Genomic DNA, 115,343 nt, shown 5'->3' with positions numbered 1-115,343 from the left:
GAAGAGTTAACCGTTATTGAAGAGGCAATGGCTTATGCAAAGTTATTAGAAATCCATAACTTAACGCAGGAGGCTTTAGCGCAGCGGCTTGGAAAAAGCCAATCGACAATTGCGAATAAATTACGGTTACTGAAGCTTCCAGATGTAGTTCAACAAGCCATTCTTGATAAAAAAATTACAGAACGACATGCTCGTGCTCTTATTGCACTGAAAGATCCTGAAAAACAGGAGCAGTTGCTACAAGAAATTATCGAAAAGTCCCTTAATGTAAAGCAAACAGAAGAAAAGATAGCTAAGATGCGCGAAGGGGAACAAAAGCCTCAAAAGCGTAAGCCACAGTTAAAAGGGATTAGTAAAGATATGCGCATTGCGATGAACACAATTAAACAATCGCTTACGATGGTCTCCGACACAGGTATTGATCTTGAAACGGATGAAGAAGATTATGATGATTACTATCAAATCACTATTAAGATTCCTAAAAAACAATCATGATGCTAGTACTCCCCATCTTTTGTGACGCACATAAGGTGGGTTTTTTTCACATAAACTCTTTATCTCTAGAAGAAGTCAAGGATCTATAAAGGACTAGATTAGAGATTTTAGTTTATGATTTTATCTGATTTATTTCTTCTTATAGGGTTAAAAGATGATAAAATAAAAATGAAAGATTTGACAGATTAGAGGTAGGTGACATCATGGGTAAAGTAATCGCCGTTGCTAATCAAAAAGGCGGAGTGGGAAAGACCACTACAGCTGTAAGTCTAAGTGCATGCTTAGCATATTTGAATCACAAGGTATTATTAGTTGATATTGATCCACAAGGAAATGCAACAAGCGGGGTTGGTATTGAAAAAGCTGATATGGATCAATGTGTATACAATGTGCTAGTGGAAGACTTAGAAGCGAAGTATGTGAAGGTTCCTACGATGGTGGAAAATTTAGATGCTATACCTGCCACGATCCAGTTAGCAGGTGCAGAAATTGAACTTGTTCCAACGATTTCACGTGAAGTCCGCTTAAAGAAAGCGATTGACTCAGTAAAGGATGAATATGATTACGTCATTATTGACTGTCCTCCATCCTTGGGTTTACTGACTATCAATGCTTTGACGGCTTCAGACACTGTTTTAATTCCTGTGCAATGCGAATATTATGCACTAGAAGGATTGAGTCAGCTGTTAAATACTGTGCGCCTCGTGCAAAAGCACTTGAATAAGCAACTCATGATAGAAGGCGTATTACTTACAATGCTAGATGCTCGTACCAATTTAGGAATACAAGTTATTGATGAAGTTAAGAAGTACTTTCAAGACAAAGTGTATGGATCCGTTATACCTCGTAACGTTCGTTTAGGTGAAGCTCCAAGTCATGGACAACCCATTATTCTTTACGATCCAAAATCCCGTGGCGCTGAAGTTTACTTAGAATTAGCAAAGGAAGTGATGACGAATGGCCAGAGGGTTAGGTAAGGGCCTAGGCTCCATCTTTCCATCAGTGGAAGTAACAGAAGAGGAAAAGGTACAAGAAATTTCTGTTCAAGAATGTCGTCCCAATCCTTATCAGCCAAGAAAGGTTTTTGATCCAAAAGCTATTGAAGAATTGAAAGAATCAATTCTCCAATATGGAATCCTTCAACCTATTATTGTACGGAAAAGTATAAAAGGGTATGACATTGTAGTGGGTGAAAGACGGTACAGAGCTGCAACAGAAGCGGGTCTGAATACTGTTCCCGCTGTCATCCGTGATCTATCCGAACAACATATGATGGAATTGGCTTTACTTGAAAATCTTCAACGAGAGGATCTCACTCCGATTGAAGAAGCACAAGCCTATTCAAACTTGATGAAAGAGCTTAATTTAACGCAGGAACAGTTAGCTAAGCGTCTAGGGAAAAGTCGCCCTCACATTGCGAACTTAGTTCGTCTATTGTCGCTTCCTAAACCTGTAGGAGAGCTTATTAATAACGGAGAACTTTCAATGGGACAAGGAAGAGCTTTGTTAGGATTGAAGGATAAAAATCAACTCCTACCGCTCGTTGAAAAAATCCGTAAAGAAGGATTAAATGTACGTCAGGTAGAGCAGTACATTATTCAATTAAATGAAAAGAACATGCAAAAGAATAAGAAGAAAAAAGTGAAAAAAGATATCTTTATTCAAGAGAGGGAGTCCCTTCTTCAAGAAAGATTAGGAACAGGGGTTACTATTCAGAAGGGTAAACGGAAAGGGAAAATTGAAATTGAATTTTTCTCTGAAGAGGACCTGGATCGAATTCTACACTACTTTGAAGAATAAAGACTTATACCTGGTGCTTGTCTATGCAAGCATCAGGCTTTTTTCATATCTTAAGCAGATTTTTATCGTACTGTTTCACATGAAACATGGCTAAGTTTGTTGGAGGAAGACAATCAATGATTTTATTTGGCACACTTGTAAATGGTATAGGTATTTTATTAGGTAGTTTAATAGGGTTATTTTTTAATAAGATACCTGAAAAAACGAAAGAAACGACTATGAACGGCATCGGGTTAGCTGTAACGCTTATTGGTTTACGTATGGCAATACAAACAGACCAGATTATTGTAATGCTTCTTAGTTTACTGTTTGGAGCTTTTGCCGGAGAGTGGCTCAAACTTGAGGAGCGGTTTGAGAAACTAGGTGCTTTCTTAGAGTCAAAGTTCAGTAAAGGTAAGCATTCCTCTGTTTCAGAAGGTTTTATAACCGCCTCCTTAATTTTTGTAATCGGAGCAATGGCTGTCGTAGGAGCCCTTGATAGTGGAATACGGGGAGACCACGACGTGTTAGTGACAAAAGCAATTATAGATTCATTTGTAGCCCTTGTTTTAACGACGACATTAGGGTGGGGCGTTATGCTATCGGTTATTCCGGTTCTCTTATATGAGGGAGGGATAGCCTTGTTATCTACCCAAATCCATAATTGGATTCCCCAGGATTTCATGGATGTCTTTATTGTCGAAATGACAGCTACTGGCGGAATTTTAATCGTTGCCATCGGACTTAATATCCTTCATATAACGAAAGTACGTGTGGCTAATTTGTTACCGAGTTTACTGTTTATTGGCTTTATCCTTTATGGGTGGCTGAAATTAGGGATTTAGATTTCTAGAAAATGAAAGAAGAGCAAGAACCCTCAGGTTCTTGCTCTTTTTTTATGGAGCGCTATTCCTTTATCGGTAACCAACGTTTTCTTTTTTGTGTGAGTGGATCGGTTGTAACAGGCTTTGATATTTCAGCCTTCCCCATATGTTCATCAAAGGTTTTGAGTGCTTTGGCCATTTGCTTAGCCATTTGCATTACAATATTTAAGCGTGTGTTTTGCAGTACAAAATACTCCATAAAACCACTAACATTCACCACACCTGTAAGGTGGATCTCTCCTACGTCAGGGAGTTGCTTTTTTACAGCTGCTCCTGGTTTCACAGGACCCTGACCTAAAATGATATTCCCAACAGATGATAATTTACCTAAACATGCATCAATTCCTATAATGTATGGGCGATGATAGCGTTTTTGAATCAATTCAAGTTTTTCATTCAAGTTAACGGCATGGACAGGTTCACTAAGTGTTCCGTACACGTGAATACGTTGAAGATGGTTCTCTTCAAGGAGCGTCCCAATTAAAGGGCCGAGAGAATCACCAGTAGAACGGTCGGTACCAATACAGACAATGACAATTTCTCGATTAGCAGGCACCCATTCTTTAAGTGTCTGAGTTAAACCCAACATTAACTGCTCATCTTCAAAATGGTAGCGATGTTCTGTTTTCTGAGAAAAAAGTCTTTGCTTTAGATTCATAGCTTTTCCTCCGTAGTCATATTGTTATTAGTATACAGCGATTTTTCGAATTCTATACATAGACGAAGAAAGAAGGTAGGAGGAAAAATATGATTCGATCTGGTATGAAATGGATGTTCTTGATCATTGGGACTATGATTGGAGCAGGATACGCTTCAGGTAGGGAATTATGGCAGTTTTTTGGTCATGAGAGTGGACTTGCTATTCTGATTTTTACCATACTCTTTACAATTTCCTGTTACGTCATCTTGAGGATAAGTTTCGAGAAGAAGTCGAAGCATTACCTTCCTGTTCTTCGTACAATTGTAGGTGACCATTTAACTTTACTGTACGATGGAATGATCATTCTTTACCTTTTCACTACAACTGTTATTATGCTAGCTGGTAGTGGAGCCACTTGGCAGGCATTTCATTTCTCATATTGGTTAGGGATTATTGCTATTATCGTTCCTCTTATTCTAGTGTTCGTGTGGGATATTAAAGGGATCTTATCTATGAATAGTATTATATTGCCTTTGCTGATTGGGGGCCTGTTGTATGTGTTGATTTTGTTCTCTGTTCAGCAAGAACTCTCTATTTTTTCTCATATCGGAGAGCAGAGTAATTGGCCAGCCGCTTTCCCTTTTACTGCACTTAATATCCTGCCTCTTATTGCTGTTCTAGGCGCTGTAGGAAGTGAAGTTCGCTATAAAGGAGAAATATGGATTGCAAGTATTGGGAGCGGTCTTGTACTAGGCTCTATATCGTTTATTTACAATAGTAGTCTTATTCAGATAGCAGATGACATTTTACTTTATGAAATTCCCTTGTTTGCCATCCTTAAACATTACCCTTATGAGATGTTTCTGTTTATATCTTTTCTGTTATGGATTGCCATTTTTACAACGGCAGCATCTGGTGTTCTCGGGTTAATTACAAGGTTTAGAAATCGGTTGAAAGGACCTCTTTGGCTTCTGGCTGCCATTACGCTGTTACTAATGCTCCCCCTAACTAGTATTGGTTTCTCCACATTGATAAAGTATCTATATCCACTGTATGGTTTGTTAAACCTCTATGTGCTTTCGGCTATTTTGTTATACCCCTTCTTAAATCGATACAAAATCAGTTGAAAAGCTGATACAATAGTTTATTATGAAGGTTTAATGGGGGAGGGGACGGAGCACATTGTGGAATTGGTTACAAGGTAAATGGACGAGTTCTGTTGATTATGTAACTGGGCCAGATTTATGGGTGATGCTTGGTAAAGGCGTTTTAAATATAATCGTTATAGTAATACTTTCTTATTTTATTATTAAGTTTGGTAAACAAGTCATTCAAAACATTTTTAAACGAAGAAGGAAAGGTCCTTTTAAAATTACTCAACGGCGTGAGCTTACTCTCGTAAAGCTATTGGAAAATACGCTCACATACATGGTTTACTTCACGGCAGCGATTATGATTTTAGATACCATTAGTATTGATGTGAGAACCTTACTAGCTGGCGCAGGCATTGCTGGATTGGCTATTGGCTTTGGAGCTCAAAACTTGGTGAAAGACATCATTACTGGCTTTTTCATTATATTTGAAGATCAATTTTCAGTAGGAGATTACGTCCAAACGTCAAGCTCAGAAGGATTTGTTGAAGAGATCGGACTTCGTACAACGAAAATTAAGCATTGGACGGGAAAACTCCACATTATACCAAACGGTAGTATTAATGAAGTGACGAACTTCTCGGTTCATAACAGTATAGCTGTGGTTGATGTCAGCATTGCTTATGAGGGAGACATTATACGAGCAGAAGCGGTTATAGAAGGCTTGCTCCAAGAGTTACCTAAACGATATCAGGAGTTAAGGGGTACACCTGAACTTCTTGGTGTACAAAGTTTAGGTTCCTCTGATGTTGTGCTAAGAATTATAGCTGAGACAGACCCAATGGAACATTGGCCGATTGCTCGTATGCTTCGCAAGGAACTGAAGAACAGATTAGATGAACAAGGAATTGAAATACCTTTCCCTCGTTTAGTCATGTATTCTAGACAGGAAGAACAGGAAGTCGTGGAGACAACATCGTAAGGAGGATTACAAATGGCAGATCAACTATACTCTTTAAACGATATTGTTCAAATGAAAAAATCGCACCCATGCGGTGAGAATAGATGGAAGATTATTCGTTTAGGGGCAGATATACGTATAAAGTGTGAAGGGTGCGGGCATAGTGTCCTTATCCCGAGACGACGCTTTGAAACCAAGATGAAGAAGGTCCTTGTGAAACATGAAGAAAAGCAAAATTAAGAGTTAGTAAAGAGCTTGAAGGTTGTTTCACGAAAATCTATGTATATGTTATGTTGTATACTAGAAAATCAATAAATAACATTAGTGAACACCTCAAAAATAGAAAATAGCGAGTATATAAATGGAAAAACAAGGGTGGAGTTCCCCCTTGTTTTTCTAATGTGCTTCCTTGTCATATGTATAGACGAGCAATATAATTGGGTTACTGCAGACGTTCATGTGGACGGTAATCCTTAAGGAGTGGAATGTTAATGTCATTAACAACAGGAATTGTAGGTTTGCCTAACGTTGGGAAATCAACCTTATTTAATGCAATTACCCAGGCAGGTGCAGAATCAGCTAACTACCCGTTCTGTACCATTGATCCTAACGTTGGTATTGTTGAAGTTCCAGATGAAAGATTAGAGAAACTAACAGAATTAGTAAACCCTAAGAAAACAGTACCTACGGCATTCGAGTTTACAGATATCGCAGGTATTGTGAAGGGTGCAAGTAAAGGTGAAGGGTTAGGAAACCAATTCTTATCTCATATTCGTCAAGTAGATGCGATCAGCCACGTTGTTCGTTGTTTCCAAGATGATAACATCACACACGTTTCTGGTGGAGTAGATCCAATTTCAGATATTGAAACCATCAATTTAGAACTAATTTTAGCTGACTTAGAAACAGTGAATAAGCGTCTTGATCGAGTTGCGAAAATGGCTCGCCAAAAAGACAAAGAGGCTCTTGCAGAACAAGCCGTTCTTGAAAAGATTAAAGAAGGCCTTGAAGAAGAAGTACCAGCAAGAGCTTTGGAATATAGTGATGATCAACAAAGAATTGTAAAAGGGCTTCATTTACTAACGTCTAAGCCTGTTTTATATGTGGCTAATGTTGGGGAAGATGAAATTGCAGACCCAAGCGGCAACGAACATGTACAAGCTGTACGTGAGTTTGCTGAAAAAGAGAATGCTCAGGTAATTGTTGTTTGTGCAAAGATTGAGTCTGAAATTGCTGAGCTTGAAGGAGAAGAAAAACAAGAATTCTTAGATGATCTAGGCATTGCAGAGTCAGGTCTTGATCAGCTGATCAAAGCGTCATACAATCTTCTTGGTTTAGCTACTTACTTTACAGCAGGTGAGCAAGAAGTTCGTGCTTGGACCTTTAAAGAAGGAATGACAGCCCCTCAAGCAGCAGGAATCATTCACAGTGACTTTGAAAGAGGGTTTATCCGTGCTGAGACGGTGGCTTATGATGACCTTGTAGAGGCTGGTAAAATGTCAGTGGCTAAAGAAAATGGTAAAGTTCGTTTAGAGGGCAAAGAATATTTAGTTAAAGATGGAGATGTCATTCATTTCCGCTTTAATGTATAAGCGTAAAATTGGAAACTTGGTTGTGCTTTTCTATTAACTTTGATATAATACAACATTGTGAGTAATTGTACGAGAAATTACTCCTTGCCCGTAAAAGGGCCGCTAAGTCCAAAAGGAGGTGAAGTCGGATGAGAAATTACGAGATCATGTATATCATCCGCCCAAACGTAGATGAGGAAACTCAAAAATCAGTAGTAGAGCGTTTCAACAATGTTCTTACTGATAATGGTGCGGAAATTACTGAAACTAAAGAAGTAGGCAAGCGTCGCTTAGCTTATGAAATTAACGATTTCCGTGATGGTTACTACATGGTAATCAAATTCAACGGTGACAGCCAAGCTGTTAACGAATTTGATCGCCTTGCTAAGTATTCTGATGATATTATTCGTCACATCGCTGTACGCGAAGACGATCAATAAGGAGTGGTTCTGTGTTAAATCGTGTCGTTCTTGCCGGCAGATTAACCAAGGATCCTGATTTGCGCTATACACCCAACGGAGTAGCCGTTGCGAACTTTACGATTGCTGTAAACCGCCCGTTTACAAGCCAACAAGGTAGCCGTGATGCAGATTTCATTAACTGTGTCGTGTGGCGTCGTGCCGCAGAGAACCTAGCGAACTTTATGAGTAAAGGAAGCTTAGTCGGTGTTGATGGACGTTTACAATCCCGAAGCTTCGATAACCAAGAAGGCAAACGCGTCTTTGTAACAGAAGTTGTTGCTGATAGTGTACAATTCTTAGAATCAAAAGGCTCGTCTTCAGGTGGCGCAGGTTCACAAGGATTCCAATCTAATCAGAACCAATCTGGATATAGTCCAAACAATAATAACAACAACAATAATCAACCTAAACAGGATGACCCATTCGCTGATAATGGGGAACCGATTGATATTTCAGATGACGATTTACCATTTTAATTAAAATATAAGGAGGTTTTCAATTATGGCTCGTCGTGGTCGCGCGAAGCGTAGAAAAGTGTGTTATTTCACAGCAAACGGAATTACACACATCGATTATAAAGATGTTGAACTTCTTAAGCGTTTTGTTTCTGAACGTGGAAAGATTCTTCCTCGTCGTGTAACAGGAACATCTGCTAAATACCAACGTAAACTTACAAGAGCGATTAAACGTTCACGTCAAATGGCACTATTGCCTTTCGTAAACGACTAATATTCTTTCGTAAGACTTTTAAAAGCACAGCATATAACGCTGTGCTTTTTTTGCAACAATAAAAACAGTTTACAGAAGGCTCGCCTAATGGCGGGTTTTCTTTAAACTTAGTTTTCTTTAACTGTGTGTTTTTATAGTATTGCATTGGGCAAGATGTTCAATTAGACTACCTAAAAATTAGAACTTTTGCGTTCTCCTATAAAGCACTGTAAAGTTAACCTTAGCAATTGATTTAGTACATAGAATTATGGTGACACTATTAATGAACATATACGTGTTTTATGTTAATCTAATTTTATTCAATAGATGGTTTAGAGGAGAGTAAATGAAAATGAAATCTTCAAGTATGTTACGACAGAGCCTTATGTATGGTGGGGTCTACATCCTCCTCCTTCTACTTACCATTGTGATTCCTGTCTTGTCTATTTTTTCAATGGTACTATTAGCTCTGCCTTTTTTCTTGTTTGCTGCTAAACATGGCTGGAAACAATCTTTGTTATTTATAGCACTTTTATCGATTACATCGATGTTAATATTAGGTTTTGTAGCTATTCCTGTTACGCTTTCCATAGGTGTGGGTGGAATCTTTTTGGGAGCTGCTCTACACCAAGAGAGAAGTCCGTATGAAGCATGGGCACAAGGAGCTGTTGGGTACCTCATTGGAATTGTAGGTTTCTATTTAAGTATGATTGCTCTATTTAATTTAAACTTAATAGAGGCTTTCCAATCAATGCTCGATGAAGCTTTTCAGTCAACTGAGAATATGGTTACAGATATGGGGGTCTCTGAAGAACAACTTTCAATTGTTCAGGCCCAATTTGAAAACCTCCCCTCTATGTTACCAAGTATTATGGCAATATCGTCTATAGTCTTCTCTTTTATTACCTTATGGCTTGGGTTTAGAATACAGAGTAAGATTGAAAAACAAACGTTCCGATTTCCGCCGGTCCATCAGTTTACCTTTCCAAAATCAGTGTTATGGTACTATTTTATAGCTGTTGTACTGAGTTGGGTATTCCCGACCACAGAGGAGTATATGGGTGTTGTGGCGCAGAACATGTACACGCTCACCGGTTTCTTTATGATCCTACAGGGCTTATCTTATCTGTTTGCCTTCACTCACCACAAAAAACGTTCCAATGCTCTTCCTATAACCGGAGTAGTATTAACTTTACTTTTCCCTTACCTATTAGTGTTTCCGATGCGAATTTTAGGTATAATTGATTTAGGTTTCTCATTAAGAGAACGATTAGGAAAGCAATGAGGATCGACTTTATGTTTAGGAGATGACGGTCATGCCGAATTTCTTTAAAAAACCAAGGTTGAGTAGTCATTTATGGGTGATTTATACATTATCCATTCTTCTATTAGCGCTGATCTTTTATTATGAGTGGAAGCTCGGTTTAGTCATGACCGCTCTATTGATCGCTTCTATTTACTATAGCGTCCGAACTGAACAGTTTTTGATTAACGAAACAGAAGAGTATATCTCAACCCTTTCATACCGGGTGAAAAAAGTGGGCGAAGAAGCTTTGATGGAAATGCCTATAGGGATTGTCTTGTTTAGTGAGGACTATAACATTGAATGGGCTAACCCTTATATGAATCACTTTTTTCCTCAGGAAACATTGGTAGGGGAACCTCTTAATCAAATCTCGGACACGCTTGTATCAGCGATTAAAGAAGGAAAGAACGATGTATGGATCTCTATGGACGACTATGAATTGCAGACGGTTGTTAAAAAAGATGAACGATTGTTGTATTTATTTGACCGAACTCAACAAACATTAGTTCAGAATCTATATCAAAATGATCGAACGGTTTTAGCGATTATTTTCCTGGATAACTATGAAGAGATTACACAAGCCATGGATGATACTGCTAAAAGCCATATTAATTCACAAGTTACATCCATTCTTAATCAATGGTCACAAGAAAATGGAGTGTATTTAAAACGCTCCTCGCAAGATAAGTTTTTCGCGGTTTTAAATCACCGTATTCTGAAAAACTTAGAGCGATCTAAATTTGATATTTTGGACGATGTACGTGAACTAATCACGGATAAGAATGTTCCTCTTACACTGAGTTTTGGTATTGGGGTAGGCGAAGCGTCTCTACCTGACTTAGGTGAGTTGGCACAGTCTAGTCTCGATTTAGCGCTCGGACGAGGAGGAGACCAGGTAGCGATTAAGGATGAAAATGGGAAGGTTCGTTTCTATGGAGGTAAGACAAATCCAATGGAGAAGCGTACCCGTGTACGTGCACGCGTTATTTCCCATGCCCTGAAGGGACTTGTTCAAGAGGCTGATAAAGTTATTGTGATGGGGCATAAAAACCCTGACATGGACTCAATAGGTGCTTGTATTGGGATTTTGAAAATGGCTCAGGCCAATGATAAAGACGGATTTATTGTATATGATCCAGATGAAGCCAATACAGGAGTTCAACGTTTGTTTGATGAGATTCAGCAAAGTGAACAATTATGGTCGAGGTTTATCGACCCAGAAGAAGCCCATGAGGTTGTGACTAAGAAAACATTAATTGTTGTAGTCGACACCCACAAGCCTTCTCTTGTTATTGAAGAGAAACTCTTAAACAAAACAGAACATGTAGTGGTTATTGACCACCACAGAAGAGCGGAAGAGTTCATACAGGATCCTACACTTGTCTATATGGAACCATATGCCTCATCAACTGCAGAACTGGTAACAGAAATGTTAGAATATCAACCGAAGAAATTAAAGTTGAATATGCTTGAATCTACTGCTCTTTTAGCTGGAATCATAGTAGACACAAAGAGCTTTACGCTTCGTACTGGCTCTAGAACGTTTGACGCCGCCAGTTATTTACGCTCTAAAGGCGCAGATACGGTGCTTGTACAGAAGTTCATGAAAGAAGACTTAGATGTTTACGTGAGACGGAGTAAGCTTATTGAGAGCGCTAAGATTTACCGCGACGGAATTGCCATATCAAAGGCAGATGAGGGAGACACATTTGGCCCTGTTATCATTGCGCAAGCAGCTGATACATTGCTAACCATGAGTGGAGTGGTAGCTTCATTTGTTATATCTGAACGTTCAGATGGGCGTATTGGGATTAGTGCCCGCTCACTAGGCGATGTTAACGTACAAATTTTAATGGAAAGCATGAATGGTGGTGGCCATTTAACCAATGCTGCTACCCAGCTTGACGATACTACAATTGAGCAAGCTGAAGAACAACTTAAAGAAATTATAGATGAGTATTTTGAAGGAGGTAATGAATCATGAAGGTAATTTTCACAAAGGATGTAAAAGGTAAAGGTAAAAAGGGCGAAGTTAAGAACGTTTCAGAAGGATATGCTCGTAACTACCTTCTAAAAAATAACTTGGCGGTCGAAGCTACAAAAGGAAATTTAAAAGCCCAAGAAGCAATCGATCATAAAAAAGAAAAAGAAGCTCAAGAAGAATTAGAAGAAGCAAAGCGTCTAAAAGAAACTCTTGAAAACCTTACAGTTGAGCTACAAGCTAAATCAGGTGACAAGGGGAGTTTATTTGGATCTATTACAAATAAACAAATTGCTGAAGAACTGAAGAAATCTCATGACATTAAAATTGACAAACGTAAGATAGAGATGGATTCACCAATTCGTTCTCTTGGATATACAAATGTACCTGTTAAACTTCATCATGAGGTAACAGCTACGATTAAAGTTCATGTTTCAGAGAAGTAATTAATCCATCCTCTTAACTGAAAAGGGGGAAGATGACTTGAGCGATTTTTTAAATGACCGAACACCGCCCCATAATATAGAGGCCGAGCAGGCGGTGCTCGGCGCTATTTTTTTGGAACCACAATCAATTGCAACAGCAACAGAGTTGCTTCAACCTGAGGATTTTTACCGCGCTAGTCACCAGCGCATATATGAAGCGATGTCTCACCTGTCTGAAAAGGGAGAACCTATTGATTTAGTAACCGTTACTACTTCTCTTTCCAATGCGAAAATGCTCGATGAAATCGGTGGTGTTTCGTACCTTAGTGACCTAGCTAATTCTGTCCCCACAGCAGCCAATATTGAGTATTACGCTCGTATAGTAGAAGAAAAAGCTATATTGCGTCGTCTCATTAAGACTGCTACAACAATTGTGACGAATGGTTATTCTAATGAAGAGGACATTGAAGGGGTACTGAATGATGCGGAGAAATCCATACTAGAAGTAGCTCAGCAGAAAGATTCCGGTAAATTTAAAAATATAAAAGACGTATTAATTGATGTGTATGATAATATTGAGCAACTTCACAATACGTCAGCTGAAGTGACAGGATTACCGACAGGATTTAGAGATCTTGATGGTATGACAGCGGGTTTCCAACGGAATGATCTTATTATCATTGCCGCCCGTCCTTCTGTAGGGAAAACGGCGTTTGCCTTAAATATTGCACAGAACGTCGCGGCTCATACAGATGAGAACGTAGCAATCTTTTCCCTGGAGATGGGAGCGGACCAGCTCGTCATGCGTATGCTTTGTGCGGAAGGAAATATTGATGCCACAAGATTAAGGACAGGTAAGCTTGAAACGGAAGACTGGGGAAAATTGACGATGGCTATGGGTAGCTTATCCAATGCTGGGATATTCATTGATGATACGCCTGGTATTCGAGTAAATGAGATTCGCTCAAAATGCAGACGTCTTGCGCAAGAGCATGGTCTCGGTATGATTCTTATTGACTATCTTCAGCTGATTCAAGGAAGTGGCAATTCCAAAGAGAATCGTCAGCAAGAGGTATCAGAGATTTCACGTGCTCTTAAAGGATTGGCACGAGAACTAAATGTACCGCTTATAGCTCTATCACAGTTATCTCGTGGTGTTGAAGGACGCCAAGATAAACGTCCGATGATGTCTGATATTCGTGAATCAGGGAGTATTGAGCAGGATGCCGATATTGTCGGTTTCTTATACCGTGATGATTACTACGATCAAGAATCTGAAAAAGAGAACATCATTGAAATCATATTAGCGAAACAGCGTAACGGACCAGTAGGGACCGTTGAGTTAATGTTTGTGAAGGAGTATAACAAATTCGTTGATTTAGAGCACCGTTATGACGAGAGCGATATTCCTCCCGCCTAAAGAGGGTTTCCCACATTTGAATGGGATTCCCTCTTTTTTATGAGAATAAAAGTAACTCCATGTAGTAAAATATACATTATTACGAACGTATATTATCATAAAATAAATAATGTTCGTGTTTTGGTTTGACTTTTCTTTTTCTAGCTGATAAGCTACTCTTGTTGTCAATTTTACGGAAATGAAATTCGGCGGAGGTGCCATATATATGTCTTCAGTAGTAGTAGTTGGAACACAATGGGGAGATGAGGGGAAAGGTAAAATCACTGACTTCTTATCCGAGAAAGCAAAGATTGTCGCACGTTATCAGGGTGGTGACAACGCTGGTCACACGATACAGTTTGAGGGGGATACGTACAAGCTTCACCTAATCCCTTCAGGTATTTTCTATAATGATAAAGAGTGTGTAATTGGGAACGGTATGGTTATTAACCCAAAAGCACTTGTAAAAGAACTTGCATACTTACACGAACGAAATGTATCAACAAGTAACTTGCGTATTAGCAACCGTGCTCATGTGATCCTCCCTTATCACATTAAGTTGGATGCTCTTCAGGAAGAGAGCAAAGGAGAAAATAAGATCGGCACAACGAATAAAGGGATTGGACCGGCTTATATGGATAAAGCGGGCCGTATGGGCATTCGCATTGCTGATTTATTAGATGCAGACGTCTTTCGTGAGAAGCTTACGCAAAACTTGATCGAAAAAAACAAGTTTTTCGAAAAAGTTTACGAGTCTGACCCGATGGCAGTTGATGAAATCTTTAATGAGTACTTTGAATACGGTCAACAAATTGCACAATACGTGTGTGATACTTCTAAACTTCTTAATGATGCGATTGATTCAAATCAGCCTGTGCTATTTGAAGGCGCTCAAGGCGTTATGCTTGATGTTGACCAAGGGACTTACCCGTTTGTAACGTCCTCTAACCCATCAGCAGGTGGTGTAGCCATTGGTTCAGGGGTTGGCCCAACAAAGATTGATCACGTTGTGGGCGTTTCTAAAGCTTATACATCTCGTGTTGGGGATGGCCCCTTCCCGACAGAATTACACGATGAAACAGGAGATCGTATTCGTGAAATAGGTCGTGAATATGGTACAACTACAGGACGTCCTCGCCGCGTAGGCTGGTTTGACAGTGTCGTGGTGAGTCACGCAAGACGTGTTAGTGGAATAACAGCTTTATCCCTTAACTCCATTGATGTGTTAACAGGGATTGATACGCTAAAAATTTGTGTGGCTTATCAGTATAAGGGTGAACGTTTGGAAGAGTATCCAGCAAACCTAAATATCTTAGCTGATTGTGAACCCGTTTATGAAGAAATGCCAGGGTGGACTGAAGACATTACAAGTGTCAAAAACTTCGAAGACCTCCCAACAAATGCCCAGCATTATGTAAATAGAGTCTCTGAGCTCACAGGCATCCCTCTGAACGTATTCTCAGTCGGCCCAGACAGAAACCAAACGAATGTCTTAAAGGACGTCTACGAAGCTTAAATAGCCAAATGGAGCATGTTAGAAAATGGACTGCTGTTAATAGTCTTTACTAAATGTTTAAAACGCCTGGAGTATAAGTTATACTTCAGGCGTTTTTTATAGGGGAACTACTCAACAATAGCCACCTTACACTACACTAACGTTAACGGAAACATTCTCTCAGTTAATACGTAGTGGGAAGGATATAGTAAGTCACTAAAAATATAATAATATTATTTTTTATAGAAAACCTATTGCCAAATAGAAGATAGCCTGCTATTATTAATATCGCTGTCAGTTAGACAGATCGTCTCGACATTCTATTTTGGCCCGTTGGTCAAGTGGTTAAGACACCGCCCTTTCACGGCGGTAACACGGGTTCGAATCCCGTACGGGTCATTGCCTGATAGAGGGGTCCTGATCGATTCAGATTCCTCTACTTTATTTTGAGGTCCGGTAGTTCAGTTGGTTAGAATGCCTGCCTGTCACGCAGGAGGTCGCGGGTTCGAGTCCCGTCCGGACCGCCACTATATATTCCTATCAATGTAGCTTTCTACATAGTGGAAGTAAGAAACTACTTGGCTCGGTAGCTCAGTCGGTAGAGCAACGGACTGAAAATCCGTGTGTCGGCGGTTCGATTCCGTCCCGAGCCACTTTTTAATAACAGGACTCTCTTTAGAGGGCCCTGTTTTTTATTGTTCTTTGATTAGGACTTTTGTCTTGTATTACATCTAAAAACATGTAACGATAGCGAAACATTTGGTTATTATTCGTAAGATATTATTTCATTAAAAGAAACAATTTACACTCAAATATTCTAGCTACACTGGAATTTTCGGATTAATTTGGCAACTATAATACAAGTATATTACATTGTCTCGAATTCTATTTATTTGACAGTAGGAGATATGGTAGATTGATAGAGTGCTAAAGTAAAAATAAATTTAACTATATAAAAGCAAAAATTTGTAGGGGGAAAAAGCTGTGTGGTTCAAAAAAGCCAGCGCTGCTCTCAACAAAAATGCTGATCACCAACCTAGAAAGAATTCTTTATGGAAGAAGATAGCGTTAACGACTTGTTTAGGTGTGGGAATAACATTTGGCTCCGTGTATGCTGATAACATTGAGAGTCAGATTCCAACTGTGTATCACGTTTATGTTGATGGCGAGCACTTAGGGATTGTAGATAATAAAAGAGTAGTTCAAGAATATGTAGAAGAAAAAATAGATAAAGCTGAACAAAAGCATAAAGACCTGCCATTAACGGTAGGTGAGGAAGTTACATATGTACCAGAGAAAATGTTTCGACCCGCCTTTAATAACGAGCAACTTGTTCAGTCGTTAGAAGATGAATTATCTATTAAAGTTGATGGTGTGAAAATAGAAGTTTCTGGTAAGCCTATTGGCTTTGTGGCATCAAAGGAACAGGCTGTTCAAGCCCTAGAAAAAATTAAAACACAATATATATCTTCAGAAAAGTTAAAGGCATTTGAAAAAATGTCAGTAGAGCAAAAAGAACAACCAGTAGATGTTGGCGATTCTACTATTATAGACGTTTCTTTATCAGAAAAAGTTTCACTTTCTAATGAAAAAATATCTCCTAAAGATATATTAACGGTGAACGATATGGTTAAACTTCTAAAACAAGGTGTATTAACAGACCAAGTTCACACGATTAAAGAAGGCGAAGTACTAGGCGAAATTGCTTCTTCATATAATTTATCGTCTGAAGATATAAAGGAATTAAATCCTGAACTAAAAGACAGTGAGCTTCTTCAAATTGGTCAAGAACTAAACGTAACAGACTACGAGCCTTATCTAGATGTACTTGTGACGGAAAAGAAGCGGGTAGAAAAAACGCTAGAGTATGATACTGAAATCCGTGAATCAGATGAACTTTATAAAGGTGAGCAGGAAGTTAAACAAGAAGGCCAAGATGGCTCTAAAAATCTTGAATACGAAATAAACAAAACGAACGGTAAGGTTATTAGTGAAACCGTTATAAACGAAGAGACAATGAAAGAACCTGTAACAAAAGTGGTTGTTAAAGGGACGAAAGTTATTCCATCACGTGGAACAGGTAACTTTAAGTGGCCTGCAGTTGGCGGCGTCATTACCAGTAAGCAAGGTCCAAGATGGGGCGCCTATCATAAAGGGATTGATATCGCAGGAGTAAGTGATCGTTCTATACTTGCAGCTGATAATGGCGTTGTAACAGAAGCTGGACGTGATGGTGGATATGGGAACAAAGTTGTTATTGATCACAACAACGGATATAAAACCATTTACGCCCATCTTTCATCGATTAAAGTAAGCACTGGCCAAACAGTGAAAAGTGGTCAGACTATTGGTAAAATGGGAACAACCGGTCATTCAACAGGAATCCATTTACACTTTGAAGTCTACAAAGATGGTAACTTGGAAAACCCCCTTTCACACGTAAGCCAATAATAAATTGATTGAATCCTGCAGCAATTGTGTTGCAGGATTTTTTTATATTAGGCTCTGTTAAAGTTTGGTGTTGTTACTCTTTATAACAAGCTTGCACAAGAATAGGGAAGAATTGTTGAAGACTGAGACACGTTGTCGTGTATGTGGCCGTTACGCTTTTAAGTGCTAGGGCAGGCTCGGGGACAACTCGCTTTCCTGCGGGGAGCTGGGAAGCCTCCTCAATCGCTACGCGCTTTCCGGGGTCTCCCCTAAATTTAAAGTGCAGGAGTGGTGCCTAGGACCGTACGGATAAGTCAGCTTTTTGGAAAAGGCGATCAGCCTTTGTAAAAAAGATGACTTATCTCGCTAGGTCCTCCACTCCGGAACTGGATAAGCTCCTTACCCCGCGGGAGTCTCGCAGTCCCCGAGCCTGCCCTAACGTTTATTGGATGAACGGCCACTCATCATGATTGCATTAAAGCCCCCAACTAACATATTCGGCTCGCTCCCGTCTCTCCCCATTTGGCAAAGGTGGGCCTGGAAATTGCGAGACTCCTGCGGGAGAAAGAGCTAGACGAGATCCCACAGAGAGCGAAGCGAACGAGGAAGCTCGACAGCTCACCCGCGGAAAGCGAGTGATTTCCAGGACCACCTTACGTTCCATAAAAGTTGACGGGAGCGTTTCTCTATTCATAGCAAGACGAGGGGGCTTATATGGAACAAAATCAACACTAAACACTAACAGAGTCTTGATATTAAACAGTAGCATAAGCATTGTCATCCCATTGAAAAAGACATTTACATGAAAATGCGTTAGAATTAAGAATTAAAGAACTACATGACAACCTAATAAGAAAGTAGGGATATATATGAGTTTTAAAGTGTTAGTAGTAGATGATGAAAAACCGATTGCAGATATACTAAAATTTAACTTAGAAAAAGAAGGCTACAATGTCATTTGTGCTTACGACGGTGATGAAGCAATTCAACTTGCACTCCAGGAGGATCCGGATATTATCCTTCTTGATATTATGCTTCCAGGAAAAGATGGTATGGAAGTATGCCGAGAAGTTCGTAAGACGAAAAGTATGCCGATTATTATGCTCACAGCTAAAGACTCAGAAATCGATAAAGTGCTCGGTCTTGAGCTTGGAGCGGATGATTATGTAACGAAACCATTTAGTAATCGCGAAGTTATTGCTCGTGTAAAGGCGAATCTTCGACGCCAACAGCAGCCAGCTGAAGAAAGCGGTAGAGCCAATAATGACATCCAAATTGGGAAGCTTGTTATTCATCCTGATGCCTATACGGTAACAAGAGATGGGGAGCAGATTGAGCTGACTCATCGAGAATTTGAACTTCTGCATTACTTAGCTAAGAATATTGGACAAGTTATGACGCGTGAACATCTCTTAGAGACTGTATGGGGATATGATTATTATGGTGATGTTCGTACAGTAGACGTTACAGTAAGAAGGCTGCGTGAGAAGATTGAAGAGAATCCGAGTACGCCGATGTGGATCGTAACACGCCGGGGAGTAGGATACTACTTGCGAAATCCGGAACAGGAGTAATTGGATATGAAGCAGGTGGGGTTTTTTCAATCCATTCGTTTAAAGTTTATTATCATTATTACTCTTTTGCTTTTGTTTCCTATCCAAGTAATCGGTGCCTATTTCTCACAGCAGCTTGAGACAAAGTTGAATGAGAACTTTGAAGAATCCATTACTAATAACATTGATATACTGAATATACAATTGGAGCAAGCCTTTTCAAAGGAACGAACAGGAGATGGCCAAACCTCAGAAGATGGACAGACCTTAGAAGAGGAAGTACAGTCTATTCTGAACGATTTTAATGCGGAAAATATAACAGAACTTCTTGTGGTGAATAGTAAGAGCCGTGTGATAGGGGCCACGGAAGATTCCGATCAGAGTAAAGTAGGGAAAAGGTTACCTCTTCCTGAAATACAACGTACGCTCTTGCTTGGGAGGGTGATGGAACCTGATACCAAAGTGGACCAAAAAGGTCATCGTATTCTGGTGAGGACCTATCCCATTTATCAGGAGGAAGAAACTGAAGAAACTGAGGGAAGAGGAGAAACGAGTGGAAATGAAAAACAAGAAGTAGTAGTTGGAGCTATTTATATTAAAGCTTCTCTTGAAGGTGTATACGGACAACTCCAAGATATTAACAGAATCTTTGCTAATGGCACATTTTTAGGTGTTTCCATTTCCGTTTTATTAGGGATTGTCATAGCAAGAACCATTACGAAGCCGATAACGGAAATGAGAAAGCATGCCAAAATTATGGGAGCAGGAGATTTTTCTCAGAAGGTTAATGTGTACGGAAGAGACGAAATTGGACAACTTGCCGTTTCCTTTAATGAGTTAAATGATAAGTTGAAAATTTCACAAGCTACTACAGAAGGTGAGAGAAGGAAACTCAGTTCCGTATTATCAAACATGACAGAAGGGGTCATTGCGACCGATCACACTGGATCAATCATTCTCATGAATGAGCCAGCTTCAAGGTTACTAGGTCAAGAGATTGAAGATGTTCAAGGAGAGCCGCTTCTAAGCGTACTGAAAATTAGCGACCGACTTGATAAGATTACAGACATAAATGATAAAGAATCCATTATTATCGACTTTAGTGAAGACGATCAACAGCTTTTACTGAAGGCGAGTTTTACCGTGGTTCAATATGAAATGGAAGAAATGAACGGTTACATCACTGTGTTAAGCGATGTGACAGAACAAGAGAAGATTGAGCGGGAACGACGGGAGTTTGTGGCAAACGTATCGCACGAGTTACGTACGCCTCTAACGACAATGAAGAGTTATTTGGAGACGTTATCCGAAGGGGCATGGGAAGACAAAGAGATTGCTCCGCGCTTCTTAGACGTTACCCAAAATGAGACAGAGCGTATGATTCGTCTGGTAAATGATTTGCTGCAGCTATCCAAGATGGATAATAAGGATTACAAATTGCATAAAGAGAAAGTAAACTTTATTGGGTTCTTTAAAACAGTAGCTGAACGCTTTGAAATCAATCAAGATGACCACATTCACTTTGAGCATCATTTGCCTGACAAAGAAGTGCTTGTTTGGATCGATAAGGATAAGATGACTCAAGTGTTGGATAACATCATCTCTAATGCGATTAAGTATTCTCCAGAAGGAGGAACCATTACTTTCAATTTAGAGGTGAAGAAACAGCAACAAAAGCTTCATGTTTCCATCTCCGACGAGGGAGTCGGTATTCCTAAAGAGAAGTTAGAAAAGATATTTGAAAGGTTTTACAGGGTAGACAGAGCTCGTTCAAGAAACTTAGGTGGTACAGGGCTTGGTTTAGCTATTTCCAGGGAAATGATTGATGCCCATGGTGGCGAAGTGTGGGCCGATAGTAAAGAAGGAGAAGGAACTAAAGTAACCTTCACACTTCCTTTACTGAAACAACCGCAAGGGGATGAAAAATAATGTGGGAGTACTTAAAGTCGATTGTGTTAGGGCTCCTCGTAACCATTAGCTTACTGGTTACGTTCGCTCTTTGGACGTATCAGCCTGAATATGATGAATTGAACAACGGTGAGAATATATTAGAAGTAGAGACAAAGTTATCGAATGGTACGCAAAAAAGTTTAACGTCAATTATTAAGCCTGAGCTCTTATTATTCCATCAAAATGGGAGGGACTTCTCATTAAATGAATGGAGTGAATCAGAGGCGTTATATAAAAAGGTGTTAACATGGGGGTTGACTGATTTTGGTCCGGTTACGGGGGATAGTGTGATAGAAAAAGAATCTGGTATAGAAATTGTCTATCCCGCCAGTATTCCGCTAAGTACATTGTCTACTACGTTTACGGTGAATGACGATATAGAGGAACTCTTAAAATCTTCATATGATGTAGACCGCATATTTATATCTATTGCTCCCGATGAACCTAAAAACGCTGTGTATTTTATCTCAGATGACAATGCTAACCAACATGTGAAGGCTATGATCCCTAACGTATATAATTCCGTCGATGAATATTTAGAAAATCCTGAAATTCAAAGGGAGTATTTTAGAGTGAGTGATGATCGTCAGGTACAGTTTTATTTACCTGAATCTATTTATCTGCCTGAATCTAAAGTAACCTTACCTAAGGAAAAACTAAAGGGCGGAAATATTGAAGTAGATACGATGAGGAATATATTATTTAATAATCCACAGCTTGTTCAACAAAATTCAAGCACTAATGGTTTATTTTACAATATTGATGATCGTGTCTTGCAAATATACCCAGGTGAAAAGCGTATGAGGTTTCAGCAATATAAATTTGAGGAGTCACAATCCATATCCCGAGAAGCAATTATTAAGCAGAGTTTGGATCATATAAATGATTATAATGGGTGGACAGATGAGTCTTATAGTTTGTTTAATATTAATTCTAGAGATAACACTATCCATTATCGAGAATATAAAAACGGATATCCTGTTTTAGATGAAAATGAGTTGGGGCTTATTACACAAATGTGGAGCAATCAGGACCTAATAGAATATAGGCGCCCTTTAATCCGGGTGAAGGACAATCTTTCTAATCAAGTGATAGAGACAGAGACACTCTCTTCGGGGAGAGAGGTTTTATCTTACATTGAAGAAAACAAAGATCAATTTTCTTCTGTCATTAAGGATATTAAGATTGGGTATACCATGGAAGTGGACAGTTTGTTTGTTATCTATATGACACCTGCATGGTTTATTAAAGAAGGAGAAGATTGGAAAAAGTTAGATCTTGAGGGGGCAACGAATAATGCAGTGGGGACAAATTAAAACACTTTTTATTCTATGCTTCTTAATATTAGATGTCTTTTTGGTCTATCAGTTTATAAACAAGACAGAGCAGGCACAACTTGTGCTATTGCCTGATACAAGTATAGAAGAGCAACTTGAAGCAGAGGATATTCAACTTCAAAATCTACCTAATGATACTCCTAAGAAAACGCGTATATATGCTGATAGGTATGATTTTAAAGAAGAAGATCAAGAAAAGTTAGCGGAAAGAGAGAATCAGAAATCATCAATTGGAGAGAACGGGAAGATATTAACTTCAGTGTTTAATGAACCGGTTGAAATTGATTTAGAATCTGACAATAGTAAGATCTCTAGTATTGTAAAAGAAGAAATCATTTTTGGAGATGAGTATGAATATTGGGGATACAATGAGAAGTGGAATGTCCTCATTTTCTTTCAGCTTCATGAAGATAATCCGATCTACTTTAATGAGAGTGGAGTTGTCCTTTTGTCCTTAAATGAGGAAAAGACGGGACTTATTGGCTACTTGCAAACGCGTTTAGTTGATGTGAAAAGCACTGGTAAAGAGCAGGATCTAATTAAACCGATTCAGGCAATCAGTACGCTCTTTGATAAGAATCAAATTTATAGTCGCGATACTGTTACAGAATTTGATATTGGATATTATACATTAGTGCCTCTTCAAGAAGGCGGAAATGGTGTGCAGTTTTTTTCTCCTACATGGAATATTCACGTAAATGAAGAGCGCAATTATTTTGTAAATGGGCTTGATGGACAATATATTGCTAAAGAAGAAGACGAATTTTTAGAACGAATGAACAAGAAAAAGACTGAACTGGAACAACCAATACGGGGTGGAGAATCATGAGTATGCACTTTAGCGTCCTGGCATCAGGAAGTACCGGCAATGCCTTTTATATTGGTACGGAGAAACAAAAATTGTTAGTCGATGCAGGGTTAAGCGGAAAACAATTAGAGCGTGTTATGTCGCAAGTTGACCTAGACCCTAACGACCTAAACGGAATTCTTGTGACTCATGAGCACAGCGATCACATTAAAGGATTAGGCATATTAGCGAGACGTTACAACTTACCGATTTATGCTAATGAAAAAACATGGAAGGCTATGGAAGGCCACATTGGAAAGTTAACAACTGACCAAAAGTTTGACTTCTCAATGGAAACAGTCAAAGCGTTTGGAGATTTAGAAGTGGAATCCTTCGGTGTATCACATGATGCGGCTGAGCCTATGTTTTATGTATTTCGTCATAACGGAAAGAAGGTAGCGTTAGTAACGGATACAGGGTATGTTTCTGAAAGAATGAAGAAGACAGTTGAAGATGCTGATGCTTATATATTCGAGTCGAATCATGATGTAGAAATGCTAAGGATGGGGCGCTATCCCTGGAATGTCAAACGACGCATATTAGGGGATAAAGGGCACGTTTCTAATGAGGATAGTGCACTTGCTTTAACAGATATTATTGGCAATTCAACAAAACGTATTTATTTAGCCCATTTAAGTCAAGATAATAACATGAAAGACCTCGCACGTATGTCTGTCGGGAACATGTTAACAGAACGCGGTATACCTTTAGGGGATACGATTGACTTATTTGATACAGACCCGAATCATGCTACACCCATTTACACGCTGAATGACGTTTAGAAAGTGTGTAGTGAGGTAACGGGGGACTAGTATACAATGTAGAACTGGTTCAGAAAGGATTGAGGGTTCAATGGGCTATTATGATGATCAAACCTCTTCAAGCAACAGACACAAGCGTCCGGGATGGATTATGCCAACTTTTGTGGGTCTGATTCTGGGTGCTGTGTTAATCGTGCTGGCGTTACCCGCTCTTATTCAATCGAATATCTTGCCGTATGATCTTTCATCACAAGATAAAGAAGATCAGGTTCAAGCAAGTGAAGAGGAAGACACCCCAACAACGGAAAGTGTAAACCTTGATGTTACAACGCAAGTTACAGAAGTTGTGAGTGAGGTACAAGAAGCTGTTGTAGGTGTCGTTAAGATACGTGAATCTTCCGGTTTAATTCAGGAACAACCTTCTAGCGGAGAAGCTGGAACAGGTTCAGGCGTCATATATAAAAAGGAACAAGACATGGCTTATATTGTAACCAATAACCATGTTGTGCAGGGAGCTGACCGGATTGAGGTTTCCTTAATTGACGGTTCCCGTATTGAAGCGGAACTTGTCGGAGCGGATCCATATACAGACTTAGCTGTATTAAAAGTAGATGGATCTAAAGTAAATAAGGTTATAGATATTGGTGATTCCTCGAAGGTTAAAGTGGGGGAACCAGCTATGGCTATTGGGAGTCCACTTGGATTGATGTTTGCTGGGTCTGTTACTAAAGGGATTATTAGTGGAAAACAGCGAGCAATCCCACAAGATTTTAACGGTGATGGAAGAATGGACTGGCAAGCAGAAGTTATGCAAACAGATGCTGCGATTAACCCTGGAAATAGTGGGGGAGCGCTCATTAATATTAAAGGACAACTGATTGGCATCAATTCCATGAAAATTGCCAAGTCAGCAGTTGAGGGCATTGGCTTTGCCATTCCGATTAATAATGCTGTACCGATTATGGAGGACATTGAAGAGGATGGAGAGGTTACAAGGCCATTTATGGGCATTGGAGCCGTTTCTTTATCAGAAGTTCCTCGTACTCAACAGAGAGAGGTTTTAGGTCTTCCTAGTGATGTTCAGGGAGGCGTTGTTATTGATAACGTTCAATCAGCTTCACCGGCTGATCAAGTTGGACTGCAACAGTATGATGTCATTACAGAGCTTGATGGCAAAGAAATACTAAGTATTGTTGATTTACGAAAGCATTTGTATAAGAATAAGAACGTTGGTGATGAAATGTCAGTGACGTTTTATCGAGATGGTCAAAAGCAAGATGTAACCATGAAGCTTTCAAATCAGAGTTATTAAAAGCGGGAACGATACGTTCCTGCTTTTCCTATTTTTAAAAGAGTGAGGTGTAAATGTGAAACTGTTTGTCTGTCAGGACCATGTAGATCGTGGCATTGATGTTATTGTGGATGAATGTGAAACGTTCCCTGATTTGAATAAGTTGGAGGACTCAAATAATTTATCCACAACGTGTGAGTATTGTAGTGGATTAGCTACATATATAGTAGCGAACGCAGGTTCTTCCACCAAATAAGGGAATGAATCTGTGTATATGTGGATAACTTTGTGAATAACTTGTTTATATTGTAACTTTGCTTGTGAGTATTAGTAAACGAAGTGAGTTGTGGATAAGCATGTTGATAAGTTTGAATAGTCATACAATTTTTCAATAGTAATGGTATAAAAGCGACAGTGTCTAAGATAGAAACTGTCGCTTTTTTATATTCCTTTAGACATAATTCTTTAGAACTACACATAAAGCCTTTTCAAAGAATTTTATTCCAAAATAAGAAAATTACTGATAATATACTTATACACCTACATATAATGTACTATTTATAAAAATGATGTAAGGAGAGGAATATGACTAATATACTAAAACAGCAAATACAAGGTTCGGTTTTGATTTCAGGTGATGAAGGGTACGAAACGCAACGGAAAATTTGGAATGCGGCTGTGGATAAATGTCCTGGCATAATCGTGGTATGTAAAGAAGAAGCAGATGCAGTAAGTGCAGTGCGCTATGCAAGAGAACATAATTTAGAAATTTCGATTAAGGGTGGAGGTCACCATGTTGCTGGTACTGCTGTAACAGAAGGTGGAATTATGATTGACCTATCTGAACTAACTGAAGTGGTAGTGGATGAGAATTCACGAATTGCACGCGTGCAAGGTGGAGCTACACTCGCTCATATTGACAGAGAAACACAAAAGTATGGTCTAGCTACACCTACTGGAACCGTATCCGAGACAGGTGTGGCTGGATTAGCATTAAATGGTGGGCTAGGGTATCTGCGGGCTAAGTATGGATTAACATGTGATAATATTCAAGCTGTTAACTTAGTCACAGCTGATGGAGATCATATAAGGGTGAGCGACACGGAGCATCCTGATCTGATTTGGGCCATTCGTGGAGGTGGCGGTAACTTTGGTGTTGTTACTTCATTCGAGTTTCAGCTTCATGAAATAGGACCTGAAGTGTTAGCACTTGATGTCATGTATGATTTCGAGGATGTAAAAACTGTGTTCCAAAACTTAAATACATATCTAGAAACTGCACCTGATGAAATCAGTGTAAATGCGACTCTTATTGATTTACCACCAGCTCCTTTCATTCCGGAATTCCTACATCATCGTCGAGTTATTATAGTAGCGGGTATGTATGCTGGGTCTTCTGAAGAAGGTGAACCTATTATACAACCTCTACGTGAATTGGCTCAGCCCCTGGCCGATATGACGGCTGTTATGCCGTATTTGGAGCTTCAGAAGAAGTTGGATGCTATGGTTCCTCAGAATGCAAACATCGCAGGAACCTCACTCTATCTTGAAGAGCTAACAGAAGAAGCACTTGATCAAATTGTAACCCAAATGAATGGATCCCCTGCCCCTGCAATGGTGCAATTATGGGAAACGCATGGGCACATGAATCGAATCCCATCTAACGAAAATGCGTATTTTGTACGTGATGGCCAATATCTTTTACTGGTGGACGTTATATATGAAGACGGCCAAGAACAAAAGGCAAAAGAATGGGTTGAAAAGATGCGACAGTCTCTTTTAGCTTATTCCTATGAGCAGACATCCTATTTGAACCTTACTGGAAATGACGAATCCATTATACGGGAAAGCTATGGTTCGAATTATGCCCAGTTGGTTGCCATTAAACAAAAATATGATCCTAATAATATTTTTCACGTAAACCATAATATTGATCCTAAAGGTGATCATGAACTAGTAACAAAATAGATCTATAAAAATGAGGCTTCCTATAGAGGAAGCCTCATTATCATTTTTCCGTTTTTATTTCCTCACCGTTTTTGCCTGTATACCGAAGTCCCCAGCCTGTTATGGCTGATATAAACATAACCAGTAACAGAAACCAACCTTGAAAGACGAAAGGAAACACTTCTGTTGGACCAACTACTGGTAAGAAATCATAATCTTTTGCTGCACCTTTAATTGTCGCCCAGGCTAGCAAAACGCCTCCGCTCCAGGGGAAGATGTATCCTAACGAAGAAGATACAGTATCGAGGAAATTTGCTCTTCTGTAAGGGTGTATATTAAATTCTTTCCCAATCTTTCGTACAAAGGGCCCTGCCGTAATCTCTGCTGCAGTATTAATTGTAATAAAAACATTTAAAAAAGCTACAATGGCAAAAATCGAGAGTTCAGCACGTTTTACAACACCATTGATAATTTTAAGAAAGAAATTTTTTATGGCTTCCATTGTATCTGCAAGTTCCATAAGATGGGCTGCTGCTAGAATGAATAAAATGAGGATAGCCATGTTAAAGTACCCTCCGATTCCACTCATTAATGCTCCTCCAATTGCAGCCTCTCCTGCATCATTACGATAGATGTGGAGAACCTTACGAAGCGGTACTCCTATTACAATAATCATGAGTATAGAAGATAAAATGCCAATGGTTAGTGAAGTTAATAAATGACGTCCTGAAAGAGCCAATATTAATACGATAGCAAATGGTAGGAGCATGAGTAAGCCTGTAGGAGTGACCTGCTCTTGTAGTTGCCTGTATGCTTCTTCATTTCCTGACTGTTCTCCACCTCCAAATATTATGAATAATATAAGGGCAGGTATAGCTGCTGTAATAGAGTACTTGAATCGAGAACGCACAACACCTGGAACATCCGCCTCTTGAGTTGTAGCAGACACAATTGTTGTATCTGAAACAGGAGCTAAGTTATCACCAAAGACCGCTCCACTTAATATAGCTGCTAAAAGAATAACCGGATCAGCTCCTAAAATAATACCGGCAGGAAACATTAGAATACCAAACGTCGCAACGGTTCCGTATCCTGTTCCAACTGCTGTTGAGAAGACACCAGCTAAAAGGAAAGTCAGTCCTGCGATAAAGCCACCTTCAAGTCCGGTTTCAAAACCTACCCATATTAGACCTTCTACGAGTCCTCCAGCTGCGAGAAGCTTAGCAAACATACCAGCCCAAAACCAAGCAATCACTGCAATAATACCGATTGGTTGAGCCATACCTTCTACTAGCCCTTGAGCGTAATCTTTCCAAACAGACTTACAAAAAAAGAGTCCAAATGCTACTCCAATAACCATACCTAAAACAAGGGCCTCTTCTGTTACTAACTTTGTCACGCTTAAAGAGATTGCCCAAATGATGAAGAACACGAGTGGGAGTGTGGCTGTGAAGGGGCCTCCACGGAACGCTAAAAATTCAATCTCTTTCTTCCCGGTTGCCTCTTCTGCATCCTGCTGTTGTTTTTTATCTACCTCTTTCATAGGTGTTCTCCTTTCAGTGTTTTTAATCAGGTTCGATTTGGGCCACTCCAGTTGTGATAGCAGCGTTTATAACTGCTTGACGAATAGATGGCACTACTTCTCTGTTAAAAACACTCGGAATGATATATTCAGCGTCTAACTCATCCTCTTGGATGGTTGAAGCAATGGCTTTAGCTGCTGCAAGTTTCATTTCATCATTAATCTCTTTGGCACGGCAATCCAACGCTCCCCTAAAGATCCCGGGAAAACACAATACATTATTCACTTGATTGGGGTAATCAGATCTTCCGGTAGCAATGACGGCTGCATAAGGTTTTGCCTCTTCAGGTTGAATTTCTGGGTTAGGATTAGCTAAGGCAAATACAATAGGCGACTTAGCCATTTGTTTAATGTCAGCTTGTGTTAAAAGTCCAGGTGCAGAAACCCCAATAAACACATCTGCATCTTTAATGACCTCGCATAACTCTCCTTCTTCATTGTTTGGATTCGTTTTATTAGCAAATTCATTCCAGCCAGGTCGTTCGTACTTTTTACGGCAATGAAGGGCTCCCTCTACGTCGACACCAATAACATTCGTAGCCCCAGCTTTTATGAGCATATTCGTTATGGCCATCCCTGCTGCTCCTATGCCACATACGATAATTTTACAAGTCTCAATAGGTTTAGAAACAAGTGTAAGAGCGTTTAATAAGCCTGCAAGCGCAACAATGGCTGTACCGTGTTGATCGTCGTGAAATACGGGGATGTTTAATTCCTTTTTAAGACGTTGTTCAATAGAGAAACAGTTAGGAGAAGCAATGTCTTCTAAGTTGATTCCCCCAAATGTAGGCCTAAGGGCTTTAACAATAGTAATAATCTCTTCAGGATCTTGTGTGTCTAAACAGATAGGGTAAGCATCAATGTCAGCAAACTGTTTAAAGAGCATAGCTTTGCCTTCCATAACAGGCATGGCAGCCTCTGGTTTGATTTTGCCTAAACCAAGTACGGCTGTTCCATCTGAAATGACAGCGACAGCATTTTTCTTAATTGTATACTCGTGAGCACGTTCGACGTCTTGATCTATGGCTTCGCATACTCTGGCGACTTCCGGTGTGTATACTCTAGACATATCATCCCGGTTATCGATTTTGACTTTAGGTACGACATGTATTTTACCTCCAGAATGGGCTAGAAACGTACGATCTGTTGTATGTTGAATAGAAATTCCTTCTAACTTTCTTAACTTATTGATAATAAGATTTTGAGCATCCTTTTGATCAACGTTAATACTTAAATCTCGAACGGTAGTTTGTTTATTCTCCTTTATAACATCTATTGCGACTAGATCCCCACCGCTTGAGCTAATAACGGTCGCAATTTTTCCAAAAGAAGCCGTCCGCTTATCTATTTTCAATCTTAGTATAAAACTCATGCTTGCTTTACTCATGTTGATAGTCCTCTCTTTAAAAAATGGTGTTCTTATCTTTCCAAATGAGTAAATAAATATAACGGATCCTTACATAAGGAAGCAGTTTCCGTGACACATTAGGAATATGTAAACGGACGAGAGGTAGGGAAAGCTATGGAAAAGCATAAAGCAGAAGCAGATATTGCTACACATGATCAAAACCCTTATGAAATCGTAAAGCAATTGCTAAGTGAATCAGTAGAGCAGTTAGGTTTGGATAGAAGTATATACAACATATTAAAAAAACCCATGAGAGTGATGGAAGTTTCAATTCCTATACGAAAAGAAGATGGTTCTGTCGAGAATTACACAGGGTACCGTTCTCAGCATTTGGATGTACTAGGACCATGTAAGGGAGGGATTCGTTTTCACCCATCCGTTAGCCTTGATGAAGTAAAAGCTCTTTCCATTTGGATGTCTCTAAAGTCAGCTATTATTGAGTTACCACTTGGAGGTGGTAAGGGAGGCGTTATTGTAAATCCCGAAGACTTAAATCAAAGAGAACTAGAAGAGTTAAGTAGGAGCTACATTCGAAAGATAACGCCAGTCATTGGTCCTGAGAAGGATATTCCTGCTCCTGATATGAATACTACCCCTGAGATTATGGCTTGGATGATTGATGAGTACGACAAACTTCGTGGCTACAATATTCCAGGACTTATCACAGGAAAACCTATTATTATAGGAGGTTCAGAAGGACGTTTAGATGCCACAGGGCGTGGTGTTGTTATTCACATACGAGAAGCGGCGAATGCTTTAAATATAGACTTATCTAGGGCTACGGCTGCCTTACAGGGGTTTGGGAATGTAGGGAGTGCAACAGCGAAATTCTTACATGAATCAGGTGTTAAAATTGTAGCTGTAACGGATGTCTCTGGAGGAATCTACAAGGAAGATGGATTGAACATTCCAGCTTTATTAGAGTTCATAGGGGAGGGGAATGTTATTGCCGATTTTAAAGAGTGTGAATCCATCTCAAATGAGGAGATGTTTGCTCTTCCTGTAGATATACTCATTCCAGCTGCATTAGAAAATCAAATTACAAGTGAAACAGCCCCATTAATTCAGGCAAAGATTGTAGCCGAAGCCGCTAATGGTCCCACAACTCCAGAAGGGAACAAGATTCTCGAGGAGAAGGGGACTTTCATTATTCCGGATATCTTATGTAATGCCGGCGGCGTAACCGTTTCGTATTTTGAATGGGTGCAGAACACAATGAACTACTACTGGAAGGAAGAGAGGGTAAATAAAGAGCTTGAAGAGAAAATGATTGCAGCTTTTAAGCGTGTTTATGAGATGAAAGCAAACAAAGGCTGTGAGATGCGTCAAGCTGCTTATATGGTGGGTATTCGACACCTCGTACTGGCCCTTCAAGCTAGAGGTTGGATTCAAAACGGAGATCTTTCAAAATTGTAATGTGGTCACAATTTGAATACGTCAATCGAATAGATATTAAAGGAAGAGAGAGGGCCAACTTCTCTCTTTTTTGTGACTTGAGGCACAAATATCTCATGTTTACAAACATGTTTACTTGTATACAAAAAAGAATACAAGTAAACAAAAATGTATACCCTGGGTACACAAAAATGTACACATGTATACAAACCAGTACACACATTGATTTAAAGGGATGTGTACATAAAGTGTTTACATGTAAACGGGAAATGTATACATGTATACGTAATTGTCGACAAAAGAAGACATTGACTGTTATCTAAATCTTCTATATCTTTTAATTAACGGAAGAGAGACTCTAGTCATTAACTTCAAAAAAAGAAGGGGAGCTAGTTTCATGACAAATTCAAGAATTGCAGCTGTAGATGTTGGTAATGATGCCCTTAAGGCATTATTTGGTAAATTAGATTCGGAGCTTTACATTCCAAACGTTATTGCAAGAGATATTGAAGATCGTCCTGTAATTGGAATAGAAGAACTAGACGAAAAAGATCCTGTAGATAACCTACATATCCGCGTGCATTCACCTGCACTAAAGGATAATAACGCGATTTATCGTGTAGGAAATCTAGCAACAAAAGGTAGTAACCCTACTGAGCTAGACCCAGGAAGTAGCAAATCTGAAGAAGACCAAACACTTGTTATGCTATTTGCTTCCTTGGCGCTTGATGCTGTATCAAGAGAGGACAAGTCACAAAAGCATCACGGAAATAACCGTAATGTAGTCGAAGCGAACTACACGCTTGGAACAGGATTACCACTTAGGGAAGTAAAAGAAGGTAAAGACGTTGGCTACCGCTCTCAACTATTAGGGTCGGTGCACCAGGTAGAGTTCCTTGTCACTCCTAGATATCAAGGTATGAAAGTTAATATTAAGTTTGATGAAGTGAAAGTCTATCCAGAAGGCTTTGCGGCATTTGTAAACCTAGTAATGGATAATGATTTAAATGTCATTAATAAGGATTTAATTGATAAACAGATTTTAATTCAGGATATTGGTGGTCTATCAACAGATATCGCTGTAATACGTAACCGCAACGTTGATGACGATAAAGCTCAAGGATTTAACTTAGGTGTAGCAGAATCTTTAGAAGCTATACGAGACGAAATCCGTACCAAACACGGAGTGGAGTTAGATAGTCGTCGTGATGTCGTAGATATTATTACGCGTAAAAATGATCGTCATCATATCATGGTAAAAGGAAGTCGGACTAGCGTTCATGATATAACGGATCGCATCCTTTTAGAATTAGCTAAAAAGCAGTATCGCTACCTTCGTAACGTTTGGCAACGAAACTCTCAATCAGAGATTTGCTACTTTGTTGGAGGCGGATCTGCCGTATTAAAAGAGTACTTGAAATCATTGAATAATAGTTTAGATGGATTTAATATTGAATTCTTTGAAGACGAAAATGAGAGCATTTGGATGATGGCCAATGCGTATTACAAGCTTGTGTCGGATTTCGTGCGAAAGACGAACAGAGATAAAAAGCAGGAGAAGCAAAAACAAGAAGCAACTTCTGCTAAGTAGATAGGAAGATTTCATGGGAGATTCTAAAAAAGGTGTTCAACGAGGCCAGGCAATTACGTTTCGCATTCCCTCAGATACACCAGATTACGTTTTAAAACAACTCCAACATCTGAAGGAAACAGAAAAGCGAAACTTCTCTAGTCGAATCGCTCAGTATGTTTTACAAGGCGTATCAGAAACACGTTCTAAGGAGAAAGAGACCGTTACAGTTTCTTTACCGAAATCATTAACGAAAGAGCAGCGAAATTGGCTTAAGCACGAGCATTCTGAGGCTTTAATGGGAAGTATTCTCTATCAACTGCTTATGGATCCTATTCGCGCTACCTCTCTTTATGCATCGTTACACAACAATGCTTATGATTTTGATGATGTGTTAGAACTCCAAGAACAAGTAGAGGCCGCTATTCAGACGAAGTCCCAATCGATCGCCTCTGGTCAGAGTGAAGCTTTGTCACATGAACAACATAATTGGCAAGCGAATGAAGCGGCATCCGCCTCTGAGGAGAACTGGACAACAGATGATGATCTTGATGATATCAATCTTGATCACTTGCAAGAGGAGATTCATAAGAAGGAAGAAAAAGTGGAGTTCGACGAAGATGACCCACTAGCAGACTTCTTTTCCTCCATGAATAAGTAAAACATTTCCCCAAAGCTTTTTAAGGCTTTGGGGTTTTTTATGCTCTTGCGCCGTTTCATGATACGATACAAATAAGAAATGGAATGAAGGAGTAAAGCTATGAAGATCACCATTATTTCTGTTGGAAAACTTAAAGAAAAATATTTAAAACAAGGTATTGAAGAGTATGAGAAGCGGCTCGGATCTTATGCTTCTATTGATTTAATCGAAGTGTCGGATGAAAAAGCACCAGAGAACTTAAGTGAGGCGCAAATGGAAGAAGTAAAACAGAAAGAAGGAGAGCGGATTCTGGCCAAGATTAATCCCGATGCACACGTCATTACGCTAGAAATCGAGGGGAAGATGCTAACATCAGAGAAATTAGCGAAAGAAATCGATCAGCTCGCAACCTACGGGAAAAGCAAAGTCACCTTTGTTATAGGGGGATCACTCGGATTGAGTGACGAGGTTATGAAACGATCAGACTTCGCCCTTTCCTTTTCGAAAATGACCCTCCCCCATCAGCTCATGCGTCTAGTGTTGTTAGAGCAGATTTATCGTGCTTTTCGAATTAATCGAGGAGAACCGTACCATAAATAGAGAGTAGATTAAGGAATAAAACAAAGTATCGTTTAAATAAAGAGGTGAATCACTATGGAAACAGTCTATTTTGCAGGTGGATGTCTCTGGGGTGTACAAGAATTCATTAAAACATTGCCCGGAGTTACGTCAACAGAAGCGGGAAGAGCGAATGGAACGAGTTATACACTAGAGGGGGACTATGACGGCTACGTAGAATGTGTCAAAGCAGCATTTGATCCTACGGTTGTGAACATAAAAGAATTGATGGGGTATTTCTTTGAGATTATTGATCCCTACAGTCTGAATCAACAAGGAGAGGATGTTGGGGTGAAATATAGAACAGGTGTGTATAGTGAGAACCCTGCACATTTGGACGAAGCGAAAGCGTTTATCAGGGAGAGAGAGGACGCTGATCGCATCGTTGTGGAAGTTTTACCTCTCACAAACTACGTGAAAAGTGCGGAAGAGCATCAAGATCGCCTAACCAAATGTCCCGATGATTATTGTCATATTCCGCAAGAATTATTAAGGAAATACAAGTGAACTTGTCCAATGAAAAAAGAGAGGAAGACCTAAATGGATTTCCTCTCGTTTCGTATATAAAGTATTAGTTTGAATAGAAGAAAGCGGAAGTTGCTTAAGAAATAGAAAAACCTTTCTCTGCTTCCACTCCATTATTCTCTGTGAATTCATCAAGCAAAGCACGGACTTCGTCGGTAGATTCTGTGCTCATCAGTTGATTTCTTAATTCACTCGCTCCTCGGAAGCCTTTTACATAAATCTTAAAGAAGCGGCGAAGTGGTTTAAAGAGGCGTGGCTCTAGTTCTTCTGAGTACTTATCATGAAGATCGAGCTGTAGACGTAGAAGATCAAGCAGCTCCTCGCTTGTATGCTCTTTCTTCTCTGTTTCGAAGCAGAACGGGTTATGGAAGACTCCTCGCCCGATCATTACACCATCTACTCCATACTTTTCAACGAGTTCAAGTCCCTTTTGACGGTCAGGAATATCCCCGTTGATGGTTAGAAGCGTATCAGGGGCAACTTCGTCACGAAGCTTCTTGATCTCCGGGATCAGCTCCCAGTGAGCGTCCACATTACTCATTTCCTTTTTCGTACGAAGATGGATAGAAAGGTTAGCAATATCCTGTTCTAGAAGGTGCCTCAACCAGTCGTGCCATTCCTCTACTTCCGTGTAACCTAGGCGGGTCTTCACACTTACAGGAAGCCCTCCTGCTTTAGAGGCTTGGATGATTTCTGCTGCAACACCTGGACGACGAATAAGTCCGCATCCTTTCCCTTTTGTTGCAACATTAGGCGCAGGGCAGCCCATATTGATATCGACTCCGCGATACCCCATTTCAGCCATACCAATACTCATTTGTCGGAAGTTTTCTGGTTTGTCTCCCCAAATATGGGCCACGATTGGCTGCTCATCTTCTGTGAATGTCAGACGCCCGCGTACGCTGTCTTTTCCTCTCGGGTGGCAGTAGCTTTCCGTATTCGTAAACTCTGTAAAAAACACGTCAGGTCTCGCAGCTTCACTTACGACATGACGAAAAACGACATCCGTCACGGCTTCCATTGGTGCTAAAACAAAAAACGGTCGCGGCAACTCATGCCAAAAATTATCTTTCATATTATATCTGAACCCTTTCCTTAAGGGAAAACAAGTTCCCAAAGTTAAAAGTGAAAATATTTTTTCTAATTGATTTCCATTTTGAATAGAAATCCATCATTATATACTTTAATAGTATCGGGCGAAAAGTGCAAGGGAACCAAATGTTTTAACAAAGACGCTTCTTTCAATATATGTTAAAATTTTCAGTGTTTCCCCCAAGAATAGTGCAGTAATCATGTAGACTCGAAGCTGAGACACTTGGTCAGGATGGGTCCGTTGCCAAAAGAGTGGTTGGGCAGGCTTGGGGACAACTCGCTTTCCTGCGGGGAGCTGGGAAGTCTCCTCAGCCGGCAAGCCGTCTTGCGGGGTCTTCCCTAGGCTCCTCACCCCGCGGAAAGCGAGTGATTTCCAGGCCCACCTTAGGCTCCATTAAAGCAGACGGAAACCTCTTTCCGACTATCGCAATACATCTCATCTCAGCTTCGAGTATTCCATATAAGGGGGCTTATATGGGAGAGAGATCATAGTCAGCACAAATATGAGAATATTTAATATGAAAGATAGGAGAGATCTAAATGAAAATTTCAAACGAGGCAAAAGAGCAACTGCTTCAAATAATCGATGAAGAAGAGTCGTCAAACCTTAGGTTTTTTGCTGCAGGAGGGTGTGGGGGAACTCAACTCGGTCTTGGGCTTGAAGAGCCAGCTGAATCCGATATTAAACTAGAGGTAAATGGAATTCGGGTTTCCATTGAATCTTCTATGCAAGATGTAGCGAAAGACATAGAATTAGACTTACAAGAATCAAGCGAAGGTGTCGACTTTGTTATAAAAGGACTTCCGAATACGAACTAATGTTACGTAAAAGGTATTGGTATAGTTTTATCTATTAACTAAAGCCCCCAGGACTCCTGCCTGGGGGCTATTTTAATTGAACACTAGCTTCTCGATTGTCGTAAGAAACGAGGATAAGAAAGTAGAGCGATTACACCACCAGCCATGCCTGCTAAAACTAAGATCAGCACGTTCAGCCATATGTCAGCCATCCCACCGTTTGAGAGAATAACCTCTTTGTATCCTTGAAGCGCCCAGTACTGAGGCAGGGCTTTACTAATGTTTTGCACGACCTCAGGCATAAACTCGACTGGCATCCAAAGTCCACCGAGCAATGCTCCACCTAAGGCGAGAATCTGTGTTAGGGCGATCCCCATATTTTCGGTTCTGACAATTACAGCCATGGCCATGCCCCATCCGGTCACGATAAACGCGAGAGCCAATGATAATAGAATAAGAGCTAAAGGGTTTCCGAGCGGCAGGTCATAGACAACGACACCAAATCCGAACAAAACCGCAATTTGAATAAGTACGATAATGATGAACGGCAGCCATTTGCCGAAAAAATAGTGATGGGTCGATAGAGGTGTGCTAGCAATCCTAGCAACCATGCCTCGCTCTCTATCTTTTACAAAAGCTATGACCATTGAAATCATAATAAAGAAAGCAAACATGATCGTATACCCAGGAATGATCTGAGTCACGACTTCTTTATAGCTTTGGCTCTCATCTCCAGAAAAAATGGCCACAAAAGCAACAATGAAAATAACAGGGAGAACAAATGTCCAAAACCATAGTCCTTTATCCTGAATCGTCTTTTTCAATTCAGTACGAGCGATTGCCCACATATTGAGTCCTCCTTTTCTCAAGAATCTCTTAATTGGGTACCAGTTAAATTGAAGAATATATCTTCTAATCTAGGGTGATAGAGTTCGAGTCTGCGTGGCTCTATACGATGCTCTCGGCAGTGCGTTACCAATTCCTCCAGAGTGAGAAGTGGTTCATCACTATTGAGTAAATAGCCATTACCTTTCGATTCTACCTCTCCAAAACGTTGGAGCATCTCGGTCTCAATGCTGTCTCCTGAGATAAATAATGAAGGCTTCGCGTACTTCTCCAACAACTCCTCCATGCGCCCGAACTCCATAAGCCGTCCCTTATCGATGAGACCAATACTGTCGCACAATTGCTCGACTTCTTCCATATAGTGGCTGGAGTAAATAATTGTGCTGCCATCAGCTTTCAGTTGATGAATAATGGAGAATATCGAATTTCGTGATTGCGGATCAATACCTACAGTGGGCTCATCCATAATAATAATGCTCGGCTTATGTAAAAGCGCACAGCCAATATTTAGACGTCGCTTCATGCCTCCTGAGAATGTAATGACTTTATCCTTAGCCCTGTCTTTTAACCCGATTTGCTCGAGCACTTCATGTATTCGAAGCTGCAACGCTTTTCCTTTTAATCCATACAAGTTACCAAAAAGAATCAAATTATCTTGAGCTGTCAGCGTTTCCTCTAAGCAAATTTCCTGGGGAATATAACCGATCTGCTGTTTAACTTTAAGTCGATCCTTAGACACAGACCAATCTCTAACTTGAATGTCTCCATTAAAATTAAGTAAGATTCCAGATAAAATTTTCATAAGCGTTGATTTACCGGCTCCATTCGGTCCGACCAAACCAAAACACGTTCCTTCTTCAATCTTAAAACTGATATTATCCAGCGCCTGAATTGAACCATACTGCTTCTCGATATTCTCGACACTAATCATTTTTTTATCTCCTTCCCCACTCTCCGGCCTATTTGCATTCAATTCGCATATACGGTAGTGAGAGTATAAGGGTTTCAATTTTTATGGAAAATAATGAAATTAACAAATGCATAGGCATTCACGAAACGTAAAAAAGTTTTGACATGTAAATCATATGTAATATAATGGTAAAAGTAAAGAGCTTTTTACTTTTTAAGAGGTGTACATAGTGCAAAATAACATTAGAGTTAGTAGAAAAAGTATGAAAATATCACAAGAAGAACTTGCATCTAGGTGTGGGGTTACTAGACAAACCATAAACGCTATTGAAAACGATAAATATGATCCTACTTTAGCATTGGCATTTAAATTGTCGCAGCACCTTCACACGACAGTTGATCAATTATTTATATTCGAGAAGACATAAAATCAATACAAATAAAAGGGAGATGTACATGGGAGAGACAAATAGATTTGCAGTCATTAGTTCTAGTGCGCTTTTTTTAGCTATTTCAGGCTTTTCTTTATATAAGTTTTTAAGATATGAGCAAATTGATGGGGCCTCTATATTTTTTAATTTCCTAGCACTGTCTTATGTTTTGAACTCCCTTACATGGGGGGGATTGCAGGGGGATAAAAATAAGGATGAATTGGAGCATCATATAGAAACACAAAGTACCAAAATGAGTTACTATGGTCTAATGGTTTTTTCTGGCTTAATATTATTTGTATCTGAAGGGGTAGGTAATTTACGTAATATAGAGAATTACCCTTTGCTTATAGTTGTAGGACTTACTTTTGTTGTACAGCCGTTTACTGCTCTTATTTATTCAAGAAAGTATAAGTAAAATTACGTGAAACTTTAGCGAGAAGGAGGATACGGAAATGGAGTTTGTTTTAATTTACATTATAATACCAATTATTTGGATTTTGGTCATTGGTTGGTTAACAGGCAGTAGAGACTTCTTCTTTGGACCAAAAGACGATGAGCGAAAGCAAAGCATTAAACAAAAGGCAGTTATTCAAAGTTGGGCGACTTTGTTCCTGTTCTTGTTGACCAATTTCCTGTTTGACGTTTTAATTCCCGATGGACGCTTAGGTGGAGGAGGGTTAATCTATCCTGAACTTTTCTATTTAACTATTTTATTCCTCAGCTATGTTGTATTTTATTTATTAAATATGAAGAAAATGAGCGCTTGACCTTACGTAACTATGTGAGTACATACCTATATTCTGTGGAGGGCTGTCTGATGATTCAGTTCAAGTATATAGATCGACACAATTTTTTTGAGGTCATCCATTTGCAAGTAACAGATGAACAGAAATCGTTTGTTGCTTCGAATGTTTTTTCCCTTGCCCAGGCCAAAGCATTTCCAGAGTGTGTTTGTTTAGGAATTTACTTTGAAAATCTGTTGGTTGGGTTTACGATGTATTGTTTGGATGTTGATGATAAGGAATATTGGATCTATCGTTTGATGATTGATGCTAGATACCAGTCAAAAGGATATGGGAGAGCGGCCATGGAGAAGTTGATTGATCGGATTAAGCAAGATCAAAATCACGAGGTAATCTACTTAAGCTTTGAACCCGATAACAGGCAGGCTATGAAGTTATATGAAAAATTGGGCTTCTCACCAGATGGCCGAGTGATAGATGGGGAAGTCGTATACAAACTAACGTATGGCTAATGGTGTAATTATCACTTATTTTGTTTATAACCGTATCGTATCTAAGGAAAAAGTTCATAATGTAAGTAATCTACTCCATGTATTTATTCACGTAGACTATGATGTTGCAATAGAAGTAATTTTCAATATTTTTGGAAAGTGGTACACTAGTAGTAGATTGAAAATAACTAGAAGAGGTGTAGTACCCGGGGCGGGGATGTAAGCTACATTTTTTCTGCAAGACATAGGGAGTATAGGCTAATGAGTAAAAACTATGCGAAAACTGACGTTATTTTAATTGGTGCAGGCATTATGAGTGCCACATTGGGATCTTTGCTAAAGGAACTAGTACCAGAGTGGAAAATCAGAGTATTTGAAAAGTTGGATGGTGCAGGACAAGAGAGCTCGAACGTATGGAATAATGCAGGTACGGGACACGCTGCATTATGTGAGCTTAATTACACAAAAGAACAAGAAGATGGCTCAATTGATATTTCAAAAGCTATAAAAGTAAATGAACAATTTCAAGTTTCTAAACAATTTTGGTCTTATCTTGTAAACCAAGGTCGAATCCGAAATCCACAGGAATTCATCATGCCATTACCACATATGAGTTTCGTGCAAGGGAAAGAGAATGTGGAATTCTTGAGAAAGCGCTATCAAACGATGTCTGCTCATCCGCAGTTTCTAGGGATGGAGTTTTCCGATAAGATGGAGCAATTAATGGAATGGATGCCGCTGATGATGAAGGATCGTTCATCAAATGAGACAGTAGCAGCAACTAAGATGGATTCTGGGACAGATGTAAACTTCGGAACGATTACACGTAAAATGTTTGATCATTTAGAGGATAACAATCTTGAGATCAATTATAAGCATAGTGTAGAGGACATTAAGAGGTTAAGTGACGGGACATGGGAAGTAAAGGTGTACGACCGTGAGCAGGCGCGAATTGAGTATCATATAACCAACTTCGTCTTTATCGGCGGAGGTGGAGGGAGCCTTCACCTATTACAAAAGACTGGGATACCTGAATCAAAACAAATAGGTGGATTCCCTGTAAGCGGGCTGTTTATGGTTTGTAATAACCCTGAAGTTATCGCTGAGCACCATGCTAAAGTATACGGAAAAGCAAAAGTAGGGGCACCGCCAATGTCTGTTCCCCATCTAGATACAAGGTTTATCAACAATAAGCAATCCTTATTATTTGGTCCGTTTGCAGGCTTTTCTCCAAGGTTCTTAAAAACGGGTTCCTTGCTTGATCTATTTACATCTGTGAAATCGGATAACCTTGTAACTATGTCAGCAGCAGGTGTGAAGAATGCTTCTCTAACAAAGTATTTGATTGAACAGGTGATCTCCTCAAAAGAAAAGCGTATGGAAGAATTGAGAGAATTTATTCCTAATGCCAAAAGTGAGGATTGGAGTCTAGCTGTAGCAGGTCAACGAGTACAAGTCATTAAAGATACAGACTCAGGTGGGAAAGGTACTCTACAATTTGGTACAGAAGTGGTCAGTTCTTCGGATGGTTCCATTGCAGCACTATTAGGAGCTTCTCCAGGTGCTTCTACAGCCGTTCACGTTATGCTAGAGCTAATGGAAAAATGCTTCCCTCAAAAGATTAAAGAATGGGAACCGAAAATAAAAGAAATGATCCCTTCTTATGGATTAGTATTAGCTGATCATCCAGAGCTTCTTAAGGACATTCATAAAACTACAGATGAGGCACTAGGCTTAAATAAAAAGCCTCTGCACAGTTATCTTTCAACAGATGAAGGTGAAATCAGTAAGACATCATAGAAGATGCCAGTTAGATTTTGCTTGTGCATTCAGGTACTATAAAAAAAGTCGCTACTCCTATAGGAGTAGCGACTTTTTTGCTTATCATTATTAGTTGCGAATCAAGTAATCAAATGCGCCTAATGCAGCATTTGCTCCTGTACCCATGGAAATAATGATTTGGTTATTCGGAACGTCTGTCACATCACCTGCGGCGAACAGACCAGGTACGTTTGTGGCATTGTGTTTATCGACAACAATCTCGCCTATTTGGTTACGCTCAATGGAGTCGTCTAACCATTCCGTATTCGGAACTAAGCCGATTTGAACGAACACACCTTCAAGTTTCACGTGGTTCTCTTGGCCCGTTTCCCGGTCCACATACGTAATGCCATTAACGTTAGCGTCACCTGTAATTTCTGTCGTTTGTGCATTCGTGTGAATGGTTACATTCGGAAGGCTGTTTGCGCGGTCTTGTAAAACTTGGTCAGCTTTAAGTTCTGAAGCAAACTCAAGAACCGTAACATGCTTAACAATTCCAGCAAGATCAATAGCTGCTTCAATACCAGAGTTACCTCCGCCAATAACAGCTACGTCTTTACCTTCAAATAATGGACCATCACAGTGTGGACAGTATGCAACACCTTTATTTTTGAACTCTGCTTCACCTGGAACGCCAACTTGACGCCAGCGAGCCCCAGTCGAGATGATTACGCTTTTACTTTTAAGAACACCGCCGTTATCAAGCTCAAGGTCGAACATACCATCGTTTTTCTCTAAGCGGCTTGCACGTTGAAGGTTCATAACATCAATGTCGTAATCCTTCACGTGTTCTTCAAGACTAGCAGCAAGCTTCGGTCCTTCTGTGCTAGAAACACTTATGAAGTTTTCGATACTCATTGTGTCTAGTACTTGACCACCGAAACGTTCAGCTACAATGCCTGTGCGAATCCCTTTACGAGCTGCATAAATGGCCGAACTTGCACCAGCTGGGCCACCACCGACCACTAATACATCGTATGGGTCTTTATTACTGAATTCTTCAGCGCTAGGACCTTCAACAATCTTATCTAAGATTTCTTCTAGTGTCATACGGCCACCGCTCAAGAATTCTCCGTTAAGATGCAAGGAAGGAACAGCCATAACGTTTTTGCTTTCAGCTTCTTCTTTAAACGCTGCACCGTCAATCATTGTATGCGTAATGCCTGGGTTTAAAACACTCATCATGTTTACGGCTTGTACGACATCAGGACAATTATGACAGCTTAAGCTAACATAGGTTTCAAAGTGATATTCACCTTTAATATTCTTAACTTGATCAATAACGCTTTGGTCTACCTTAGGAGCTCTGCCACTAACTTGTAGAAGAGCAAGGACTAAAGAAGTAAATTCATGTCCAAGAGGAATACCTGCGAACGTAACTCCAGTATCTTCTCCGACGCGATTCACACTAAAGCTAGGCGTTCTGGATAATTGTGCTTCCTCGAATGTAATCTTAGAAGACATAGAAGCTAGCTCTTCAACAAGAGCTAGCATGTCTTTTGATACTTTATCAGAACCTGCACTAACTTTAAGCACGATATCGCTTTCCAATAGTTCTAGATATTGGTTTAATTGAGCTTTAATATCTGCTTCAAGCATATTGTGCACTCCTTTAGATTTTACCTACTAGATCTAGGCTTGGTGTTAGAGTTTCAGAACCTTCTTCCCATTTAGCTGGGCAAACTTCGCCTGGATTCTGGCGAACGTATTGAGCTGCTCTGATTTTACCTACTAAGTTACTTGCGTCGCGACCAATACCGCCTGCGTTAATTTCTACAGTTTGGATAACGCCATCTGGATCGATGATGAAAGTACCGCGATCAGCAAGACCTTCTTCTTCGTTTAGTACTTCAAAGTTACGAGAAAGTTTTTGAGAAGGGTCACCGATCATTGTATAAGTGATCTTATTGATTTTTTCTGAGCTATCGTGCCAACCTTTGTGAACGAAGTGAGTATCTGTAGAAACAGAGTAAACTTCAGCACCTAGTTCTTGAAGTGCAGCATATTCGTTTTGAAGGTCTTCAAGTTCAGTTGGGCAAACGAAAGAAAAGTCTGCAGGATAGAAGCAAACAACGCTCCACTGACCTTTAAAGTTTTCTTCTGTTACGTCAACGAATTCACCGTTTTTGAATGCTTTTGCGTTGAATGGTTGTACTTCTGTACCGATTAATGACATGAAAAAATCCTCCTCTGTTTTGTGTAAAAATTATTAGTTTAAAATCATTATAATTCAAAAACTATTATTATATACATTCGAAAATTTGTCAAGCTGTTCAGGTATTTTTAAGCTTCTAATGTGCTTTGAATCGGCCAAGTGCAGTAAATGGCTTTGCATAAAATGTGTTAATGGTGGTTGGAACTTAAAAACTCGATTATCATTCTCATTACTTATATTCTTACCAATTCTAGTGCACCGTTAAACGTCTGAGCATTCTATTTTGTACGAAAACCTATATGTATATGCATGTGAAAAAACGCCTGCTCTAGTTAAAGGAGCAGGCGTTTTTATCATAAAATAGTTAGGGTTTATTGTCCAAATAATTGCCCTTTTCGTCCACATAAACCGATTGAACCATTGTTCTTTCAAAAGGATGTTGGTTCACGGTTCCCTTCATGTTTACTTCCTCTAATTTATAAATTTCTTTTTAATGAGCAAGATTTTTTATTTAAAAAATACCATTAAAATCATGTCGGATCTAAGAGAGTTAGCACATGTGAAGTCGACTCTGGCTAGGATTCTTACTTGAGCGACGACAATTGTAGTCATTCTGTAAAACAATGCCGCTATTTGAGGAACGAATCAAAAAGGAAATAGAGAGGTTTCGTCCAATTTAATAGGCATAGGCAAATGAAACACAAAGATAAAATTAGAGGAGGAGATGTAAGATGAAAAGTATGGTTGCGATTGTTTGGAGTATGATGTGGGTATTAGGCTTAGCTGCTGTTGTGAAAGTTGCTTCGGTTTCGGAAGAATTCCTTAAAATTGTGTCGGTGAGAAGCTTCGCACAAGAGATTGTTCAAAGTGGAGGATATAAGGGAAGAGTAGGAGTTCTTGACTTCCGATCGATGAATAGTTTAGGTCAGGCCAAAGAGTTCTGGTGTAAGGCCAGGGGGAGTCCGAGAAGGAAAATCGACGAGCTTATCGTGTATTTGGTCAGGGTTCGGTCAAGATCTAATGAGTTGCCATATGTGTCTTAATGACAGGTAGACTTTACCGTCATTGACCAAGTATTTGAGTGGATTATTTACTTCAAAGGAAGGGGTGGACCATAGGTTCCTAACGTTCATAGTCTGGTGCTCGTTAACGCTTTTTTAAGGGGGGAATGGAGCGTTTAAAAATAGATACTCTAGAAAGGGTGACTCTATTTCATGAGAGGGGAGGAAGAGATGGGAAGATAAAGGTATCTGGACGGGTTAAGATGCCCTGGTATGAATAGATGTAAAAAGGGGGATCGTAGAGGGAAAGAGTACGCGTATACTCGTACTCTTTTTACCTATGTCTTATAGTATTGAAACCTTAACTCTTTAAGAAAAGGTATATATGTATTCTTAGAGAGTGATACAATAGAAGGATACGATGAAAAAAAGAAAGAGGATACGCCTTTGAATAGTTTTAATCAATTTAAATTGCATGAAACGAATATTATGCGATTGAAAGAAATGGGGATTACAACTCCAACAGATATTCAATCGGAAGTCATCCCTTTGATGCTAGAAGGACATGACGTAATTGCTCAAGCTCAAACTGGTTCTGGTAAGACGTATGGCTTTTTACTGCCATTACTCGAGAAGATTAATATAGAAGATCCTACTATACAGGCTCTTATTGTTGCGCCTACAAGGGAGTTGGCTCTTCAGCTCACAGCTGAGTTAGAACGACTCTCTGAAGAGGTTAGTGTCCTTGCTGTTTATGGCGGTAAAGATGTACAGCAGCAAGTAAAAAAACTAGATAAAACTCAGGTTGTCATTGGTACACCAGGGCGCCTGTTAGACCATATGCGAAGAGGCACAATTGACCTATCGAACGTTTCCTCTCTTGTACTAGATGAAGCGGATCAGATGCTTCATTTTGGTTTCTTTGAAGATGTTGAAACAATTGTGCGTAGTACTCCGAACGTTAAACAGATGGCGCTATTTTCTGCGACCCTTCCATCTGATATTAACAAATTAGCCTACAAGTTTATGCGTCACCCAAAACAAGTTCGCATTCAATCAAAAGGGCGGACTGTGGAAGAAATTGAACAATTTGTGGTCGAGACGACTGATCGTAAAAAACAAGAAGCGCTCCGAAAGGTTATTAAAGAAACACAACCTTTCTTAGGAATAGTCTTTTGCCGTACAAAGAGACGGGTGAGTAAACTTTACGGTGAGTTAAAAGCCATGGGGTATCAGGTTGATGAATTGCACGGAGATCTATCTCAAAAGAAGCGTGAAAAAGTAATGGAACAGTTCCGAGAAGCAAAGGTTCAATTACTAGTAGCGACAGATGTAGCTTCAAGAGGCTTAGACGTAGAAGGAGTAACGCACGTCTATAACTATGATATTCCACAAGATGTTGAAAGCTATATTCACAGGATTGGAAGGACAGGACGTGCCGGTGATGACGGTGTTGCCATTACGTTTACAGCACCTAAAGATCAACAAATGCTTACGGCAATTGAAAAAGGAATATCTCAAAAACTTAATAGAAAGCAGCTATAGCTAATCGTTTTACAGAAATAATATGATTAACTAAGGTCTGCAAAAACCGTTCAGGGGGAGTCGCTTTGAACGGTTTTTGTTTTGACGTTGAGTTCTCTAAAGCGAAGCAGAATTAAAGAACTGATTAGAGAAAACTTTATACTCTGAAGTGTCTGAAAAAATATGTTAAAATATAAGTATAAACACACACTCTATGGCAAAGGAGAGGGTTGATCATGCGTAAGAAAATCCTCGTAGCATATGATGGTAGTGCGATGAGTAAACAGGCATTACAAGAGGCCAAAAGCCAGGCTGCTGATGCTCCAGATGCAGAAATTCACGTCGTTTCTGTTGTGCGCACGTCAGGTCCTTTCACCAATGCACAAATGTCTAAAAGTATCGGTAATGAATTAGCCGAACAATACCGGACCGACATGAACCGCCTCAAAGAAGAAATGAAAGAAGAAGGCGTAGAGGTCATCACCGATGTCATTGTAGGTAAGGTTGAAAAAAATGCAGGTGCACGAATTTGTGAATATGCCAAAGAACGTAACATGGACTTAATTATTGTGGGTAATCGTGGCTTTGGCAATGTGAAGAAGATGATTCTTGGCAGTGTAAGTAATAACATTGTCCAGCATGCTACTTGTCCCGTCCTCGTTATGAAGTAAGAGTGATGGAAAACATTCGGGTTAAATAAAAAGGAGACCTCCCACCATCATGGGAGGTCTCCTCTTTATATCGCCACAATTGCTAGCCTTCTCCACATAAGCTCCCTTATATGGAAGACTTGAAACTGAAGATAGAGATGTTTTGCGATAGGTGGAGAGAGGTTTCCGTCAGCTTTAATAGAGCATAAGGTGGGCCTGGAAATCACTCGCTTTCCGCGGGCGAGCTGTCGAGCCTCCTCGGGGAAACCACCCTGCGGGGTCTCGTCGACCTCTTTCTCCCGCAGGAGTCTCGCAATTTCCAGGCCCACCTTTGCCGAATGGGGAGTGACGGAAACGCGCCATATTTGTGAGGTAGGGGGGCTTAAGAGCAATTATAATAAGCGGGTCCTTACACCAAATTAACGTCAGGGTAGGCTTGGGGACTGCGAGACTCCCGCGGGGTAAGGAGCCTAGGGGAGACCCCGGAAAGCGCGTAGCGATTGAGGAGGCTTCCCAGCTCCCCGCAGGAAAGCGAGTTGTCCCCAAGCCTGCCCAAACTCTCTTATGGCAAAGGACCTACCCTAACAAAGTTCCTCAGCTTCGAGTCTTCATCACTCCCGACCCTACTTTGAATATCGTATAAGCTTTTATTTAAACCAGCCTTTTTCCTTAAAACGCGCGATGGCTTCAATTCGGTTGCTTACTTCGAGCTTATCTAAAATCACAGAGATATAATTGCGTACTGTACCGGGAGTGATATAAAGTTCATTTGAGATATCCTTGGTGTTTTTCCCATCGGCCATAAGCTGCATGACCTGTTTTTCTCGTTCGGTTAATGGATTTTCATTTCCATAAGCAAGGTCCACAAGTTCTGGAGCAAATATGCGTTGGCCATGCATGATTCTACGTATAGAGGTAGCCAGTTCTTCACTTGGGCTATCTTTTAATAAATATCCACTTACTCTTGCTTTTTGTGCGCGTTCGAAGTAACCGGCTCTTGCAAAGGTTGTGAGAATAATAATCTTACAATCCTCATCTTTTAACTCTTCAGCAGCATCCAATCCGGTTTTGATCGGCATTTCGATATCCATTATACACACGTCTGGCTTTTGTTCCCTAACGAGCTTACAAGCTTCTTCACCGTTATTGGCCTGCCCTACGACTTCCATTCCCTCTTCAAGATCTAAGAGCGCACCAAGGGCTCCGAGCATCATGCGCTGGTCTTCTGCAATGACAATTCGTATCACATCGATTCCTCCTCTTCTGTCTGATGTGCAACATTTGGTACACGGATGGTAAGGGTTGTGCCGTTAGAACTTTGTATATCTAGCGATCCATTTACGAACTCCAAGCGCTCTCTCATCCCTTGAAGCCCATGCCCTTTTAATGAATCCATTTTATTAGAGATACCAACTCCATCATCCCTTACCTCAATCATCACTTCCTCACTTGACTGCTGGATCGCTACATGACAAGTCTTTGCCTCACTATGTTTAACAATATTCGTGGCCGCTTCTTTTAAGGACATGCTGAGGACATTTTCTGCTAACAAGGGAGTATGAGAAAGCTCTGGATTTCCTTCAAGTGTAAAGGTCATTTCTGCTGCTTCTATAATTTGCTGAACCCGAAAGATTTCCTCATTGAGCTTAGATCCTCTCATATTTGAAACCATTTCACGTACTTCTTTTAAAGCGGTTCGTGCCGTTTGATTTATGTCTTGGATTTCTTTTACTGCGTTATCAGGCTTAACATGAATTAACTTCCCTGCGAGATCACTTTTAAGACCAATTAGGGATAGCTTCTGACCTAGAGTGTCGTGTAAATCCCTTGCAATCCGTTCTCTTTCCTCAATGACCATAAGTTGGGATATCCTCTCATTTGCATCCTCTAACTGCCCTTCAAGCTTCTGTTGTTGGTTGCGATACCGGATGGTAAAAGGCAAGAGAATGACGCCAATAATGGTAATGATAATAAAAGGGAGTTGTGGAAACAGGGATTCGTTCTGAGCAATATAGACAGTGGTTGCCGCAGCGAGTGTTGTAGTTAGATGTACAATATAAAGAGACAGAAATCCTCCTTTATGTTGGATATTTCCAATAAAGAATGCTAGAAATAATGAAAAGTACACATAGCCAAACAGTAAGGTCATGATTAGACTGATGGCAATCTCAATACTAACCCAGACGTAGGCAAAACCACTTTCAGAGTTGAATGAACGTAAATATGCAACGAAGAACAATGCAATCATTAAAATGCCAAATAATATTTCTGCCACAGAAGAAGCACGGAAGATAAAGAAAAATGGCAGTAAACAGAAAATAATCCATACATACGTGCTAAGACCGGTATTTTTAGGGATGATGTGAAACCAATTTTGCACCACATTTCCCTCCTTCCTACATTTGTTTAATTTAATCTCATTTTAAGCATATCTTACATCGGTTTTCTCTGTCACTCATTGCCATTTTAGTTCATTTTCCGGCAACATTTTAGGGGAAATACGATTTTTGTATGGCGTATGTATACTCTAGAAAAAAAGACCCCAACCAAAGTGGAAGGGATCTTGGTTTCTTATTTTTCTTGGAGAGTAGGACGCTTTTGTCCAAGCATCGATTGTTCCTTTGCTTCTTTTAAGCGTGACTTTGCCTCTTTGAAACTTACGAACGTTTTGTTCTTAGTGTCATAAAGACGGAAACGAATGGATTCTAAGCTCGTTTTGAGTGTAATTGTAGTAGCATGCTCTAATGGTGGTGTAGCATCGTGTGCCTTCTCTAAATTATAATTTGGCACTCTTGGGCTTAAGTGGTGCACGTGATGGAATCCAATGTTTCCAGAGATCCATTGTAATGCCTTTGGAAGCTTGTAATAAGAACTTCCGTCAACGGCTGCTTTTACAAAGTCCCATTCGCTTTCCTCTTCAAAGTAAGAATCTTCGAACTGGTGTTGTACATAGAATAACCAAATTCCGAGTACACCCGATACATACAATATAGGCAGGTTAATGATTAGGAACGCCTGCCAGCCGATTGCCCAGATCATGAAAGAATACAGGATGACAATAGCCACATTCGTAATATACGTGTTCATGCGCTCTTTCTTCTTCGCACCTTTGCGATTAAAGCGATTGGCTATTAGGAACAAGTATAGTGGGCCTAACCCAAACATCACCAATGGATTACGATACAAACGATACGCAACACGCTGTTTGAAAGATGCTTCTTTATACTCTTCAATGGTCATTACCCAAATATCGCCTGTGCCCCGTTTATCCAGGTTGCCACTTGTCGCATGGTGGATGTTGTGATCGCGTTTCCATTTCTCAAATGGAAACAGTGTAATAATACCGGCTATTGTGCCAATAATCCGGTTCGCTTTTTTGTTTTTTAAGAAGGATTGGTGTGTGCAGTCGTGAAAGATTATGAAGATTCGTATGACAAATCCACCGGCAATCATCGCTAATGGAATGGTAGCCCATACAGAAATCTCCAGGCTAAGATACGCTAGATACCAAACAAGGATAAATGGAACAAATGTGTTAATCATTTGTTTAATACCTGCGGTTGAATCAGGCTTTGCGAAAGCCGCAACACTCTTTTTTAATTCTTGTTGTTGTTTTTTTTGATTCTGATTCATATGATAACTCCTTCAAGCAAGCTTATTGATTGAACTGTTCCTCTAATCATAAATGAACAGCAAACGCTTTATAAGACATAAACGTCAGGTGAAATATATGACATTTGTCATGGGTTGTCTTCCTTTTTGATCCAATTAATTTTATGTTTTGTATTATGCTTAAAATCATGCATCCTATCTCAAACTAAGAAACCGAGTCTTCGAGGTATTGGACTTTTTCTTGTTATAATGGGGACAAGATATGTAGAAGGAGGATGGATCATGAAACATAACCAACAATACATAAATGAACTAAATGAGTTTTTAAAGATCCCAAGTATCTCATCTATGCCGGAGCACAAAGAAGATGTAGAAAAGGCAGCGGAGTGGTTAAAAGGATCTCTTCAAAAAGCAGGGATTGAGAACTTGGAGGTCATCGAAACCGAGGGGCATCCGATTGTCTATGGAGACTGGCTTCATGCAGAAGGAAAGCCTACGGTATTAATCTATGGACATTATGACGTCCAACCTGCTTCTCCAGAGGAACTTTGGGAAACACCTGCATTCGAACCCACGATACGAGATGACAAGCTCTATGCAAGAGGGGCAACCGATGATAAAGGTCAATTGTTTATTCACGTAAAAGCTGTAGAGAAGCTGATGCGAGAAAATGGCGAACTACCGGTGAATGTGAAGTTCTGTATTGAAGGAGAAGAGGAAATGGCAAGCCCGAACCTGCCACCTTTTATTGAAGACAATCAGGAGAAATTAGCGGCAGATGCTGTTCTAATTTCGGATACGTCCTTTATCGAAAAAGGTCAACCTGCTATTTGTACATCTCTTCGCGGAGCGTTAGCTATGGAACTAAACATGAAAACAGCGAATACGGATCTTCATTCAGGTGTGTACGGGGGCGGGGTTCCAAATGCGATCCATAGTCTCGTGAAATTGTTAGACTCCCTCCATGACGAAAATGGGAAAGTTGCCGTCGAAGGGTTTTATGAAGGGGTGCAAGATCCTACCACACAATTGAGAGAAGAAGTAGCTTCTATTCCTTTTGATGAAGAAAAGGCGAAGGAAGAGTTAGGGTTAGAAGGTTTCTACGGTGAAGAAGGGTTTACCTTCCAAGAGCGTACAGGTATCCGTCCAACTCTCGAGATTAACGGTCTAGCTGGCGGTTTTCATGAGGAAGGGTTTAAAACGATTGTACCAAGTGAGGCGCATGCGAAGATTAGTTGTCGTCTTGTAGGAGAACAAAACCCAGAAGAGGTTTACGTGTCGATCTTAAATCATTTAGATAAACATAAACCAGTAGGGGCAAGTTTTGAAACGAAGAAGCTAATAACGGCGAAGCCCGTTTCACTCGACTCAAGTAATCCTATGATTCAAAAAGCAGCCGCTGCTTATGAACAAGTTTATGGAGTGGCACCTCTGTTTCCAAAAGAAGGCGGATCGATCCCGATCGTAGAAGTATTCTCACGAGTGCTACGATCCCCTGTTGTGATGATGGGCTTTGGTTTACCATCAGAAAACTTGCATGCTCCTAATGAACATATTCATTTAGAGAATTTCACGAATGGAATTGAAACGGTTACTTCTTACTTGAAGTCACTATAGTAGGAGAAAGAAAGGCTCTTTCTGAAGCAGATTTCAGAAAGGGCTTTTTTATAGTTTGAGGGATTTTTATAATATGTCTGTATGTGAGTCAATGAAGCGCTTACGGTACATATTTGTACTGTACCCAATAGCTCGTTCTTCTGATATGATGGGAAACATCGGTATGAAACGGCTGAAACAGCGTCATAATTTGAATAAGCTAGGTTTACTAAAGACTAGGTACACATCTCTAGCAGATTGGGTGAGAATATGAAGAAAGAAATTAAATTAAAAGTTAAACATGACTATGCAAAAAAGGTGAAAGAAGGGTTCCCTTTAATTGAGAAGGAAGCCTTAAAGAATGCTGAAATTCTAAGTGAAGAAGGGCAAATCCTTCATTTAATTGATGAGCGTGGTCGTTTTATAGGAAAAGGATACTATGGAGAGCAAAATAAAGGATACGGCTGGATGCTAACACGACAGCAAGATGAAGCCATTGACCAATCGTTTTTTGAAAAGAAAATTGGGATTGCCCTTCAAAAACGTAGCGACTTTTTCAAAGATGATTCTACAACGGCTTTTCGGATCTTTAATGGGGAAGGAGATGGCGTAGGAGGCTTGACGATTGATTACTACGAAGGCTTTTACGTGGTGAGCTGGTACAGCGAAGGGATCTTTGCTTTCAAGAACCAAGTCCTTAAGGCTCTCCAGCAGCTGGTTGATTATAAAGGAATCTATGAGAAGAAACGATTTAATACAGGTGGGAAATATATCGACGACGATGATTTTGTAACTGGCGAGCGCGGCGAATTTCCAATGATCGTAAAAGAGAATGATGTTCAGTTTTCTGTGCATTTGAATGAAGGTCCAATGACAGGTGTGTTTTTAGATCAGCGTGAGGTGCGTAAGACAATTCGCGATCACTATGCGGAAGGGAAAACGGTTTTAAATACTTTCTCTTATACAGGGGCATTTTCTGTTTTCGCAGCCCTTGGCGGAGCACAGAAAACAACAAGCGTTGACTTAGCTAACAGGAGCTATCCGAAAACGGTCGAGCAATTCAGTATTAACGGAATTGATTACGAAGCACATGATATTAAGGTTATGGACGTATTTGAATACTTCAAATATGCGGTGAAGAAGCAATTAACCTTTGACATGGTTGTCCTTGATCCTCCAAGCTTTGCCCGTTCTAAGAAACATCGTTTCAGTGCGGCGAAAGATTATAAAGACTTGCTCAAACAAGCCATTGCGATAACAGAAGATAACGGGATTATTGTCGCATCAACGAACTATAGTGGCTATGGCATGGGGAAATTTAAAGGGTTTGTTGAAAAAGCCTTTAAAGAAACAGGCCATCGTTACAAAATTGAAGAACAATTCACCCTCCCCTCAGACTTTGCGACGACCAAAGAATATAAACCAGGAGACTACTTGAAAGTTGTCTTCATTAAGAAGCTATAATCCTGTAGCATCTTAAGATATTATGTTTCCTAAGCCAAGTTGAACGTAAGGTGGGCCTGGAAAATATAAAGACGCTTAGAGTATTCTATACTCTAAGCGTCTTTCACTTAGTGTCTTCTATGGAGCCACAGCACACCTGATTTTGCGAGGCGTGGTAATAGTCCTGTTACAGGCTTTTGCATCATGTTCCCAAACCCATCTGATTTTCCTAAGGAACCAAGAGAACCTTTTAATTTAATTTCTTTTGGCTTATCGGGCTCTTTTCCGTTATAAAGGGCTAATAAAATGGCTGCAATGTGTTCCCCTTGCTGCCCTGCTAATTGGCCACTAGGAGAATAATTCGATGAAGCACAATCTCCAACGATATATACATTTGGCTGTTCAGGTACTTGATAGTAATCGTTGATGATGATTTTCTCTTGTGGATCTTTCTCGAATGGTAAGGCACGAACTAGTTGGTTAGGTCTTACCCCTGCTGTCCAAATGGTTACGTCATTTACAAAGCATATCCCATTGTTACATACGCCGTCACGCTCTACGTACTCTACATTTGCATGATGAATGACTTCTACATCATTTCGTTTGAACCAATCTTCTACATACTCTTGAATTTTTGGGTCAAAAGGTCGAAGAACGGTTTCCCCACGGTCCAATAACCGAATATTTAAATCGGGACGGCTCTCACGAATTTCAGATGCGACCTCAATTCCGCTTAATCCTGCCCCGACTACAGCTACCTTCCCATGTGCATTAAGGTTTCCTACTTCGTACCCGGCTTTCCTTGCTTTCTTGAAGGTTTGTACACTCTGCGTATATTCAGGGGCACCTTGTATACCGTGGTAGTTGTCCTCACACCCAAGACCGATGACGAGATCATCGTATGGAACAGGATCTGTATGTTCACGAACGACAATGTGCTGATTCTGAATATTAATCTCCATAACCTCTCCAAATACATAATCAACTTGATCATGTTCTGGGAAATCAATACGCACTTCTCTATCTGCTTTCGTCCCAGCAGCTATTGCGTAAAATTCGGTTTTAAGTGAATGGTAAGGATTACGGTCTACCATTGTAATATGAACGTCTTTTGGCAACCCACCGTCAAGCATATCTTGTAGAATCTTTAACCCACCGTAGCCGCCACCGACGATTACTAATCTTTTCATAACGAAACACCACCAATTCATAGTCACTACTATACTATTAGAAAACGCTTACCCCTTTAAAGGTTATCAAAAACAAAAAAGGAAGACTAGAAAAACTATCAGAAAATTGAAATGTAACTGTAATATTTTATTATGATGAAGAATGAGAGAGCCGAAATCTCTATTATTAAGTACATTCAAAGGAGAAACGATAGCGATTCCCTATATAACGATATAAGTAAACATTTTTCGACAAAACTTTCAGAAATTTTTAATAACTATTTATTGTAATGGCCTTGAGTGGATTCTATAATAACAATAAGCATAGATTGTAAGATGTTTTACAAATAAAAAATCCTCTTACACAGAGAGAAAAGGGTGAGTGATAGTTTGGTCACTTCGACAACCATGGATCACGATATCTATTTATTTCACCAGGGAAATCTACGTTATGCCTATCAACTTCTTGGTGCTCATATGGAACAACAAAATGGTCAAGATGGGGTACGGTTTACGGTCTGGGCGCCGAATGCGGTAGAAGTAAACGTAGTCGGCACATTTAACGACTGGGATGGACGACAACACCCTATGGAGAAATTGAATGAAAATGGCCTATGGTCTACATTCATTCCTGATTTACAGAAAGGTACTATTTATAAATATGAAATTTTAACGCCTCACGGGCATTTACAATTGAAAGCAGACCCCTATGCTTTCTCAAGCGAGTTAAGACCCAATACAGCTTCTGTTTTACATCCTTTAGGTCATTACGAGTGGAATGATCAATCGTGGATGGACCAAAGAAAAGAAACTAACCTCTATGAATCACCTATATCTATTTACGAGCTTCACCTTGGATCTTGGAAAAACATTGAACCTGAAGTCTTTTATACATATCGGGAGTACGCAGACATGGTCATTCCGTATGTGAAAGAACTTGGTTACACACACATTGAACTTCTTCCTCTTACAGAACACCCCTTTGATCGTTCATGGGGATATCAAGCAACAGGATATTTTGCGGTAACCTCCCGTTACGGAACGCCTGATGATTTTAAATACTTTGTAGATCAATGCCACCAGAATGGACTTGGTGTTATTTTAGATTGGGTTCCGGGACACTTTTGTAAAGATCAGCATGGTTTACGCAGGTTTGACGGGGAACCTCTCTATGAATATAGCGATCCCATGAAGGCTGAGAAGTCACAGTGGGGTACTCTTACGTTTGATTTTGGGCGCAATGAGGTTCAAAGCTTTCTTATTTCTAATGCGATCTATTGGCTGAGGGAATACCATTTGGATGGTCTTCGTGTAGACGCTGTAGCGAGCATGCTCTATCTTAGCTTTGGTAAAGAAGATGGAGAATGGCAACCCAATGAGTACGGTGGGAGCGAAAACCTAGAAGCCGTTTCTTTTATTAAAAAGATGAATGAAGCCATATTTGAAGAGGTACCGAATGTCCTTATGATGGCGGAGGAATCTACTTCGTGGCCATTAGTTAGTGCGCCTACTTATGTAGGAGGGCTTGGCTTTAATTATAAATGGAATATGGGCTGGATGAATGACATGTTGAAGTACATGGAGATGGATCCAATTCATAGAAAATACCATCATAACTTAATTACATTTTCTTTGTTTTATGCTTTCTCTGAGAATTTTGTATTGTCGATTTCTCATGATGAGGTTGTACATGGTAAGAAATCGTTACTCAATAAAATGCCTGGAGACTATTGGAGAAAGTTTGCCAATCTACGTGCGTTCTTGGCCTTTATGTATGCACATCCGGGTAAAAAACTACTATTTATGGGATCTGAGTTTGGTCAATTTGATGAGTGGAAAGACATGGAGGATCTGGACTGGGAGCTATTAAACTTTGATGCTCATGCTTCTATTAAGCAATACATGAGTGATCTTCATAAACTTTACAAAGATCATCCAGCTTTATGGGAGATGGACCATAAAGAGGAGGGCTTTGAGTGGGTTGATCCGAATAATTATGAGCAAAGTATCGTCTCCTTTATTCGTAATAGCCGTTCAGATGATCAGTTGGTCGTGATCTGTAATTTCACCCCAGTTGTTTATCACGATTATAAAGTAGGTGTACCATCAGAAGGGCTCTATGAAGAGATATTCACAAGTGATGATGTGCAGTTTGGTGGCTCAGGTCAGGTGAATGACATGCCGCTCCATACGAACTCTATACCGTGGCAAGGTCAGGGACAACACGTCACGATGACCATCCCGCCACTTGGTGTAAGCTTCTTGAAAAGAACTTCTTTACTAGAGGAGGACAAGTCTTGAAAAACAAAGAATGTGTAGCGATGTTGTTAGCTGGTGGCCAAGGAACACGGTTAAAGTCTTTAACGAAGGAACTGGCTAAGCCTGCTGTATTTTTTGGTGGAAAGTACCGTATTATTGATTTTCCTTTAAGTAACTGTACGAATTCAGGTATTGATACGGTTGGGGTCCTTACCCAATATGAACCATTAGTTTTAAATCACTACCTTGGCATTGGATCACCTTGGGATTTGGATCGGAAATATGGTGGTGTTTCCGTATTACCACCTTACATGCAAGCAGAGGGCGGAGGATGGTATACAGGTACAGCGAATGCGATTTACCGCAATTTAAAATTTCTCCACCAATATGATCCTGAGCATGTATTAATTCTATCAGGTGATCACATTTATACGATGGATTATTCTTTAATGCTTGATTATCATAAAGAGCAAAACGCAGATGCTACTATTTCTGTGATCGAGGTGCCTTGGGAAGAAGCAAGTCGATTCGGCATTATGAATACAAAAGAGAATGGTGACATTGTAGAGTTTGATGAAAAGCCTGCTTATCCAATGAGTAACTTAGCTTCTATGGGGGTTTATATCTTTAAGTGGGATGTGTTGAAGGAGTATTTAACTGCGGATGATGCTAATCCAGATTCTTCTCATGATTTTGGTAAGGACATTATCCCTGCTTTACTTCAGGATGAGAAGAAATTAAAAGCCTATACATTTGAGGGATATTGGAAAGATGTTGGGACAGTAGATAGCTTATGGGAAGCCAATATGGATTTACTGAAAGAAACGCCTGATTTAGATTTGAATAACTCTTCGTGGAGAATCTATTCAAAAAATCCAAATCAGCCCGCTCAGTACTTAGCCTCCACATCTAGTGTCCGCAACGCGCTCATTAATGAAGGGTGTAAAATTTACGGAACAGTAGATACGTCCATCTTATTTTACGGTGTACATGTGGGAGAGGGAGCGGTTGTAAAAGATTCTGTGATTATGCCGAACGTAAAGATAGGTGAAAATGTACAAATTCACCGCGCTATTATATCTGAAGGTAGCGTTATTGAAGATAACAGTGTGATTGGTGATCCTGCGTTAGGCAGCGAAATAACCCTTGTTGCTGAAGAAGGAAGCGTTATGGCGAACAGTTATGCAATGACTCAATAAGTAGGGGGAAATGTTATGGAACGAATAGCGGGTATTATTAATTTAGATCATGAACAGGATATGCTAAATGAGTTAACTTATTTCAGGTGCGGAGCGGCCGTTCCTTTCGGCGGGCGCTATCGTATGATTGATTTCACCGTATCAAACATGACAAATTCACGCATTGAGTCTATTGCAGTATTCGCTCGTCGAAAATATCGTTCTCTGATGGATCATCTTGAACAAGGAAAAGCGTGGGATCTCGACCGTAAGCGTGGGGGATTATTTATCCTGCCACCTGACTGGAATGACCCAACTGATATATCAAAAGGTGACCTTCAGCATTATCATAATAATATCGATTTTTTACGTCGCACTTCAGCAGAATATATACTCGTTTCAGGATCTCAACACATTTGTAATATCGATTTCCAGGAGGTACTGAAAGAGCATAAAGAAATGAATGCAGATGTAACCGTTATTTATAAAAAGGCTGATGAAATGATGCCTGAATATCAATTGGCTCAGAAGTTGAATATTGGTGAAGGGAACCGAGTAGAAGCCTTTCATAACGAGCATTATAATCCGAACGTTTACATGGAAATGTTTCTAATTAAAAAGAGCGTGTTACAAGATTTAGTGGAGAAGGCTATTGCACATGGACATTCCCACTTTTTCCGCGATGCCATTAAAGGTCATATAACTACAATTCATGTCCACGCCTATGAATACAAAGGCGCACATGCTCTTGTGAATTCATTAGAGAGTTATTACCGAAACAGTACGAATTTATTAAAATCAGAAGAGCACGATCGTCTGTTTAAAGATGATGCACCTATTCTGACAAAGGTGAAGAATGAAGCGCCTTCGAAATATATGCAAGGTTCTGATGTGAAGAACACATTAGTCGCTAATGGATGTGTAGTAGAAGGTCATGTGGAGGATAGCATTCTCTTCAGAGGTGTAAAAGTAGGCAAGGGGGCTGTCATTAAAAACTCTGTAATTATGCAACGATGTGAAATTGCAGATCACGCAGTATTAGAAAATGTCATCCTTGATAAAGATTGTACCATCTCAGAAGGTAGAACCCTTATTGGAGCGCCTGAAAAACCATTTGTTGTAGCAAAACGTAAAACAATGTAAAAGGAAAAGGCGGGGCTGCCTAATCTCCATACCGGCAGCCCCTTTACTGTTTTCTATACATTTTAAGAGGAGTGATTAGCATGAATGTATTGATGATTGGATCAGAGTGTACACCCTTTATTAAATCAGGAGGACTAGCTGACGTATTAGGATCGTTGCCCCTGGCGTTGAAAGACCAAGGAGCTGACGTACGGGTTGTGTTGCCAAAGTATCAGGAGATGAAAGACGAGTGGAAAGATAAACTAACACTTATTGATACACTCACCATTCAGTTAGGATGGCGTCAACAGTATGCAGGGATAGAATATTTAGAGTACGAAGGAATTCCGGTTTATTTTGTGGATAATGAGTATTATTTCAAACGCTCTAATTTATATGGGTATGAGGATGAAGCGGAGCGTTTTGTTTTCTTTAATCGTGCCGTTATGGAGATGGTTCGCGTCTTGGATTGGAAGCCAGAAGTTCTTCATTGCCATGATTGGCAAACGGGATTGATTCCGCTCTTTTTACACACTCACTACAAAGAAGATCCTGTATTTGAAGGTATGAAAACTGTTTTCACGATCCATAATCTTAAATATCAAGGTATCTTCCCTCAATCCGTTCTACATGACTTAATGGATCTGGATGAACGTTTAATGACGGTCGATGGTATTGAGTTCTTTGGAAATATTAGCTTCATGAAAGGAGCTCTAAATTTCTCAGATACAATCACAACGGTTAGTGAAACTTATGCCGAGGAGATTCAAACACCTTATTATGGGGAAAACCTAGATGAAGTACTTCGCAAACATTCTCACCGACTTACTGGCATTGTCAATGGCATTAACCTCCAAGACTATAACCCTATGAAAGATGAATCACTTGCTTTCCCGTATCGTAGTTCACTAATAAAGAAAGCTCAAAATAAAATGTGGCTTCAAGAGAAGCTGGGACTTCCGGTTGATCAAACGATTCCGATGATTGGGATTGTTTCTCGTCTAGTCGAGCAAAAAGGATTTGACCTTATTGGAAGAATCTTAGATGAATTGTTGGAAGAAGTGGATGTTCAAATTGTGCTGTTAGGAACAGGGGAACAATATTATGAACAAATGTTTCAGTGGTTTGAACATAAGTATCCAGACAAAATCTCAGCCAACATCACCTTTAGTGAATCGTTATCTCGACAAGTATATGCAGGGAGTGACCTCTTCTTGATGCCATCTCGTTTCGAGCCGTGTGGCATTGGACAGTTGTTAGCTCTACGTTACTTAACTGTACCAATCGTTAGAGAGACAGGTGGTCTTGTAGACACTGTGCATCCATTCAACGAGGTCACAGGCGAAGGGAATGGGTTCAGCTTCACAAACTTTAATGCACACGATATGTTATTTACCATCCGTCGCGCCATTGACATTTATCATGATCAAGCAACGTGGAAAAGTTTAATAAAGAACGTCATGAAAAGCCAATATTCCTGGGAGAATTCTGCGAAGCAATATATGGACTTATATCAATCGATGCAAAAAGTATATGTTTAACGCATCAGAATGGAGGATCCCAGTATGTTCAGCAGTAAAGAAGAGTTTAAAGAGGCTTTTGTTAAGAATTTAGAGTCTGAAACTGGTAAAACAAAGGATCAGGCAACAGAACAAGATGCATATCGTGCTTTGAGTCATTTGGTACGCGAAAGGCTCCTTAAGAAATGGAAGGAAACGGAGCAAACCTATCAAGCTTCTGGTGAAAAGCAAGTCTATTATTTCTCTATGGAGTTCTTGATGGGACGCTTACTAGGGAACAACTTACTAAATATGGGAGTATTAAACGTAGTAGAGGAAGGGCTTGTTGACCTTGGTCTTACAATGCCTATCCTAGAAGAATCCGAAGCAGACGCCGGACTTGGAAATGGTGGACTCGGTCGTTTAGCAGCTTGTTTTCTAGATTCATTAGCCTCTCTCGGATTGGCTGGACATGGAGTTGGACTCCGTTATAGAAATGGTATGTTTACACAAAGATTCGTAGATGGAAATCAAGTTGAACTCCCGGATCATTGGTTACAAGATGGGTATATGTGGGAAGTGAGACGTGAAGAAGAGGCTGTAGAAGTGCAATTTGGTGGAGAAATTGAGTCTTTTAAAGATAAAGATGGAGACCTCCATTTCACTTATAAAAACAGCCAAAGAATTCAAGCGGTCCCTTACGATGTCCCTGTAGTAGGATACCAGGAAGAGGCAGTAAATACGCTCCGATTATGGAGTGCAGAGCCTTCAGAAGAAGATTTGTTAACAAAGGCTCATATCGAACAGGCGCACGGGAATTTTATTGGTCATCAGCGGGATTTAGAAGAAATTACATCATTCCTCTATCCAGACGACTCTCATGACGATGGGAAAAAATTGCGCCTAAAGCAAGAATACTTCCTTGTTTCTGCTGGATTGCAAAGCATTATAGCCCAATTTGAAGATTTAAATCTTCCTTGGACTGACTTCAGCAAGAGAGTTGCCCTGCATATTAATGATACTCATCCTGCTCTAATCGTACCGGAACTAATGAGAATTCTTATGGATGTTAAGGGGTTAGGATGGGAAGAGGCATGGTCGATTACCCAATCTTCTGTCTCTTATACCAATCACACGACTCTAAGTGAAGCACTTGAAACGTGGCCAGTTGATGTAATACGTACATTGCTACCGAGAATCTTTATGATTATTGAGGAAATCAATGAGCGTTTTTGCCAATCATTATGGGAGCAAGACCCAGGGGACTTTGATCGGATTGCTCAACTCGCTATTATTGCAGATGGGACCGTCAAAATGGCCCATTTATCCATGGTTGGGAGTCATAGTATTAATGGTGTCGCCAGGCTTCATACTGATATTCTAAAGAAGCGCGAAATGAAGGCTTTTTACGAGGCATTTCCAGAACGCTTTAATAATAAAACGAATGGGATCACACATCGCAGGTGGTTGCTTCATGCGAACCCATCTCTTGCTGAACTCATTACCAATACGGTAGGAGAAGAGTGGAAACGTCAACCGAATAGGATGAAGGAGCTACTAGCTTATCAGGAAGATGGGGCTTTTTTAGATGAATTGCATCAGATCAAACAGCAGAACAAGCTCAATTTAGCTCAATGGATTGAGAAGGATCACGGGATTACAGTAAATCCGGACTCAATATTTGATGTTCATATTAAACGACTTCATGGATACAAGCGTCAATTCCTGAATGCCCTTCATATTATGCATTTATATAATGAACTAAAAGCAAATCCTTCAAAAGAAATGACACCAAGGACATTCATTTTTGGAGCAAAAGCAGCTCCTGGGTACTATTTTGCTAAAAAAGTTATAAAACTAATTAATACCATTGCCGAAGTGGTGAACCATGATCCTGACACGAAAGATACGATTAAAGTCGTGTTTATGGAGGATTACTCCGTATCGTTAGCTGAGAAGATTATACCTGCAACAAATGTTAGCGAACAAATCTCTACAGCTAGCAAAGAGGCCTCTGGCACAGGGAATATGAAGCTTATGATGAACGGAGCTCTTACGCTTGGTACGATGGATGGAGCTAATGTAGAGATTCATGAAGCGGTTGGGAACGATGCCATTTATACCTTTGGCCTAAGCTCAGAAGAAGTGCTCAGCTATTACCAAACAGGGATTTACGATGCCATGGAGATGTATAATCACGACAAACGGATTCGTCGGGTTGTGGACCAACTCTATCACTATAGTCCTTTCTCAAAAGGGGACACTACGTTTCATGAGTTATATCATGCTTTAATTACACATAACGACGAGTACTTCTTGCTAAAAGATTTCAATAGCTATGTGGCGGCTCAAGAAGAGATTAGCCATGATTACTTGGATCAACGAAAGTGGAATGAAATGAGTTTATTGAATATTGCTCATTCCGGTGCGTTTTCAAGTGACTATACCATTCAGAGCTATGCAGATGAAATATGGAAGATCAGTGAAGCAAAAATGCTGAATGGATAGGTTTTGGGGGAGGGAGCCCAGGTGAAGCATTTGGATATATATCATAATAGTTTTGAAACCGTCTATCGTGATCCATTTGGTGCAGCGCCAAATGGATCACATGTAAAATTGAGTATTGACGTGCATCACCGCCAACATGTATCACGAGTGAGTCTCCATTATATTTATGATCAAACAAATGAAGAACATATTAAGGAAATGGACTTATACAGTGAGGAACACCAGTTTAGTGGGTTTGAAGTGACCATTACAATGCCTGAGCAACCTCAACTAGTCTGGTATTTCTTTGAAATTGAAACAGAAGACCGCTCCTTATATTATGGTCGTAAAAGTGCCGAAGAAAGCGGAGAAGGTATGGTGTATGGGGATAATCCCCCTTCTTGGCAAATCACCGTTTATGACCCCTCCTATCAAACACCAGACTGGTGGAAAAACGCTACAATGTATCAAATATTTCCGGATCGATTTCGTGCCTCTGGGGATATTGAAATGACGAAAGCCCCTAAAACGAGCCTTATTCATGCCCATTGGGATAATGATCCTTACTATATTCGCAATGAGCGAAGAGAAGTTGTAAGGTGGGACTTCTTTGGGGGGAACATTAAAGGGATCATTGAAAAACTTGACTATATAGAGTCTCTTGGTGTAACAGTCATTTACCTGAATCCGATCTTCGAGGCGGAAAGTAACCATCGATATGATACAGGAGATTATCATAAAATCGACCCTCTCTTAGGGACGAAAGAAGATTTTGAAGAGTTGATTAAAGAGGGAAAAGATCGTGGCATTGAAATTATGCTTGATGGTGTATTCAGCCATACAGGCAGCAACAGCATATACTTTAATCAGCGCGGAGAATATGATTCGGTTGGAGCCTATCAATCTAAAGAATCCCCTTATTATTCGTGGTATACGTTTCACCAGTATCCAGATGAGTATGATGCCTGGTGGGGTGTGGGAACGTTACCAACACTGAATAAAGAAGATAAGAGTTATCAGCATTTTCTTGTCCATGATGAGGATAGCGTCATCAGAACATGGCAACGATCAGGGATGAACCATTGGCGTTTAGACGTAGCAGATGAGTTAACGGACGATCTAATTCGTATGATTTATCAAAAGCTAAAAAAACACCAGCCTGATAGTGTTCTTTTAGGAGAAGTGTGGGAAGATGCATCAAACAAAACTGCTTATGGAAAGCGGCGAGATTATTTTCTCGGAGGCGTCTTGGACTCTGTTATGAATTATCCTTTAAGAGCACTTATGCTCGATTTTATTCGTGGAGAGATGGACGCAATCACACTGCATACCCGACTTGTTACATTGCGGGAGCATTATCCAAAAGAATATTTTTATGCTGTGATGAACATGCTCTCAAGTCATGACGTAGAGCGGATAAAAACCTTATTAGAAGAGGCGTTGCCTGTTCAATCAATAGATGAAAAGGAAAAACTTATCTCTAAACAGCTTAAAGCGTTGAGCTTGTGGCTTTATACTTTTCCGGGAGTGCCGTCTTTGTATTATGGAGACGAAGCAGGTTTAACTGGAGGAGAAGATCCAGATAATCGAAAGTCTTATCCATGGGGGAGAGAAGATCAAGATCTTCTGAACTGGTACAAAATGATGGGATCTATTAGACGTGAACACCAAGCTCTTCGAACAGGGAGTTGGGTTTCGAAAGCCCAGGATCCTGATGTATATATGTTTGTTCGCTCAATTGAAAACGGAGTAGATGAATTCGGAATGGAAGCATCAGATGAAGAGTTGATGTTTGTTTTTAATCGAAATATTAATGAAGAGAAATCAATCACCGTACCGGCTAAAAAGGGAAGATGGCAGGATATTTGCCATAAATCTGTATATAAAACCAAAGAGAATACATTATCTCTCACCCTTTCATCAAGCGAATGTATGCTGCTTAGACGTTTGCATTGATCTAAGCCCTATTTATTCACAACAAGTTAGGAAGTTTTACTTCTTTAATCGTTCAAAATTAAAACGACCAGAGTCGAGTTCTGGTCGTTTTTATATGTTTATCATGAGGTAGTTAGACTATTGTTCAAAAGACAGCCCATGCCGTTCCATTGCTTCTACAAGAGACATCGCTTCACGCCCGTCTCGCATAGTAGTCGTTTCAGCTGTAACGAGTGCATTAAGTATTGCTTCTTCTGTCGCTTCTCCAACTGCTCGAAAAGCAGGGTTTAAATCTTCTTCATGAACAGAAGATATGGATATTGGTACGGTTGGTTTATCGTGAGGGATCTTTGTGGCGGTGGAAAATCCAATAGCAATATCCCCGCTTCCATGAGCAATGGTCGATCCTGTTCTGGCTAGTCCAGTACTCGTGCGTTTAATGATTCTGTTTAGCTGACGGTCTGTAACCGGGAGGTCTGTAGCCACAATAATCATAATGGATCCTCGATCAGGTTCATTTGGAGAGTGACTCAAGTGGTCATGTATGGATTGTCCAACGGGAGTGCCGCTCACGTTTAAATCCTCCATTTGACCAAAGTTAGCTAAAACGAGAACGCCTATTGTATATGTTCCATGGGTGAGATCTATTAGGCGGGAAGAAGTCCCAATACCACCTTTTAATCCATAACATACCATCCCGCGCCCAGCCCCAATTGCTCCTTCCTCGAATGTCGCAGATGCTGTCTCAATCGCTTTATACACATGTTCACTAGTAACCGCTGATTCTCGTATATGATTAATGAGCATGTCATTGCATTCACCTACTACAGGGTTCACTGTCCCTGTTGTTCTACCTATCGTTTTATTATGCTCTAATATGTATTTTGTGAGCCCCTCAGTAGCTGCCCCAATACTTAACGTATTCGTTAATAAAATGGGAGTCTCGAGAGTCCCTAACTCGTTTAATTGGACAGTCCCTACTGTTTTACCAAACCCGTTAAGGACATAGGAAGATGCGATTAGTTTCTCATGAAACGTGTTTCCCTGGTGCGGCATAATCGCCGTTACACCTGTTTTCCACTCTTGATCATCGATGGTTGCATGACCCACCGTAACCCCGGCTACATCTGTAATACTATTGTTCTTCCCCGCTTCTAAACGACCTATCTTTACTCCGTAATCACGTATCCTTTTTTTGCAATGCAAAGACTCACTTCCTTTATCATGCTTTCCTTACCCCTTCTTCATTAAGTAGTAAATTCCTTTATTTCTTGTTACGTTGGTTGTTCACTCCCTCCTGTGGAAGATAATCTGCTTAGCTGCTACAGCCAGTTCAATTTTACTCAGTGCTTCACAATGAGCTTCTTTTATGTTTTCTTCTGTTGAAGTAGGAGGTGTAAGTAAAGGTGAAGCAAGGTCCCAATGAGTAAACCAATCATCTGGAGAAGATGGGGAATGGTCTATTATTTCCCAGGCTATGTTTAAAGGTGGGCTGTATATACGAGTAGCTCCTTTTCGTATTCGGCAGCGTTCAAGCTTAATGGAAAGCTTTCCTGGTGGTGATTCCCGAACGGTATGGAAAAGGTGCGGCCAATAATCTTTTCGTGATCCGGTGTGAGGGTGTTTCTCTGCCCAATGAACAATTGAGCGTAACCGCTTAGAGTTGGAGAAAAGAGTTGCATAAAGTTTTTTTCCAAAATTGATACGACTTGAAATGGAAGCGAATTGATAAACGGTATGTCCACTAAAATGAATTTCTTTTTGTTTCCCCTTATTGGCATATGGAAATAATATTTGAGTTAAACCGAGCCATTCTTGTATTTTAAAATCTAAGGTGTCCAAAACGGCTTGTTTAAAAAAAGGGTTATGGATTACCCTTTTCTCGATATAGTGTTGTTCATTCATGATAAGTGCAGTAGACAAAATGGAACGGTCTTGTTTCTCTAGAAAGGAGTTCCATATTGGTTCCATGAAACAGGATACGTTAAATTGTGTTAGTAAATGAAATAAGGACTGATTATGTTGAAGGCTATAGTGATAGAGAAGGAGTTGAGGAAATGCATCTTGGAAGATTAGCCAATTTGCTCGTTCTAAAAGCCTGAAGTAGTTCTTTTGCTCCTTCTCTGATAGAAGTTTAGACAACCATTCTCCCTTTAAGTCGGTCATACTCCAACCACTGTTTCTTGAAACAAGGTGAGCTAACAGAGCCCACTCGATTTCAGGATAGGTGTTATAAAATGATAGGTATTGATTCGTTCGTGTGATATTTGATTCATTGTGAGTTTGAGTAGCTATAGTGATTTCGTCTACAATGCTTTGTTCGAATGCTGTTAAAGGTTGAATGGAGTTGTGTAGCAGATCGTCTTTAATTGTCTTCATTTTTAGAGCATTCATCAATTCCTTTGTAGAGGATTGAGGTTGTTTTTTCCATAATGGAAGCAAAGAGATCTCCCCCTATAAACAGTTGCTAATCCATATGTATGGCAATATTTAAAAAACATGATTAAAACTAGTTTGTAAGCCAAATATACTAGTTGGTAGTCAAAAGTAGGATTTACAACATATCTATATTTTGGTTTAATATGGATAACTTTATAGCTTCGCTCCTGCTCTAGTAATAGATTCAGATAACGTTACTAGTTTTTAAACCACTTTTGTGCAAACGCTTTCATTTTATTTGCAGTAAACTTTTTTTGTCACTGTCTTAATCTTATAGATAGTGGAGGCGAAGGGTTGCCTAAAATGAAATCGATTGCACTAGGGCGCCGTTATAAGGAAATTCGTTCATGGGGAAGGGGAGGCTTTATGAAGAAAGCTTTCAGAATAGGGATTGTAGTAGTTTTGCTTCTAAGTATGGCATTAACACCGGGAGTTACATACGCTATGACAGATGAAAAAGGTCATGGGAATGAATCAGCAATTGACCTATGGAAGCCAGAAGGAAATAAACAATTGGTAACGCGTGCTGAGTTCTATCATATTTTGAATAACACCTTTCTATTTAGTGACACAGAAGAAGTTCCTTTCAAGGATGTAAATGGAGGTTGGATCGAAAGTGCAGTGGCAAAGGCAATGGCAGCTGGATATGTATCGGATACATCGAAGCCCTCTATTCGCCCGCAACAACCTATTTCAAGAGGAGAGTTTGTTAAAGTGATGACTACTGTTCTCGAAATGGATACAGAGGGAAAAGGAGAGCATGTCACGTTTAAAGATAGAAAGCAAATGGACTCAGAAACTCTAAATGCGGTTGGGGCGATGGTTGAAGCCGGATATATGAAAGGGTATAACAATAACAAGTTTCATCAAAATAAAAAGATTAAACGATCTCAATTGGCTGTTATACGTAACCAGATCTTCGATGTAGTAGCTAACAAGCCGGAGGCGTATTCAGGAAAAACCATTCATGGAAACGCTCTGATTGCCACAAATGAGCTATCTTTAACAAATATAGTCGTTAAAGGTAATCTCTATCTCGCTCAAGGAGTTACTGTTCCTGAAGGGTTAGAGGTAGAGGGAGATATCATTCTGGTGGGACCTGGGGATTATGAGGAACAATCGGAAGTACCAGAAGGCACTCTTCGTATACACTATCAGAATGATCAGGAATCGTATGAAGACTTAGGTGTGTGGATATGGAATGATGTGACTTCACCGACAGAAAATTGGCCTAAAGGAGCTCTGCTTTTTGAAGGAACAGATGAGTACGGCGCATACGTGGATATTAAATTAAAAGAGAATGCGCAAAATGTTGGTTTCTTAGTCGTAAATCGGGGAAGTGGAGAGAAACAGCTAGAAGATCAGAGCGTACAACTTACAACGCCCGATAAAAAGGAAGTATGGGTGCAACAAGGAGGAAAAAAGGTGCTCCCTTATGAACCGGTAGAACTTGAGGAAAATGAGGTTCGCATTCATTACGTTCGAGAAGATGAGACATACGACAATCTAGGTATTTGGATTTGGGAAGATGTTAAAGAGCCTAGTGAAGATTGGCCAATGGGTGCCTTGTCGTTTGATGGAGTGGATGAATACGGCGCCTATGTTGACGTTACTTTAAAAGAAGATGCTAAAGAATTAGGTTTCCTTGTACTAGATAAGGAAAGTGGAGAAAAAGAGGCAGGAGACAAGGTGTTCTCCTTGCTTGATCAATATAATCGCCTTTGGATCCAAGAAGGGGATAATACGGTTTATACCTCTCCTTATTGGGAGACCCCTACAGGACTTGTATCAGCTGAGGTACTCTCACAAGACAAACTTCTGTTAAGTTATACAATGACGAAAGGACTAACAGAAGGTCAGTTACAAGATGCGATTACTATTGTTGATAAAGAAGGTGAGGATGTACCGGTTGAAGGAGTTACAATTGTTGATGAGACAACCGTAGAGTTGGAGGTTTCCATTACACCTGAGATGGCACCATTCGAAGTTACGTATGCTGGGCGTACGGTTTCAGCAGATGTAGGCTGGCGAATGATCGATGAGCTTTATTCCTATGAAGGGGAAGACCTCGGTGCTACGTATCACAATGGTGATGCAACAATGAAGCTGTGGGCACCAACAGCAAGTAACGTGGTTGCGACATTTTATGATAAAGAGAATTGGGATGAATCCATTGGCCGGATGACTCTGACAAAAGGAGATAAGGGCGTTTGGACGTTGGATGCAAAAGCAACTGATTTAGGGATAGATGACCTTAGAGGGTACTATTACCAGTATGAGGTTACGAATAATGGAGAAACGAAAACCGTTTTAGATCCATATGCGAAGTCTATGGCTCCTTTTACTGTCGACACGAAAGGAGAAGCGGGGCCAGATGGGGACAAGACAGGGAAAGCAGCTATCGTTGATTTAAGTCAGACGAACCCTGAGAACTTTACCCATGCAGACATTCCGGGATTTGAGAAACGAGAAGATGCTGTGATATGGGAAGTGCATGTAAGAGACTTCACGTCTGACCCATCTATTTCAGGAGAATTAGACAATCAGTGGGGCACATTTAATTCCTTTAGTGAAAAGCTGGAGTATGTAAAGTCATTAGGTGTCACACACGTTCAAATTCTGCCTGTAATGGCCTGGTATTACGGGGATGAAACAGCAATGGATGAGAGAGAGCTCGAATATTCTGCGGCGAATAATTCATACAACTGGGGTTATGATCCTCATAACTACTTTTCCCCAGACGGTGCTTATTCTGAAAACCCTGCAGATCCAGAACAAAGAGTGAAAGAGCTAAAGCAAATGATTCACGAAATTCATGAAGCAGACATGGGTGTCGTATTAGATGTCGTATATACCCATATGGCTAAATCCGACTTTCTAAACGATATTGTTCCAGACTATTATTTCTATCAGGATAGCGATGGGAATTTTATTGGAGGGTTTGGGAACAATCTAGCAGCTAATCATAAGATGGCTGAGAAGTTAATGGTTGATTCTGTTAAATATTGGTTTGACGAATATAAAATTGATGGAATGCGTTTTGATATGATGGGAGATGCCTATAACGAATCGATCCAGAATGCTTATAATGCAGCTGCAGAAATTAACCCTGATGCTCTCTTCATTGGTGAAGGGTGGAGAACCTTTGGTGGTGCAATAGCAGAACCAGCTCTAGAAGGGCAAGGTGCGGACCAGGACTGGATGGATGAAACAAATGACGTTGGAGTGTTCTCTGATGAGATGCGTAACGAGTTGAAGTCCGGTTTTGGTTCAGAGGGAGAACCGCGTTTTATCACAGGTGGTGCTCGCTCGATCGATACAATCTTCAACAATATCAAAGGGCAGCCATCCAATACACCAGCAGATGATCCAGGTGATATGGTGCAATATATAGCAGCCCACGACAACCTGCCTCTATATGATGTTATTGCGCAGTCCATTCAAAAGGATCCAAGTATTCCAGAGAATCATGAAGAGATTCATAAGCGCATTCGTCTAGGGAATACGATGGTATTGACTTCACAGGGCACCGCGTTCCTTCATGCTGGCCAAGAGTATGGAAGAACAAAACAGTGGTTTGGTGAAGGAGTACCTGAACAGAAGTATCACGAGCTTACAGATGAAGAAGGGAATCTGTTTGGGTACTTTATCCATGATTCCTATGATTCATCTGACGCCATTAATATGTTCAACTGGGCCAAAGCTACAAACGAAGAAGATTATCCAGTCAGTACAACAACAAAAGAGTTCACAGCTGGATTAGTTAAATTGCGTCAGTCTACAAACGCTTTTCGATTAGGTGAAATGGAACTGGTTAATGAAAATGTAACAAGAATAGCTGCACCTGAAATCCAGGATGAAGATTTAGTTGTAGCATACAAAGCTCAATCAACAGATGGAACTGGCTCCTATTATGTGTTTGTTAATGCAGATAGCGAGACTCGAAACCTTACGTTAGATACGGACTTAACGAAAGGCACAGTTCTTGTCGACAACGACGAAGCAGGATCTCAAAAAGTACAGAGTCCGAGTGGATTTGAATTAACAAGTGATTCCATTACGTTAGATCCATTAACAGCGATCATTGTTAAAGTAGAATGATAGTCGTATAGCCAACACCTTACTAGGTGTTGGCTTTCTTTTATTGAGAATATAAAAGAGGTGGGGGAATATGGTACGATAGTAGTAATAAAGTTTGTGATTCAATAAAGAAGGATGGTTTGTCAGATGATGTGTAAAATAAACAATTTTAAATCTGAACGTGGAATCACACTAATCGAAATTATTGCCTCTATTGCGATCCTAGCCATTATCATTCTTGCCTTCCTGCCCATGTTTACCCAAACAATGAAAACTTCATCCATTTCAACAGATGTATTAGATGCCACCTATTTAGCCCAGTCTAAAATGGAAGAAGTGTATCACTTAAGCACTACCTACACATTTGAAAATGCCAAGAGCCAAGTGAAAAATATGAATCTAGTAAAAACAGAAGATAACTGGTACCACTATGAACAAATTGTAAATGATTATTATGTATACCTCTCGATTAAAGAGCCTCAAAACGAGCTATCAAACGTTTTAGTGAAAGTGTATAATGATGCGACAAAATCCAGGTTAGAAGCTCAGATGGAAACGATCTATAGGTGGGAGAACTGATATGAGAACGTCACTTAGAAATGAAAAGGGTGTAACGTTAGTTGAGTTATTAGCGGCTTTAGCACTTTTAGGAATCGTCATTCTCTTAATTAGCAATGCTCACATGTTTGGACAGAAGCAATTTGTCAGTCAGTCAGCTCAAATTGAAAACGAATCTAATGTTCGTTACGCCATGAATGTTATTACGAAAGAAGTGAGGAGAGCTGAAACGGTTTCAGTTTCTTCAGACACCCTACAAACGAATTCCCATGCGTTTGAACTTAGAGGAAAGAACTTATATAAGGGTGAGTCTGTACTGGTTGAAGATATTGAAGAATTTTCAGTTCAAGAAAAAAGTGGAAAGATTACAATTACAATCAAGAGTTTTCCAAATGAATTTGAAAAGGTTGCTACACTTTCAACCGATCTTTATATAAGGGAGTAATCGTATGGAAAAACAGAATAGGTGGAATGAACAAGGAATGGCCCTACCTATTGTCCTTATGGTATTCGTAGTATTATCTGTTTTAGGTCTGGGTTTAATGGGACTTGTGTTGAATAATACAAAAATGACGTCTGGTGAGCGGGATTACCAGGCTTCCTTTTACATAGCAGAAGCAGGGATCACGCAGAAAATGAAAAATGTAGAGGACCGAATCACTTATTATTATAAGAACACAGATAAACTGGGCGAATTTTATAATCAATTAGAAAGCGATCTTATACGAACGACTACAATTGATTCATTCGAAAAAACGTTTAACGAACAACCTGAAGCTAATATAACCATAGAAAAAGTGAATAATCAAAACCCAAGAACGTACCGCATCCTTTCAGAAGGGGTCATTGGGCAGCGATCAAGGACTGTAGAGAAATTTTTCTATGTAAATTGGAAAGAAAAAGGTGGTCTCTCTATCCCGAGTAATATGGCAGTGTTTACGGAGACTACTATTTCCCTTAAAGGGGGCGCGACTATTAAAGGGAACGTGGGTACAAATTCGGGTTCTTCTGGTACGGTATCTTTTAGTGGGGGGACCTCAGTTAATGGAGATATTTATGTTCCTAAAGGGGCAGAAAATAGAGCCATAGATGCAAAGGATTACATGAATATACCGCCACCCATACCTATGGATGAGCCCGTCCCATTTGAACTCCCGCCTTTTCCTACCTATCCCCAATATCCCGTTTATCCTGATGAGAGAATTGGTACACAACACAATAAACACGATGTTATAAAAGACGGTAAGCTAAAGGTAGACAGTTGGTTGGCAGAGAATTATACGCTTGATTTAAAGGAAAGTGCTACTTTTTCAGAAGTTAAGCTGGGTAGTAATTATACGTTGAATATTGATGTAGGAAATAAGGACAAATCCCTTGTGATCGGGCATCTTAATGTCAGTAACGGTCATATCAATATTAAGGGTTCGGGAAAGTTAACGATCTATGTACAAGATGAGATATCAATGGGGTCTGGGAGTACCATTAATCAAGGGGGTGCAATTAGCCAGTTAAATGTGTATTTAAGAGATTCTCATAAAGCAAGAAAAGTAAAGCTTTCTGGAAATCAAATGATATATGGTTCTTTATATGCTGAGACTGCTGATATAGAACTTACTGGAGGCGGTGGTTTCCAGGGCCATATTTTCACTGGTGGAGACCGGATGAAAATATCTGGAGGTGCAAGAACGTATTCATCTATTTTATATGCTCCGAATGCAAGCTTTACTATTGCAGGGGGTGGGAAGGTTCAGGGGACAGTTCTATCCTCTTCTTTTAATGCGAGCGGAGGTGCTTATGTAGAATACAAGGAAGCTGACCTGTCTCATATCCCATTTACACCGAGCGGTGGTGGAGACGTACCAGAAGATCTTGTCATTTCGGAGCCGCTACGAGAGTCAGATTAGAAAAGGAGCTTGTTCATTTACAAGCTCCTTATTTCTATTCTAAGTTTTATTGCTCTAAGATTGTACGAATTGCTTTCGCTACGCCATCTTCTTTGTTGGTCGTTGTGACCCACTGAGCCTCTTCTTTGACGATATCCTGAGCATTCCCCATAGCTACACCATATCCAGCCTCGCGAATCATAGCCAGATCATTGACGCTGTCTCCGACTGCCATCACTTGATCCATAGTTAAATCTAACCAGTCCGTCACTTTTCGAAGCGCAGTAGCTTTATTAATCCCGGCTGGGTTGACTTCAATATTCGTAGGACTTGAATTCGTAACTTCAAACGCGTCACTGTTCTCTAATTCGCTTAGAATCGTTTCTCTAAGTTCAGGGTCCTCAAACTCAAATCCATATTTCAGCCATTCATAATCTTCAACTTCCTTTTCAAAGGGTTCATGGCTGTTGAAGCGTCCTTCTACAGTGGAAGACCAGAAAAATGCGTTGTGCTTATTGGTCAAATCCCATAGGTGTCGAACATCCTTACCACTTAAAGGATTACGTTCCACAAGGTTGAAGCCTTCATCATAAATCTCACCGCCGTTAATTGTGATAAGATATGCGGATTCACCTAATGGTTCAATAACCTCTTTGCAATTGGGTAAGGAACGGCCCGTGCTAATAACAACGTGAATCCCTTTTTGTTTTGCCTCGTGAATAGCCTGTTTGTTAGCTTCAGAAATCTCATGGTTCGGACTCAACAAAGTCCCGTCCATATCTAATGCGATTAATTTGATATCTTTATGTTCCATTGTAACGCCTCCTATCGTAGCCCCTTCATTTTAATACAAAACGATACAAAGGAGAACCTTGGGTGTTAGTTTGCTACTGATAAGAGAATAATCCTGTGCTCAGATTAGCGACCTGCTCCCCCTGCCTTACTCCAGAGAGATTTGTTATACTAGGACGTAGATTAAAGAAAAGCCATTGCTCTGTTTGGAGGGGAATGGCTTTTTTTATGGAAAGATTATAGAGGAGTGACCGTTATGTCAGTCAGCCTTGATCAGTCTATCCGATTAGATGGTCAATTTTATCAAACCTTAAAGAAAGAGAAACAATACAATAGAGTAACAACCCAGTGTATTGAGAGCACGGTCAAGAGTTTAGTGAAGGAACATACTAGTTCTAACCGTCCGGGTATGCTGCTTGGTAAGGTTCAATCAGGGAAAACCCGTACGTTCCTAGGGATTATGGGACTAGCGTACGATAATGGATATGATCTTGTTATCATCCTTACAAAAGGCACCAATGCATTGGCTAGACAAACCTATGTCCGAGTTCAACAGGAATTCTCTTCTCAGATCGAAGATGATCAAATGCGTGTCTTTGATATTATGGGCTTACCTGATAACTTAAGAAAGTGGGAGCGCCGTCAGAAGCTCGCATTCATTGTTAAGAAAGAAACCAAAAATATGGATCGATTGAAACAGACATTGTTTGAGAAATATCCTGATTTGTCTTCTAAGCGGATCCTTTTCATCGATGATGAGGCAGACTTTGCAAGTGTTGCCTATCAAAAAAATACAGAAGCTAATATAAAAGAAATGCGCGTTATTTCAGGGAAGATTGACGAGTTACGTGAAGTCCTCACATCAACTTCTTACTTGCAAGTAACAGCAACACCTTATTCCTTGTACCTACAACCAGAAGAGCGACGAATTCATGAGAATAAACTGTTCCAACCTGTTCGCCCTGCTTTTACCGAGCTCGTGCCTGTTCATGATCAGTACGTAGGTGGAGAGATGTACTTCGAGAGGTCTAAAGATGACGATCACTTAGCATCTTACCTTTTTCATGAGGTAGACGACCGGGAGCTTGAAGTAATGAAGAAACTGGACAGGCGCAGAATAAAACTTAATGAGCTTCTCTATCAAAAAAACATTAACAATATCAGAGAAGCATTCATTAACTTCATCGTGGGGAGTTCAATCCGTAGGTGGCAGCAACGAAAAAGCGGACTTCGTATGGAGAAATATTCATTTATGATTCATACGGAGAGGGGAAAAATGGCCCATGCCTGGCAAGAAGAATTGTTAAATCGAATGGACGCTCAACTTAAAGAAAGCGCTCAAAACGATGATCCCATTTTTCGTGACCTCATAGAAGACTCTTATAAAGATCTGATTTGTTCGGTTTCTATGGTGGATGGTCCTCACCCTTCTTTTCAGGAAGTATTTTACGAAGTTCGGAAGGCTGTATTAGAAGAACATGTGGTCAGTTCCGTTGTCAATTCAGAGAAGGATGTGAATGAGCTTCTTGATCACACAGGGCAGCTCCAACTACGAGCTCCAATGAATGTGTTCATAGGAGGACAAATATTAGATCGTGGGATTACGATTGGCAACTTAATCGGCTTCTTCTATGGACGTAATCCAAAGTCTTTCCAACAAGATACCGTTCTTCAGCACTCGCGTATGTATGGGGCTCGGCCAATTGAGGATGTGGCGGTAACTCGATTTTACACGACCCGGAGTATTTACGACATTATGGAGCGGATTCATGAATTTGATACAGAGCTTAGGGAGTCCTTTGAGCGAGGTGGTCATGATCAGGGGGTAGTGTTTATCCAGAAAGATTCGATGGAAGAAATCATACCATGCAGCCCTAATAAGATCCTTTTATCAAATATAAGAATGATGAAACCTCATAAACGTATGTTACCTGTTGGGTTCCAAACCGGCTACAAAACTCACATCCAAAAGACGATCAATCACGTAACAAAGCAGCTTGAGAAATGGCGTGTTTCTGCTGTTAAACACAAGGGGGAAGCGTTTCTCATACCGGTAGAAGCGGCGAGTGAAATTCTTGCTCATATCCACCAGACGATTGAAATGGAACATGGCTACGAGTGGAATCTTGAAGATTACCAATCTATGCTTCATTACCTTTCTAATGAACACCAATCTACGGAAAAGGGGTATGTGTGGATTGTCATGCGTCAAGGTCGTCAAATTAAACGACTAGATCAGAACGGGCGCTTTGAGTCATCTCCAGATACTCCTGGAAATGGACAAGGGGAGCTGGCTGTAGCGCGTAATGTGGCTGCAGATGTCCCAGCTCTTATTCTTCTCCATCAGCAAGGAAAGAAAGAGCACGGTTGGAGAGGTGCTCCGTTTTGGTGGCCTGTTCTTGTGGCACCAAAAGAGACCAAGACCGCCGTTTATGCAAGTAAAACCGTGTGAAGGAATGCTGTAACGAATTCGACACACAATGCACACAACTCTGTCACCAGCATCTATTGAGCTTTCACATGTTTCGACATATGATTAAGATAGAGTCAGTCATCTGACGACTAACAAATAAAATTGCTTATTCGTAGAGTGTAAGTTTTATATAAAGTGAGGAGGAAATCGTTATGCTTGTATTGAGTGCTTTAAGTGCCATCATAGCTCCGTTTATCTTTTTAGTTTTGCTTCGCATGTCAGCTGTAAAAGGAATGTTGTTTAGCGCCATTATTGTGATCCTTTTATCTTTTACAGTATGGGGAGTGGGGAGTAATGTTATCCTAGCTTCTATATTGCAAGGCACTCATAAAGCTTTAACGATCCTTCTCATTCTGTTCGGGGCCATCGTGCTCTTAGAAACGTTACGCGGGACAGGAGCTGTTACGCGCATAAATCAGGGGTTCCGGAATATTTCTAAAGATATGAGAGTTCAAGTCGTCATTGTGGCTTTCCTTTTTGGTTCTTTAATTGAAGGGGCCGCAGGATTTGGCACACCAGCTGTGGTTACAGGTCCTTTAATGGTAGCCTTAGGATTTACACCGATGGCGGCCGCAGCGCTTGCTCTAATTGCCGACAGCTCAGCCGTTTCTTTTGGTGCAGTAGGTACACCTGTTCAAGTTGGGCTTAGTAATGTGCCAGGCGCTGACCTAAATTTCTTTCAAACAATTGCCGTGAAAGTTACTCAAATTGATCTCTTAGGAGCAACCTTTGTTCCATTTATATTGATTCTCATATTAACCATTTTCTTTGGCAAGGGAAAAGGGTTTAAATCTTCCGTACCATTGTTACTATGGTCTTTAATGGTTGGGTTAACGTATTCGATTTCAGCTCTTTTATATGCTACATGGTTCGGTCATGAATTTGTATCCATATTAGCAGCATTGACAGGGTTAGTCGTTGCTACAGTAACTGCCAATAAAGGGATCCTGCTCCCGAAAGAAGAGTGGAAAGAAGCATTACAAGAAGATTTTGAAGAAGATGAACATGCTTCTCCTATGAGTTTACTAACTGCTTGGGCTCCTTACCTAGTTGTTGTAGCACTATTATTGATTACACGCATTGTAACTCCAGTAAAACAATTTACGCTAAACGTTCTAGACCTTTCGTGGGAAGGTATCCTCGGATTTGAAGGGATCTCTTCTGGATGGCAAGTCTTATATTCTCCTGGAACAGTTTTAGTAGTAGCAGCTTTAGTAGCTTTAGTGATTCAGAGAAAGTCTTTTTCAACATTTGCGAGCGCTTCAGTAAAAGCTGTTGGTTCAATCAAAAACGCAGGATTAGCTCTACTCTTTACATTGGCATTAGTCCAAGTCTTCACAAATTCCGGAATTAACGGCAACGAGTTAGCTAGTATGCCTCAATACATTGCCAAGTCACTGGCTGGTGGATTTGGTTCCATGTGGATCTTTGTCGCACCGTATCTGGGAGAGCTTGGATCATTCATTACAGGAAGCGCAACCGTATCGAACTTGACCTTTGCACCTGTTCAACATAGTATTGCTACCCAAACGAATATGAATAGCGATATCGTTCTAGCCGTGCAAGTAATGGGCTCTTCTGCCGGGAATATGATTTGCGTGCATAATGTAGTAGCCGCATCAGCAGTCGTAGGCTTGGCTGGTAAAGAAGGGGATATTATCCGAAAAACACTAGGACCAGCACTTCTCTACGGTGCCTTAGCTGGAATAGGTGGGTTTATTCTATTAAATTTATAAATCATAGTTAAAGCGATCCTTACAAATGGGTCGCTTTTTATTTTGCTCTGATAAGGAGCGAACTCAAACAGAAACTCTAAAGGTTAGTGCAAGTCAGGTGAGTGAGTCACCTGGCTTTTTCATATTGATTTTAGCTGTTGCTTCTCTTGCCCGTAATCGGATAAACTTTAGACACGTGTATATCACAAGAGAGGAGGAGGCGTATGGAAGAGAGAAGTACTCAACAGGAAATGGTAGAACTCTGTTTATTCATCGGTAGAATTATGCTCCAAAACGGGGCGGAAACATATAGAGTTGAAGATACCATGACAAGAATTGCAGCTTCCTATGGGAAAGAAGATGCGCAAAGCTTTGTGACACCGACAGGCATTGTATTTTCTTTAAGTCGAACGGAACCGTCGAAACTTGTTCGAGTTTCAGATCGGACGACGAATTTACATAAAGTGACCCAGGCAAACAGCATTTCAAGAAACATAACAGGCGGGGATTTAACGCTTAGAGAGGCATACAAACAGCTGGATGAAATCGATACCTCCGGCTCTTATTACTCGATGGGAACACAAATTGCAGCAGCTTCGCTGGCTAGTGGTTGCTTTTCTATTATGTTTCAAGGAAATTGGTATGATTTCCTACCAGCTTGTATTTCAGGTGGAATTGGTTTTGTGGTGTTATTGCTATTACATGAACTATTTGAAATTAAGTTCTTTGCTGAATTCTTGGCTTCATTGTTTATTGGTACCCTTGCGTTTACATTTATGTCATTCGGCATTGGGCATGAAACGGATAAGGTTATTATAGGTTCTGTAATGCCCCTTGTTCCTGGACTTCTTATTACGAACGCTGTGCGAGATCTAATGGCAGGTCATTTAATTTCAGGGCTATCAAAAGGGGCTGAAGCATTTCTAACCGCTTTTGCCATTGGGGGAGGGGTAGCGATTGCCTTTTCAATTTTTTAAAGATGGAGTTGGACGCTGATGATTATGGAACAATTTATATTAAGCTTTATTGCCTCCGCAGCCTTTGGGGTCATATTTCAAGCGCCCAAAAGCACACTGTTGAAATGTGGACTAGTAGGCTCCTTAGGGTGGGTCATCTACATGTTGTTTATACAAGCAAACATTGATGCCGTAACAGGAACGTTTGTTGCATCTTTTGTTATTGCGATGATTAGTCAGTTCTTCGCGAGAAGGTATAAAACGCCTGTTGTTGTTTTTAGCGTGGCGGGTATAATTCCTTTAGTACCTGGGGGACTAGCTTATGATGCCATGCGCAACTTTGTTCAGAATGATTACGGAGAAGCTCTTCCCATTGCGGCGAAAGTATTTATGATCTCGGGTGCGATTGCAATAGGTCTTGTGCTTTCTGAAGTGATGAACCAAATTTCTAAAAAGGTAAGGAAACGGAAACTGTGGAGGTGAAGGAATGCCTGAAGGTCCGGAAATTAGAAGAGCAGCTGATGAGGTAGAGAAAGCTCTTCAAGCCTCAATGGTCTTAGAAGTCTCTTTTGCTTTTGAAGTGCTCCAAGAGTATGAATCCTTGTTCGCTAATAGTGAAGTGGTACGAGTAGATACAAAAGGTAAAGCGATGCTAATTCGTTTTAACAATGGGTATACGATTTATTCTCATAACCAACTTTACGGGAAATGGTATGTTCGCAAATCTTATAACTATCCTAAAACAAATCGTCAGCTACGATTGGCCATTCATAATGAAAAGAAATCGGCTCTGCTTTATAGTGCATCAGACATTGAAGTGCTTAGAGATGAAGAGGTTGACTTTCATCCGTTCATATCCAAAGTTGGTCCAGATCTCTTAAATGAACACGTTACGGTAAAGGACTTAACAGAACGCTTTACCTCTAACCGTTTTTGTAAAAGGAAGTGGACTTCCTTGTTGTTGGATCAAGCTTTTTTGGCGGGGATCGGAAATTATTTAAGGAGTGAGATCCTCTTTGTGGCAGGAATCCACCCTGAACTACGGCCCATAGATTGTACAACTCATCAAATAGAGAAAGCTGCTGAAGCGGTCATTACTTTAATGGATCGATCCTATAAAACGGGCGGCATTACTGTTGATGCACACCTTGCAGAGCGTTTAAAAGCCAAAGGCGAGAAACGCTCCCAGTATCGACACTTTGTATTTAATAGGGAAGGAAAACCTTGTCGGGTTGATGGGACAGAAATAAGAAAGATTACAGCTGCATCAAGGCGGTGTTACTACTGCCCGACTTGCCAGACCAAAGGGAGAGTATAAAAAGCGTTACTGGAAGTGCTTTAACCAGTAACGCTTTTTTGTTAACGAAAATCTAGCTCTCATTTAATTAGTCGTTCGAATGAATGAAAATACAGTAAAAAACTCCTACCATAAGAGGTAGGAGTTACGCATTTACATAATAATTCCGGTAATGAGAAAGAGTAAAGAAGCCACTCCGGCTGCTGTAAGAGCGTAAGGGAGCTGTGTATTGATGTGACTCATATGATCACAATCAGCTCCTACTGATGACATAATACTAGTATCAGATATTGGAGATGTGTGGTCTCCAAGTGCCCCGCCTGATAGGACAGCGGCTGCTGCTAAAATTGGATCGCCACCTGTAGCAAGCATTAAGGATACACCTATTGGCATCATGATCGCCCATGTTCCAAAGGATGTTCCCATAGAAAAAGCGACAAATCCAGATAAAATAAACAATGAAACGGGCACCATTGATGAAGGAACTACCCCTCCAGCAACTTCCTCAATAAACGCAGCAGCACCAGTTCCCTCTGGAGCAGTGGCGCGCATAATATCTCCTAATGTAACGGCAAGAATAATAATAATTCCACCGAGGATTACCGTTTTACTGCCTTCAAATAATTCATTTAAAAACGTGATTGGTGACATCTTTTTCGTGAGCGTATATTGTAAGAACGCTGTGATGATTCCTAAAGAAAAACTAATTAACAACATTTTGTTCCCGTCTAATGGTAACTTCTCGATAGCGATAAAGTAAGGAAGCGTGTAGTTCCATAAACCAAGGAATACAAGAGTGCCGATTGTAACTCCTAATGGAAGAACCATATCCATCGGAGATGCATGGTCTGCAGCTTCCGTGCTGGCAGCCATTTCAGCCCGTGCTGTACCTTGTTTTGGAATGTCAGATTGAGCTTGCTGGGCTCGTTCTTCGGCCTTCTTCATTGGGCCAAAGTCTTTAATTTTCCCCGATGCGAATAGAAATACCATGATTAGGATAACGATATTATAGAAGTTGAAGGGAATCGTTTTGGCGATTCCTATTATCGGATCCTCTACACTAGGGATATTATCAACCATTAAAGCACCCATGAACGCAACCCAACCTGAAATAGGGACAAGCACATTAATAGGAGAGGAAGTAGAATCTAAGAAAAAAGCTAGCTTCTCTCGGGAAATTTTCATACGGTCATAGATTGGCTTAAATACTGTCCCTGTTGCTAATGAGCTAAAGTAAGCACTTGTGAAAAGAGAGCTCCCCATAACAGCAGTAGATACTTGCGCCCCTTTCTTCCCTTTAACCTTTGTAGCAATCCAATTCCCAAATGCGTAGGCACCGCCTGATTTATTTAATACTCCAATAAATGCACCAAGCAGGAAGACAACAAGAATTAACTCTGCTCTTCCAGCTCCTTTCACAATGCCCATCCCTCTAATTCCCTCTTCAGGGTTAGCGGGATGACCTGCGATAGCGCCAAATAGGTTAACGATTGAGTAAAAAATAGAGTGTAATACACCGTTTGCTTGTATATCAATCATTATTGTACCAACTAAGATCCCGGAAAGTAGAGACGGGATCACGCGTTTTGACCAAATTGCCAGTGTAAGGGCAACAACGGAAGGTAGTAATGATAAGATTCCGAAATGTTCCATGATTGTCAAACTCCTTATTGATGTTTAAATTTTTATAATTGCATGATAATTTGTATTGTAACGAGGATTAGTTAAGTGAAGAAAGAGAAAAAAATGAAAAAATCCCCCAGGCTAAGTGGATGAAGCTTAGCCTGGAGGATTTTTTTAATTACTATTGAGCGGTACTTGTGGACGAGCGAGATAAGTAAACTACCTGCAGTGGCTAATGCTAATCGCCACTTCCGGCAGTTTGCTTATCCGGCCCCACACGAGGTGGGGTCGTTCGACGTTGGCTATTGACGTGACGGTTTTAGTCGAACTTCCTCTTTTCCCTGGGCACCCCCCTGCGCTTTTCATGATCTAGCTCCGGCGGGGAGGGCCTAGCGAGATAAGCAATCTACTTCCAGTCTGCTACGCAGACTTGCAGCAGCTTGCTTATCCGTACGGCCCTGGGCACCCCGCCTGCGCTTTTCATGATCTAGCTCCGGCGGGGAGGGCCTAGCGTGATAAGCAATCTACCTGCAGTGGCTAATCGCCACTTCCGGCAGCTTGCTTATCCGTACGGCCCTGGGCACCCCGCCTGCGCTTTTCATGGTGTCTAGCTCCGGGGGCTAGGGGCTAGCGAGATAAGCAAACTACCTGCAGTGGTTAATCGCCACTTCCGGCATTTTGCTTATCCGTACGCCCCTGGGCGAGCCCCCTGCGCTTTTCATAGGGTATACCACTGATACAATTTCTTCGGTCTCCCAATTTTTTGGTGGCTTACGACTTGTTTGACTTTGCCTTCTTCTAACAAGTGCATGACGTATCGGTAGACGGTTGGGTAGGCGAGGTCTACTTTTTTTGAGATTTCGTCCACTGAGGTGGGTTCGTTTTGTTTCTTTAGGTACTCTTCTACGTATGAGAGGGTTCCTTTGCTAATGCCTTTTGTGCTGTAGACGTTGTCGTTTTGATTTTGGCTTTCTTTAATATTCGAGAGCTGGACGTGGAGTTGGATTCTTGAGATCATGTCCGGTGCTTTGACAGGTTTTAAGGCAAAGTCAGTGGCGCCTTCTTTTAAGAATTGATCGGCAATTTCCTGTCGTTCGTCTACTGTTAGTACCAGAATGGGGATCGACGGATTCGTTTTGCGTATTTCTTTAACGGTTTGGAGGCCGTCCATCTCTGGCATATGATAATCTACCAAGATTAAGTCAAAGGGTGCTTGATTAAAGAGATCTACACCTTGTTTTCCGTTTTCTGCTGTTTGCGAGTCCCAGCCTGCATGATTGCAGATTTCTTGTAACATATAGCGAAGGGACGAATCGTCATCAATGATTAGAATGTTCATAGCGTACACGCTCCTTTGGCAATTGAATCCAGAATAAAGTTCCTTGATTTTTATCACTTTCGATATGTAAGGCGGCATCGTGTTCGGCTACGACGTTTTTGACAAAAGTCAGTCCAAAACCAGGGTGGCTCTTCGTGCTAAACCCAGGCTTCCAAATCTTCTGTTGCTCTCTCTTTGGAATCCCATTTCCATTATCTTCAACGCCTAGCCAAATCTCTTCACCATATTTTTCCGTTCTGATAATAACATGGGCATTAGGAATCCCTTCTACAGCATCACAGGCATTATCAATTAAATTGACCATGGCACGAGTCATACGAATTTTGTTTACAAGTACTTCAGTATCTTCATTAGCATTTAATTCGAACTCAAAAGAGATATCAGCGTAGCTTAATTTATTAGCTCTTATATATTCAATCAAACGCTTCATGCTGCACCAGTTTTTCTTCTCATCATAAAGGATCTCGGATACCATATTGCTGGTGGATTGGATGGATTCAGAGATTTTGTCTGTATAATCGAGGATCTCTTGGTTTTTCGTCTTCATCTGAATTAATGAATTTAGTCCCTCGATAAGAGCAAGAGGGGTTTTTAAATCATGTACCAGATGAAGGGCTTCTCGTCCAGATCTTGATTCAATCATCTCTCCTCTAGCACGGTTTAAATCCTGTTTGATCTTCCACTTTTGAGCAGACACTGCTAAGTAAACGGTAAGCATTACCGCATTGATGACAAAGATGGAACACAGAACGATACTATAAAAGGATAGAGTCGTCCCGAATTCAAGGGAAACGGCAATGTCTTTAAGTTCTGAAGATATAGCGCCGCCCCCGAAGCCAAATGGGGTTAAAAACGTAACAGTATCCAGCCATTGATAGCCAAATAATAACTGAGCTAGAACGAATGATTTGAGAACCGGTCTTAGTTGATCGCGGCTCAACATATGCATTAGAACGATAGACATTAAAATCAAAAAGGCGGGACCACCGAAGTGATAATTAACAGCGCTATATGAATTAATAGAGGCATACACAAGCGGGATGACACCGAAGGGAACCGCAACTTTTAACCAGGGTTTTTCGAACTTTCTACCAAGTATATCTCCTAATAATAAAGCTCCAAGGTAATGAGGGAGCGCACGAATTGTGTTTAACATGACAAGTGTAAAAGCTGTCATCATAAGCGTACTTCCGGATGGATCTTCGTTCAATTTCTCCATCGCAGAAGAAAGGCCAACCATATCAATACTTAACCACAGGGGCATCGTAATTCCCATCAAGATAAGAGCAATCGTTGTCCAAATACTCCATGATGTAATAACAGAATCCTTCATAGCCAACTCCAATCTTTAACATAATTGGTCATTCAACCTTTTACTTATTTTACTATAAGATTCTGTATTTTAAATATGTTTTGTAAATTCAAACAAGAAAAATAGACCCTCTGCATAAGCCCTCCTTATACGGGAGATAAGGCTCGAAGCTGAGGCCTTTTGTGTGGATGGGGCCGTTACGTTTGTTGATTGATTTTCCGGTCTTTATGATGAGTAAATCAATAGCGTGGTAATAGATAGCAAGATTTGAAAGGGGAAAAGAACGGGTATATGCGTTAAGAGGAAAATGTAGGCTATTAAATTATAAAGGAGAGGGATTAAACATGCGTTGGGGCATTTTAGGAACAGCAAATATTGCTAGGAAGGCTTTAATTCCAGCCATTCAGCGATCAGATGGGGCTGAGGTTGTGGCTGTAGCAAGTAGCAGTGGTAAAGAAGAGAAAGTAGCAAAGCATTTTGATATTCCAAATGCTTATAGTAGTTATCAGCAATTATTGAATGATGAACAAGTTGAGGCCGTATATATTCCCTTACCTAATCATCTTCATAAAGAATGGGTCTTAAAGGCTGCCCAAGCTGGAAAACATATCTTATGTGAGAAGCCTGCTGCTTTAAGCTATCGTGACGTAGAAGAAATGATCCAGACTTGTCAGAACCATAATGTAATTTTCTTAGAGGCATTTATGTATCAATTCCACCCTCAACATGAGCGTGTGAAAGAGATTATTGCATCAGGTGAAATTGGAGATGTGGAGTTAATGAAGGCCAGCTTCTCCTTTAGCTTTGACAGAAGTAACTACAACATTCGTCTCGATCCTGAAAAAGGGGGAGGGGCTCTTTGGGATGTAGGCTGTTACGGCACTCATTCTGCTCTTCATTTGTTGGGGAGTAAACCCGATCATGTGCAGTCTATATCAAATGTCGATGAGGACCATGAAGTAGATCTAGCTTCGCTCGTTACAATGAAACTTGAGAATGGAGTTCTGGTTCAGGTTGACTGTAGTTTCAACACACCATTACGGAATGAGTATGAAATTATTGGAACGGAAGGTAGAATGACTGTTCCTCATGCTTATCGTCCAGATGCAAATGATCATAAAGGTGTCATACGTATATCCAATAAGGATGGAGAACGAGAAGTTGTAGAAGAAGGTGATCAGTATGCTCTTCAAATAGAAGCATTTGAAAGAATCGTAGAAAACCATGAATCAATCGATGCATTACAATTTAAAACGCTTGAAAATATTAAACTCATTGATTCCATTTACCAAAGCCAAAACGGAACTGTCCGAATCTAACAGGTGCGTGCCAGACACCCTTTAGGAAGATAAAGGGTGTCTGGCACGCTTCACTATGATGAAGCGCTTTCCTCGCGTTTTTGGGGGAAAGGAAGTACGATAAAGGAGAAGTATATACATATTTGGAGGAGTTAAATCTATGAATCGTATTCAACTTGCTGAAGAATTTTCAGTTTCTCAAATTGTCCATGGACATTGGAGATTGGCTGATTGGAATTATTCGAATGAAGAAGTAGTCGAACTGATTGAACAATGTTTAGACCTTGGCATTACGACATTTGATCACGCTGATATATATGGAAGTTATACATGTGAGCCATTATTCGGACAAGCGCTTGCCCTTAAACCTGAGTTGCGTGAGAGGATGGAGCTTGTTACAAAGTGTGGGATTGTTTTAGAATCTGAGAATCGTCCAGAGCATCAATCGCATCACTATGATACGAGCAAAGCTCACATTTTGAAGTCTGTTGAGAATTCGTTGCAAGCTTTTGGAACCGAGTATATCGATCTGTTACTTATTCACCGACCAGATCCATTAATGGATCCAAAAGAAGTGGCAGAAGCTTTTCGTGAATTAAAAGACGCTGGTAAAGTGCGTCATTTTGGTGTATCCAATTTCAAAAAACATCAACTGGACATGCTTGAGTCTCACTTAGATGTAGAACTTATTACAAACCAAATTGAACTATCTCCATACAATCTTGAGAATATTCATGATGGAACACTAGATACTTGTATGGAAAAACGATTGGCCCCAATGGCTTGGTCTCCTCTTGGTGGTGGGGATGTGTTCACTAGTGATAGTGAGAGAGCGATTCGCTTACGCACTACTCTTGATAAAGTGGCCGGAGAGATTGGTGCAGAAGGAATTGATCAGGTTATGTATGCCTGGTTACTAGCTCATCCAGCAAAGGTCATCCCTATTGTAGGATCAGGCAAAATAGAGCGTATTAAGTCAAGCGTAGCTGCTCTTGACCTTACGCTCACAAAAGACCAATGGTTTGAGATTTACACGAGCTCTCAAGGCTATGATATCCCATAAACAATAGTAAAAGCTGTCCTTTAAGGGACAGCTTTTACTTTGAATAACCGGTATTTTTATAGAAGTACCCTAACCTTCTATCTTTTTCGATCTTCTAACCATCTGCCCAAAAATAATACAAGATAAAACCATGAGGACCAGTATAAACAAGAATGTATTCTGGAAAGAAGCCATGGAATACTGCTCATCTCCGAGTTCTAAGAAGAAACCGGCCAGTACAGGTCCGGAGGCTGAACCAACGAACTGTACAAGTTGTTTAAGACCAATACCTGATCCAATCAAGGTAGAAGGTAGAAAGTGAGAAACTTCATTCGTAGAACTAGACGATAGACTTGAGAATCCAAAGCTTGTAAACATATAGCCAAACATAATCATATATTCATTTATAGGTGATAAGAAATAAAAAATGATCGTCGATCCTGTTAGTAGAACATGAGCGAGAAACATCACCCGTATATTGCCGTATCGATCTATTAGACGTCCTACATATACAGCTGCAAGAGCTGAAAGGAAAGCTCCTGGGAAGATGATTAGCCCTACTGTTGTTGGGCTTTTGTCATATACATTTTTCAGCATTAAAGGCATTAAGACGAGGATTGCAAAATGAGTGGTAAATCCTAAATAACTCATATAGACAATCAATCGGTAGGGTTTATTTCGAATTAATTTAGGCTGAATAAATGGAGCATGATTCTTATTTAAATGCCACCACAACATCCCTGCTAACACCAAACCAACTGCCAGATAGTACCACGTTATGGTAGATATAAATAAGAGCAAAGCAGTAACCGATAATCCGGTTAAAACCGCCCCCATTTTATCGAAATGACCAGGTTGAGAAGACTCTTCTGGTAATTGTTTATTTAAAACAGGTAACAAAAGAATAACGAGTAACGTAAAGACGAACAAGAAATTCCAGTTTAAGTAATCCGTAATTGCCCCACCGAAAACAGGACCGAGACCGAATCCTAGAGAAGAAGCAGAAGCAATGAAAGCCATGGCACGTCCTCTGTGATGCCCTGGTACAAAACGTCCGGCATATACATAAGAAAGTCCTGGTATTGCAGCTGCTCCGGCAGCTTGAAAGAGTCTGGCAATCATGAGCCAAATGAAATTTTGTGTAAAGTATCCAAAAACGGATGCTGATGCAAAGAGCACAACACCAATCATAAGTAATCGTTTAAGTGGAACATAGTCACTTAAGCGAGTATAAGTGATCGTAAAGATTGCTAGAACGATGGAATACCCTGATACAATCCAAGCCCCTTGTGAAGGAGAGAGACTGAAATCACTTAGCACATTTGGCAGGGCTACGTTGAACATGGTTGTGTTCATGACTACAAGCCAAACGGCAATGCTAAGAATGATAATCGTTTTAAAATATCCTTGTTTGAAAAGAGGGGTTGATTCCTTTTTCATATGTTTCCTCCTGCTGAGATTTTACTATTTCGATACTCGAAGTACTGTAACATAAATGAATGATATTTAAAATGAATATGCGTAATAGAGGGTTTCGGTCTGAATGATACAACTATATTTATTGGGAGTGGTTCTTTATGCTCAAGGATTGGTTTAAGGAGAGGGTTAAAAGTTAATTGTATGAGTAATTCATGCTAATCTAAAAGTAATGCATGAAAACCAATGAAGAGATGTGTGTAGTATGACTGTCGAATCGATTATAATGAGTTTCTTTATCTATTTAATTCCTGTCTTATTTCTGTTTTATATGGCGATTGAAGTCTTTCTTCGTAATGTTCAGAGTAAGATCCACCGCTTGGCCAGTTTAATCGTGCTAGGATACATGTTGTTGTTTTTAGAAGAATATATACGCCACTTGCTTCCCATCCAATACAGTGCACCATTAGCAATACTTTGGTATGGCAACGTTGGTGCTCTCTTGATAAGTTTCGGATTCCACTTTGTAGCTGAAGTGACCTCCTTCAAACATCGAATACCCATCCGCTTACGACCATATATTTATTATGTACCTGTTGTATTTGTGATTTTATCGGTATTTTCATTGAGTCATATGTTCAATAGCCTTAACTTCGTTCAGCAAGGGATCTGGAAACTTCCAACCCATAATACGTTTTATTATTTAGCTATTACAACAGGGAATCTGTTGACGGTCTTTTTCATTTATATCATTTTTAAGCAAAGAAAAGTGATCGAATCGTTAGAACGTAAACGTATAATGGATATCTTATTGTACTCATTTACATTTGTATTAGTTTGGAATATTATATTTGGTTATATTGATTTTGGGAAATGGTTACCTCCCCGTCCATATATCTTCTCAGGTGTGGTCTGGTGTTTCATGTTAAGGAGGGCGATGGTCAAATATGACTTTCTATCTTCTTACTCGAAACGTTATGAAATTCTATTTAACTTAAATCCTAACGCTATTATATTAGTTGATAGCAAAGGAGTCATAAAGGAAGCAAACCCAACAGCTCAATACTTATTAGAAGATGTGAATATTCGCAACCGGAATGTGTTTGAGGCTTACCAGACTACCCATCAAGAAGAATGGATTGATCTCTATCATAGAATATTTGAAAAACGCCAGCCTGTTCGGGAATTTGAGGCAGAAATTGAGAGTGTAAGAGACGGTAAAACCCGTCATTTACTCATTGATGGAGACTTCTTATTTGTGGACCAACAGCCGTATTTCATGATCATTATACGGAATATTACCTCTGAGAAGCAGAAGGCGGAGCAGGTTTCCTTCCTGGCTTATCATGATTCCTTAACTCAATTGCCCAATCGAAGGTCTTTTTATCAATCATTGGAAGAGCGAATCCAATCGAGTACTACACTTAATGTTGCCATTATGCTCTTTGACCTAGATTCATTTAAACAAGTTAATGACCGTTACGGACACACTGTTGGAGATGATTTCTTAAAACATGTGTCTAAAGAAGTGAACGAATTTGTGCAGGGCAAAGGGTTTGCTGCCAGGTTAGGAGGAGACGAGTTTGTCATCTGTTTAGACGATATTCCTTCCATTGATTTTGTGAAAGGAGAGGCACAGTCATTGCTTAAACAATTTCACGAAAGCCCTTATTCCGAAAAGGGGATTGAGATTCCTATACAAGCAAGTATTGGAATTAGTTTATATCCAGAACATGGGGTTGTAGCAGATGAATTGGTGAAGAGGGCTGATCAGTCCCTTTATAAAGTAAAAAACAAAGGAAAGAATAATTTCCATATGAATGGATCCGATTCTTTATCCTCGTGATATACTACTATCAAAAGGTTTAGTAAAGGACGAGTATATGAGAATCTTCAAGCGTACGTATGAGGGGATAATGATTCTGCTCGTTATTGCAACCATTATGACGTTATGGAGCGATCGCCCCTACGACTCTGCAATCAACTGGGTCGTTTGGGGAATATTCATGACGGATTTCATGGTTCGGTTAGTGTTAGCGGAGAATAAATGGAAGTTTGTTAAACAAAACCCTTTTTTAGTGGTGGCTGTAATCCCTTTTGATCAATTCTTTCAAATGGCACGTATTGTTCGTATTATTTACTTATTTCGTATTAAAACCATTACGAAATATTATATTGAACCCTTTATTAATAAGCTGACGTATAGATCTAAGGTATTTATATTCGGATTATTTTTAATTATTTTGCTGGCTGAGTCGGTTACGTTGTGGGTGCTAGAGGCAGGGGTGATCACCTTCTCTGAAGCCATTTTGATGATAGGCAGGCAACTGATGTTTTTTGGACATCAAAGCGGATTCCCATTAAGGACTGAGTCGGTTGTCATGCTTGTGTGTACATCTATAATGGGCGTTGTGCTTCACGGATTAGCATTGCAGTGGGCAATTGAGAGAGGAGAAAAGCTTCTCAAACAACGAAAGAAGAAATTAAAATCTTACAAAGATGTTCAGGGATGATCTAACTAAATAAAGGATGAAGAAGGGTCTGATAGTGTCCGGTTACAGACCTTTTTTTAGTACTTAAACGTTTATTTATAGATCCTTTCTGCGCAAAAATGTTTGAATATTATGTAAAAGGAAAAGGTGGGTACATAATGCGTATTATTCTTTCCTACATAAAGGTTTATAAAGGTTCTGCTGTTATTGCTCTCCTTCTCATGCTGCTGGAGTTAGTGGTTGAGCTTCTTCAGCCTTTAATAATGGGGATTATTATTGACCGCGGGGTTCTAAGGCAAGATCTTTCAGCTGTTGCTGGATGGGGAGGACTGTTGCTTGGGTTATCTCTTCTTGCTTTTATAGCAGGTATTACCAACTCATTTTTCGCAGCAAATGTCAGTCAGGGAGTAACGCGTGATGTGAGAGAGGCGATGTTTAAGAGGATACAATACTTCACACCTGTTCAGCTTCAGAAGTTCTCTCTGTCTACATTACTTACAAGAATGACAAGCGATGTTACGCAACTGCAAAGCCTTTTATTTATGGCTATGAGAATTATGTTGCGCGCTCCACTATTTATATTGTTTGGGCTTGTCATGGCAATCATAGTTGAGCCGAGTTTAGCTACTGTTTTGCTGTTGGCCGTTCCTCTTTTACTTGGATGTATGGTTATTGTGATGGTGAAAGGGGTTAAGCGATTCCGGTCTGTTCAAACGAATTTGGACCAAGTCAATCATCGTTTAAGAGAGAATTTATTTAATATGAGGTTGGTAAAAGCCTATGATCGCGGAGGGTTTGAACAGAAACAATTTGAAGAAGCGAACGGACCATTACAGGTAGCGAACACAAAGGCACTCCGTCTTATGGAAACGACGATGCCAATGATTATGTTCGGGATGAACATGAGTTTAATCGCAATCTTGTGGTTAGGTTCTTATGGATTAAATGGAGGAGGTACGCAGCCTGGAGAAGTCGTCTCTGTGCTGAATTACGGAATGAGAATTATGTTCTCATTTGGAGTGTTCTCATTCTTAATTATGCTTTTCTCACGTGGAAGAGCATCCATCTCACGTATTGTGTCTATATTAGAAGAACATGACGGAAACGATCGAAATCAAGATGGATCTTCATATCAGTCGGGAGCGGTGGCGTTTAATCATGTTTCGTTTTCTTACCCTACACGAAGTGCGTATCCAGCTTTAGAGGATATAAGTTTCACAGTACCCCGGGGGAAAATGCTAGGAATCCTTGGTGAAACGGGATCGGGAAAGACGACGCTTGCGCAGCTTATTCCTCGTCTCTATCAGCCTGGGAGAGGAACGATTACTTTTGGTGGTATGGATAGTCAGGATATCAGAGTAGAAGACTTGCGAGAAAAAATAGGAGTTGTACCTCAAGAGGCTCACCTTTTTTCCGGAACCATACGAGAAAACTTACTATGGGGCAACAAAGAAGCAACAATGGAAGACTTGATTCAATCGACAAAGGATGCGGGGATTTACGAATTTATCAAAGAACTTCCAGATGGATTTGAGACGAAGATTGGGCAGAAGGGTGTAAATTTCTCCGGAGGGCAAAAGCAACGAATCTGTATAGCACGCGCGCTTATGAAGCGTCCTGACATCTTAGTATTAGATGACAGCACGAGTGCATTAGATGCTAAGACAGAGTCCGACATACTCAACAAGTTAACGGACCTTCCTTACACCGTATTCATTATTGCCCAGAAAATAAGTTCGGTAAAAGAAGCCGACCAGCTCCTTCTTCTTCATGAAGGAAAAATGCAAGGGGTTGGAAATCACAAAGAGTTACTTGCTAGCAATGAGTTTTATCAAACCCTTTATCAATCTCAGCAAAAGAAGGGGGAGGTTCATTATGTCGAGAACTCCTAAATCTCATCCTCATTCTAGAATTGGACAGAAACCTCCGAAAATAAATGATTTAAAAGCTACATTAAAGAGAGTGTGGAAGTATGTAGACAGACAAAGAAATCTTTTCATTCTTGTAATGGTAATGGTATTGATTAGTTCTGCTCTCTCGTTAGTAGGCCCTTACGTATTAGGGGTAACAGTCGATCATGTCATTGAAAAAGTGGAAACGACAACGCTATTACAATTATTTGTCGGATTAGCAGCAATCTATATCTTTCAGATGGTGACCCTCATTTTACAAAATTATTGGATGATTGGCATTTCACAACATACGGTGTATACAATGAGAAATCATTTATTTTCCCACTTGCAGAAGTTATCTCTTTCTTATTTCCAAAAACAACAACATGGAGAATTAATGAGCCGTCTCACGAACGATATGGAAAATGTCAGCAGAACTCTTAATTCATCCATTATTCAATTTACAACAAGTATTTTAACGCTTGTAGGTACCATAGGAATGATGATTTGGTTGAGTCCGGTTTTAACCCTTCTAACATTAACGATTGTACCTATCCTAATCGTGGGAATGAAGTGGATCACGAAACGCACGAGTGTTTACTTTAAGGACCAACAAAAGCATCTGGGGGATCTAAATGGGTATATTGAAGAGTCATTAAGCGGTCACGCCATCATAAAGCTGTTCTCACGAGAGAAAGAAACAATCGTTCAATTTAATGACAAAAACGAGCAGTTAAAGACAGCCGGATATTGGGCACAGACCTATACTGGATTTATTCCAAAACTTATGAACATGCTGAATAATGTAAGTTTCGCTATTATCGTAGGAGCTGGTGGATATTTAGCGGTCCAAGGGTCTATTTCTGTGGGGGTCATTGTTACATTTGCAACCTACTCAAGACAATTCACTCGCCCTTTAAACGATTTAGCCAACCAGTTTAATATGATTCTTTCGGCTGTTGCTGGTGCTGAGCGTGTCTTCCAAGTGATGGATGAGGAGCCTGAAAAAACGGAGAAGAAAGAAGATCGCTTACAGGCGGTAAAAGGAGATGTGCGGTTTGAGTCCGTGTCATTTGCTTACGAAACGGATCAAGCGACTCTTAATGGAATAACGCTCCGCGCTAATCCAGGAGAAACAGTCGCATTAGTTGGGCCGACAGGAGCCGGAAAAACCACTATTATTTCTTTGCTGCTTCGCTTTTATGATCCTGATAGTGGAAGGATCCTCATTGACGGAAAGGATACTAGACAGGTGAAAAGGGAAAGTTTACGAGAGCAAATGGCCGTTGTCCTTCAGGATTCCTTCTTATTTGAAAAGTCTATTCGGGAGAACATACGGTATGGAAGACTTGGGGCGACGGATGAAGAGGTAGAAAAAGCCGCTCGAGATGCAAACGCCCATTCTTTTATTCGTAAGCTTCCAGATGGATATGATACGATTTTACAATCTTCTGGATCAAGTATCAGTCAGGGACAAAGACAACTTCTTTCAATTGCCAGAGCTATGATTAAGGATCCAGCTATTCTGGTTTTAGATGAAGCGACAAGCAGTATAGATACGTTGACAGAAATGAAAATTAATGATGCTTTAAAGACATTAATGAAAGGACGCACTAGCTTTGTTATAGCTCACCGGTTGCATACCATCTATCAAGCAGATCAAATTATAGTACTTCAGAACGGTTCTATTATTGAACGAGGAACCCACGATGAATTGGTGGTCCAGAATGGATTTTACCGTGGTCTTGTGGATGTTCAATTTGGTCAACAGGCAGTTGATTGAGAAGAATAAGGACGGTTTGAAACGGCTATGTTAATGGTTGTATTAGAAACCATTTTAGCTTTCTTATAATATACGGAATAAAGATGCTTTTAAGCACATTTAACTAAAGGGGGAGTTTCCTTTGTCTCCAAATCATGAATGGGAGCGGGAACAAGAACGAGTTGATGAAGTTGTGCAAGAAATTGAGCAGAAAATAGAAGATATAAATGATCGAGCAGGGGATGTAAAGGAAGAAGTTATTGGGCTACGGGAGACCTTTTGGGAAGACGTAACAGTCAATATTGATGAGCCCGATGACATCATGGAAACGTACAACAGCCTCCGGCAACAAGCCGAATTGCTTGGTGAGAGAGAACGTAGCCATAAACACGTGTATGACCAGATGAAGACTTTAAGGAGGATGGAGCACTCTCCTTATTTTGGGCGTGTTGATTTCACGGAAGACAACGAGCAGGAAACCGATCAAGTTTACATAGGAATCTCTTCTTTAATGGATCGTAATGATGAGAACTTCCTTGTTTATGATTGGAGAGCTCCTATATCAAGTCTTTACTATGACTATTCTCCGGGACCAGCTGAATATGAAACACCTGAAGGAACGATTGAGGGAAATATGGATGTAAAACGCCAGTACATCATTCGTCAGGGCCAGATTAAAGGGATGTTTGATACAGGAATAACGATTGGTGATGAACTTCTTCAAGAAGTGCTTGGGAACCGTGCCAATACACAAATGAAAAGTATTGTCGCTACCATCCAGAAGGAGCAAAATCAGATTATCCGATACGACAGACGTCCCTATTTAGTCGTGCAAGGAGTTGCTGGCAGTGGGAAGACATCGGCAGCGCTTCAGCGAGTTGCTTATTTACTTTATCAATATCGAACAAAGATTACAGCAGATCAGATGATGTTATTCTCTCCTAATCCTATGTTTAACAGCTACGTGGCTAATGTCCTGCCTGAATTAGGAGAGGAAAACATTGAACAAACAACCTTTCAGGAGTATATGGCATATCGGTTGGAGTCCAGACTGAATTTTGAAGATGCTTATGATCAACTTGAATACTTGCTTACTGCTGAACAAAATGATGCATATCAGACACGGCTAGAAGGTGTGAAATATAAGGCGACACTTCAGTTTAAAAACGACGTTGATCAGTATGCAGAATCTCTGTCTGAAGATGGATTGGTTTTCAAAAATATAAAGTTTAGGGGAGCAACGATTGTTTCAAAAGAGAACATACATGATTACTTTTATAACTTGGACTCCTTTATATCAATGCCAAATCGACTTGAAATGGTGGCAGAATGGCTAATTAAACAGGTGGAAGCCTTTGAGAAGAAGGAACGCTCTAAAGAATGGGTTGAGGAAGAAATAGAGCTATTAGGAAAAGAAGAACTTTTAAAAATCCATCAGAAGTTACAAGCAGGATATAGGGGGAATTCAGAAACCTTCGACGATGCTATTCAAGAGAAGAAAATACTTTCAAAAGCAATCGTAAAAAAATATACGAAACCAATAAAGAGAAAAATTAATGAATTAAAATTCCTCAATATGAAAGCAATCTATACATCATTCTTTCATTCTGAAACAGGGCTTTCCGAGAAGGCAGCAAAGGGAACAAGAGAGAATATTGAAAGTGGGAACTTGTTTTATGAAGACGTTACGCCTTTTTTATATTTAGAAGATCTAATTAAAGGGACGCACGTCTATACCCATATTCGTTACTTGTTCATTGATGAAGCACAGGATTACTCGCCATTCCAGTTTGCTTTTCTTAAAAAACTCTTTCCTTATAGCCGTATGACAGTACTGGGGGATTACAATCAGGCTATATACGCCCATACCCTACATGCTCCAACGCTTCTTTCGGAAGATCTTTATGAAGAAGAGCGTGCCGAATATATGACGCTCCTTCGAAGTTACCGGTCTACGCGTCAGATTATTGAGTTTACCAAAGGGATGATTCCGGGTGGTGAAGCCATTGAACCATTTAACAGGGATGGCTCACTTCCGTCTGTTATACGTACAGACAACCATGAAGACCAGCAGAATACTCTAATAAAAGAGTTGTATCGACTTGGGGAGAAGAAGTATGACACCATCGCAATTATTTGTAAAACAGCTGAGGAAAGCCGTGAAGCTTATGAGTTACTAGCGTCATGTGACATTCCTGTCCGTCTTATGGATAAAGATACGTACACGTTTACGAAAGGAATTCTTGTTATTCCAGTTTATTTAGCGAAAGGAATTGAATTTGATGCAGTGGTTCTCTATAATGCGTCAGATAAAAACTATCAGCTTCAACTTGACCGGAAGTTATTCTACACAGCTTGTACGAGAGCCATGCACGAACTAACGTTAGTGACAATGGATGAACCGAGTCGATTTATTCAAGAGATTCCTCCAGACTATTATACGTATAAGTAAAAAATAGGCCCCATCACTTCATAACGCTCCCTCAAGTGGTTTAACTACCTCAATAAAAAGCGCTGAAGTGATCGGGGTTATTTTTGCGTTTCATGTGAGACGTTGAAGTTCTCATTCATATAGTCGCACAGTTCTAAGAATGCTTCCTTATCATTGTGGTCAATCGCTTGATCAATAAGCCTCATAGCATTTTGACGTTCTAATTCATAAATAACATCACCTGACTTCTCTAATGTTACAGGTAGCTGCTTTGTTAAATATCGATGGGCAATAGAGTGGACGTGTGTTAAGAATTCCGGTATATCTAATAGTTCTGCAATGGAAATCTGAATCATATGTTTACCTTTTTGGAAAACGAGGATATCTTTCTCGTTCTCAATTCGTTTTGTTTTTCGATTTACCACGATCTCTCTACCTTCAACAGGGACAAATTGATAAACGTCACCATCAATATGAATAGTGAAATACTGATAAGCTAACATAATTCGGATGTTTCGTGTTTCTTGTTTAACATAAAAGGGCTTCAGGGTCTTAATCGATAACATATTCGTCACACCTCTCTAAGAATTGTTTACACGAAGCTTATGTTCACCGACAAAAGATAGAGAAGGGGCCCCTAACTTTATATTATCTGAATATTCTAATATATTGTATGCGGGAATCTGAGGTTTAGTTATACCAAATGAAGAAGAATTTTGTACAATTTTGCAGACTAGGCATCTGACATCATAAGAGTTACATAAATCGCTCGATCCCTTTCTTGTATGTGACGAGGCTATGATTGCCTGCTATGGTTTCTGTTTGGATAGAGAATGAGCTTTGAGATTTCACGTGGGCATAATACCAAACTTGTTTCGTGATTGGGCAATAGATGATGGTGGGGGGTACTTTAGTGACAATGTCATGGACGTTCACGAAACGGATACTTATTGGCACGTGTTTACGATATTGAATCGTGAACTCTTTATTACCAACCCGAGGGCTGGCGTAGTTATACATGACAATTTGATCGAAGGGTGCGTGTATTGTTGCATCAAGTGCATGAAGGGTGGCCAATGCTGCACCTAGACTGTGACCGGTTATATATAGGGTCTTATGAGGTGACACCTTCTTATATGCTTCAAAAATTGCATCTCGGCAGGAATCATAAACAGTTAAGAACCCTGTATGAACAAGACCGGCGTCTTCAAGGTAGGGGAAGGGCGTTTGATACACTCGCGCGTCCGCAATCCAGTCGGGTTCTGATTGCGTTCCGCGAAATGCAATCACAACAGCATCATCACTTTCAATAATAAAGCCGAACCATTCCATCTCTTGTATGGAGGCTGCTTTGAAAGATTCGACTAACGTAAACCCCTCCGGAATGGCAAATAACCCTTTCTGTTTGTATTGCTCATACGTAATCTCACACATTTCTAATAAAAATAGAGCTAACGGTTTGTGAAAAAAAGGAAGTTTCTTCACCTTCTTCAAAAGCCTCCCATATCAAGCGTTTTAGTATCATATGGGGACCCGTTCAAGTTTGTGCAACGGCTAAATAGGTTTAAAAAGTGGTGAAAACGTCAAATGAAGAAAGTACAAGACATTAATTCATGGAGGGATCAAGGCATGCCAGCAAAAGAACAAGAATTAAAAGATGTATACATGACTAAAAGCGGCGAATCGATCCGATTTGCTCATGGAACGTATGTAATTACACAAGTAAATGGAAAGAAACACTGTGACTTAACGTTAAATAACGTAGAGCAATATGAAATGTTTGAAGATCGAAAAGACGAGAGGAAAGATGTGGACGTTACGTTCACAACTCAAGAAGGTGAGAAGTTTGATGGTAAGCTAGATGTAAAAACCGTCAATCGCGATAACGAACAACGCAATGTCGTTGAGTTAGAAAGCAAAGAAGAGCTTGCACAGCAAGCATAATTGATAAAGGCCCCCTTGAGTGGATGAACTTGAGGGGGCCTTTTACTTATATCCAAAGAGGGCTGAAGGAGTGACGACGGAATGACGTAACCATAGCCCGAAATGATAAAAACGATGACCACAAAAAGCATGAAAACCTCAGAACTCACCATGAGTTCTGAGGTTTTGTTATTCTGTTTATTTTTGAATAAACATCTGTGTCCAATAAATACCCATTTCTCCGCCTTCAGCAATACCGATACCAATGTGAGTCACGTTTTTGTTTAAAATGTTTTTACGGTGACCTGCGCTGTTCATCCATTGTTGCACAACTTTTTCAGGAGTTTGCTGGCCAGCTGCGATGTTCTCAGCTGCTGTTTTATAATCTACCCCGAAGTTTTGCATCATTTCAAACGGACTGCCATAGCGAGGAGAGTTGTGAGAGAAGTAATCATTCTTCACCATGTCCTCAGATTTTTTCTGTGCAACCCCTCGTAGTTCAGCATCTGCTTTTAGAGCTGGAAGGCCTTGCTTTTTACGTTCTTTGTTCGTTAGTTCAACAACTTTAGCTTTAAATCCACTATCAGCTTTATCTGCTTGCTCTTTTTGTTCCTGAGCTTGTTGTTTTTGTTGCGTTTGATTATTTTGATTTGGTGTTTGGTTTTGGTCAGGCTGTGAGTACTGTGTTTGACCATTGCCATCGCCTTTACCTTGACGATATTCACGTCGCTTTTCTCCGTCTTGCATATACTGTTCAAATTGATCTGGTACAAACTTTTCTACGTTTTCACGCATTCCATTCATATCTCCGCCAGGGATGGTGTACTGGCGCATTTCTCCTTCAACATTAAAACGGCCATTGCCATCATTGGCGCTATATGAATCACCATTTCCCTGATTCTCAAACGTTAGGCGCTCTACATTAGAGTTGTTTGGATCATTTAAGCTTTCCTCATTATCTGTATTGTTACAAGCTCCTAAAACCCCTAAAGAAAGAACAGCGGTTAGGGCGTAAACAAATTTCTTCTGCATATTTATGACCTCCCTGATTTATAGGCTCTTATGTCCCATTTGTAGTATTTGCAAGGCGCAGTTTGATATGCTCCTGAGGCCATGACAATAAGAGGGAAGTCTGGGAAGCTCAAGCAATAAAAAAGGACGAAATCGTGTACGATTTCGTCCTTTTCAAGTGTCCTTATAATGATTAAAAGCGGAACAGATCACCAGAAAGATATCTTTCCCCGGTATCCGGTGCAATGACTACGACCGCTTCATCTGATTGTTTACGTTTTGCAACTTCTATAGCTGCATAAACCGCAGCACCAGCTGAAGGACCAACTAATATGCCTTCTTCCCGGGCAAGTCGGCGAGTTACCTCATAAGCTTGCTCATCGGTTATTTTAAAGATTTCGTCGTATATTTCTTGATTTAAAATTTCAGGGATAAATCCAGGACTTGTTCCGACTAATTTGTGTTTTCCTGGTTTTCCGCCTGAAAGAACGGGTGATCCTTCTGGTTCAACGACGTGAACAGATAAATCCGGATAATGTTCCTTCAGAGGTTCTCCTGTACCTGTTACAGTTCCGCCCGTTCCTGCTGTTGCTACGAAAGCTGATAAAGGTTTACCGATTTCGTCCATTGCTTCAATAATTTCACGAGCCGTCGTATTGCGGTGAGCATTTGGGTTAGCGATATTCTTAAACTGCATCGGAATAAATGATCCTTCGATCTCTTCTGCTAACTCTTCAGCACGGCGGATAGCACCTGGCATCTTGTCTGAGCCAGGGGTTAATTCGACTTCAGCACCGTATGCTTTTAATAAGTTAATACGCTCTTGCGACATCGTATCTGGCATGACTAAAATTGCTCGGTAGCCACGAGCTGCCGCATTCATAGCGATTCCGATTCCTGTGTTCCCACTTGTTGGCTCAATAATAGTAGAACCTTCTTTCAAGTAACCGGCATTTTCGGCTTCGACCATCATATTATACGCAGCACGATCTTTAACGCTGCCGCTTGGGTTAAACATCTCCAGCTTCACATAAACATCGGCACTACCTTCAGGTACAATTCGATTTAATTTGACTAAAGGAGTTTCTCCAATTAAATCAGCAATATTGTTTACGACACGCATGATGTCACTTCCTTTATTCTGAGCATTTTACTCTATTTTAACATATCCACTAGGGTATTCTCATGTTTTAAAATTGATATCTCCATAAATCCACATCTGAATAGTAGGTGTAAAAAAGTTATCCACATGTGGATGGTTGAAAATAATCGGATTTTGACGAAGTTCATGAAGCAATTTTTACAGTAAGTTGATTCTTTCTCCATAAAGCCTTTCTATACTTATAGTAACAAAAACTTTTCTGAGTACAGGGAAGGCAGGGAGGAAGAATAATGAGAGTTGCTTTTTTTACGGATACCTTTACTCCTCAAGTGAATGGCGTCGCTAAAACCCTTCAACGATTTGTGAATTATCTTGATGATCAAGATGTGGAGTATATCGTTTTTGCACCAGATGGAAACCAACAAAGTTTAAATACGGAGCAAATAAAAGGCTTTAAGAGCGTCCCTTTTTATCTTTATCCCGAATGTCGATTATCATTACCGAACCTGTCTAATATTCGTAAACAATTGGAAGCATTTCAACCTGACCTTATCCACATTGCTACACCATTTAACATTGGTTTTTCAGGCCTTTATTATGGAAAGAAATTAGGTATTCCAATGGTCGGCTCCTACCATACAAACTTTGATCGTTATTTAGAATATTATGATTTGCACATTTTATCAAAGTGGGTCTGGAAATACATGCGATGGTTTCATGCTCCTTTCAAGCAGACGTTTGTTCCCTCAGAAGAAACAAAGAGAGACTTAATCCAACGAGGCTTCCAAAATATAAGCATATGGAGTCGAGGAGTAGACTGTCAGCTCTTTCATCCTGATTACGATCACGGAGCTGTTCGAGAAATGTATAACATTGGTGAACCCTATATATTGACTTATGTGGGGAGACTTGCGCCAGAGAAAGATCTCGATGTGTTTCTTAAAATTGCAGATTCTCTTCCTCCTTCTTTACAGAAACACATTCATTGGCTTGTTGCAGGTGATGGTCCGATGGCTGCAGAGTTAAAAGCAGGAGCACCAAAAAATATGACATTTACCGGCTATGTAGAAGGGGAGCATCTTGCGCGCATTTATGCAACTTCTACACTTATGGTGTTTCCCTCTAGAACGGAAACGTTTGGAAATGTTGTGCTTGAGTCTATGGCTGCAGGAACACCTGTTATTGGAGCGAGGGCAGGCGGTGTACAGGGAATTATTACGCATGATGAAACGGGAAAATTATGTACACCTGGCAATGTAGGTGAATTTATAGAAGCTATAACAGATTTACTTCATAAGGAAAACGTTCTGAAGGAAATGGAGGTTCGTGCTCGCCAATACGCTAAAGGCTGTTCGTGGACGTCGATTTTTGAAGATTTATTGCTTCAATATGAAGTGGCGATTGACGACACTATTATGTCTTATGCTTAAATAGGGAAAGTGAGGAGGATCAGAAATGAAAAAGATAGCGGTAGTAGGAACAGGTTATGTTGGTCTTGTAACTGGAGTTGGTTTGTCTCATATTGGTCACGAGGTAACGTGTTTAGATATAGACCCTGTAAAGATTGATCTTTTACAAAAAGGGTGCTCTCCAATCTACGAAGAATCCCTTGAGCCAATGATTCAAGAAAATCAGAAGCAAAAAAGACTTTCGTTCACCTCTAAATATGAGGATATCCAGGATGCCGAAATCGTTTTAATTGCCGTTGGCACACCACAGCAACCAGACGGATCAGCTAACCTTACGTATATATTTCAGGCGGCAGATCGTATTGCAAAGACAATCAATCAGGAGGTAACAGTAGTTGTAAAAAGTACAGTACCAGTTGGGACCTGTCAACGTTTAAGGAACTATATACAAGATAGAACCCCTTTCTCTGTTCAAATGGTCTCCAATCCTGAGTTTTTACGGGAAGGCAATGCCCTGAAGGATTTATTTGAAGGCGATCGCATCGTAATAGGCTCTGACAATCCGGAAGCCATTCAAAAGGTCATGGAGATGTATGCCCCATTTGACATCCCTATGATGACAACGGATTTAGCTAGCGCTGAAATGATAAAATATGCTTCGAATGCATTTCTAGCGACGAAAATTAGTTTTATTAATGAAATCTCATCGATTTGCGAAAAAGTAGGCGCCAATGTAGAAGCTGTCGCTAAAGGCATGGGGATGGACCGCCGGATTGGTTCATCGTTCCTTCAAGCTGGAATTGGATATGGCGGATCATGTTTTCCAAAAGATACAAAAGCCCTTGTTCAAATGGCAGGTAATGTGAAGCACCAATTCGATTTATTGGAGTCCGTTATACACGTGAATAACAAGCAACAAAATAAATTAGTGGACCAAATGAAGGAGCGTTTTGGAAGCTTAGTTGGAAAGCGCATTACCATTCTTGGTTTGGCTTTTAAGCCAGGGACAGATGATTTAAGAGAAGCGGCATCCCTGGTGATCATAGACCGTCTTTTACGAGAAGGAGCTTTAATTACAGCTTATGATCCTGTAGCTATGCCTATAGCAAAAGAGCATTTTCCTGCTGTTACATTTCCTGCTAACGTGAAGGAAGCTTTGACTGGGGCAGAACTAGCCGCCATTGTTACTGAGTGGGAGGAGTTTAAAGAACTTCCCTTAGACCTTTATGAGGAGTTGATGGAAGAGGCTATTCTGTTCGACGGCCGAAACTGTTACTCTCTTGAGGAGGTAATGGAACAGAATATGGAGTATTATTCAGTTGGACGTCCGGCAGTTGGACATACAAAAAGCGCCACTCTTACGCATGAAGCATAAGAGGGTGGCGCTTTGGAGAGGGTAATACGATACTAGCCATATCGATTTACAGTAGATGGTTGTCTCTGCATCATAAGGGCGAGGCTTAAACCGCTTAGTAACAGGAGTATGGTTGTCGTAAAGAAAACAGAGGTGAACCCGTAAACCCCTGCTAGTAAGCCGCCAAGTGCCGGACCAATGATGTTTCCTAAAAAGCGGAGACTTGTGCTGTAGCCAAGCACTTCCCCTTGAATAGAAACGGGAGCTACTTGACGAATATAGGCTGTTCGAACAGGGATAATACCTCCGATAGTAATACCCAGTAGGAACCGTAAAATCATAAGCTGCCAAATGTTCGTTACAAAGGCTCCGGGTAAATAAATAATACCTGAAGCAAGAAGTAGAAAGACGAGAATCTTCTCATATCCTACAGAATCAGCTATCTTCCCCCATCTTCTTGCCATAAGCAGATTCCCGACCCCTGCTGCCGAGAAAGCGATTCCTGAAAAGAAGGCTAAATTAGCCGTGCCATGAATTTCACTTACGAACAACGCAAGAATAGGCTGAATACTGAAGTGTGCGATTTGTACAAACATGGAGACGATCATAACGGTAACGAGTATAGGATTTAAGAGGATGTGGCGTATGACCTCTTTTCGTGAATACGTCTCTTGTTCCTCATCTTCTGTTTCTATGCGAAACTCTCTAACCCCTAGCAATACGAAGACCGCAGCGATAAACAATGTAATAGAGGTAAGTTGAAACGTGCTAGAGAATCCATAAGAATCTGCTAGCACTCCCCCAAACAAAGGCCCCATTAAACTACCGGTTACGTTCCCCGTTTGCAAGGTACCAAGCGCCTGTCCCGACAATTCCCTGGGAGTTTGCGTTGAGATAAGAGCTTGTGAGGTCGAGATAAACCCGGTAAATACACCCATACATAATCGTAAAATAAATAGTTGGAATACAGATGTCACAAATCCCATCAGTAAGACGCTTACAGCCAAACCTGCTCCCGATAGGACGAGAATCGTTTTCCGACCGTATCGATCTCCAATCCTTCCCCAAATGGGAGAGAATAAAAAAGCAGTGAAAAACGTAACTCCGAAAGTTAACCCAGACCAACGTTGTACATATGCTTCTGAGAAGTTTCCGAATGATTCAATATAAAGAGATAAGAACGGCATAACCATTGTCATGCTACCAGCGATAAAAAAGTTAGCAAACCACATAATCATTAAGTTTTGTTTCGATATCTTTTCTTGATTCTGAATTTTTTACCCTTCTTTCGTTCCAGACGATATTTCGACTTCCTAAATATCATACCAGAGGGAGGGAAAAATAGAAAATTTTGAGATTAAGTAGAGGTGATTCGAAGAAGAACAATTAATAAGCTAGTCCAACGGAACGGTAAATGTGGTCGTGTTTCACAACAGCTTCCAACAGAAAATGGGCTACGTCTGATCGGGATATACGTTTTCCGCCAGTTGGTACGCCTTTTGAATCCATTCGGTATTCACCTGTGCGTGTCCCATCGTCTAACCGTAAAGGTCTGGCAACGGTCCATGCTTTACCGCTTTGTTTTAATAATTCAACCGCTCGTTTATGATCAGCTAATACGTTTTTTAAGATCTTTGAAGCCATAAATCCTGTGAGTCCCGGTATTTCATCTTCTATTCCAGCAGACGCGGTATATGCGATACGTTCGATTCCATTTTCATTCATGCCATCTACTATATTAGACGTCATCTCAGACAAAGTAGTGGTCTTTTTCAAACCATCTGTCCCCAATGTAGAAATAACAGCATCATGCCCTTTCATTGCTTGAATGACTAGTTCACGATCTAAGCCATTTCCTTCAATAATGTGAAGATGTGGGTGTTGAATCGATAGTTTCGAAGGGGTTCTGGCAAAAGCCGTGACACGGTGTCCTTCCTCAAGTGCTAGTTTAATAACCTCCTTGCCTGTTCCACCTGAGGCACCAAATACGATGATATTCATAATTACTCCACCTGCTTTCTCAATAGTTTCTGTTTCTCATTATACCAAGGTTTGGAAGGTGAAGTGGAATAATAATAGGTGAAATTATGTAATGTGAATTGAAGAAGAAGCAAAATTCGGTTACCCATAAATGGAACAGAGATTAAAAAGGGGAATTCGTTTATACGAATTCCCCATGTTTTACTCTTCAGATTTTGGCATTTGAATAGGAATGGTATCTTCATCTTTATTCTTTTGGATTCGAATCTCTAGCAATCCGTTCTTGTAGGAGGAAGTCACTTCGTCTGGTGTGAAATGAAATGGAATACGTATGGTTCGTTTATAGTGGCCTTGAAACCGCTCTTTATGCAATGTTTGCTGTTCTGAAGCTTGAAAGGCTGTTGGGACATGGCCCTCTAGTATTAGATTCGTTCCGTTCTGTTTCAAGGTTAAGTGCTCTGATGAGGCAAGGCCTGGTAGGTCCACAATGACGACAAGATGACTGTCTGCATCGTACAAATCATAGGCAGGCCCTCGCTTTGGTATGACATGATGCATGTCGTCCCAAAAATCCTGTCCTAACACCTGGTCAATCGTTTTTGAAAACTTTTCCCAGTTAACCTGAGATTGTTTTTCCTTCAAAGGACATCACCTCTTCTACCCAATTATATGAGGGAGTGGTGTGGTTTCATGATTGTAATTTTTTTGCTTAAAGAGGCTACATGTAAAGAATGTTCCGTTCGTTCGGTTTGTTCGAAATATTATTAAAAATAATCAACTTGTTTACTGAGTTACTAAGGGGGTAAAGGAATAGGACACCAAAACTTCCCATCACCTTATCTACATAACACCAGGATGAAATAAAATAAGAGAGGAGTAATCATTTGAGTAAATCATTAGCACAAAAAGTCTCACCAGTCTTTTGGATTACAATTGCCATAGTAGCCGCAGCTGTTACTTGGGGGGTTCTTGTTCCTGATCAACTAAAAAAGGTTACACTATCAATTAGGGATTATTTATCTGTTCATTTTGGTTGGTACTACCTAATTGTTGTAGCGTTGTTTGTACTATTTTGTATCTTTATGATTATTAGTCCTTACGGAAAAATGAAGCTAGGAAAGCCAGAAGATGAACCTGACTATAGTATGCCGACATGGTTTGCTATGTTGTTTAGTGCAGGAATGGGGATCGGCCTTGTCTTCTGGGGCGTTGCAGAGCCTATATCACACTACGTGAAAAATGCGCCTACAGCGGAAACTGGAACGCCAGAGGCATTAAATGAATCTCTCAAGTTTGTCTATTTTCACTGGGGTATTCATGCTTGGGCTATTTATGCACTCGTAGCTATGACGTTAGCGTACTTTAAATTCCGTCGTGGTGCACCAGGACTTGTAAGTGCGACATTAACGCCAATTTTAGGAGATAAGACAAAAGGACCTATCGGAAAAGTAATCGATGTTATTGCGATATTTGCTACTGTTGTAGGAGTAGCGACAACGCTTGGGTTTGGTGCCGCTCAGATTAACGGGGGTCTTAATTATTTATTAGATACACCTGATGAATTCTGGGTACAGCTCGTAATTATTGGCGTAGTTACGGTGTTGTTTATGATTTCAGCTTATACAGGTTTGAGTAAAGGAATTAAATATTTAAGTAACACAAACTTAGTGTTAGCTCTTTTATTATTTGGATTTGTCCTTGTTGTAGGACCTACGTTAAACATTATGAATGTCTTCACAAATACAATTGGATCCTATATCAGAGATATTGGCAATATGAGCTTTAGACTTGCACCGAATAACGATGAACAACAAACTTGGATTCAAGACTGGACGGTCTTTTATTGGGCATGGTGGATTGCTTGGTCTCCGTTTGTAGGAATCTTTATCGCCCGAGTTTCTAAGGGACGCACGATTCGAGAATTTCTTATCGGCGTACTTGTCGTTCCTTCCCTTGTTAGCTTCCTATGGTTTGCAACGTTTGGTATGTCAGCCATTAATCTTGAGCAAACAGGCGCAGCAGATATTGCTGGGTTAGCAACAGAGCAAGCCCTGTTTGGTACATTGATGGAGTATCCATTAGGAACGATTACGTCCATTATTGCATTATGTTTAATTGGAACTTTCTTTGTCACTTCAGCCGACTCAGCTACATTTGTGCTTGGTATGCAAAGCACGAATGGGTCTCTGAATCCTCCGAAAACAGTGAAGTTTAGCTGGGGAATTGCTCAATCTGCAACTGCTGCTATCCTACTCTACACAGGTGGGCTACAAGGCTTGCAGAATGCTCTAATCTCAGCGGCCTTTCCATTTTCGATGATTATGATTATGATGGCTTACTCGTTTTATAAAGCTATAACTGAAGATTACCATGCGATGAAGAATCAAACATCTTCTTCATCAAGTTCAGATCAATCCGCTAAAACGGGTTCATAAGCGTAAAAAAGGCTGCCATTTAGGCAGCCTTTTTTAATATACATTCAATGGAATAGCTTGTATGAGCTTAGACTACGCTCACTCCACGCCCTAATAATATATTTCTATTACTTAATGAGTTTCTTCAGCCAAGAGCTCTGGCTAAATCCAAATGTTTCATGTGGAACCGTTAGTTCAAAAGCAAGCTGGTCCTTTTTTAAATTGAAAGTAGATGCACGAAGGCCTAGTTCATACCCTGGGTTAATCTGGGTGACGGCCACATAAACATTTTCTTCATCTGGGTTTACAATAATCCATTCAGGCATTGGATAGTTATCTTTTATATAATCCAAAACCTTTTTGTTCGGCAGGTGTAGACGGCCGAGTGTAATTGATTTCTGCTGAAGGATAAGATCTCCGTTTTTCTGTACAACGGGATCAAATTTCATTGTTAAAGGCAACTCTTTATCAAAAGCGACAATCGTTCCTGTTAACTCCACATCATCTTCTAGAGAGACTGAATAATCAATGGATTGTTTATCAGATATTTCCGCCAAATAACTATTAATGATTTGATTCAAATTGTTCTTACTAGACATCACTGTAAATTCAGCCCTCTTATCGCTGAAAGGCATGGACTTTGGAACTGATACAGATGAGGTTGGTAGATAAACAAGTAATAGAAGCCAAAGAATTACTCCTATATTAATGATCGCTAAGATAAAAAATAGCCACTTCCACTTATTGTTGATTTTCAATGCTTTAAACATATGACATCTCCAATCTAACTGATGTCTTTAAATTTCTTCTTCATTCTGGCGCACAATCTCTTCTTTTAAATGAGAGAGAATGCGTTCAGCCATTAGTCTGTACCCTCTTAAATTTGGATGAAAGTTATCTTCGTAATAAAGGTCTTCAGTAGAACCACTAAATAAATCTTTAATTGGAATGTAGTTCACATTCGCATATCGGTCGACAACATCTTTACTAATACGATTCCAATCGTAAATAATTTGGTCAAGCTCAGGAATATCACTGAAATACTGTTCGAACGGGTTATACAAACCTACAAGATAAATATGGGCGTCCTTATTTTGAGAGCGTATCGTTTTAAATATAGAAGATAACCGATCCTCGTATTGAGGAAGTTCACTCTCGAAATCTTCATAAGCAAGAGAGGTGAAGTTGTTTTTGACAATTTTCATAATATCGTTTGCACCGATTGTAACGACGATTACATCGGCTTCTTGAAGGGAGGAGGAGATCTCCTCTTCTTGTAGTCGGTCTAGTAACTGATCTGTACGATTACCTCGCTTACCAAAGTTCTTAATCTGAAAATCCTGATTGTTTTCTTGTAGTGTTTCTTCAATAATCCCTACGTAACCACCATTTCCTGATGAATCACCTACACCTTGAGTAAGTGAGTCGCCAATGGCCACAATATTTATGTTGTCTTCCACAAAGATTTCTTTTGCACCCTCTAAAACGGTAGAGACCGCTTCTTTTAGTTCCTCAGTGATGGTTTTCTCTTCCTCTGGCTTTTCTCCATCCGCTTCTTGGATAGGGAACTCTTGAGGCTCCTCACCGTTAAGAGAGGAATCACTAACTTTTGATTCGTTACCAACCCAATAGAAAAGAATAATAAGGAAACTGAATAAAAATATAACAGTTAACGCAATTCGTTTCACGTCGATCACACCTGACAATTATCAATTGTACCGTATCATAACACGCATTCCCCATTCTATATAGTGTAAATCGGCTATATATTATCTATATTATATGAGAAATGATTCATCTTTTTACATACCTTTTCGAACCAAATTTAAAAAAAGTTGAGGTTATATAGCACATTATTAGAAAAAACGGGTATATCTCTTTAAATACAACCAAATAAGACGATCTAATCGTAACTCATCAAAAAAATAGGAAAGATCCGTTGGAATTATCCTAAAAATAAAAAAATGAGGGATTGTCCAGTATTTGGTTCTTTTAAGAAGAGCTTATATAATAAACGTCATATTCAAAAATAAACAGTAGAGGTGACCTAATAATATGTGCGGCATATTCGCCACAACAGGACATGTAGAAACGAATAAAATGAAAGAGATTCTAGAGAGTATGAAACATAGAGGACCTGATGAAGGAAAACAAGTTCCTTTAGAAGGCTTCCATATTGGACACCAACGATTATCCATTATTGGATTAGAAGATGGTATTCAGCCCATATCTAACGAACAGCAGTCAAAATGGATCGTGTGTAATGGTGAAATTTATAATTATTTAGAATTGAAAGATGAGTTAGAGCAGCAAACATCATTTTTAACCCATTCCGATAGTGAAGTTGCGTTAAAATTAATTGAAACAGAAGGGGTTAAGAGTATAGAAAAGCTTGATGGTATGTTTGCATTCGTCATAGTTGATGAGCTGACTGATACATTCGTTGCGGCGAGAGATACATTAGGAATTAAGCCTTTATATTACGGGAGAGATGATGAAGGGAATTATGTGTTCTCTTCTGAATTAAAAACATTATATCTCGTTACAAATGATGTGCAGGAATTTCCTCCTGGAACTTATTATACGCCAGAAACTGGCTTTGTAAGATATAGAGAGATTCAGCATCCAGACCAAACCGCTCAAACGACGCGTCGTGAAATGACAACAGCGATACGAGAAAAGCTTGAACAAGCGATAGAGAAAAGGCTTCTGGCAGATGTGGAGGTTGGAGTGCTCTTAAGTGGTGGATTAGATAGTAGCTTAATTTCAGCGATTGCTGCAAAGAAGGCTAAGGAGCAGGGGAAAACGGTGAAATCGTTTTGCGTCGGCTCAGCTGGAAGTGAAGATATCGAGCGTGCTCGTGATGTAGCTAAAGCAATAGGTTCAGATCATTATGAATACATATATACACAAGAAGAACTAATAGAGGCCATCCCTCATGTCGTATATGCTTTGGAATCGTACGAACCTTCTTTAGTAAGAAGTGCCATCCCGAATTACTTTGTGTCAAAGCTTGCCTCAGAGCATGTTAAGGTAATTCTCTCTGGAGAGGGAGCTGACGAGATATTTGCTGGCTATGAGTATATGAAGCAATTCCAAACGACAGAATCTCTTAATGAAGAAATCATTCGAATCATTAATACCCTTCATAATATTAATTTACAACGTGGGGACAGAATGAGCATGGCGCACTCCATTGAGCTGCGTGTTCCATTCTTGGACTTAGAATTAATTGAAACGGCTTTACAAATTCCATCTGAACAAAAGCTTCATACGGCAGAACAAATGGAGAAAACCATCTTGCGAGAATCATTTGATGGAGTATTGCCGGACCAGGTATTGTGGAGGAAAAAGGAAGAATTCTCAGCTGGTAGTGGTGCATTAGACTTGCTTGAAACCTATGCCAATGAAACAATCTCCGATTCAGAATTGGCTCGTATGAACGAAGCAGCTCCAGTTGAAATCCGTAGTAAACAAGAAGCACTGTTTTATCGTTATTTCATTGAGTATTTCCCGGAACAATCCGCTCTAGAAACCGTAGGTAAATGGGCTACTGCATAGCAGATTTTCTAAAGCATACTCATTTATTCGGATAGATGTTTTATACGCTTCGAGGTTGGGAACATATAGGTATAACCCAACACAAAAAAAGGAGCGATATACATGAGAGAATACACAGTAGCACCCAACAAAGATGCAACAGAATGGTACGTAAAAGTGGAGGACGTAGCTCCGACTGACAAGTATGAGAAGAAAGATAAGGCTATTGAGAAAGCAGAAGAAATGGCCCAAGAACACAAACCAAGCAAGTTGTACATTCTTGATAAATATCATGAGATTGAAGAAGAGCGCTCATTCTAAGCTCTACCTTTATCTCGTAAAAAAGAAGCTGCCATATGGCAGCTTCTTTTTTGTCTTGGCTCTGTTAAAGTTTAATGTTGTTATTCTTTATAACAAGCTTGTTCAATAATAGGTCAGGATTGTTGAAGACTCTAAGCTGAGAGAATGTTTCCGTTAGCTTTAGTTCAGAGTAAGGTGGGCCTGGAAACCACTCGCTTCCCAGCTCCCTGCAGGAAAGCGAGTTGTCCCCGAGCAAGCCCAAGCACTCATCAAACGTAACGGGCCTATCCATACTAAAATATCTCATCTCCAAGTGTTCCGCATAAGGCGCCTTATATGAAACAAATCAACACTAAACAGTAAGACTCTTATGTGCAAGGCCGATTGTATTACTCATCTAATCTTTTTAGCGGCTTGTCAGCGGGACCTTCTAGGACCGTTCCATCATAGGAGAAGCGTGAGCCATGACATGGGCAGTCCCATGACTTTTCTTCTCCATTCCACTCAACTTCACATCCGAGGTGTGTACATGTAGTATCGACAACATGTACGTTTCCGGATTCATCTTTATAAGCACCGGCTTTTTGAGCATGATGAATGATCGTTGATCCCTCTCCAGGATGTAGATCATCTACAGAGTGTGTATTGAAACTTACTTTACCTTTTAGAAATTGTGAAGCAACATTCGTATTCTGGGTTAAGAAGTGCTTGATGCTAGGGTCAGCATAAAAACGTGTAGGCGTAAACAGATCCTCATAAGGATTCTCTTTCTCATGAATCAGATCTTTAAGCAATAAAGCAGCTGCAGTCCCGTTTGTCATTCCCCATTTCCGATATCCAGTGGCGACAAAAATATTAGAATGACGGGAAGTTAAATGGCCGATATATGGCACTTTATCCATTGTAATTAAGTCTTGTGCCCCCCACTGCTGTAAAGTTCCAGATAGATCAAAATGCCTGCGTCCGAAATTCTCTAAAGCATCAAAATGTTGTTTTGAAGAATTGCTCTGACCCGCTTTGTGGCTTTCTCCACCTAGTAATAGATAGGTTTGATCTTTAAAGGATGTCGTTCGTATAGAGCGCTTTGGTTGATCTGCACTTAAATACATTCCCTCTAAAGGTTGGTCCGTTTTCGCTGCTACAATATAAGAACGCTCAGCATACATGCGGCTAAAAAAGAAGCCTTTACCGTCGTAAAAAGGAAAGTGTGAAGCTGAAACGATCGATTTACAGGTTACTTTAGCTCCGTTTTTTGTAACAATTTTAGGCTCGGTTCCTTCTTCTACATCGATAGCTACAGTCTGCTCAAAGATACGGACATGCCTTTTCGTCATTTCTCTAACTAAGTGTTGTAAGTAGGAAAGGGGATTGAATTGCGCTTGATTACGCATTACAATTCCTTTCTTTATAGATAGATCAATTGGAAGGCGATCAATGATTTCTCCTTCTATACGGAGCATTTCATAGGCTTTCGCTTCTTGTTCGATCTTGTGATTATTTTCCTCGCTAATACCGTAAATATAAGCATCTTCTGTTGTGAATTGGCACTTGATCTCGTCCTTCTCTACCAAGTTCTGAATAAATTCTAGCGCTTCCTGATTAGCGCGGTAATACTTCCTTGCTTGTTCTACTCCAAAGTGGTGAATGAGCTCATCATAAATGAGGTCATGTTGAGCAGAAACTTTTGCGGTAGTAT

The 115,343-nt window shown here is 40.2% G+C and carries 98 protein-coding genes and 3 tRNA genes (2 of these 101 only partly in view); 72 read left to right on the top strand and 29 right to left on the bottom strand.

Translation table 11 applies throughout. From position 1 onward, the window contains the following. The 4 genes from noc to IMZ31_RS18735 all read left to right on the top strand — a co-directional run. Positions 1–495 carry the 3' portion of a nucleoid occlusion protein gene (gene noc, locus IMZ31_RS18750; protein ID WP_207528743.1) on the top strand. 381 nt of this gene lie to the left of the window's left edge, so 495 of the gene's 876 nt are visible here — the last part of the coding sequence; the start codon falls outside the window, past its left edge; its stop codon occupies positions 493–495. A gap of 203 nt (positions 496–698) precedes the next feature. After that, entirely contained in the window at positions 699–1,472 is a 774-nt protein-coding gene (locus IMZ31_RS18745; RefSeq protein WP_036780548.1) for a ParA family protein, read from the top strand. Further along, positions 1,453–2,295 carry a ParB/RepB/Spo0J family partition protein gene (locus tag IMZ31_RS18740; protein WP_207528742.1) on the top strand — a complete coding sequence of 281 codons (843 nt, stop codon included), beginning with the start codon at positions 1,453–1,455 and terminating at the stop codon, positions 2,293–2,295. The genes IMZ31_RS18745 and IMZ31_RS18740 overlap by 20 nt, the downstream gene beginning before the upstream one ends. Positions 2,296–2,411: 116 nt before the next feature. Next, positions 2,412–3,119, top strand: coding sequence for a DUF554 domain-containing protein (locus IMZ31_RS18735; protein WP_207528741.1), 708 nt, complete (start codon positions 2,412–2,414; stop codon positions 3,117–3,119). Positions 3,120–3,180: 61 nt separating this feature from the next. Here IMZ31_RS18735 and yyaC read toward each other — a convergent pair whose 3' ends face one another. After that, on the bottom strand, positions 3,181–3,816 hold the full coding sequence (gene yyaC / locus IMZ31_RS18730) for a spore protease YyaC (RefSeq protein ID WP_207528740.1): 636 nt from the start codon (positions 3,814–3,816) through the stop codon (positions 3,181–3,183). 89 nt (positions 3,817–3,905) lie between these two features. Between yyaC and IMZ31_RS18725 the strand changes: the two genes are divergently transcribed. The 24 genes from IMZ31_RS18725 (at position 3,906) to IMZ31_RS18610 (ending at position 27,333) form a co-directional block, all read left to right on the top strand. Beyond that, positions 3,906–4,925 (top strand): YkvI family membrane protein, encoded by a 1,020-nt coding sequence (locus tag IMZ31_RS18725; protein ID WP_207528739.1) that lies wholly within the window; start codon positions 3,906–3,908, stop codon positions 4,923–4,925. A 124-nt stretch (positions 4,926–5,049) separates the two neighbouring features. Next, entirely contained in the window at positions 5,050–5,871 is an 822-nt protein-coding gene (locus IMZ31_RS18720) for a mechanosensitive ion channel family protein (RefSeq protein WP_207530469.1), read from the top strand. 12 nt (positions 5,872–5,883) lie between these two features. Then, on the top strand, positions 5,884–6,090 hold the full coding sequence (locus IMZ31_RS18715; RefSeq protein WP_207528738.1) for a DUF951 domain-containing protein: 207 nt from the start codon (positions 5,884–5,886) through the stop codon (positions 6,088–6,090). Positions 6,091–6,341: 251 nt separating this feature from the next. After that, positions 6,342–7,442, top strand: coding sequence for a redox-regulated ATPase YchF (gene ychF, locus IMZ31_RS18710; protein ID WP_207528737.1), 1,101 nt, complete (start codon positions 6,342–6,344; stop codon positions 7,440–7,442). A gap of 128 nt (positions 7,443–7,570) precedes the next feature. Then, positions 7,571–7,861, top strand: coding sequence for a 30S ribosomal protein S6 (gene rpsF, locus IMZ31_RS18705; RefSeq protein ID WP_036780517.1), 291 nt, complete (start codon positions 7,571–7,573; stop codon positions 7,859–7,861). Positions 7,862–7,872: 11 nt separating this feature from the next. After that, on the top strand, positions 7,873–8,358 hold the full coding sequence (gene ssb, locus IMZ31_RS18700; RefSeq protein WP_207528736.1) for a single-stranded DNA-binding protein: 486 nt from the start codon (positions 7,873–7,875) through the stop codon (positions 8,356–8,358). A 25-nt stretch (positions 8,359–8,383) separates the two neighbouring features. Next, entirely contained in the window at positions 8,384–8,611 is a 228-nt protein-coding gene (gene rpsR / locus IMZ31_RS18695; RefSeq protein WP_207528735.1) for a 30S ribosomal protein S18, read from the top strand. Between the two features lie 325 nt (positions 8,612–8,936). Then, positions 8,937–9,875 (top strand): YybS family protein, encoded by a 939-nt coding sequence (locus tag IMZ31_RS18690; RefSeq protein ID WP_207528734.1) that lies wholly within the window; start codon positions 8,937–8,939, stop codon positions 9,873–9,875. A gap of 31 nt (positions 9,876–9,906) precedes the next feature. Continuing rightward, on the top strand, positions 9,907–11,880 hold the full coding sequence (locus IMZ31_RS18685) for a DHH family phosphoesterase (RefSeq protein WP_207528733.1): 1,974 nt from the start codon (positions 9,907–9,909) through the stop codon (positions 11,878–11,880). Next, positions 11,877–12,323 carry a 50S ribosomal protein L9 gene (gene rplI, locus IMZ31_RS18680; RefSeq protein ID WP_036780509.1) on the top strand — a complete coding sequence of 149 codons (447 nt, stop codon included), beginning with the start codon at positions 11,877–11,879 and terminating at the stop codon, positions 12,321–12,323. The genes IMZ31_RS18685 and rplI overlap by 4 nt, the downstream gene beginning before the upstream one ends. Before the next feature lie 37 nt (positions 12,324–12,360). Beyond that, positions 12,361–13,722: a replicative DNA helicase gene (gene dnaB / locus IMZ31_RS18675; RefSeq protein WP_207528732.1), complete on the top strand. Its 1,362-nt coding sequence runs from the start codon at positions 12,361–12,363 to the stop codon at positions 13,720–13,722. Between the two features lie 205 nt (positions 13,723–13,927). Further along, positions 13,928–15,217 (top strand): adenylosuccinate synthase, encoded by a 1,290-nt coding sequence (locus IMZ31_RS18670; protein WP_207528731.1) that lies wholly within the window; start codon positions 13,928–13,930, stop codon positions 15,215–15,217. 306 nt (positions 15,218–15,523) lie between these two features. Continuing rightward, positions 15,524–15,595, top strand: a tRNA-Glu gene (locus IMZ31_RS18665). Between the two features lie 51 nt (positions 15,596–15,646). Beyond that, positions 15,647–15,723, top strand: a tRNA-Asp gene (locus IMZ31_RS18660). Between the two features lie 53 nt (positions 15,724–15,776). Next, positions 15,777–15,849, top strand: a tRNA-Phe gene (locus tag IMZ31_RS18655). 331 nt (positions 15,850–16,180) lie between these two features. Continuing rightward, complete coding sequence (locus tag IMZ31_RS18650) at positions 16,181–17,647, top strand: M23 family metallopeptidase (protein WP_207528730.1); 1,467 nt, start codon at positions 16,181–16,183, stop codon at positions 17,645–17,647. 848 nt (positions 17,648–18,495) lie between these two features. Then, positions 18,496–19,200 (top strand): response regulator YycF, encoded by a 705-nt coding sequence (gene yycF / locus IMZ31_RS18645; protein ID WP_207528729.1) that lies wholly within the window; start codon positions 18,496–18,498, stop codon positions 19,198–19,200. Positions 19,201–19,206: 6 nt separating this feature from the next. Next, entirely contained in the window at positions 19,207–21,108 is a 1,902-nt protein-coding gene (gene walK, locus IMZ31_RS18640; RefSeq protein WP_207528728.1) for a cell wall metabolism sensor histidine kinase WalK, read from the top strand. After that, entirely contained in the window at positions 21,108–22,445 is a 1,338-nt protein-coding gene (locus IMZ31_RS18635; protein ID WP_207528727.1) for a YycH family regulatory protein, read from the top strand. The genes walK and IMZ31_RS18635 overlap by 1 nt, the downstream gene beginning before the upstream one ends. Then, complete coding sequence (locus tag IMZ31_RS18630; protein ID WP_207528726.1) at positions 22,426–23,295, top strand: two-component system regulatory protein YycI; 870 nt, start codon at positions 22,426–22,428, stop codon at positions 23,293–23,295. Before IMZ31_RS18635 ends, IMZ31_RS18630 begins: the two co-directional genes overlap by 20 nt. Beyond that, positions 23,292–24,095, top strand: coding sequence for an MBL fold metallo-hydrolase (locus tag IMZ31_RS18625; RefSeq protein WP_207528725.1), 804 nt, complete (start codon positions 23,292–23,294; stop codon positions 24,093–24,095). The genes IMZ31_RS18630 and IMZ31_RS18625 overlap by 4 nt, the downstream gene beginning before the upstream one ends. A 70-nt stretch (positions 24,096–24,165) precedes the next feature. After that, a complete protein-coding gene (locus tag IMZ31_RS18620) occupies positions 24,166–25,386 on the top strand; it encodes a S1C family serine protease (RefSeq protein WP_207528724.1) in 1,221 nt (406 codons plus the stop codon). A gap of 55 nt (positions 25,387–25,441) precedes the next feature. Further along, positions 25,442–25,621: a CxxH/CxxC protein gene (locus tag IMZ31_RS18615; RefSeq protein ID WP_232299486.1), complete on the top strand. Its 180-nt coding sequence runs from the start codon at positions 25,442–25,444 to the stop codon at positions 25,619–25,621. A gap of 329 nt (positions 25,622–25,950) precedes the next feature. Further along, positions 25,951–27,333: an FAD-binding oxidoreductase gene (locus tag IMZ31_RS18610; protein ID WP_207528723.1), complete on the top strand. Its 1,383-nt coding sequence runs from the start codon at positions 25,951–25,953 to the stop codon at positions 27,331–27,333. Positions 27,334–27,373: 40 nt separating this feature from the next. Here IMZ31_RS18610 and IMZ31_RS18605 read toward each other — a convergent pair whose 3' ends face one another. After that, a complete protein-coding gene (locus IMZ31_RS18605) occupies positions 27,374–28,855 on the bottom strand; it encodes a Na+/H+ antiporter NhaC family protein (protein ID WP_207528722.1) in 1,482 nt (493 codons plus the stop codon). A gap of 22 nt (positions 28,856–28,877) precedes the next feature. Further along, positions 28,878–30,281, bottom strand: coding sequence for an NAD-dependent malic enzyme (locus IMZ31_RS18600; protein ID WP_207528721.1), 1,404 nt, complete (start codon positions 30,279–30,281; stop codon positions 28,878–28,880). Positions 30,282–30,416: 135 nt separating this feature from the next. Between IMZ31_RS18600 and IMZ31_RS18595 the strand changes: the two genes are divergently transcribed. From IMZ31_RS18595 to IMZ31_RS18575, 5 genes are all read left to right on the top strand, one after another. Then, entirely contained in the window at positions 30,417–31,718 is a 1,302-nt protein-coding gene (locus IMZ31_RS18595) for a Glu/Leu/Phe/Val family dehydrogenase (protein WP_207528720.1), read from the top strand. Positions 31,719–32,094: 376 nt separating this feature from the next. After that, positions 32,095–33,288 (top strand): ParM/StbA family protein, encoded by a 1,194-nt coding sequence (locus tag IMZ31_RS18590; protein ID WP_207528719.1) that lies wholly within the window; start codon positions 32,095–32,097, stop codon positions 33,286–33,288. Between the two features lie 13 nt (positions 33,289–33,301). Further along, positions 33,302–33,928: a hypothetical protein gene (locus IMZ31_RS18585; RefSeq protein ID WP_207528718.1), complete on the top strand. Its 627-nt coding sequence runs from the start codon at positions 33,302–33,304 to the stop codon at positions 33,926–33,928. A 99-nt stretch (positions 33,929–34,027) separates the two neighbouring features. Next, entirely contained in the window at positions 34,028–34,507 is a 480-nt protein-coding gene (rlmH, locus tag IMZ31_RS18580; protein WP_207528717.1) for a 23S rRNA (pseudouridine(1915)-N(3))-methyltransferase RlmH, read from the top strand. A gap of 54 nt (positions 34,508–34,561) precedes the next feature. After that, positions 34,562–35,032 carry a peptide-methionine (S)-S-oxide reductase gene (locus IMZ31_RS18575; protein WP_207528716.1) on the top strand — a complete coding sequence of 157 codons (471 nt, stop codon included), beginning with the start codon at positions 34,562–34,564 and terminating at the stop codon, positions 35,030–35,032. Positions 35,033–35,126: 94 nt separating this feature from the next. Here IMZ31_RS18575 and IMZ31_RS18570 read toward each other — a convergent pair whose 3' ends face one another. After that, a complete protein-coding gene (locus IMZ31_RS18570) occupies positions 35,127–36,125 on the bottom strand; it encodes a tRNA dihydrouridine synthase (protein ID WP_207528715.1) in 999 nt (332 codons plus the stop codon). A 557-nt stretch (positions 36,126–36,682) separates the two neighbouring features. Between IMZ31_RS18570 and IMZ31_RS18565 the strand changes: the two genes are divergently transcribed. Further along, positions 36,683–36,961 (top strand): adhesin, encoded by a 279-nt coding sequence (locus tag IMZ31_RS18565; RefSeq protein ID WP_207528714.1) that lies wholly within the window; start codon positions 36,683–36,685, stop codon positions 36,959–36,961. 83 nt (positions 36,962–37,044) lie between these two features. Here the strand turns inward: IMZ31_RS18565 and IMZ31_RS18560 are convergent, their stop codons facing one another. Both IMZ31_RS18560 and IMZ31_RS18555 read right to left on the bottom strand, forming a co-directional pair. Continuing rightward, positions 37,045–37,788: an ABC transporter permease gene (locus IMZ31_RS18560; RefSeq protein WP_207528713.1), complete on the bottom strand. Its 744-nt coding sequence runs from the start codon at positions 37,786–37,788 to the stop codon at positions 37,045–37,047. Between the two features lie 17 nt (positions 37,789–37,805). Continuing rightward, positions 37,806–38,717 carry an ABC transporter ATP-binding protein gene (locus tag IMZ31_RS18555; RefSeq protein ID WP_207528712.1) on the bottom strand — a complete coding sequence of 304 codons (912 nt, stop codon included), beginning with the start codon at positions 38,715–38,717 and terminating at the stop codon, positions 37,806–37,808. Between the two features lie 208 nt (positions 38,718–38,925). Here IMZ31_RS18555 and IMZ31_RS18550 point away from each other — a divergent pair, with 208 nt between their 5' ends. The 5 genes from IMZ31_RS18550 to mqo all read left to right on the top strand — a co-directional run bounded on the left by IMZ31_RS18550 (position 38,926) and on the right by mqo (position 42,163). Then, positions 38,926–39,123, top strand: a complete 198-nt coding sequence (locus IMZ31_RS18550) for a helix-turn-helix transcriptional regulator (RefSeq protein ID WP_207528711.1) — start codon at positions 38,926–38,928, stop codon at positions 39,121–39,123. 28 nt (positions 39,124–39,151) lie between these two features. Next, positions 39,152–39,544 (top strand): hypothetical protein, encoded by a 393-nt coding sequence (locus tag IMZ31_RS18545; RefSeq protein WP_207528710.1) that lies wholly within the window; start codon positions 39,152–39,154, stop codon positions 39,542–39,544. A 37-nt stretch (positions 39,545–39,581) separates the two neighbouring features. Further along, positions 39,582–39,896, top strand: coding sequence for a hypothetical protein (locus IMZ31_RS18540; RefSeq protein ID WP_207528709.1), 315 nt, complete (start codon positions 39,582–39,584; stop codon positions 39,894–39,896). Positions 39,897–39,946: 50 nt separating this feature from the next. Then, positions 39,947–40,384, top strand: a complete 438-nt coding sequence (locus IMZ31_RS18535; RefSeq protein WP_207528708.1) for a GNAT family N-acetyltransferase — start codon at positions 39,947–39,949, stop codon at positions 40,382–40,384. A 240-nt stretch (positions 40,385–40,624) separates the two neighbouring features. Then, the gene (mqo, locus tag IMZ31_RS18530; RefSeq protein WP_207528707.1) at positions 40,625–42,163 is read left to right on the top strand and encodes a malate dehydrogenase (quinone); all 1,539 of its coding nucleotides are present in this window, start codon (positions 40,625–40,627) and stop codon (positions 42,161–42,163) included. Between the two features lie 90 nt (positions 42,164–42,253). On the opposite strand, the gene ahpF is transcribed toward mqo, so the two are convergent. Then, complete coding sequence (ahpF, locus tag IMZ31_RS18525; protein WP_207528706.1) at positions 42,254–43,783, bottom strand: alkyl hydroperoxide reductase subunit F; 1,530 nt, start codon at positions 43,781–43,783, stop codon at positions 42,254–42,256. 13 nt (positions 43,784–43,796) lie between these two features. After that, complete coding sequence (gene ahpC, locus IMZ31_RS18520) at positions 43,797–44,360, bottom strand: alkyl hydroperoxide reductase subunit C (protein WP_207528705.1); 564 nt, start codon at positions 44,358–44,360, stop codon at positions 43,797–43,799. Positions 44,361–45,070: 710 nt separating this feature from the next. On the opposite strand from ahpC, the gene IMZ31_RS18515 reads away from it, so the two are divergent. The 3 genes from IMZ31_RS18515 (at position 45,071) to IMZ31_RS18505 (ending at position 47,535) form a co-directional block, all read left to right on the top strand. After that, positions 45,071–45,382 (top strand): hypothetical protein, encoded by a 312-nt coding sequence (locus tag IMZ31_RS18515; protein ID WP_207528704.1) that lies wholly within the window; start codon positions 45,071–45,073, stop codon positions 45,380–45,382. A gap of 405 nt (positions 45,383–45,787) precedes the next feature. Then, positions 45,788–46,885 (top strand): DEAD/DEAH box helicase, encoded by a 1,098-nt coding sequence (locus tag IMZ31_RS18510; protein WP_371825464.1) that lies wholly within the window; start codon positions 45,788–45,790, stop codon positions 46,883–46,885. A gap of 215 nt (positions 46,886–47,100) precedes the next feature. Next, positions 47,101–47,535: a universal stress protein gene (locus IMZ31_RS18505; RefSeq protein ID WP_207528703.1), complete on the top strand. Its 435-nt coding sequence runs from the start codon at positions 47,101–47,103 to the stop codon at positions 47,533–47,535. 626 nt (positions 47,536–48,161) lie between these two features. On the opposite strand, the gene IMZ31_RS18500 is transcribed toward IMZ31_RS18505, so the two are convergent. From IMZ31_RS18500 to IMZ31_RS18490, 3 genes are all read right to left on the bottom strand, one after another. After that, positions 48,162–48,761 (bottom strand): response regulator transcription factor, encoded by a 600-nt coding sequence (locus IMZ31_RS18500; protein WP_207528702.1) that lies wholly within the window; start codon positions 48,759–48,761, stop codon positions 48,162–48,164. Beyond that, the gene (locus IMZ31_RS18495) at positions 48,758–49,894 is read right to left on the bottom strand and encodes a sensor histidine kinase (protein ID WP_207528701.1); all 1,137 of its coding nucleotides are present in this window, start codon (positions 49,892–49,894) and stop codon (positions 48,758–48,760) included. The genes IMZ31_RS18500 and IMZ31_RS18495 overlap by 4 nt, the downstream gene beginning before the upstream one ends. A 191-nt stretch (positions 49,895–50,085) precedes the next feature. Continuing rightward, complete coding sequence (locus tag IMZ31_RS18490; protein WP_207528700.1) at positions 50,086–51,147, bottom strand: Delta(5) desaturase DesA; 1,062 nt, start codon at positions 51,145–51,147, stop codon at positions 50,086–50,088. A 261-nt stretch (positions 51,148–51,408) separates the two neighbouring features. Here IMZ31_RS18490 and IMZ31_RS18485 point away from each other — a divergent pair, with 261 nt between their 5' ends. Continuing rightward, a complete protein-coding gene (locus IMZ31_RS18485) occupies positions 51,409–52,743 on the top strand; it encodes a dipeptidase (RefSeq protein WP_207528699.1) in 1,335 nt (444 codons plus the stop codon). Between the two features lie 249 nt (positions 52,744–52,992). Further along, complete coding sequence (locus tag IMZ31_RS18480; protein WP_207528698.1) at positions 52,993–54,186, top strand: class I SAM-dependent rRNA methyltransferase; 1,194 nt, start codon at positions 52,993–52,995, stop codon at positions 54,184–54,186. 107 nt (positions 54,187–54,293) lie between these two features. On the opposite strand, the gene IMZ31_RS18475 is transcribed toward IMZ31_RS18480, so the two are convergent. After that, complete coding sequence (locus tag IMZ31_RS18475) at positions 54,294–55,355, bottom strand: NAD(P)/FAD-dependent oxidoreductase (protein ID WP_207528697.1); 1,062 nt, start codon at positions 55,353–55,355, stop codon at positions 54,294–54,296. Positions 55,356–55,742: 387 nt separating this feature from the next. On the opposite strand from IMZ31_RS18475, the gene glgB reads away from it, so the two are divergent. The 6 genes from glgB to IMZ31_RS18445 all read left to right on the top strand — a co-directional run bounded on the left by glgB (position 55,743) and on the right by IMZ31_RS18445 (position 65,835). Beyond that, positions 55,743–57,635: a 1,4-alpha-glucan branching protein GlgB gene (glgB, locus tag IMZ31_RS18470; protein WP_207530467.1), complete on the top strand. Its 1,893-nt coding sequence runs from the start codon at positions 55,743–55,745 to the stop codon at positions 57,633–57,635. Beyond that, the gene (locus IMZ31_RS18465) at positions 57,632–58,792 is read left to right on the top strand and encodes a glucose-1-phosphate adenylyltransferase (RefSeq protein ID WP_207528696.1); all 1,161 of its coding nucleotides are present in this window, start codon (positions 57,632–57,634) and stop codon (positions 58,790–58,792) included. The genes glgB and IMZ31_RS18465 overlap by 4 nt, the downstream gene beginning before the upstream one ends. A gap of 15 nt (positions 58,793–58,807) precedes the next feature. Beyond that, positions 58,808–59,914: a glucose-1-phosphate adenylyltransferase subunit GlgD gene (gene glgD / locus IMZ31_RS18460; RefSeq protein ID WP_207528695.1), complete on the top strand. Its 1,107-nt coding sequence runs from the start codon at positions 58,808–58,810 to the stop codon at positions 59,912–59,914. An 80-nt stretch (positions 59,915–59,994) separates the two neighbouring features. Further along, positions 59,995–61,434 (top strand): glycogen synthase GlgA, encoded by a 1,440-nt coding sequence (glgA, locus tag IMZ31_RS18455; RefSeq protein WP_207528694.1) that lies wholly within the window; start codon positions 59,995–59,997, stop codon positions 61,432–61,434. Between the two features lie 24 nt (positions 61,435–61,458). Further along, on the top strand, positions 61,459–63,900 hold the full coding sequence (locus IMZ31_RS18450) for a glycogen/starch/alpha-glucan phosphorylase (RefSeq protein ID WP_207528693.1): 2,442 nt from the start codon (positions 61,459–61,461) through the stop codon (positions 63,898–63,900). A gap of 21 nt (positions 63,901–63,921) precedes the next feature. Next, the gene (locus IMZ31_RS18445) at positions 63,922–65,835 is read left to right on the top strand and encodes a glycoside hydrolase family 13 protein (protein ID WP_207528692.1); all 1,914 of its coding nucleotides are present in this window, start codon (positions 63,922–63,924) and stop codon (positions 65,833–65,835) included. A gap of 117 nt (positions 65,836–65,952) precedes the next feature. On the opposite strand, the gene IMZ31_RS18440 is transcribed toward IMZ31_RS18445, so the two are convergent. Beyond that, positions 65,953–67,020 (bottom strand): DmpA family aminopeptidase, encoded by a 1,068-nt coding sequence (locus IMZ31_RS18440; protein ID WP_207528691.1) that lies wholly within the window; start codon positions 67,018–67,020, stop codon positions 65,953–65,955. A gap of 81 nt (positions 67,021–67,101) precedes the next feature. After that, a complete protein-coding gene (locus IMZ31_RS18435) occupies positions 67,102–68,256 on the bottom strand; it encodes a DUF2515 family protein (RefSeq protein WP_207528690.1) in 1,155 nt (384 codons plus the stop codon). A gap of 300 nt (positions 68,257–68,556) precedes the next feature. Between IMZ31_RS18435 and IMZ31_RS18430 the strand changes: the two genes are divergently transcribed. The 4 genes from IMZ31_RS18430 (at position 68,557) to IMZ31_RS18415 (ending at position 74,795) form a co-directional block, all read left to right on the top strand. Next, positions 68,557–72,354, top strand: a complete 3,798-nt coding sequence (locus IMZ31_RS18430) for a pullulanase (RefSeq protein ID WP_242705733.1) — start codon at positions 68,557–68,559, stop codon at positions 72,352–72,354. A 126-nt stretch (positions 72,355–72,480) separates the two neighbouring features. After that, positions 72,481–72,912 (top strand): prepilin-type N-terminal cleavage/methylation domain-containing protein, encoded by a 432-nt coding sequence (locus tag IMZ31_RS18425; RefSeq protein WP_207528688.1) that lies wholly within the window; start codon positions 72,481–72,483, stop codon positions 72,910–72,912. A 1-nt stretch (position 72,913) separates the two neighbouring features. Further along, positions 72,914–73,336, top strand: coding sequence for a PilW family protein (locus tag IMZ31_RS18420; RefSeq protein ID WP_207528687.1), 423 nt, complete (start codon positions 72,914–72,916; stop codon positions 73,334–73,336). A 4-nt stretch (positions 73,337–73,340) separates the two neighbouring features. Further along, positions 73,341–74,795 carry a DUF7305 domain-containing protein gene (locus IMZ31_RS18415; protein ID WP_207528686.1) on the top strand — a complete coding sequence of 485 codons (1,455 nt, stop codon included), beginning with the start codon at positions 73,341–73,343 and terminating at the stop codon, positions 74,793–74,795. 46 nt (positions 74,796–74,841) lie between these two features. Here the strand turns inward: IMZ31_RS18415 and IMZ31_RS18410 are convergent, their stop codons facing one another. Continuing rightward, entirely contained in the window at positions 74,842–75,588 is a 747-nt protein-coding gene (locus IMZ31_RS18410) for a Cof-type HAD-IIB family hydrolase (protein WP_207528685.1), read from the bottom strand. A 234-nt stretch (positions 75,589–75,822) separates the two neighbouring features. On the opposite strand from IMZ31_RS18410, the gene IMZ31_RS18405 reads away from it, so the two are divergent. The 5 genes from IMZ31_RS18405 (at position 75,823) to nei (ending at position 82,028) form a co-directional block, all read left to right on the top strand. Further along, complete coding sequence (locus IMZ31_RS18405; RefSeq protein WP_207528684.1) at positions 75,823–78,018, top strand: Z1 domain-containing protein; 2,196 nt, start codon at positions 75,823–75,825, stop codon at positions 78,016–78,018. Between the two features lie 173 nt (positions 78,019–78,191). Beyond that, positions 78,192–79,775, top strand: a complete 1,584-nt coding sequence (locus IMZ31_RS18400) for an L-lactate permease (RefSeq protein ID WP_207528683.1) — start codon at positions 78,192–78,194, stop codon at positions 79,773–79,775. A 203-nt stretch (positions 79,776–79,978) separates the two neighbouring features. Then, on the top strand, positions 79,979–80,731 hold the full coding sequence (locus IMZ31_RS18395) for a threonine/serine exporter family protein (protein ID WP_207528682.1): 753 nt from the start codon (positions 79,979–79,981) through the stop codon (positions 80,729–80,731). A gap of 18 nt (positions 80,732–80,749) precedes the next feature. Further along, entirely contained in the window at positions 80,750–81,193 is a 444-nt protein-coding gene (locus IMZ31_RS18390) for a threonine/serine exporter family protein (RefSeq protein WP_036780357.1), read from the top strand. A gap of 4 nt (positions 81,194–81,197) precedes the next feature. Next, positions 81,198–82,028, top strand: coding sequence for an endonuclease VIII (nei, locus tag IMZ31_RS18385; protein WP_207528681.1), 831 nt, complete (start codon positions 81,198–81,200; stop codon positions 82,026–82,028). 132 nt (positions 82,029–82,160) lie between these two features. Here the strand turns inward: nei and IMZ31_RS18380 are convergent, their stop codons facing one another. The 3 genes from IMZ31_RS18380 to IMZ31_RS18370 form a co-directional block, all read right to left on the bottom strand. Next, positions 82,161–83,660 carry a Na+/H+ antiporter NhaC family protein gene (locus IMZ31_RS18380; RefSeq protein ID WP_207528680.1) on the bottom strand — a complete coding sequence of 500 codons (1,500 nt, stop codon included), beginning with the start codon at positions 83,658–83,660 and terminating at the stop codon, positions 82,161–82,163. A gap of 688 nt (positions 83,661–84,348) precedes the next feature. Further along, a complete protein-coding gene (locus IMZ31_RS18375; RefSeq protein ID WP_207528679.1) occupies positions 84,349–84,969 on the bottom strand; it encodes a response regulator in 621 nt (206 codons plus the stop codon). Further along, a complete protein-coding gene (locus IMZ31_RS18370; protein WP_242705613.1) occupies positions 84,950–86,302 on the bottom strand; it encodes a sensor histidine kinase in 1,353 nt (450 codons plus the stop codon). Before IMZ31_RS18370 ends, IMZ31_RS18375 begins: the two co-directional genes overlap by 20 nt. Positions 86,303–86,625: 323 nt before the next feature. On the opposite strand from IMZ31_RS18370, the gene IMZ31_RS18365 reads away from it, so the two are divergent. Both IMZ31_RS18365 and IMZ31_RS18360 read left to right on the top strand, forming a co-directional pair. Continuing rightward, the gene (locus IMZ31_RS18365) at positions 86,626–87,600 is read left to right on the top strand and encodes a Gfo/Idh/MocA family protein (RefSeq protein ID WP_207528678.1); all 975 of its coding nucleotides are present in this window, start codon (positions 86,626–86,628) and stop codon (positions 87,598–87,600) included. 139 nt (positions 87,601–87,739) lie between these two features. Further along, positions 87,740–88,642, top strand: a complete 903-nt coding sequence (locus IMZ31_RS18360; protein ID WP_207528677.1) for an aldo/keto reductase — start codon at positions 87,740–87,742, stop codon at positions 88,640–88,642. 69 nt (positions 88,643–88,711) lie between these two features. On the opposite strand, the gene IMZ31_RS18355 is transcribed toward IMZ31_RS18360, so the two are convergent. After that, positions 88,712–90,061, bottom strand: a complete 1,350-nt coding sequence (locus tag IMZ31_RS18355) for an MFS transporter (RefSeq protein WP_207528676.1) — start codon at positions 90,059–90,061, stop codon at positions 88,712–88,714. A gap of 241 nt (positions 90,062–90,302) precedes the next feature. On the opposite strand from IMZ31_RS18355, the gene IMZ31_RS18350 reads away from it, so the two are divergent. From IMZ31_RS18350 to helD, 5 genes are all read left to right on the top strand, one after another. Continuing rightward, positions 90,303–91,883 (top strand): diguanylate cyclase domain-containing protein, encoded by a 1,581-nt coding sequence (locus IMZ31_RS18350; RefSeq protein WP_207528675.1) that lies wholly within the window; start codon positions 90,303–90,305, stop codon positions 91,881–91,883. Positions 91,884–91,920: 37 nt separating this feature from the next. Beyond that, positions 91,921–92,550, top strand: coding sequence for a transporter (locus tag IMZ31_RS18345; RefSeq protein ID WP_207528674.1), 630 nt, complete (start codon positions 91,921–91,923; stop codon positions 92,548–92,550). A 137-nt stretch (positions 92,551–92,687) separates the two neighbouring features. Further along, positions 92,688–94,421, top strand: coding sequence for an ABC transporter ATP-binding protein (locus tag IMZ31_RS18340; protein WP_207528673.1), 1,734 nt, complete (start codon positions 92,688–92,690; stop codon positions 94,419–94,421). After that, a complete protein-coding gene (locus IMZ31_RS18335; protein ID WP_207528672.1) occupies positions 94,405–96,204 on the top strand; it encodes an ABC transporter ATP-binding protein in 1,800 nt (599 codons plus the stop codon). Before IMZ31_RS18340 ends, IMZ31_RS18335 begins: the two co-directional genes overlap by 17 nt. Positions 96,205–96,325: 121 nt before the next feature. Then, positions 96,326–98,635, top strand: a complete 2,310-nt coding sequence (gene helD, locus IMZ31_RS18330) for an RNA polymerase recycling motor HelD (RefSeq protein ID WP_207528671.1) — start codon at positions 96,326–96,328, stop codon at positions 98,633–98,635. A gap of 77 nt (positions 98,636–98,712) precedes the next feature. Here the strand turns inward: helD and IMZ31_RS18325 are convergent, their stop codons facing one another. Both IMZ31_RS18325 and IMZ31_RS18320 read right to left on the bottom strand, forming a co-directional pair. Further along, on the bottom strand, positions 98,713–99,180 hold the full coding sequence (locus tag IMZ31_RS18325; RefSeq protein WP_207528670.1) for an IDEAL domain-containing protein: 468 nt from the start codon (positions 99,178–99,180) through the stop codon (positions 98,713–98,715). A gap of 190 nt (positions 99,181–99,370) precedes the next feature. Next, positions 99,371–100,048: a lipase family protein gene (locus IMZ31_RS18320; RefSeq protein WP_207530465.1), complete on the bottom strand. Its 678-nt coding sequence runs from the start codon at positions 100,046–100,048 to the stop codon at positions 99,371–99,373. A gap of 153 nt (positions 100,049–100,201) precedes the next feature. Between IMZ31_RS18320 and IMZ31_RS18315 the strand changes: the two genes are divergently transcribed. Then, on the top strand, positions 100,202–100,558 hold the full coding sequence (locus tag IMZ31_RS18315) for a hypothetical protein (protein WP_207528669.1): 357 nt from the start codon (positions 100,202–100,204) through the stop codon (positions 100,556–100,558). A 177-nt stretch (positions 100,559–100,735) separates the two neighbouring features. On the opposite strand, the gene IMZ31_RS18310 is transcribed toward IMZ31_RS18315, so the two are convergent. Beyond that, positions 100,736–101,569: a CAP domain-containing protein gene (locus IMZ31_RS18310; RefSeq protein ID WP_242705612.1), complete on the bottom strand. Its 834-nt coding sequence runs from the start codon at positions 101,567–101,569 to the stop codon at positions 100,736–100,738. Positions 101,570–101,741: 172 nt separating this feature from the next. After that, entirely contained in the window at positions 101,742–102,671 is a 930-nt protein-coding gene (cysK, locus tag IMZ31_RS18305; RefSeq protein ID WP_207528668.1) for a cysteine synthase A, read from the bottom strand. A 269-nt stretch (positions 102,672–102,940) separates the two neighbouring features. Here cysK and IMZ31_RS18300 point away from each other — a divergent pair, with 269 nt between their 5' ends. Next, the gene (locus IMZ31_RS18300) at positions 102,941–104,080 is read left to right on the top strand and encodes a glycosyltransferase family 4 protein (RefSeq protein ID WP_207528667.1); all 1,140 of its coding nucleotides are present in this window, start codon (positions 102,941–102,943) and stop codon (positions 104,078–104,080) included. A gap of 25 nt (positions 104,081–104,105) precedes the next feature. Continuing rightward, the gene (locus IMZ31_RS18295) at positions 104,106–105,434 is read left to right on the top strand and encodes a UDP-glucose dehydrogenase family protein (protein WP_207528666.1); all 1,329 of its coding nucleotides are present in this window, start codon (positions 104,106–104,108) and stop codon (positions 105,432–105,434) included. A gap of 32 nt (positions 105,435–105,466) precedes the next feature. Here IMZ31_RS18295 and IMZ31_RS18290 read toward each other — a convergent pair whose 3' ends face one another. The 3 genes from IMZ31_RS18290 to IMZ31_RS18280 all read right to left on the bottom strand — a co-directional run bounded on the left by IMZ31_RS18290 (position 105,467) and on the right by IMZ31_RS18280 (position 108,035). Beyond that, the gene (locus tag IMZ31_RS18290) at positions 105,467–106,651 is read right to left on the bottom strand and encodes an MFS transporter (protein ID WP_207528665.1); all 1,185 of its coding nucleotides are present in this window, start codon (positions 106,649–106,651) and stop codon (positions 105,467–105,469) included. 148 nt (positions 106,652–106,799) lie between these two features. Beyond that, positions 106,800–107,414 carry an NAD(P)-dependent oxidoreductase gene (locus IMZ31_RS18285; protein WP_207528664.1) on the bottom strand — a complete coding sequence of 205 codons (615 nt, stop codon included), beginning with the start codon at positions 107,412–107,414 and terminating at the stop codon, positions 106,800–106,802. A gap of 180 nt (positions 107,415–107,594) precedes the next feature. Then, entirely contained in the window at positions 107,595–108,035 is a 441-nt protein-coding gene (locus IMZ31_RS18280; protein ID WP_242705611.1) for an Hsp20/alpha crystallin family protein, read from the bottom strand. A gap of 242 nt (positions 108,036–108,277) precedes the next feature. Here IMZ31_RS18280 and IMZ31_RS18275 point away from each other — a divergent pair, with 242 nt between their 5' ends. Then, positions 108,278–109,828: a glycine betaine uptake BCCT transporter gene (locus IMZ31_RS18275; RefSeq protein ID WP_207528663.1), complete on the top strand. Its 1,551-nt coding sequence runs from the start codon at positions 108,278–108,280 to the stop codon at positions 109,826–109,828. A 107-nt stretch (positions 109,829–109,935) separates the two neighbouring features. Here the strand turns inward: IMZ31_RS18275 and IMZ31_RS18270 are convergent, their stop codons facing one another. Then, a complete protein-coding gene (locus IMZ31_RS18270; RefSeq protein WP_207528662.1) occupies positions 109,936–110,577 on the bottom strand; it encodes a YpmS family protein in 642 nt (213 codons plus the stop codon). Positions 110,578–110,604: 27 nt separating this feature from the next. Next, entirely contained in the window at positions 110,605–111,495 is an 891-nt protein-coding gene (locus tag IMZ31_RS18265) for an SGNH/GDSL hydrolase family protein (RefSeq protein WP_207528661.1), read from the bottom strand. Positions 111,496–111,862: 367 nt separating this feature from the next. Between IMZ31_RS18265 and asnB the strand changes: the two genes are divergently transcribed. After that, entirely contained in the window at positions 111,863–113,368 is a 1,506-nt protein-coding gene (asnB, locus tag IMZ31_RS18260) for an asparagine synthase B (RefSeq protein WP_207528660.1), read from the top strand. Positions 113,369–113,470: 102 nt separating this feature from the next. Next, positions 113,471–113,668, top strand: coding sequence for a DUF2188 domain-containing protein (locus tag IMZ31_RS18255; RefSeq protein WP_036780294.1), 198 nt, complete (start codon positions 113,471–113,473; stop codon positions 113,666–113,668). A gap of 368 nt (positions 113,669–114,036) precedes the next feature. On the opposite strand, the gene IMZ31_RS18250 is transcribed toward IMZ31_RS18255, so the two are convergent. Continuing rightward, a protein-coding gene (locus IMZ31_RS18250; protein ID WP_207528659.1) for an FAD-dependent oxidoreductase crosses the window boundary here: on the bottom strand, positions 114,037–115,343 show its 3' portion. 220 nt of this gene lie beyond the right edge of the window; 1,307 of the gene's 1,527 nt are visible here — the last part of the coding sequence; its start codon lies beyond the right edge, outside the window; the stop codon is at positions 114,037–114,039.

It is taken from the genome of Pontibacillus sp. ALD_SL1 (genome assembly GCF_017355605.1).
This window is presented reverse-complemented; position numbering and strand designations above follow the sequence as displayed.

Bases quoted from the DNA above. Each gene is read 5' to 3' on its own strand.
- IMZ31_RS18255 (WP_036780294.1), top strand. From the start codon at position 113,471: ATGAGAGAATACACAGTAGCACCCAACAAAGATGCAACAGAATGGTAC.
- IMZ31_RS18590 (WP_207528719.1), top strand. From the start codon at position 32,095: ATGACAAATTCAAGAATTGCAGCTGTAGATGTTGGTAATGATGCCCTT.
- IMZ31_RS18625 (WP_207528725.1), top strand. From the start codon at position 23,292: ATGAGTATGCACTTTAGCGTCCTGGCATCAGGAAGTACCGGCAATGCC.
- IMZ31_RS18320 (WP_207530465.1), bottom strand. From the start codon at position 100,048: ATGTGTGAGATTACGTATGAGCAATACAAACAGAAAGGGTTATTTGCC.
- IMZ31_RS18480 (WP_207528698.1), top strand. From the start codon at position 52,993: ATGAAGAAAGAAATTAAATTAAAAGTTAAACATGACTATGCAAAAAAG.
- ahpF (WP_207528706.1), bottom strand. From the start codon at position 43,783: ATGCTTGAAGCAGATATTAAAGCTCAATTAAACCAATATCTAGAACTA.
- mqo (WP_207528707.1), top strand. From the start codon at position 40,625: ATGAGTAAAAACTATGCGAAAACTGACGTTATTTTAATTGGTGCAGGC.
- IMZ31_RS18390 (WP_036780357.1), top strand. From the start codon at position 80,750: ATGATTATGGAACAATTTATATTAAGCTTTATTGCCTCCGCAGCCTTT.
- IMZ31_RS18285 (WP_207528664.1), bottom strand. From the start codon at position 107,414: ATGAATATCATCGTATTTGGTGCCTCAGGTGGAACAGGCAAGGAGGTT.
- rplI (WP_036780509.1), top strand. From the start codon at position 11,877: ATGAAGGTAATTTTCACAAAGGATGTAAAAGGTAAAGGTAAAAAGGGC.
- IMZ31_RS18315 (WP_207528669.1), top strand. From the start codon at position 100,202: ATGAAGAAAGTACAAGACATTAATTCATGGAGGGATCAAGGCATGCCA.
- IMZ31_RS18570 (WP_207528715.1), bottom strand. From the start codon at position 36,125: ATGAAAGATAATTTTTGGCATGAGTTGCCGCGACCGTTTTTTGTTTTA.
- IMZ31_RS18555 (WP_207528712.1), bottom strand. From the start codon at position 38,717: ATGATTAGTGTCGAGAATATCGAGAAGCAGTATGGTTCAATTCAGGCG.
- IMZ31_RS18610 (WP_207528723.1), top strand. From the start codon at position 25,951: ATGACTAATATACTAAAACAGCAAATACAAGGTTCGGTTTTGATTTCA.
- IMZ31_RS18715 (WP_207528738.1), top strand. From the start codon at position 5,884: ATGGCAGATCAACTATACTCTTTAAACGATATTGTTCAAATGAAAAAA.
- IMZ31_RS18295 (WP_207528666.1), top strand. From the start codon at position 104,106: ATGAAAAAGATAGCGGTAGTAGGAACAGGTTATGTTGGTCTTGTAACT.
- IMZ31_RS18630 (WP_207528726.1), top strand. From the start codon at position 22,426: ATGCAGTGGGGACAAATTAAAACACTTTTTATTCTATGCTTCTTAATA.
- IMZ31_RS18340 (WP_207528673.1), top strand. From the start codon at position 92,688: ATGCGTATTATTCTTTCCTACATAAAGGTTTATAAAGGTTCTGCTGTT.
- yycF (WP_207528729.1), top strand. From the start codon at position 18,496: ATGAGTTTTAAAGTGTTAGTAGTAGATGATGAAAAACCGATTGCAGAT.
- IMZ31_RS18325 (WP_207528670.1), bottom strand. From the start codon at position 99,180: ATGTTATCGATTAAGACCCTGAAGCCCTTTTATGTTAAACAAGAAACA.
- IMZ31_RS18605 (WP_207528722.1), bottom strand. From the start codon at position 28,855: ATGAAAGAGGTAGATAAAAAACAACAGCAGGATGCAGAAGAGGCAACC.
- IMZ31_RS18475 (WP_207528697.1), bottom strand. From the start codon at position 55,355: ATGAAAAGATTAGTAATCGTCGGTGGCGGCTACGGTGGGTTAAAGATT.
- cysK (WP_207528668.1), bottom strand. From the start codon at position 102,671: ATGCGTGTCGTAAACAATATTGCTGATTTAATTGGAGAAACTCCTTTA.
- IMZ31_RS18375 (WP_207528679.1), bottom strand. From the start codon at position 84,969: ATGAACATTCTAATCATTGATGACGATTCGTCCCTTCGCTATATGTTA.
- ahpC (WP_207528705.1), bottom strand. From the start codon at position 44,360: ATGTCATTAATCGGTACAGAAGTACAACCATTCAACGCAAAAGCATTC.
- IMZ31_RS18450 (WP_207528693.1), top strand. From the start codon at position 61,459: ATGTTCAGCAGTAAAGAAGAGTTTAAAGAGGCTTTTGTTAAGAATTTA.
- IMZ31_RS18370 (WP_242705613.1), bottom strand. From the start codon at position 86,302: ATGAAGGATTCTGTTATTACATCATGGAGTATTTGGACAACGATTGCT.
- nei (WP_207528681.1), top strand. From the start codon at position 81,198: ATGCCTGAAGGTCCGGAAATTAGAAGAGCAGCTGATGAGGTAGAGAAA.
- IMZ31_RS18380 (WP_207528680.1), bottom strand. From the start codon at position 83,660: ATGGAACATTTCGGAATCTTATCATTACTACCTTCCGTTGTTGCCCTT.
- IMZ31_RS18545 (WP_207528710.1), top strand. From the start codon at position 39,152: ATGGGAGAGACAAATAGATTTGCAGTCATTAGTTCTAGTGCGCTTTTT.
- glgB (WP_207530467.1), top strand. From the start codon at position 55,743: ATGGATCACGATATCTATTTATTTCACCAGGGAAATCTACGTTATGCC.
- IMZ31_RS18335 (WP_207528672.1), top strand. From the start codon at position 94,405: ATGTCGAGAACTCCTAAATCTCATCCTCATTCTAGAATTGGACAGAAA.
- IMZ31_RS18620 (WP_207528724.1), top strand. From the start codon at position 24,166: ATGGGCTATTATGATGATCAAACCTCTTCAAGCAACAGACACAAGCGT.
- IMZ31_RS18670 (WP_207528731.1), top strand. From the start codon at position 13,928: ATGTCTTCAGTAGTAGTAGTTGGAACACAATGGGGAGATGAGGGGAAA.
- IMZ31_RS18635 (WP_207528727.1), top strand. From the start codon at position 21,108: ATGTGGGAGTACTTAAAGTCGATTGTGTTAGGGCTCCTCGTAACCATT.
- walK (WP_207528728.1), top strand. From the start codon at position 19,207: ATGAAGCAGGTGGGGTTTTTTCAATCCATTCGTTTAAAGTTTATTATC.
- IMZ31_RS18425 (WP_207528688.1), top strand. From the start codon at position 72,481: ATGATGTGTAAAATAAACAATTTTAAATCTGAACGTGGAATCACACTA.
- IMZ31_RS18300 (WP_207528667.1), top strand. From the start codon at position 102,941: ATGAGAGTTGCTTTTTTTACGGATACCTTTACTCCTCAAGTGAATGGC.
- IMZ31_RS18735 (WP_207528741.1), top strand. From the start codon at position 2,412: ATGATTTTATTTGGCACACTTGTAAATGGTATAGGTATTTTATTAGGT.
- IMZ31_RS18345 (WP_207528674.1), top strand. From the start codon at position 91,921: ATGAGAATCTTCAAGCGTACGTATGAGGGGATAATGATTCTGCTCGTT.
- IMZ31_RS18415 (WP_207528686.1), top strand. From the start codon at position 73,341: ATGGAAAAACAGAATAGGTGGAATGAACAAGGAATGGCCCTACCTATT.
- rlmH (WP_207528717.1), top strand. From the start codon at position 34,028: ATGAAGATCACCATTATTTCTGTTGGAAAACTTAAAGAAAAATATTTA.
- IMZ31_RS18410 (WP_207528685.1), bottom strand. From the start codon at position 75,588: ATGGAACATAAAGATATCAAATTAATCGCATTAGATATGGACGGGACT.
- IMZ31_RS18355 (WP_207528676.1), bottom strand. From the start codon at position 90,061: ATGAAAAAGGAATCAACCCCTCTTTTCAAACAAGGATATTTTAAAACG.
- rpsR (WP_207528735.1), top strand. From the start codon at position 8,384: ATGGCTCGTCGTGGTCGCGCGAAGCGTAGAAAAGTGTGTTATTTCACA.
- IMZ31_RS18365 (WP_207528678.1), top strand. From the start codon at position 86,626: ATGCGTTGGGGCATTTTAGGAACAGCAAATATTGCTAGGAAGGCTTTA.
- glgA (WP_207528694.1), top strand. From the start codon at position 59,995: ATGAATGTATTGATGATTGGATCAGAGTGTACACCCTTTATTAAATCA.
- IMZ31_RS18290 (WP_207528665.1), bottom strand. From the start codon at position 106,651: ATGATTATGTGGTTTGCTAACTTTTTTATCGCTGGTAGCATGACAATG.
- IMZ31_RS18490 (WP_207528700.1), bottom strand. From the start codon at position 51,147: ATGAATCAGAATCAAAAAAAACAACAACAAGAATTAAAAAAGAGTGTT.
- IMZ31_RS18485 (WP_207528699.1), top strand. From the start codon at position 51,409: ATGAAACATAACCAACAATACATAAATGAACTAAATGAGTTTTTAAAG.
- IMZ31_RS18725 (WP_207528739.1), top strand. From the start codon at position 3,906: ATGATTCGATCTGGTATGAAATGGATGTTCTTGATCATTGGGACTATG.
- IMZ31_RS18270 (WP_207528662.1), bottom strand. From the start codon at position 110,577: ATGTTTAAAGCATTGAAAATCAACAATAAGTGGAAGTGGCTATTTTTT.
- glgD (WP_207528695.1), top strand. From the start codon at position 58,808: ATGGAACGAATAGCGGGTATTATTAATTTAGATCATGAACAGGATATG.
- IMZ31_RS18560 (WP_207528713.1), bottom strand. From the start codon at position 37,788: ATGTGGGCAATCGCTCGTACTGAATTGAAAAAGACGATTCAGGATAAA.
- rpsF (WP_036780517.1), top strand. From the start codon at position 7,571: ATGAGAAATTACGAGATCATGTATATCATCCGCCCAAACGTAGATGAG.
- yyaC (WP_207528740.1), bottom strand. From the start codon at position 3,816: ATGAATCTAAAGCAAAGACTTTTTTCTCAGAAAACAGAACATCGCTAC.
- IMZ31_RS18360 (WP_207528677.1), top strand. From the start codon at position 87,740: ATGAATCGTATTCAACTTGCTGAAGAATTTTCAGTTTCTCAAATTGTC.
- IMZ31_RS18720 (WP_207530469.1), top strand. From the start codon at position 5,050: ATGCTTGGTAAAGGCGTTTTAAATATAATCGTTATAGTAATACTTTCT.
- IMZ31_RS18350 (WP_207528675.1), top strand. From the start codon at position 90,303: ATGACTGTCGAATCGATTATAATGAGTTTCTTTATCTATTTAATTCCT.
- IMZ31_RS18395 (WP_207528682.1), top strand. From the start codon at position 79,979: ATGGAAGAGAGAAGTACTCAACAGGAAATGGTAGAACTCTGTTTATTC.
- IMZ31_RS18685 (WP_207528733.1), top strand. From the start codon at position 9,907: ATGCCGAATTTCTTTAAAAAACCAAGGTTGAGTAGTCATTTATGGGTG.
- IMZ31_RS18745 (WP_036780548.1), top strand. From the start codon at position 699: ATGGGTAAAGTAATCGCCGTTGCTAATCAAAAAGGCGGAGTGGGAAAG.
- IMZ31_RS18575 (WP_207528716.1), top strand. From the start codon at position 34,562: ATGGAAACAGTCTATTTTGCAGGTGGATGTCTCTGGGGTGTACAAGAA.
- ychF (WP_207528737.1), top strand. From the start codon at position 6,342: ATGTCATTAACAACAGGAATTGTAGGTTTGCCTAACGTTGGGAAATCA.
- IMZ31_RS18740 (WP_207528742.1), top strand. From the start codon at position 1,453: ATGGCCAGAGGGTTAGGTAAGGGCCTAGGCTCCATCTTTCCATCAGTG.
- IMZ31_RS18405 (WP_207528684.1), top strand. From the start codon at position 75,823: ATGTCAGTCAGCCTTGATCAGTCTATCCGATTAGATGGTCAATTTTAT.
- IMZ31_RS18585 (WP_207528718.1), top strand. From the start codon at position 33,302: ATGGGAGATTCTAAAAAAGGTGTTCAACGAGGCCAGGCAATTACGTTT.
- IMZ31_RS18400 (WP_207528683.1), top strand. From the start codon at position 78,192: ATGCTTGTATTGAGTGCTTTAAGTGCCATCATAGCTCCGTTTATCTTT.
- IMZ31_RS18535 (WP_207528708.1), top strand. From the start codon at position 39,947: ATGATTCAGTTCAAGTATATAGATCGACACAATTTTTTTGAGGTCATC.
- asnB (WP_207528660.1), top strand. From the start codon at position 111,863: ATGTGCGGCATATTCGCCACAACAGGACATGTAGAAACGAATAAAATG.
- IMZ31_RS18540 (WP_207528709.1), top strand. From the start codon at position 39,582: ATGGAGTTTGTTTTAATTTACATTATAATACCAATTATTTGGATTTTG.
- IMZ31_RS18505 (WP_207528703.1), top strand. From the start codon at position 47,101: ATGCGTAAGAAAATCCTCGTAGCATATGATGGTAGTGCGATGAGTAAA.
- IMZ31_RS18565 (WP_207528714.1), top strand. From the start codon at position 36,683: ATGAAAATTTCAAACGAGGCAAAAGAGCAACTGCTTCAAATAATCGAT.
- IMZ31_RS18430 (WP_242705733.1), top strand. From the start codon at position 68,557: ATGAAATCGATTGCACTAGGGCGCCGTTATAAGGAAATTCGTTCATGG.
- IMZ31_RS18595 (WP_207528720.1), top strand. From the start codon at position 30,417: ATGGAAAAGCATAAAGCAGAAGCAGATATTGCTACACATGATCAAAAC.
- IMZ31_RS18310 (WP_242705612.1), bottom strand. From the start codon at position 101,569: ATGCAGAAGAAATTTGTTTACGCCCTAACCGCTGTTCTTTCTTTAGGG.
- IMZ31_RS18600 (WP_207528721.1), bottom strand. From the start codon at position 30,281: ATGAGTAAAGCAAGCATGAGTTTTATACTAAGATTGAAAATAGATAAG.
- IMZ31_RS18420 (WP_207528687.1), top strand. From the start codon at position 72,914: ATGAGAACGTCACTTAGAAATGAAAAGGGTGTAACGTTAGTTGAGTTA.
- IMZ31_RS18515 (WP_207528704.1), top strand. From the start codon at position 45,071: ATGAAAAGTATGGTTGCGATTGTTTGGAGTATGATGTGGGTATTAGGC.
- IMZ31_RS18690 (WP_207528734.1), top strand. From the start codon at position 8,937: ATGAAAATGAAATCTTCAAGTATGTTACGACAGAGCCTTATGTATGGT.